Origin of the sequence: Streptomyces sp. NPDC005803 (assembly GCF_040630435.1) — a bacterium.
GTDB lineage: Bacteria > Actinomycetota > Actinomycetes > Streptomycetales > Streptomycetaceae > Streptomyces.
The window spans coordinates 114,073-229,415 of the sequence record NZ_JBEXXO010000007.1 but is presented as its reverse complement, the minus strand read 5'-3'; the positions used below and the strand labels follow the sequence as shown (position 1 = coordinate 229,415).

The window sequence follows — 115,343 nt, the reverse complement described above, 5'->3', positions numbered from 1 at the left end:
ACCAGGTCCTGGCCGTCCGCCGCGAGCATAGCGGGATTGTCGACCGGACAGCGGGAGAAGGGCGCCCAGTCCCCGTTCAGGCTGGCGGCGTTGACGGCGGCGGAGGCGGAAAGAGGAGTCAGCGGGATCGCGACCACCGCGGCGGCAACGGCGGCGAAGAGGCCGGTGCGCCATCTCTTCGGGACAGCTCTCATTACTCCCTCACTTCTTGGTGGGCCGAGCGGAATGGAATGATTCGGATTCGGCGGAGAAAACAGCGGGACAGGCCGCGGTTCAGCGCTGCGGCTTGGGAATCTGAACCGGCTGGCTGTCCTCCGTGCACACGGTCGGCGAGTGCTGCGCCGCCGCACAGGGAGCCGCCTGGACCTGCTTCACGGCACCAGGGACGCCCGAGATCGAGGCGGTGAAGAGGTCGTCGAGGTCCTCCCCGACACCGCACCCCGAGAACGGCGGCACGGTGACCTGGCCGGTGAGCGCACCGCCGGTGACCAGTGTGTAGCCGGACTGAACCCCGTCCTTGAGGACCATCTCCCCCCGCAGGGGCAGGGCGAACGGGCGCTCCGTACGGCAGTTGGGGCCGACGTCCAGGGCGACGCCGTTGACCTTCACGTCGAACAGCCGGAGCCGGAGATTCAGGTCGATGGTCGTCGTGCCCACGCTGTTGCCGGGGCTGAGGATCGTCAGGTCGGAGTGGACGTTGGGCACCGGCTTGCCGTCCGGGCCGGCGGCCGGAGGAATCTGCGTCATCTCCAGTGTCGCGGTCGTCGGCATGAAGCCGAAGGTCAGGAACGTGCCGGTGGCAGGCGGCAGTTGCAGCTTGCCCTGATAGTCGAGGGTCGCCGTCGAGTCCTGGAGTATATGGATCAGGCCGTCCTGGAACTTGATCTGGGTCAGGCCCTGCTCGATCTGTGTGCAGGCGACCGGGAACAGTGTGGCGCTCTTGAGCTTGGGAACGTCCGCGTAGCCGGTGACGTAGGCGTTCAGGCTGAACTGGTCCTCCGGGTCACCCGTGCAGGGCGGCGCCTTCCGGTCCTGAAGGGCCTGCTTGCCCGGTTCCCCCACCTTCGGTGTCGCCTCGTCGGCGTCGGAGCCTCCCCCGGCGGCGGCCGTTCCCTCCCTGGTCCCGGAGGGCTCCGGGGACGGCCACTCGGGATCCCCGGCGATCCGCACCGTCGCGAGTGTCAGGTCCTGGTCCGGCTCCGGAGTACACGTCAGCAGCAGGGCCGAAGGTTCGGCGGAGGCGTCGCCGGACGGCGGCGAGGTCAGCAGCGCGGTCAGCTTGCCCGCCGTGAAGACGAGATCGCCGGAAGAACCCGCGGTCACCGAGGGAACGGCACCGGAGGAGGTGAGGGCGGGATTCTCCGCGTCCGGAACGGCCACCGGGCCCTCGGCGGTCCCGATCCAGACCGTCTCGGCGGTGTGGTCGCCCTGCGCCACGCCGACGGTCAGTTTCGTCTCCACCTCGACCTGTTCCGCCCCGACAGCAGCCAGGTCCGGCAGCCCGGCCTCGGGCAGGGTCAGTTCGGTGCTCACATCCGTGAGCTGAACGGGCTTGTCGACTGCGCCGCCCTCCGGGACCGTCGCGGACACCCGCACAGCGGCCTTCGCGGCCCCGGAGGGAAAATCGCAGCCGTACCGCACGTCGATGCGAACGTCATGACCACCGGCGGATGCCTGGGCACCCGGAATCATTCCGGCCACGAGGACCGCGGTCAGAACGGCTCCGCCCCGCACTGTCGCACGCCCGCGACTCCGCCCTGCTGTCCCGCGCATCGTCATCCTTCGTCATTCCCTCTCATCGACGGTGCAGACCGCACTGCAGGGGACCCGCGGTGCGGTCTGCTGGAGCATTCGGCTGCCCGGCAGTCCGTCAGGTGCCGATGATGCTGGTGATTCCCGTGACGCTGTAGTCGCCCGTGAAGGTCGGGTGGGCCCCGTTGGCGACGATCCCGGCACAGGCGGCGGTGGCGCCCGAGACGGTCAGCTGATGGGCGCTGGAGTTGGAGACGTTGAGCTTCTTCGTGCTGTTGGTGTACTTGGCGTTGACCTCACCGGTGACGTTGAAGCTGCAGGTGAGGACGGTGAGCTTGGCCTGGATGTTCTTGATGTAGCCGGTCGTCACACCGGAGGTGTAGTCCTGGGCCACGAGCTGCCAGGCCGGGGAGGTCGTGGCGACCGGCGTCACCGGGCCGAGCGCACTCGTGCACGGGCTGGCCGTCGTCCCGAAGGTGGCCGAGGTGATGTTGCCGACCGTGGCGGGGTTGCCGGTGGCGCTGAACGCGGAACCAGCCGCGGTCGCCGTCGGACACGTGAGCGGGATGCCGCTGACCGACAGGACCGTGTTGGTGGACACGGCGGTGAACGGCGCCGGGTTCGGCGTGACCGTCCATGTGGTGGCGGGGAATGCCATGGCCTGGGTGGCCCCGAGCACGACAGCCACAGAAGCGACGCCGGTTGCGACGGCGATCTTCTTGAGGGTATTACGCACAGTTAGTTCCTCCGATTCGACAATGCGGGCGGCACTGCTTGCGGGGACGCGCTCCACAGCTGCCCAAGGGGCACGAAGCGCGACTACGAACCACTTCTCCGAGGGGAGACGTACACTCTCGGCCACATATAATCTGTGACAGGCCGTGACGTTACTTGCGAGAAACTTCCAGCACAATCCTGCTGGCCAAGATTCTCGCCAGCAGCTTCTTTTGTCGTCCGCAGGTCACTAAACGGCGAAGACCGATTGTCACTTGGTGCGCAAAATTCCGGCCGGACCGGCCCCCGGCACCCGCACCCGCCGCCGCGCCCGCCGGGGGACGGCGCCTCCCGGCCGGCACCTGGCGATATCGGCCACACTCCCGGCAGTTGTCCGAAATTGACCACTCCCTCCCCACCTGCACCGGAGCCCCGCAACCGCGCAGAACTGTGTGCACCCTGCACTTCGATCTTGCACAAGTGGTGTGCACAGCAGTCGACTTGGTCTATCTTCGTCGCGGAATTGGTACGCACCTGTCGGTACGTGGGAGCGCTTTCCCCCACCGCCTCACCCCCCACCGGGTTCTGGAGAGCAAGGGGACACGTCATGCCGAAAGTCATTTCTCCATTGGACACGGGGGATCCGCTGGGACCACTCCCCCAGGAGTTCGCCGCGATTATGCGGCCCGAACTTCCCAGCCTCATCAAGGAGATCGGTGTCGAGGTCACCCGCGCTTATCCGGAGTACGCGCGCCTGCTCAGCGGCCCCAACGGCCAGGCCATTCGCGTCGGCGTGGAACGGAGTCTCTCCTCATTCGTCGACCTGGTGGCCGAACCGTCCACCTCGACCTCATTACGTGACGACATGTGCCGCCGGTTCGGACGCTTCGAGGCTTACGAAGGCCGGACCATGGAAACGCTCCAGGGCGCTTATCGGCTCGGTGCGCGCGTCGCACTGCGACGGGCGAAGAAGGTCGGCCGCAGTTACAACTTCTCCCCCACCCTGATGCTCAGCTTCGCCGATGCGCTCTTCACCTACATAGACGAACTCGAATCACTGTCCCGCGAGGGTTTCCTCGAGGTGCAGTCCCAGACCGGCGAACAGAGCGAGGCCGTGCGCCGGCGTCTGCTCCACCTGATCCTGGCCGGGCATCCCGTACCCCGTACCGCCATCGCCGAACTGTGCGAGCAGACCGGGTGGACCCTCCCCGAGGAGGTCACCCTCGTGGCCGCCCGCTCCCCCGCCGCACTCGACCGGGCCGGCGCCGACCGCGACATCCTCGTCGACCTCAGCGACCCCCAGCCCCATCTGCTCATCCCGGGCCCCTTGGACGACGCGCGAAGATCCATGCTCGACCAGACACTCCTGGGCACCCGTGTGGCGATCGGGCTGACCGTTCCCACCGCCCTGGCGTCGGACTCGATCCGCTGGGCCAGGCGAGTCCTCGAACTCGTCGACGCGGGTGTCATCGACGACGCGCCGTCCATCCTCTGCGAGGACCACCTCCTCACCCTGTGGCTGCTGTCCGACCCGGTCCTCCTGGACCAGCTCGCCCGACGGGAGCTCGCACCTGTCGCCGGCATCAGCGCCACCCGGCGGGAACGCCTGATCGAGACCCTGCGCATCTGGCTCGACACCCGTGGCACGGCCGCCCACATGGGCGAACTCCTGGACGTGCACCCGCAGACGGTCCGCTACCGCATGCGCAACCTGGAGTCCATCTTCGGTCAGCAACTGACCGATCCGCAGAGCAGGTTCTCCACGGAGGCCGTTCTGCGGGCGCTCCAACTCCAGTCCCGCGCCGACGACTCCACGCCGTAATCCGTCCGCAGAACCGTTTCCGGCCAGAACACGGCCTTCACTGCGCGTCAACTTACTTATGGGTAAGGGGAAATACCCGGTCACTCCCAAACGGTTGCCACACGGAGACGTTCTCAACGAGAAACCTGGAACTGCGTCCCGTACATATGGAGGAGTCGGCCGCCCAACCGGCGGCCGCGACGCCCGACCTCCTGGCCACCATTCGAGAGGGAACCCCCATGACCGCCTCGCACCTGCTCGTACCCGTACCGATCCCGGACCGCATCGCGGCGCTGATCGGCTCCTGCATCCCGCCGCACATCCTGGAGGCGGAGTTCGACGCCGAGTGCGCCGCGCGCGAGGTCCGCCGGTTTCGCGGCCCGCGGCTCGGCATCGAGGACCAGGCCGACCGGGAGCAGGCCCTGTCCGAGCTGGCCCGCGCCAACAAGGTGCTGGCCGCCCACCACCCCCGGCTGGCGGTGCGCCCCGGCAGCTCCTGGTGACTCCCCCGTCCCACCGCCATCTTGCGAAGGCTCCGCCCTGCGCTTACCTTACTCGGAAGTAAGTTGACTCCAGAGTAAGGAACTGGCGTGGCCGACAACAGCAGCGGCAACCTCACCGACGAACTGACCGCGCTCGACTTCGCGGCCGTCTCCCCTCAGGACTTCGCGCGGATCGTGAAGGGCCTGTCCGCCAGACAGCTCGGCGAGGTGATGCATGGGGAACTGCGCACCCGGGTGCTCGGCGAGGTCTTCGGCCGGATGAAGCAGCAGTTCCGCCCTGAGGCGGCGGGACAGCTCAAGGCGCTGATCCGCTGGAAGATCACCGGTGACACCGAAGCGGTCTACGAGACGTCGATCGCGGACGGCGCCTGCGTCGTCAGGGAGGGCCGCTCCGACGCCGAGCCGCGCACGACGCTGGTGATGGCCGACGCCGAGTTCCTCAAGCTGGTCTCCGGCAACGGCAATCCCGTGACGATGTTCATGATGCGCAAGCTGAAGGTCGCCGGCGACGTCGGTCTGGCCTCGGGGCTCACCCGCTACTTCGACATCCCGAAGGCCTGAGCCGATGAGCTACTTCTCCCTCGCGCTCACCGAGGAGCAGCAGGACCTGCGCAACTGGGTGCACGGCTTCGCCGCCCAGGTGGTGCGCCCGGCCGCCGCCGAATGGGACGCCCGCGAGGAGACGCCCTGGCCCGTCATCCAGGAAGCGGCCCGGATCGGCCTGTACGGGTTCGAGTCGCTGGCCGACATGTACGGCGACCCGTCGGGGCTCTCCCTCCAGATAGCCAACGAGGAGCTGTTCTGGGGCGACGCCGGCATCGGCATGGCGCTCTTCGGCACCTCCCTCGCCGTCGCCGGCATCTTCGCCTCCGGGACGCCCGACCAGCTCGCCGAGTGGGTGCCGCAGTGTTACGGCGACGAGGACGACCCGAAGGTGGCGGCGTTCTGCGTCTCCGAACCGCAGGCAGGCTCCGACGTCTCCGCCATGACGACGAAAGCCCGCTACGACGAGGCCAACGACGAGTGGGTGCTCTCCGGCCAGAAGGCGTGGATCACCAACGGCGGGATCGCCGAGATCCATGTCGTCGTCGCCTCGGTCGATCCGACGCTCGGCGCCCGCGGGCAGGCCGCGTTCATCGTGCCGCCCGCCACCAAGGGCCTGGAAGCGGGCCGCACCATCAAGAAGCTCGGGCTGCGCGCCTCACACACGGCGGACGTCTTCCTCGACGACGTGCGGGTGCCCGGGCACTGCCTGCTCGGCGGCAAGGAGAAGCTGGACGCCCGGATCGCCCGCGCCCGCGAGGGCTCCAACGCCCAGGGGCAGGCGGCGATGGCGACCTTCGAGGTCAGCCGCCCCACCGTCGGCGCCCAGGCGCTGGGCATCGCGCGCGCGGCGTACGAATACGCGCTGGAGTACGCCGGCCGGCGCGAGGCGTTCGGGCGGCCCGTCATCGAGAACCAGTCGATCGCCTTCGCGCTGGCCGACATCCGTACGGAGATCGAGGCCGTACGGCTGCTGATCTGGCAGGCCGCCTGGATGGCCCGCAACGACCGCACCTTCGACGCGGGCCAGGGCTCCATGTCCAAGCTGCGCGCCGGTGAACTCGCGGTGTCGGCGACGGAGAAGGCCGTCCAGATCCTCGGGGGCGCCGGGTACAGCCGGGAGCATCCGGTCGAGCGGATGTACCGCGACGCCAAGATCTACACGATCTTCGAGGGCACCAGCGAGATCCAGCGCCTGGTCATCGCACGGGCGATCTCGGGGCGCCACATCCGCTGACCCGGAGCCACGGAGCCGGCGGCCGGGCACTGACGTGGGGTCAGGGCCCGGCGACCGGTGTGAACCGCACCGGCAGCGACTGTGGCCCCCGGGTGAAGACGCCCCGCTCGGACGGGACGAACCCGTCCGCGAGCCGTACGTCGGGCATCGCGTCGAGCAGGAGGTTCACCCCGGTCCGCACCTCGGCCCGGGCCAGCAGCGCGCCGACACAGAAGTGCCGGCCCAGGGCGAACGCCAGGTGATCGGCCGCCGCGGAGAACGCCGTGGTGCTGGTCAGGTCGGTGCGGAACAGGTCGAACCGGTCCGGGTCCCGGTAGCGCGCCGGGTCCCGGTTCGCCGAGCCGATCAGACAGGTGACGGTCGAACCGGCGGGCACCCGTCCGCCGCCGAGTTCCACGTCGGTGGCGGTCTGGCGCATGATCATGTGCACCGGCGGGGTGAGCCGCAGCGTCTCGGCGAAGGCCCGGTCGATGAGACCGCGGTCCTCCCGTACGGCGGCGAGCTGCTCGGGGTGGGTGAGCAGATGGGCGAAGATCGAGGCGATGGCCTTGTCGGTCGTCTCGCCACCGGCGGCGAGCAGCAAGCTGCAGAAGGCCTTGATGTCCTCGTCGCTCATCCGGACGCCGTCGACCTCGGCGGAGCAGAGTGCGGAGAGCAGGTCGTCGCCGGGCGCCTTCCGCCGCTCCTGGATGACCGGAATCATGTACGCGGCGAATTCCCGCCGGGTCCGCTCACCGGCCGCCGCCACCTCCGGGTCGCCCGCGAGGTTGCCGAGGAAGGCGATGACGCTGGTGTACCAGCCGTGGAAGCGGTCGTGGTCGGCCTTGTCGAGGCCGAGCATGTCGGCGATGACCAGGACGGGGAAGCGGGTCGCGAACGCGTCGACGAGGTCGGCCTCGCCGGCGTGCCGGAAGGTGTCGATCAGCTCGCGCGCGTTGCGCTCGATGACCGGGAGGAACTTCTCCTGAAGGTCCGTGCCCCGGAAGGCCGGAGCGACCAGGGCCCGGCGCACGGCGTGCTCGCGTCCGCTCAGCTGGAGGATGGTCCGGCCGTGGACGGGCTCGATCTGCCAGTCGTAGTTGTCGGTGGTGAACTCCCCGGCCTTGTCCTTGAAGACCCGCTCGACGTCCTCGTACCGGGAGACGAGGTAACTGTCCGTGGCGTCGTGCCGGATCAGCGGATGGCTCTCGCGCATGATCCGGTAGGCCCCGTAGGGATCGGCGGCGAAGGCGGGCGAGAGAATGTCGGGCACGGGCGGTGCTTGCGAGGCGAGCGACTCTTGTGGGGCGGACGTCATGATGCTCCAGGGTCGTTGACGGGCGGCACCGCCAGGCTATTGACCGACCGTCCGACCTGAAACCCCCTGGGAGAACCATGCCCACCGCCCCGCGCCCGTCCGTCCTGTTCGTCACCGACCTCGCCTACGAGGCCCGCGGGCGCCGGTACTGCGACGAGGACATCCACCTGACGTCGCGGCTGCGCGAGGACTTCGACACCGCTCTGTGCCACCCGCGCGACGCCGCCGCGCTGCTGGAGGGTTTCGACGCCGTCGTCGTACGCAACAGCGGCCCGGTGCTGCACTACCAAGAGGCGTACGACGCCTTCCGCGCACGCGCGCGCGAGCTCGGCACGCGGGTGTACAACCCGCTGACCGGCCGGGGCGACATGGCGGGCAAGCAGTACCTCGTGGACCTGAGCCGCGCCGGGTATCCGGTGATACCGACGGTGGACCGGGCGGCGGATCTGGGGCTGCTGCCCGAGGCCGAGGGCTATGTCATCAAGCCGAAGCTGGGCGCCGACTCGGTGGGGCTGCGGTTCACGGGTACCCCCGCACTCCTGCCCGAGGAGGACGGCACGCAGCTCGTCCAGCCGCGGATCGACTTCCGCTACGAGGTGTCCTTCTACTTCGTCGACCACGACTTCCAGTACGCGCTGCACGCACCGCACCCGGAGCAGCGGTGGGTGCTCGAGCCGTACGAGGCGAGCGCGGCGGATCTGGCGTTCGCACGCTCGTTCATCGCATGGAACACCCTCGACCACGGCATCCAGCGGGTCGACGCGTGCCGGACCGTGACGGGCGAGCTCCTGCTCGTCGAGCTGGAGGACCTCAATCCGTACCTCTCGCTGGACCGGGTGGCAGCGCCGGTGCGGGAGGCGTTCGTCACGCGGATGAAGGCGTCGCTGCGGGATCTGCTGAGTTGACACATCCGGCCGCCCCCGGCATGCGGGTGACAGGGCGTGGTGTGAGGGTGCAAGGGTGACCACTGCCAGCGAGACCGCACCCGCCCCGCAGGTTGCCGGCGCACCGCCCCTCCTCGATCCGCGCCGCCGGAACATCGTCTTCGCGACGATCGTGCTGGGCATTCTGCTGGCGGCCCTGGACCAGACGATCGTGGGCACCGCGCTGCCCACGATCGTCTCGGACCTCGGGGGCGCCGAGCACATGTCGTGGGTGGTGACCGCGTACCTCCTGGCGGAGACGGTGGCGACGGTCCTGGTCGGCAAGTTCGGCGACCTGTTCGGCCGCAAGATCATCTTCCAGCTCTCGGCGATCATCTTCATCACCGGTTCGTTCCTCTGCGGCCTCGCGACCAACATGACGCTGCTGATCGTGTGGCGCGGTCTCCAGGGCATCGGCGCGGGCGGTCTGATGGTCACGTCGATGGCGCTGATCGCCGATGTGATCCCGCTGCGCGACCGCGGCAAGTACCAGGGCGCGATCGGTGCGGTCTTCGGCGTGTCGACCGTCATCGGGCCGCTGCTGGGCGGGCTCTTCACCGACCACCTGACCTGGCGCTGGGCGTTCTACGTCAATGTGCCGATCGCGATCGTGGTGGTCATCGCGGCCGCCCGCACCATTCCGTCCGTGAAGGCCGCGGGACGGCCGGTCATCGACTACCTGGGCATCGCCATGGTCACGGTCGGGGCGAGCTCGCTGATCCTGGCGACGAGCTGGGGCGGCAACGAGTACGCCTGGGGCTCCTCCGTCATCATCGGCCTGTTCGTGCTCGGTCTGGTGGCCCTGGCCCTGTTCTGCTTCGTCGAGTTCCGGGCGAAGGAACCGATGCTGCCGATGCGGCTGTTCGGCAATCCGGTCTTCACGGTCTGCTCGATCCTCAGCTTCATCGTGGGCTTCGCGATGCTGGGCGCCATGATCTATCTGCCGACCTACCTTCAGTACGTGGACGGGGACTCGGCGACCCTCTCGGGGGTCCGGACGCTGCCGATGGTCATCGGTCTGCTCGGCGCCTCGATCTTCAGCGGCAACGTGGTCAGCAAGACCGGCCACTACCGGATCTTCCCCATCGTGGGCTCGCTGGTCATGGCGGTCGGACTGTTCCTGCTCTCCCGGATGGGTCCGGACAGCGGGGTGTGGCTGGAGTCGCTGTACATGCTGGTGCTCGGGCTCGGCATCGGGCTGTGCATGCAGGTGCTGACCATCGCGGTGCAGAACACCGTCGACTACGCGGATCTGGGCACCGCGACGTCGGGCGTGACGTTCTTCCGGACGCTCGGCAGCTCCTTCGGCACGGCGGTCTTCGGGACCATCTACGCCAACTCGCTCGGCCCGAACCTGAAGGACGGGGTCGCGGCGGCGGTGCGTGCGGGTGGTGACCCGGCGGTGGTGGCGAAGGCCTCGCAGAGTCCGCAGGGTCTGCATGCGCTGCCCGACGCCCAGTCCGCGCCCCTGGCCCAGGCATACGCCGACACCCTGCACACGGTGTTCCTGTGGACGGTGCCGGTCGCGGTGCTCGGCTTCGTGGTGGCCCTGTTCCTGAAGCAGGTCAAGCTGCGGGACACGGCGCGGGCCGGCTCGACCGACATGGGTGAGGGGTTCGCCTCGCCCAGCGCCGGGGATTCGGCCCGGCTGCTGGAGTTCTCGGTGGCCAAGGTCCTGCGGCGGGTGGACCCGGAGACGGCCCGCCGGATCGTGGCCTCGTCCGACACCCGGCTCGACATGGCAGGGGCCTGGGCGGTGATGCAGGTCGAGCTGTTCACCCGGATGGTCGGCCACGCGGGGCTCCGGTTGATCGCCGCCCGGCACCGGATTCCGCCGGAGGTCCTGGTGCCCGTCTTCGACCGGATGATCGAGGAGGGGTACCTCACCGGGGACGGCCATCTGTTCACGCACACCGAAGCGGGCAGCCGGGAGGCCAGGACCATCAACGACGCCTGGTCCCGCTGGCTCCATGAGCGGCTGGGCGACCAGGCGGACGTTCCGGACGATGCCCGGCTGCGCGCCGCGGTCGACGTGATCGCCAAGCGGCTGCTCGCGGAGGACCTCACGCAGGAGCTCTCCCCGGTGGCCCCGGCGGGCGCGCCGGTCTGAGAGGGCGGGTTGCCCGGGGCGGGGGGGCGGACGGGTTGCCGGTGCCGGGCCGGGCGGGTTGCCGGTGCCGGGCCGGGCGCCGGTGCCGGGCCGGCCGGGGCCGGCGCGGCGGGTTGCCGGGCGGCGGGGCCGGCGCGGTCGCCGGTGCCGGGCCGCGCGTTCGTCCGGGGCGGGCGCCGCTGCGGTGCGGCCCCGCACGTCAGTCGGCGAAGACCGCCGACTCGTAGACCCAGGCGCCCTCGTGCCGGACGAAGCGGCTCTTCTCGTGCAGCGAGTCGCGGTGGCCGCCGGCCGTGAAGTGCGCCCGGAAGGTGACCGTACCGGTGGTGTGGAAGGCGCTGCCCTCCGTCGTCCCCAGGATCTCCAGTCCCTGCCAGCGCTGCCCCGGATCGAGGTCGAGAACGCGCGGCCGGTGGTCGGGGTGCCAGGTGCGCAGCAGGTACGCCACGTCCCGGACGACGAAGGCGGTGTACCTCGAGCGCATCAGCGCCTCGCAGGACGGCGCCGGGGCCCCGGCGTGCAGCCGCCCACAGCACTCGCCATAGGGGGCGGGCAGCCCGCACGGGCACGGCGAGGACGCCGTGACCGGGGGGACGGGAGCGGCGGAGGGCCGCCGGGGGCGTGAGGTGCGTCGGGACATGGGTCCATTGTCCCCTGTGGCGGCACCGGACCTGACGCGCGCCGTCCGCCGGTGCCGCTCGGGACCGCCTCAGCCCTTGCGGGCCACGCCGGCGTATCCCGGGATCGGCTCGTCGCCGGGGACCTCGATGACCTCGCCGAGCTCCGGGTGCCAGTCGGCGGAGAGCGAGACACCGGGGTCGACGAGTTCGAGGCCGTGGAAGAAGGCGGAGAGCTCGGCGTGGCTGCGCGGGCGCAGTGTCATGCCGCGGGCCCTGTACAGGGCGGCTGCCTGGGCCGCGCCCTCGGGGTCGAAGTCGCCGGTGGTCTGCGAGAGGACGAGGTAGCTGCCGGGGGCGAGCTGGTCGACCAGGCGGTCCACCAGTTCGGCGGCGCCGTCCCCGTCGTCGAGGAAGTGCAGCAGGGCCAGCAGGGACAGGGCGATCGGGCGGTCGAAGTCGAGGACCTTCCCGGCCGCTTCCAGGATGACCTCGGGCCTGCGGGCGTCGGCCTGGATGTACTCGGTGGCGCCTTCGGGGGTGGAGCGCAGCAGGGCCGCCGCGTGCGCCAGGACGATCGGGTCGTTGTCGCAGTAGACGATGCGCGCGTCCGGCGCGGTCCGCTGGGCGATCTGGTGGAGGTTGGGCTCGGTCGGTATCCCGGTGCCGATGTCGAGGAACTGGCGGATGCCGTTCTCCGCGAGCCAGCGGGTGGCGCGGTGCATGAACGCCCGGTTGACGCGCGCCATGTCACGGCCGCGCGCGTCCACGGCCAGCAGCTGCTGGGCCATCTGCTCGTCGACCGGATAGTTGTCCTTGCCGCCGAGGAACCAGTCGTACATCCGCGCGGGATGCGGTTTGCTGGTGTCGATCTCGACGGGGGGCTCGTGCCCGGTCATAGCGCGCTCCTTGGTTCCGTGGGTCGGCGAACAGAGGGTGAAACCGTTGCGCGGCGACCGGGAACCGTCCGCGCGGTGGGCTCAGGTCAGGAGGAAGTCAGCCTGGCCGGCTTTGGCGCCCTGGATGAAGGCGGCGATCTCGCGGTGGGAGTAGATGAGGGCCGGACCGTCGGGGTCGGCGGACTGACGCATGGCGATTCTTCCGTCGGAGAGCTTCATCGCCTCGACGCAGTTGCCGCCGTTGCCACCGCTCCACGGCTTGTACCAGCCTTCGGAGCCGAGATCGGCGGCCGGCATGCCGTTGTATATGGGTGTCATCACAGCTCCTTGCGGAAGTCCCGGAGGATTTCCTTCGTGCGTTGTGCAGTCGCGGCCTGGGCCGCCATGCGGTCCATGACCTCGAGGTAGGAGGCCACCTCGGGGCGCGCGTCGAAGTAGACGGCCCCGGTCAGGTACTCGCTGTAGACCATGTCGGGAAGTTCGGGGACGGCGAAGCGGAAGAGGACGAACGGCCCGTAGGTGCCCGGGTGATGGCCGGTGGAGAACTCGGCGATCTGCAGGGTCACGTTGGGCATCTCGGTCGCTTCCAGCAGCCGGTCGGTCTGAGCGCGCATGGCGTCGGGGCTGCCCACCGGGCGGCGCAGCACCGTCTCGTCCATCACCACCCACAGCCTCGGGGCGTCCGGCCGGGTCAGCAGGGACTGCCGCTCCATCCGCAGCGCCACATGGCGTTCGATGTCCTCGGGCCTGGTCTGGCCGACGGCTCCGGTGCGCATCACCGAGCGCGCGTAGTCCTCGGTCTGCAGCAGTCCGGGGACGAAGTGCGGCTCGTACATGCGCAGGAGGCTCGCGGCGCCCTCCAGGCTGACGTACATGCTGAACCAGTCGGGCAGCACGTCGTGGAACCTCTGCCACCAGCCCGGCTTGTTGGCCTCCTCGGTGAGGTCGACGAAGGCGTCGGCCTCCTCCTCGGCGATCCCGTAGGCCTTCAGGAGCGCTTGCACATAGGGGATCTTGAGAGCGACCTCGGCGGTCTCCATCCTGCGTATGGTCGCCGGGGCGACCCGGAGCACCTTGGCTGCCTGGTCCCGGCTCAGGCCGACACGCTCCCGCAGATCCTGCAGGCGCTTGCCGAGAACGACCTGACCCACGGTCGGGGCGGACCGCGGTTCGCTCACTTCAGACCTCCCCATGCGCTGTTTGCCAGCAGTGTGCCATGTGCGTGCCGTCAAAGACACAGCCACTCTGAATTTTTCAGAGTGCCCCTTGCCAAGTGTTCCCGACAGGTAGAGAGTTGGTGAGTGAACCAGTTCACTCGTCATGCCCGCCCTTTTCAGGAAGATCGCGAAGCGTGACACAGCCCCCACTGTGAGGATTCGGTCGTGGCACCTGGCAGTGCGCTCATCCCCCGGCTCATGGACCTCAGCCCCGGGGCGGAAGCGCTCCGGTACTGCTTCGCGCTGCCCGCGCAGCCGGAGTCCGTCGCCGGCGCCCGCCGGCTGACGCGGGCCCGGCTGGACGAGTGGCGGCTGGACGACGACGCCCACGACGCGGCGATCCTCATCGTGTCCGAACTGGTCACCAACGCGGTGGTGCACACCGCCAGCGCGCGCGTCGTGTGCGAGCTGCGCTGCCTCGAGAGCCGGCTGCGCATAGCCGTACAGGACCAGGGACACCAGCCGGGCGGCCCTCGGCTGGGCGCCGGCGCCGACGACGAGCACGGACGCGGCCTGTTGCTCGTCGACGCGATGTGCAGCGCCTGGGGGTCCCGCGACGCCGGGAACGGCTCGGGCCGCATCGTCTGGGCGGAACTGCCGTACGGCTCGGAGCACGCATGCTGAAGAACGCCATGTCCCATCTGCTCGGAACCAGGCGCTCCCGCGAGCCCGGCTGCGCCCCGGGCGGCGGCATGGTGCAACTGCCGCTGCCGACGGCCCTCTCGGCGACCCTGGGCTGCGACGCGGTGGGCGTGCCCGCGCGCTACGGCTTCCGGCTCATGTCGCATCTGCCGCGTACGGGCTGCGTCTTCGCGGACGCCGAGCGCTGGTGGTGGATCGTCCCCTCCGGCTCCGACCTCGATCTGGACTGGCCCGCGCAGTCCGCGTACGCACGAGGGGCGTGCGTCCCCGCGGTGCGGCCCCGGCTGATCCACCAGCCCGACAGCCGCACCCCGTACACCCCGCCCATTCCGCTGTTCCTGATGGTGTGCCAGGTGACGGGTGTGGCGCCGTCGTGGGCGCCCGCCGGCGGACCGCGCGCCGTCTCCGCCCCCTGAACCCCGCCCGGGTGTACGGGCGGGGGGCGGGGCGCCGCCGCATGCCCCGAACTCCCCCACGTGCTCGCGCGGGGGAGGCTGACCTGCTCTTTTCCCTGCCCGGGACCCCGGTCACGCTGCGTTGTCAGTGGTCGGTCCTACTGTGGGACCACTGATCGAAAAGCCCGTGGCAGTACGGGTCGAACGGGTGTGAAGGGGGCGGACCTGTGCGTCGCTGGGAGTACGTCGAGGGCAGCGCGTCGAAGTTCTGGGAGACCGGGGCGGACGGCGCCGTGGTGACGGTGCGGTACGGCCGCTGCGGCAGCGAGGGACGTACGCAGACGAAGGAGTACGCGTCGGCGGAGGCGGCGGACGCTCAGGTGGCGAAGTCGGTCGCGGAGAAGGAACGCAAGGGGTACCGGGAGGTGGCGGCATCGGCGCCGGTGCCGTCCGCGGGTCGTTCGGGCACACCGGCCGGGCCGGAGGAGGGCGAGGCGGGGGACGCGAGCCGGGAGCCCGCGGCGCTGCCCGACGAGGACATCTTCGTGCTGCCGGCCGGCTGGCAGCGCTCACTGCACCCCCGGCGAGGCGGAGTGGGGCGTGCCCCGGCCCGTGCCCAGCAACGGCAGCTGGACGCCGTGGAGGTACGGACAGCCGAGGAGAGGGCGTGGATCCAGGAGTTCCTGGACGCGCCGCGCAGCGACGCGGGACTCGTGGACCACGTGCGGGGACACCTCGCCGGCAGCCGTTCGCCGGTCGGGGCGGCGGCCGTGGCCTCGATCGTCGGACTCACGTCACCCGGTGCCGGTCACTGGGCCGACAGCTGGGTGCGGCTGGGCGGACTGCCGTTCGCGGCCCGGGCCACGGTGGAGCTGTTCCTGACCGAGCCTCACTGGACGCAGCGGGGCCTCAAGCGGTACGACCCCTGGCTGGAAGCCCACGCCCGGACCCCCCGCGGCTACTGGACCGACTCATGCCGGCCTGCCGCCGACCGGGTGCGGTCGCTGCTCGCCGTGGCGGACGAGGAGACGTACCAGGCCACGATCGAGGCGCTGTCCCGCTGCCGCACCGACCCCTACCGCAAGATCGTCACAGCCTATATCGCGCCCAGTGAGACCGACTGGGTCGCCGGACTCTGCACGGACCCCCAGGTCACCGCGGAAGACGACGACGCCGTCCTCTCCCTGGTGTACTGCGCGCTCAACTCCGCCGAACAGGCCGCCGCCTTCGCGCACGGGCCCGTCGTCGGTCACAGCACGGCCCTGCTCGCGACCGTGGCCGAGGGCATCGGCACGGCCGTCGTCCCGCTGCTCGGCAAGGAACTGCATCGCGCCTACGCCTCCGCGGACAGCGTCAAACAGGTCGCCGGCGCCCTCGTGGAGTTCCCGACGGACGAGGCGTTCCGCCTCCTGCTCCACCACGCGGACACCAGACATGTACGCCCCGCCCTCATGGAGGCGATGCAGCGCTATCCGGTGCGGGCACTGCGTCTGCTCACCTCGGAGGCGGGCGGCCAGGGCGGTACGGCGTCGGTCATCTCGCGTCAGTTGCTGCCCGGGCACATCGCCGCCCACCGCGCGCTCGTGGAGTCGGCGCTGCCGACGCTGGACGGCGCGCTGGCGAAGATCGTCGAACCGCTCCTCTCCCCGGCGGACCGGATCGCCGACGCGCCTGCCGAGGCCCTGCCGGCCGTGCTGACGGCCCCGCCGTGGGCCAGGCGGCGGAGCGCGACGGAACCCGCGGTCGTGACCGTGCCGACGGCTGTCAGCGCGCCCGTGGCCGAGTGGCTGCCGGGCGAACGGGAGCAGTGGGCGGCTTCCACCAGCTGGTACACCCGGCGGCAGGGCCAGGGCGACTGGGCGCAGGACATCGCCGCGTTGCGGTACGGTCTCGACGCGTCGAACCTGCAACCGGCGTGGGTCTACGTCCACGGCCCCGAGGAGCTGGTCACGCCGCTGCTCGCCACGTGGGACCCGACCGACCTGTGGGACGGCTGCGACACGCTGAAGCCGATCGCCGCCCGCTTCGGTCTCGCCGCGCTCCCGCTGCTGCTGCGCGTCGTTCCCCGCCAGCCGACCACCCTCGCGCCCTTGCTCCTGCCCTTCGCCGACCAGTCGGTCGCCCGGCACATGGCCGACTGGGCGGTACGGCTCAAGTCGACGGCGGCCACCGCCCGTTCCTGGTTCGCGCGGCACGGCGTCCGGGCGGCACCGCTGCTGGTGCCCGACGCCGTCGGCAAGGCCGGGCGGGCCCGGCGCGCCGCCGAGGCGGCCCTGGTCCAGATCGCAGCACTGCACGGCGACACCACCGTGCGCCGTGCCGCCGAGGCGTACGGCCCGCGGGCGGCCGAAGCGGTGGCCCGGCTGCTGGGGGCCGGTCCGCTGGAGCGGGCCCTGCCCTCCGTCATCCCCACGGTGCCGGCGTGGGCGGATCCGGCGCTGCTGCCGCAGATCACCGTCACCTCGGGGGGCGCTCTGCCGACGGCCGCGGTGCGCAACGTCCTGACGATGCTCGCGATGTCCGGGCCCGGTGAGCCCTATCCGGGGCTCGATGAGGTCACGCGGACGGCGGACGCCGCCTCGCTGGCCGAGTTCGCCTGGGCCCTCTTCGAACAGTGGCGACTCGCCTCCCTTCCCGCCAAGGAGTCGTGGGCGCTGTACGCCCTGGGCCGGCTCGGGGACGACGAGACGGTGCGCCGGCTGACACCGGTGATCCGGGCCTGGCCCGGTGAGGGCGCCCATCACCGCGCTGTCGAAGGACTCGGCGTGCTGGCGGCGATCGGCAGCGATGTCGCGCTCCTGCATCTGCACGGCATCTCCCAGCGGGTGAAGTTCAAGGCGCTGAAGGTCCGGGCCGGGGAGAAGATCGCCGAAGTGGCCGCGGGCCTCGGGCTCACCGGCGAGCAGCTCGCCGACCGCCTGGTGCCCGACTTCGGTCTTGACGCGGACGGTTCGACGGTCGTCGACTACGGCACGCGGACGTTCACGGTGGGCTTCGACGAGCAGTTGCGGCCGTACGTCCAGGACAGCGACGGCAAGCGCCGCAAGGACCTGCCCCAGCCGGGCGCCCGGGACGACGCGGAGCGGGCCCCGGCCGAACGCAAGCGGTTCATGGCCCTCAAGAAGGACGTGCGCACGGTGGCGTCCGACCAGGTGCGCCGACTGGAGGCCGCGATGGTGGCGGGCCGGTCCTGGACGGCGCGGGAGTTCGACGAGCTGTTCGTCGGGCACCCGCTCCTGTGGCACCTGGTGCGACGCCTGGTGTGGCTGTGCGAGGCGGACGGCGAAACCACCGCGTTCCGGGTGGCGGAGGACCGCACGTTCGCCGACGCCGAGGACGAGGCGTTCGCCCTCCCGGGGGGAGCGACGGTACGCCTGGCCCATCCCCTGCGCCTGGGCGAGGAGTTGCCCGTCTGGTCGGAGCTGTTCGCGGACTACGAGATCCTGCAGCCGTTCCCTCAGCTGGGGCGGGCCGTGTTCACGCCGACGGAAGAAGAGGCCGGCAACCACCGGCTGACCCGCTTCGAGGGACTCAAGGTTCCGACGGGCAAGGTCCTCGGCCTGGAGCGCCGCGGCTGGCGGCGAGGGGCGCCGCAGGACGCGGGGGTGGAGCGCTGGATCTCCAAGCGGCTCGGTGACGACTGCTACCTGGTGATCGCGCTGAACTCGGGGATCGCGGTCGGGGTCGTGGACATGTTCCCCGACCAGACCCTGGAGACCGTCTGGCTCGACAGGCAGCCCCGCGACTACTGGATGAGCCGCAGTTACGAGCTGCGCTTCGGCGCACTGGACGCGGTGACCGTGTCCGAGCTGATCGCCGATCTGGCCGAACTCACCGAGGGCGTCGCGTCATGACCGTACGGAACCACGCCTCCACCGGTCCGGCCGACGGAACGGACCGGGCGGCGGCCCCTGTGCAGCGCCCGCCCGCCGAGGTCCGGTACGCGCAGGAGCTCGCCGCCCTGGGGGCCGACGACCGTGATCCCCGGCCGCCGGGCTGGGAGTTGAGCCTGCGCGCGGCGCGGCGGTTCGTCATCGGGGATCCGCCGGCGGGGATCAGCCGGAAGTTCGTCGGCAATCCGTCGCTCGTGGACCGGGCGCTGGTGACCCTGGCGACCAGTCGCGGGCTGATGCTCGTGGGCGAACCGGGCACCGCCAAGTCCCTGCTGTCCGAGCTGATCGCCGCCGCGGTCAGCGGCGACTCGACCCTCACCGTGCAGGGCGGCGCCGCCACCACCGAGGATCAGATCAAGTACGGCTGGAACTACGCGCTGCTGGTCGCCGAAGGCCCCTCCACGCGCTCGCTCGTACCCGCTCCGATGCTGCGCGGCATGGCGGAGGGGCGGCTGGTCCGCTTCGAGGAGATCACCCGCTGCCCGCTGGAGGTACAGGACTCGCTGCTGTCCCTCCTCTCCGAGCGGGTCGTGGCGATCCCCGAGCTGACCGGACCCGACGGCATGGTCTTCGCCCGTCAGGGGTTCAACGTCATCGCGACGGCGAACACCCGCGACCGCGGGGTCAACGAGATGAGCGCGGCGCTCAAGCGCCGGTTCAACTTCGAGACGGTATTCCCGATCCCCGATCTCGACAGCGAGCTGGCGCTGGTCGAGGCCGAGGTGACCACATTGCTCCGGCGCTCCGGCGTGGAGCCGCCGCCCGACCGGGACGTCCTGGAGGTCTTGGTCGGTACCTTCCGGGAACTGCGGGCGGGGGCCGGGGCCAAGGACGGCTTGGCCGGGGGCGGGGACCGGCCCACCGCGGTGATGAGCACCGCGGAGGCGGTGTCGGTCGCGCACGCGGTGGGGGTGCGCGGCTGGTTCCTGCGCGGCGAGCCGGGCAGCGCGGCCGATGTGGTGGCGTGTCTGGCCGGTACGGCGGCGAAGGACAGCCCGGAGGACCTGGCCCGGCTGCGGCGCTACCTGGAGCAGCAGGTGGGGCGCCGTCACTCACCGCAGTGGCAGGCCCTGTACGACGCGCGTCATCTGCTGGCCGACTGATGACCGCCGTGTTCCTGGGGGTGCGCCACCACTCCCCCGCCTGCGCCCGGCTCGTCGAACGCACCATCGAGGAGCTCCGGCCGGCCCATGTGCTGGTGGAGGGACCGGCCGAGATGAACGGGCGGCTGGAGGAACTGCTGCTTGGGCACACCCTGCCGGTGGCGGTGTTCAGTCACTACCGCGACGGGCAGCGGACGGCGACGTCGTGGGCCCCGCTGTGCGACTACTCCCCCGAGTGGGTCGCGCTGCGCGCGGGCCGGGCGGCGGGTGCGCAGGTGCGCTTCATCGATCTGCCGTCGTGGCATCCGGCGTTCGCCGAGCGCACCAACCGGTACGCCGACGCCGAGGTCCGGTACGCGGAGGCCACCGAGCGGCTCTGCCGGCACTTCGCGGTGGACTCCTGCGACGCGCTGTGGGACCGCCTCTTCGAGGTGGAGCCGGACGAAGGCATCGCCGAGCGGCTGGACGCCTACTTCGCACTGGTGAGGGGGGACGCGCGGGCCGACGCCGGGGACCGGGCGCGCGAGGCGTACATGGCGGCCTGGGTGCGGGCGGCGTTGGCGTCGGCGGGTACGCGGCCGGTGCTGGTGGTGACCGGCGGCTTCCACCAACCCGCTGTGCGGGCCCTCGCGGCGTCCGGGGGTGACGGCAGCGACGACCTGCAGGGTGGCGCGCGGGACGCGGACGGCTGGCCGGTGGTGCCCGCGCCCCCTCCGGGGGCGGCAGCGGGGAGTTTCCTCGTCCCCTACTCGTTTCGCCGGCTGGACGCGTTCGCCGGGTACGAGGCGGGGATGCCGTCACCCGGTTATTACCAGGAGGTGTGGGAGCGGGGGCCGCAGGCCGCGGCCGACGGGTTGCTGCGCGCCGTGGTCGAGGGGCTGCGGGCCCGTAAGTACCCCGTGTCCACCGCCGATCTCGTCGCGGCCCGCAGTCTGGCCCAGGGGCTCACCGCGCTGCGTGGTCATCCCCGGACGGCCAGGATCGATGTGCTGGACGGTCTCGCGGGCGCTCTGATCACGGACGACCTGGACGGGCCGCTGCCGTGGACCGTCCGGGGCCCGCTCCGCGCGGGCGCCCATCCCGCGGTCGTCGAGATGCTGGCCGCCTGCGGCGGTGAGCGCTCCGGGCGGCTCCACCCCGGCACACCGGCTCCGCCGCTGGTCCACGAGGTGGCGGAGCAACTGGCCCGGCTGGAACTCGACGGCGGTCCCGGCACTCGCCTCCGGCTCGATCTCACCGTGCCGTTGGACCTGGAGCGCAGCCGGGTGCTCCACCGGTTGCGGGTGCTCGGTGTGCCCGGCCAGGTGCGGACGGCCGGCCCCGAGCACGGCGTCGACCCGGTGTTCGCCGAACGCTGGGAGTCCCGGGCGACGACCGGGCGGGACGCGGCACTGGTCGAGGCAGGGGCGTACGGGGCGAGTCTGGCCGAGGCGGCGGCAGCGGCGCTCGCCGGACGAGCGCGGGAGGAGGCGGGGGCCGGCGCGCTGGCCGGGGCGTTGTTCGACGCCGTTCTCTGTGGGGTGGGCGGCCTCTCGGAGCGATTGCTGACCGCGCTGTCGGGTCAGGTGGGCGAGCTGGCTCAGCCCGGTCCGCTGGGCGAGGTGCTCGCGACGGCCCTGGGCCTGTGGCGGCACGACCGGGTCTACGGGGTGGCCCGCGGTCCCCTGCTCGCTGCCGTGATCGGCGGGGCGGCCGAGCGTCTGCTCTGGCTCGTGGAGGGCGCGCGCGGTCCTGCCGGGGTCGACCTTCCCCGGCTGCGGGCCGTGGTCGCCCTGCGCGACGCGGTGCTGCACGCACCGGAGTTGCTCGGCTCGACCCGGGAGACGGTGGCAGCCGTCGCACGGCGCATCAGCCGCGACGCGCAGGCGCCGGCCGATCTGCGGGGAGCCGCGTTCGGCCTGCACCGGATCCTGGGTGGGGCGTCCGGTGGCGCGGACGACCCGGAAGAGGCGGTACGCGCGGTGGCCTCGGCCGGTACGGACACGCTCGGCGACTGGCTGGCCGGGCTCTTCGCGCTCGCCCGTGACGCAGTGACGGGAGTCGCGGGGGACGGGGCACCGGAACGCCCGAAGGCCGCCGCCGGCCCGGACGTGCCTCCTGAAGGGGGCGCCCTCCCAGAAAAGGGCACTCTGCCAGGAAGGGGCGCTCTGCCAGGAAGGCATGCCCCCGGAGCGAACGCCGCGCCCGGAGTCGACGCGCTTCCCGGCACGGGCGGCGGGGCGCTGATCGGGGTGCTGGACGACCTGATGTGCGCACTGCCCGCTGACGCGTTCCTGGCCGGACTGCCCGCGTTGCGCCAGGCCTTCGCGTTCTTCCCCCCGCGTGAACGGGAACGGATCGCCGAGCGGTTGCTGGAACGGCGGGGTGTACGGGGCTCCGCGCGTGCCCTGTTGCGCACCACCGCCGACCCGCTGCTGATCGCCCGCGCGGGGACGCTGGAGGACCACGTGACCGCACTTCTGACCCGCTACGGACTGGGAGGCACCCCCTCATGACCCGGCCCACCGCCCACACCGCAGGCCCGGAGCCGAACTCCACCGGGATCCCGCCCACGCCCGCCGACGCCCCCGACGCGGGGCTGGAACGCTGGCGCCTCGTCCTCGGGGCCCCAGCCGAACGTCACACGGGTCCGCTCGGTGCGGAGCAGGCGGCCCAGGACGCCGCGCTCGACTGGCTCTACGGCCGCGACCCCGACCTGAAGCGCCGGGGCGTACGCCGGTCCGGGAACACTCCGCGCACGGGCGGCGACGGACCCTCCCCCGTGACCGCTGTCGACTGGCTCGACGACATCCACCGGCTCTTCCCCAAGGAGACGATCGAGCGCCTGGAGCGCGACGCCGTCGAGCGGTACGGCATTCAGGAGATCGTGACCGACCCGGCGGTGCTGGAGCGGGTCGAACCGAGCGCGACACTGCTGCGGGCCGTCCTGCGCACGAAGCACCTGATGAATCCCCAGGTGCTGCGGCTGGCGCGGCGGATCGTCGAGTCGGTCGTCGCGCAACTGCTGGCCCGGCTGCGGCCGGAGATCCGCCGGGCGTTCCACGGGACCCGCTCTAGGACGCCGAGCCGCACACCCCTGGCCAGGAACTTCGACTTCGCCCGCACGGTGCGGGCCAACCTCGCCCACTACCGGCCGGCCGAGCAACGCCTGCTCATCGAGCGCGCGCACTTCCACTCCCGTGCCCGGCGCCATGTGACGCAGTGGCAGCTGATCCTGTTGGTCGACCAGTCGGGTTCGATGGCCGGCTCCGTAATCCATTCCGCCGTGACGGCCGCCTGCCTCTGGGGGCTGCCCGGCCTCAAGACGCATCTCGTCGCCTTCGACAGCGATGTGGTGGACCTGACCTCCGACGTGACGGACCCGGTGGAGCTGCTGATGCGGGTCCAGCTCGGCGGTGGCACGGACATCGCGCGGGCCGTGGCATACGGCGCGGGGCTGGTGGAGAACCCGCGCCGCACGATCGTCGCGCTGATCACCGACTTCTACGAGGGCGGCGACGCCCACCGGCTGCGCCGCACGGTGCGCTCGCTCGTGGAGCAGGGCACCACCGTGCTGGGGCTGGCGGCCCTCGACGAGGACGCGAACCCGGACTACGACCGGCAGCTCGCCGGCCTGCTGGCCGAGGCGGGGGCCCACATCGGGGCGATGACTCCGGGCCGGCTGGCGGAGTTCGTGGCGGAAAGGCTGGGACGATGACGGCTTCCGCCGCCGAGCACTCCGGCGTCCGGACCGATCTGCTGGCCCTGACTCCGGACACGCTGGCCACGCTCGCCAACCGGGGGCTCGTCAAGCGCGCCGCCAAGGAGCTGGACGCGGGCACCGTGCCCGACCTCACGACCGAGGCCGACGCGACCCTGCGGGCGGTCTTCCCCGACAGAACGACCACCGCTCTGCCGCCCGGCATCGGCCTGGACGGCGGCACGTGCAGTTGCGCCGCGGCGGGGGTGTGCCGTCACCTCATCGCCCTGGTCCTCGCCTATCAGCGCCGGACCGCGGAGGCGTCCGGACCCGTCACCCCGGCGGTGTCCGGCTGGTCCCCCGGCGGGGTCACGGACGCCGCGCTGGCCAAGGCCGTGGGCGCCCGCCCGCTCACCGCCGCGCGCCGCACCTTCCAGCAGGGGTACGGCGCCGTGGTGCACCGCCCCACGGCCGACCACCCCGCACCATGGGTGGAACTGCCCGCCTGCACCGTACGTTTCCCGGTGCCGGATGAGGTCGCGTACGCCACCACGGACGCCGCCACCGCGCTGCGCGGCGAGGTCGTCGCGCTCGCTGTGTGGGCCTTCCGGGCCGCCGACGAGACAGGGACGCGCGAGCACTCCGTGACCGTCCGCGTCGGCGGCCGCCCCGCCGACGGTGCTCCGGCCGGGGCCGGGAGCGCCACCCCGGCCGCAGGCGTGCCCGGTGCCGGGAGCGGGTCGGCCGCCGGGCGGCTCGACGCGGCGGCCGCGCTGGCCGACGAGTTGCTGCTGGAGGGCGTGGCCCAGGCCGGTCCCGTGCTCAGCGGTGCGCTGACGCGGGCCGGCGAAGCGCTGGCCCGCGAGGCACTGCACTGGCCGGCGGGTGCTCTCGCCGACCTGGCCGGCCAGCTCTCGGCATACGCGGACCGCGGTGCCGCGTACCGTCCCGAGCTCGTCGCCGCTCTGCTGACGGAGGTCCACGCCCGCCGGCTCGCCTCGGAGGTACCCGGAGCGCTCGGCACCGGCGAGGCCGCGGACACCCCCTTGCGCCGGGTCCGGCTCACCTCGCTCGGCTGCCGGGTCGGCGGCACGGCCGAAGCCCCGGTGGCCGAGGTGTATTTCGCACACCCCGATGCCGGGACCGTGCTGGTGCTGCGCAGGACGTGGGACGCCGCCGAGGGCCGGGAACTCACCGGCCATGACCTCGCCGGGCGGCGGCTGCTGTCCACCACCCTCGGGGCTCTGGCCACCGGAAGTTTGATCAGTGAGAACGTACGGCGCACCGCCGGCCGTTCCCTGACCATCACCAGGGGCCGCATCGGTGCCACCGGCATCACCCCGGTCGGCGCCTCCTGGACGCGGCTGCCGGCCCCGCTGCTCGTCGACGACCTTTCGGTGCTCGCCGCGACGTGGGAGGGCCGGCCACCCCGGCTGCTCCGGCCGCGCGTGGAGGCCGAGTCGGTCCGTGTGGTCGCCCTGGCCGAGGTCGGGAACGTGGGCTACGACCCGGGCGAACAGCGCCTGGAGGCCGCGGTGCGGGACGGGGCGGGGAATCCGGCACTGGTCACGTCGGAGTACCGGCCCCGGTGCCCAGGGGCGCTGGACGCGCTGGCCGACGCTCTGCAGCGGGGCGCCACCCATGTCAGCGGGGCGGTGGTCCGGGCGGGCGGGAGGATCCGGATCGACCCGATAGCGGTGCTCACCCCGGACGGGGTGACCGTGCCCGACCTGGCGCCGGGTGGCGGCGCCTCCGCTCCGGCCGGGGCGGTGCCCAGGACGCCGGACCCGCTGACCGCCGCTCTGGACGAGGCGATATCGGCTCTTGCCGCGCTGTCCCACAGCGGGCTGCGGCGGCCCTCCGGTCCCGCGCGCGTCCGCATCGCCGAGGCGGCGACCGCGCTGAACCGGACAGGGCTGGCCCGGGCGGCGGCCCTGCTGCGTGCCGTGCTCCACGCGTGCGAGGACGACGGCGGACCCGCACCCACCAAAGGGCGGCACGCCACCGCGGCCTGGCTGGCGGCCCAACTCCACCTCCTGGTCGGCAGCGAGCTGTTGGCGGCGGAGGGCCCAGGGTCCCGCCCTGAGCCGGGCCGGAGTCCTCGGGATGGAGGGATGCCGGGGTGCTCACACTGACCGAGGTCGCGGACGATCCGTTGCTCCTGACACGTCGCCTGGCGCTGAACGACGCTTCGGAGGTGGTGTTCCGTCCGCTCGTCCGTACCGACGCGGACCGTCTGGCGGAGTTCCTCGCGGGCTTGTCGCACGAATCGAGGCGCCTGAGTACGTTCGACGGGTACGGCCTCGCGACCGCGCAGGAGCTGTGTGACGCGATCGCGCGTTACGACAAGCTCAGGCTGGTGCTCGAGGAAGTGCCGTCCGGCAGGATCGTCGGCCTCCTTGAGTTCAGTCTCGATCTCCCTCCCGGGGACCTGGCGCGCTACCGCGAGGCCGGCATCCGCCTTGGACCGGCGGATTGCCGGTTCGGCCCCACTCTGGCTGACGACTACCAGGGGCGAGGCGTGGGAACGCGGGTCTTCCCGCTCGTCGCGGATGTCGCACGGCGCTTCGGGAGGCGGAGGATCATCCTGTGGGGCGGCGTTCTCGCCGACAACCCACGCGCCATTCGCTTCTACCGGAAGAACGGCTTCCACTCCGTCGGCTCCTTCACCGGGGCGGACGGTCTGCGGTCGCTCGACATGATGCTCAACCTCGATCCGCTGCCAGGGTAAGTGCCGTTCTCGCGCTGACGCCGGTGGCACAGGCCTGCCTCGGGCCGCCCCACGAAAACGGGCCCTCACAACACGAGCCTCGCGACACGAGCCTCACGCAACGGCGGCAGGACACCGGCCCTCACGCTACGCACCTCAGGACACCGGCCCTCACGCCACGCACCCCAGGACACCTCATGACACGGACCGCACCACCCGGCGAACCTCCCCGTTCACCGCGTCATCGGAGGTAGGAAAGCCCTGGATGGACCTTCGTGTAGCCGTCGACCAGCCGGCGGGCCACCGAGACGGAGTCGACCAGCGGGTGCAGCGCGAAGGCCCGAACGGCGTCGGCGCGCGAGCCGCTCGCGGCCGCGTCGAGCACCGCGCGTTCGACGGCCTTCACCGCGGTGACCAGGCCGACGGCGTGGTACGGGAGCGGGTCGACGGCGACGGGGCGGGCGCCGTTCGCGTCGACGAGGCACGGGACCTCGATGACGGCGTCCGCGTCGAGCACCGGCAGAGTGGTGCGGTTGCGGACGTTGAGGATCAGGGACGTCTGTTCGTTCCGGGCGACGGCCCGCATGAGGGCGAGTGCGACCCGCTCGTAACCGCCCGAGTCCAGATCGCTCTCGTCGCGCTCGCCCGCGCCGGCGACATCGCGGTTCTCCGCCATGTACGTCGCCTCGCGTTCGGCACGGGTGCGGTCCCACGTGGCCAGCGCGGGCGTGGCCGGGTCCTTCATCCGGCCGTAGAAGCCCTCCTGCTGGTCACGGAGGAAGGCGCCGCGGGTCTGCCCGGCGTCCTGGTAGGCGCGGACCGCCTCGCGGTTGAAGTAGTAGTAGTGCAGGTATTCGTTGGGGATCGCGCCCAGGGAGCGCAGCCAGTCCGTGCCGAAGAGCCGGCCCTCCTCGAACGAGCCGAGCAGTTCCGGGTCGGCGAGCAGGCGCGGCAGTTCGTCGCGGCCCTCGACATACAGCCCGCGCACCCAGCCGAGGTGGTTGAGGCCGACGTAGTCGATGCGGGCCCGGCCGGGGTCGGCGCCGAGCACCCGGGCGATGCGGCGGCCGAGGCCCACGGGTGAGTCGCAGATCCCGATGACCCGGTCACCGAGGTGGTGGGACATGGCCTCGGTGACCAGGCCCGCCGGGTTGGTGAAGTTGATGACCCAGGCGTGCGGGGCGAGCCGGGCGATGCGGCGGGCCAGATCGACGGCGACCGGCACGGTGCGCAGCCCGTAGGCGATCCCGCCCGCGCCGACCGTCTCCTGGCCGAGTACCCCTTCGTCGAGCGCGACGCGTTCGTCCGCGGCCCGGCCCGCGAGGCCGCCGACCCGGATCGCCGAGAACACGAAGTCGGCGCCGCGCAGCGCGTCGTCCAGCACCGTGGTGGCCACGACGGTGGGCGCGTCCGCAATCCCCGCGGCCTGCTCGGTGAGGACCCGAGCCACGGCGGTGAGCCGGTCGACGTCCGTGTCGTAGAGGGTGACGGCCGAGACGCGGCCCTCGGCGTGGTCGGCGAGCAGCGCCCCGTACACCAGGGGAACCCGGAATCCGCCGCCGCCCAGAATTGTCAGCTTCACGCTTCCGCATGGTACGTGGAGTGACGGAATCGGGCCCGCGGGGCCGGCCGGTGGCCCCCTCCGCCTTCCCACGGAGGGGGCCACCGGCCGGTACGCCCGCGCGCGGCGGCGCCGCCCGCGGTCAGTAGCCGTTCCACCAACGGGTGACGACCCTCCACAGCCTGGCCGGGGCCGCGGGCCTGCGCTGCTGGGGGATCATCCCGGCCGGGGATCCCTCGCCCGTCCGCCCGTCGACGGTTCCGTCGACGGCGACGGTCGCCCCCGCCGGGCCCGTGCCCGCCATCGCGCCGTCCGGTTCCGGCGGGACGGCGGCGCGTACCGGGGTCGGTGCCACGTGCCGTACCGCGGACTGCACCTCCCAGTCCTGGCGCGCAGGATTCGGCTTGCCCATGGACGGCGGTTCCCGGTCGTCCTGCGGGGCGCGGGGGGCGAACTCCGCGGGGAGCTCGACGAGGTGGCGGCCCATGATGTTGCCGACCCACCGCAGTTCGCTCTCGTCGACGGCGAGTTCGAGGTCGGGCAGGCGCATCAGCAGGGCGTCGACGCCGACGTCCGCGATGGCTCGTCCGATGTCCTGCCCCGGGCATTCGTGGGGGCCGCCGCTGAACGCGAGGTGGGCGCGGTTTCCCTCCATGCTGGCGCCGAGGTCGGGACGCACGACCGGGTCGGTGTTGGCCGGGGCGATGCCGACGATGAGCGCGTCGCCCGCCTTGATGCGCTGCCCGCCCAGCTCGGTGTCACCCACCGCCCAGCGGCCGAAGACCGCGGTGAACGGCGGTTCGTCCCACAGGGTCTGTTCCACCGCCTCCGGGACGGTCATGTGCCCGCCGCTGAGCCGGGCCCGGAAGCGCGGATCGGTGAGCACCATGCGGAGCACGTTGGCGATCAGGTTGGTGGTCGCCTCGTAGGACGCGATCAGGATGAGCCGCAGGTGCTCGGCCACCTCCTGGTCGTTCATGTCGGCGGGGTGCTCGACGAGCCAGGTGGCGAAGTCGTCCGCAGGTTCGCGGCGGCGCCGTTCGACGAGGCGGTTCAGCGCGGCCAGCACGTAGGCGTTGCTCTCGACGGCGGTGGCGGTCCCCCGGGTCATGTCGCGGGCGGCCTGCACCATCCGGTCGTTGTACTCCTCCGGCATGCCGAGGATCGCGCACATCACCATCATGGGCAGCTGTTCGGCGAACTGGCTGACCAGGTCGGTGCGGCCCTCCCGGCAGAAGTCGTTGACGAGCCGGTTGCTGTAGCGGTTGACGTGGCGCCGTACGCCCCGGGTGTCGATCCGGCCCATGGAGTCGGTGACGGCGCCCCGTTGACGCTCATGGGCGGCGCCGTCGGCGAAGACGCAGACCGGCTGCCAGGTGAAGATGGGCGCCAGGGGGTGGTCCGGTGCGACGGTTCCCTCCTGCAGGGCCCGCCAGCGACGCGAGTCGCGCGAGAACTGTGAGGGCGTACGGGTCATGTGCAGGTTCTCGCTGTGCCCGAGGACCAGCCAGGCGGGCACGTCGCCGTGCAGCAGGACGGGTGCCACCGAACCGTGTTCGGCGCGCAGTTTCTCGTACAGGCCGTGCGGATCCTGCTCCGCCTCGGGGCCGTAGAGCCGTCGCAGGCCGCCGGGGCCGACGCCGAGGCCGTGGGCCGGGCACTCGGGGGGCGGAACCGGCCCCGCGGCCTCGCCGGGCTCGTAGTGGAAGGGGGATGTCACGATCGCTCCAGGGATCAGGCTGCCAAGGGCCGGACGGATGGGGTACGCGGTGGGGGCGCGTGGATCGGGTGCGCGCGATGTGTGCGGGTGACGTCAGCCGAGCGGGACGGCCAGACTGTGCAGATAGCGCATGAGGGTCATCAGCACATCGCGGCTGGAGGCGCGCAGCCGGGCGTCGCAGTCGATCATCGGGACCTCGTCCGGCAGGTCCAGGGCGCTGCGCAGCGCCTCGACGGGGTGTTTGGGCGCGTCGGGGAAGGTGTTGACGGCGACGACGAACGGCACGCCGCGCTCCTCCAGCCGCCCGATGACGTCGAAGCTGACTTCTAGCCGGCGGGTGTCGATGAGGACGACGGCGCCGAGTGCGCCCTCGAACAGTCCGTTCCACAGGAACCAGAAGCGCTCCTGGCCCGGGGTGCCGAAGAGGTAGAGGATCAGCTCCTCGCTGATGCTGATCCGGCCGAAGTCCATGGCGACCGTGGTGGCGGTCTTGCTCTCCACCCCGAAGTTGTCGTCCACGCCGACGCCGGCCTGGGTCATGGTCTCTTCGGTGGTCAGCGGCCGGATCTCGCTGACCGAGCCGACCATGGTGGTCTTGCCGACCCCGAACCCGCCGACGATCACGACCTTCACCGCGGCGGTGGCCGTGGTGGGCAGGACGTCCTCGCTCCGGGGGCCCGTGATCGTGTCAGAGTTTCTGAAGTCCATGCATCACCGCTTCGAGGAGGGACCTGTCCGGGAGGGTCGCGCGGACGATCGGCGCGCGCGATTCGATCAGTTCCGTGGCGAGGAGTTCGGTGAGGAGCGAGGTCACCACGCTGAAGGGCAGACTGAGGTAGGCGGAGATCTCGGCGACGGATAACGGCGCCTGGCAGAGCCGCAGGATCACGGCCTGCTCGGGCTGGACCGTCGGTGTCGGCTGCGCTTTCGAGACCACCATCGTGACCAGGTCGAGCGCTGCCCGCTCGCTGCCGTCGGGATCGCCGGTGATGACGTACAGCCGTTCCGGATCGCTCAGTGCCGGGTCGGCCTTGCGGCGTTCTCGTCGGGTAGAGCTCATCCGGCCTGCCCGTGTCGCGGCGGGCTGGTGAGGTGGGCGCCGATGCGCACGACCATGTCGCGCATCCGTGCTCCGACGAGGCCCGCGTCGACCGTCTCCCCGGCGAGTACCGCGAGGTACGCGCCGGCTCCGGCGGCCATCAGGTAGAAGAAGCCGCCGCTGACCTCGATGACGACGAGACGCATCTTGCCGTCGCTGTACGGGATCTCCGAGGCGACCGCGGCGGCCAGGCTCTGCAGTCCGGCGCAGGCGGCCGCGAGCCGGTCGGCGACGTCGGGGTCGCCGCCGTGCCGGGCGATGCGCAGGCCGTCCGCGGAGAGCACGACGATCTGATGGATGTCCGGCACGTCGTCGGCGAGCTCTTTGAGCATCCAGTCCATGTTGCCCCGTTGCTGGATCACTTCAGGTCTCCCTTGTCCCACGCGTCGTCAGAGTCTTCGTCCGTCCTGGGTTCCTGGGGCACGCCGTTGGCGGCCTTGGTGAACGCCTCCAGCCAGATCCCGGGAGGCGGCTCCTTGCCGTTGGCCTGACCGTTGCCGTTGGTCCGGCCCGCGCCATGGTCGGCGGACTGCGCGGGGAGGTTGTGCGAACCCAGCGGCGCGCGGCCGCGGCTGCGGCGCTGCGGGAGACCGCCCGCGGTCCATTCGGTCACCACGGGGACGTCGTCCTCCATGGCGACGGCCGGGGTGACGGGGCGGATGTCGGGTGCGACCGGTCCGGTGGCCGGGCGGGTGGCGACGGGCCGGGGCTTGCGGTGGGTGCTGCGGGCGGGGACGACGTGCTTCAGGTCCGCGAGGTCGATGTCGCTGGTGGGCCGCGAGGTGGCGCCGATGCCGTGGGCGATGCCGGGGGCGGGTCCGGTGGTGATCATGGCTCGGGGCACGATGAGCACGGCGCGGACACCGCCGTACGCGGACTGCCGGAGCGAGACCTGCAGGTCGTACATCCGCGACAGCCGGCCGACGACCGCCATACCGAGGCGGGGGGACTCCCCGAGGTCGTTCATGCTGGAGCCGGCCTGGGCCCTGGCGAGCATGTTCTCGGCCCGGGCGCGGGCCTCCTCGCTGAGGCTGACTCCGCCGTCCTCGATCTCGATGGCGATGCCGGTCTGGACCTCGACTGCGGTGACGTGCACGCGGGTCTGCGGCGGGGAGTACCGCGTGGCGTTGTCGAGGAGTTCGGCGCAGGCGTGGATGAGCGGTTCGACCGCGGTGCCGATGATCGCGACCTTGGCGATCGAGTGCAGATCGACGCGCGGGTACTCCAGGATGCGCGACATCGCACCGCGCAGCACGCTGAACAGCGGTACGGGCTTGGGCCACTGACGGCTGGGACGGGCACCGCCGAGCACGGCGATGGAGTCGGCCAGCCGGCCGATCAGCGCGGTGCCGTGGTCGATGCGGAGGAGGTCGTCGAAGACGTCGGGGTTGCGTCCGTGGTGCTCCTCCATCTCCCGCAGTTCACTGGCCTGCCGGTGGACGATCGCCTGGACGCGGCGGGCGACGTTGACGAAGGCGCGCTGCGCGGAGTCACGCGTCGCCTCCTCGTTGTCGATGATGTCCAGCACGGTGTAGACCAGGGAGCGCTGGGCGTCGGGGAGGTGGCGGTAGACCTCGTCGGCGTCGACGACGTCCCGCAGCACCTCGTCGGGCGAATTGCCCACGCGCAGCCGGTGGATCGCCGCGGGCAGCAGTTCCTTGCTGATCCGCACCGTCTCGTCGTCGTGATTGGCGATGCGGCGTTCCAGCGTGGTGACGCGCTGCTCGAAGTGGGCCCGCTGCCGTCGGATCGTGCGGGCGCGGCGGGCGAGTTCGGCGGTGAGCACGGCGACCACGGCGGTGGCGAACACGCCGCACCAGACGACTGGTACCCGCGCGGCCTCGGCGACCAGCGCCACCGCGGCCGCGGTCGCGCCGGCCATCACGACGACGGGCAGCAACACGGAGCGGACGAGGGGTGTTTCTCTGTCGATCGGCGGTGATTCGACACGAACCATCTAAAACCTCTGGCGGTTGATTCGGGAGGTAATCAGGAGGTACGGCGCTTGAAGGGCAGGAGGGAACAAGCGCTCGAATTCATATCAACTCGACTTCACTGCGCGTGAGCTTAGTCAGATCGAAACAGTGCTTCGGCACATTCACCCAACCCCCTGCGCGAGCGCTCCAGCGGTAATACACTCACCAGTTTTTGCACGCACCGCCAACAGACGTGTGCGGTGAGTGACGGAGGGGCGGGACGCGGAGGAAGGACCCGCGCTCGTCCCTCTCCGCGGGACGCGTACACCTGCGGCCCCAACCACCGTGCGTGGCCGCCCCGTTCACGCAGTACGGTGAACGGGCGAATCGCCGGGTGCCGCGACTTCGGGGCGGTCCCGGGAATCCCACGGAGAGGGACACGGGCACATGTGATCGAGGCGGATCGAAAGAGGCGTATTCATGACCACCGCACGAGTCACGGCCCTGCGGGGCACGAAGGGGAACAGACATCTCATGGGTCCGGCGCGGGGTTGCACCATCGAATCGCTCGACAACGGCCTCCGCCTGATGCGGCTGTTCCTCACCCATGACGCGCTGACCGTCTCCGAGGCGGCCGAGCTGCTCTCCATCGGCCGCTCCACGGCCCACCGGGTCCTCAGCACCCTGGAGGGGCGCGGTTTCGCCGTCCGGGAGGCCTCGGGACGGGGCTACTCGGCCGGACCCGAACTGGTGCGGCTGGGCCGCCCGGCCGGCTTCGGCGCCCCCCTCAGGGAGCAGGTCGGCGCGGTACTGGAGGACGCCGTGCGGCGCACCGGTGAGACGGTGCTGAGCACCGCGCTGATCGGTGATCAGGTGGTGGTCACCGACGGCCGTGAGTCCTGCCATCCGGTACGGGTGGTGCTGGAGCGGGGCGGCACGTCTCCCGCGCACGCGACGGCGGGCGGCAAGCTGCTGCTCTGCCGGATGACCGACGAACAGATCCGCGCCCTGTATCCGCGGGAGCGGCTGGACGCTGCCACCTCCCGCACGCTCGCCTCCCGGCCGGAACTCCTCGCCGAGCTGGACCGGATCCGTGAGCGCGGTTACGCGGTCAGCCGCGGCGAGTCGGTGCAGGGCATGCACGCGGTCGCCGTACCGCTGACCGGGTCGGCCTGGCGCGACCGGCTGGCCCTGGCGGCGTGCGCGCCGGCCGGCCGCGGCGACGAGGCCGCGCTGGAGCGCCGGGCCGGGGAACTGCTCCGGTCCGCCGCCCTGCTCGGCGCGAGGGGGTAGCCGGGCGGATCAGCGGCGGCCAGCCGGCCCGGCCCGGTCAGCGCCGGCCGCCGCCGATGCGGCCCTCCAGCTGGACCAGCAGCTCGCTGAGCTGTGCGCTGAGCCGGTCGCGGGACTCCGCGTCGAGGCCGGAGAGCACCGCGCGTTCGTACGCGAGCTGCTGCGGCAGCAGTCCGTCGACCAGGGCCCGCCCCTCGTCGGTGAGGCGGACGTGTGCGACCCGGCGGTCCCGGGCGTCGCCGCGGCGGTCGATCAGGCCGCGCTCCTGGAGGACCCGGAGACGTTTCGTGACGGCGGCGCCGGAGGAGAACGTCTCCCGGGCCAGTTCGCCCGGGGTGAGTTCACGATTCGTGCGTCGCACGGCGCCCAGCAGGTCGAACTCGGCGCGTGTCAGTCCGGCGCCCCGCAGCGGTGCGTCCTCGGCCTGCTGGAGCAGGGCGGAGCAGCGGTTGATGCGGCCGATGAGTTCCATCGGCCCGGTGTCGAGTTCCGGGTTCACGGCCTGCCACTGCCGTACCACCGAGGCGACGATGTCGTCGGTCACACCGCTCCGTTCTCCTGGGCCGGGGCGATCATCCCCCGCCGTGTCGCTGTCGCCGCGAGCGTACGGTGTCCCGCCTGTTCGGCCGCGAGCACCGCCTCCTGCGGCAGGGCGCGCTGCCACCATTCGCCGGCCGCGGCGTCGTCCGCCTCGCGCAGTTCGACCAGGGATCCGGTGAGCCTGCGGCGGGCCGCGTCCAGGGCGGCGGGCGTGGTCGCGGGGGCCGCGAGGGTCTGTACGGCGTGGGCCCGGGCCCGCTCGGCGTCGGCGAGGGCCTTCTCGACGCGGCCGGTGGCACGGCGGTTGGTGACGAGCACCGCGGCGAGGAAGCCGACGCCGGCGCCGATGACGGTGTCCAGGACCCGGTCCCCGACGAGTTCACCGGCCGGGTGGCTGCCGGAGTACTCCAGGACCAGCAGTGCCATCGGGGTGACGGCCACGGAGCCGAGCCAGTAGTTGCGGGTGATCAGGGCCTCCGCGGCGAAACCGAAGAAGAGGCAGAAGCCGATCAGGGCCAGGGGGTCCATCCGGGCGACCGGGAGCACGGCGGCGAAGACCAGGACGCCGAGGAGGTTGCCGAGGGTGCGCTGCAGCGTCCGGTTCCAGGACAGCGTGACGTTGGCCTGGTAGAGCGAGGCGGCGGTCACGATCGCCCAGTAGGGGCGGCCGACGCCGACGGCCGAGCAGATGTACCCCGCCAGGGCGCAGCCGATGAGTGTGCGGGCCGCGACCGGGAGCAGCGGGGAGCCGGGGGCGAGCCGGTGCAGCAGGGACCGCGCGGCCCCGCCCCGGGCGGCGCGTTCGGCGTCGACGCCGAAGAGTTCGGCGGCGGTTCCGGGGGCGGGCGCCGGGGTGGGGACGGGGCCGCGGGACCGGGTCTGCCGGGCCCAGTCGCGGAGCCGGGCCACGTCGGCTCCGGTGTCCGCGGCCGTGCCCCCGTCAGGCGCGGAGAGCGCGGTCTCGGCGTGGACGACGAGGCGTTCCAGTGCGCTGCGTACGGGGGTGGGGGGCCCGGCGGCGAGGAGGGTCTGCCAGGCCGCGTGCACGGCGGCGACCGCGGCGCGGCGGGTGTGGTGGCCCGGCTCGGCGGTGTACGCGGCCGCGGCGTTGAGGGCGCGGGCCGTGGCGCGGCGCTCCGGCCCCTCCCTGCGGACGAGGGCGGGGGCGATGGTGACGAGCCAGGACACCGCGCCGGCGCCGAGCGTCAGAGCGAGGTGGCCCGGCACCTGGCCGGTCTCCTGCGGGGCGAACAGCGCGGCGGAGCTGACGAAGGTGAAGATCACCGGTCCGGGGGGCCCGATGCGGGTGGCGTCGCAGAGCAGCTTCTGCCCGGCGGCCAGGAGTGCGCCGACGGCGATCAGGACCGCGGTCGAACCCGTCAGCGAGGCCGCGACCAGGGAGACCGCCAGGCCGGCGAGCATCCCGAGGACGACTCCGGCGACGGCCCGGGCGCGGCGGGCGTACGGGAGGTTGTGGCCGTACAGCGCACAGAGGGACCCGGCCATCGTGTACATCACGAGGTCGAGGCGGTCCAGGGAGTAGAGCACCAGATTGGGAACGGCCGTGGCCACGACCACGCTGGTCGCCGGCTTGAACCACATGTCCGAGGGGCGGGCCAGGCGCAGCGGGGCCGCCAGCGGAATTCTGCGGACGGAGGGCTGCCGGGACCCGATGCTTGTATTACTCACCCAAATACTTTAGCAGGTATTACACACGTAAACGACTTCGCGGGTGGGCGTCCCCGATGGCCCGCTCCGGCCCACGGTCATAGCGTTCAGCTGGGCCAGGAAGCCTGGCGCGTTCCCCCACGCATGGAGGATTCCGAATGAAGCTCACCGCACCGGTGCCCGGCGGTCCCTGCTGGATCGAGCTGAGCACCTCCGACCTCCCGGCGGCGAAGTCGTTCTACACGGCCCTCTTCGGCTGGCGGTGCGAGACCGACCCCCGCGAGGAGGCCGGCGGCTACACCATGGCGCACCTGGGGGACGATCGGGTCGCGGCGCTCAGCCCCGTCTACCGGCCGGGGCAGCCTCCGGCCTGGACGGTCTCGTTCGCCGTCGACGACGCGGACGCGGCGACCCGGAGGGCGACGTCGGCGGGCGGTTCCCTCCTGGCCGGCCCGATGGACGTCTTCGAGGAGGGCAGGTTCGCCGTCCTCGCGGACCCGTCCGGTGCGGTGTTCTCGCTGTGGCAGGGCCGCGCGTTCGCGGGAGCCGACCTGTTCAACGCACCGGGCACACTGGGCTGGACGGAGCTCGTCACGCCCGAGCGCGAACCGGCGCTCGCCTTCTACCCCGGCGTCCTCGGCTGGACGGTCAAGGCCTCGGACACGTACCCGCAGTGGGGTATCGGTGAAGAGGACTTCGGCGGTCTGCTGACGATGGACGAGAACGTCCCGTCCGACGTGCCGCCGCACTGGCTTGCGTACATCGCCGTCGCGGACGTCGACGCGACGGCGGCCACCGCGCAGAGCGGGGGCGGCGATCTGCTGATGCCTTCGACGGACATCGCGGGCGGCCGCAGGATCGCCGTGGTGCGCGACCCTCAGGGCGCCGCGTTCGGCATCTACCAGGCGCCCGACGCGGGGTAGGCGCGACCGGACAGCCTGGCCGGAGGTTCGGCAGCGGCATCGGTATTCCCTCGGCCGGGGTCGCCCGACGGCGGGCCCGGCCGTACGACCCGGCGAGCACATGAAACCGCCCGTGTTCCCCCACACGACGGCTGGGGAACACGGGCGGTTTCCGCGTACGGGCGCGGGCTCAGCCCAGGCCGCGGGCGTCCTGCTTGAGGGCCGTGTCCACGGTCAGCGCCGTCGCCACGACGAGGCTCAGCAGCGGCTCGGGCAGCTGGTAGTGGATCTGCAGCACGTAGTTGTCCGCCGTGGTGAACAGCGTCTTCGCGAGGCCTTCCCAGGTCTTGGTGATCCGGGCTATCTCGGCGTCGTTGTGGTCGACGATCGCGAAGTTCCAGGCCCGCCAGTTCTCCGCCTTGATCGCGCCGACCCGCTGACCGTCGACCATGATCGCGAAGTTGATCTTGCCGATGGCGTTCTGCTGGACGATCTCACCGACCGGCTGCCCGTCGGGGCGCTGCACGATGACCTTGGACTTGATGAACTTCGCCGGACGGGTCAGCAGCAGCTGCGGCTGACCGTACGCGTCGCGGATCTCGAGCCGGTGCGTCAGGTACTGGTCGATGCTGGTCAGGAAGCGCAGCACCTTGCGCAGTGCGCTCTGGCCGACCTGGACGACCGATCCGACGGTGTTGCCCTGCTGGTCGAAGACGCTGTACTCGTTCGTCACCTCGATCAGCTTGGCCTTCTGGTTCACGACCAGGACCTGCTGGTTGAAGAGCGTGCCCGCACCCGGGGCGCCACCATGTTGCTGAGGCATCCCGTGCTGCGGCACGGCGGCCGGCTGCTGCTGGTGAACGGCCGCCTGCTGCTGGTAGTGCTGCTGCTGGTGAACGGCTGCCTGCGGCTGGGCCTGCTGCTGGTACTGCTGCTGCGCGGCGACCTGCGGCTGGGCCTGCTGCTGGTACTGCTGCTGCGCGGCGACCTGCGGCTGGGCCTGCTGCTGGTACGGCTGCTGCTGCGGCACCTGGGCGGGGACCTGCGCGGCAGCCTGCGGCTGCTGCTGCCCGCCGCCCGGATTGGTGTGCTCGGTCCACCGGGAGCCGTCCCAGTAGCGCAGCAACTGCGGGGCGCCGTGCGGATCCGGATACCAGCCCGCAACTATGTTCGAGTGCGTTGTCACCGGGGCACACTATCCCGGCACACCGGGAGCGGAACCCTTTCGTCCGCGATCCACAGGTTCGCCGACCAGGGCCTCACTCATTGAAAGTTCACACAACGCGTACGATGACCCCGATGAACTGGCTGAGCGAACGCACGGACCGGCAGCGGGGCGCCCGTGCGTCGGTGGTGCTCGGCTGGGTGTTCGTCCTGCTCGTCCTCGTGCCGTGCTGCTCCCTGGCGTCCGGACGGCCCGCCGCCGCGCACCAGGGCCCCGCCTGGGCGGCTGCGGCACCCGGGCCCGCCTGGGCAGCCGAGGGGCCCAGGTCCGCCTCCGCGGTGTCCGCGTCCGCCCTGGCGGTGAGGGCCGTGGTGACCGCCGCCCCGGACAGCCGCGGCCAGGGGAATTCCTGTCACGGCGCCTCCGAGCACTCCGCCCCGGTCGTGCTGCCCGGGCAAGCCGCTCCGGCGGCGCTCCCGTCGGCCGTCGCGCCTCTCCTCTCCGCACCGCTCACCGGCGGCGCCGTCATCCGCGGCCCGTCGAACGAGGCCGTGGCCGACGTCGACCGTCTGCGCATTCAGGTTCAGCGGATCTAGCCGGCCGCGACCGCTCCCGGCCGTCCGGAGAGCGGTTCCGTGTGCCCGCCATCCATCCGTGTCACGAACCGAAGGACCCACCATGGCCTCCGCCAAGAAGCAGAACACCCCTGCCGCCGTCCGCCGCGCCAAGCTGGACGAGGCCCGCCGCAAGGAGCGGATCCGCGAGCGCCGCAGCCGCGTCATCACGATCGCCGCGGCCGTCGCCGTCGTGGCCGGCCTGGTCGTCGGCGGCGGCTACCTGATGAACGCCGCCGACGAGCAGGACAAGGCCGAGACGGCGGCCAAGTCCTCGCCCGTCGAGGGGGAGAAGAGCTGGGACAAGCTGACGCAGAACCATGTCGAGAAGAAGGTCGACTACCCCATGAACCCGCCGGTCGGCGGCGACCACAACCCGGTGTGGATGAACTGCGACGCCGATGTCTACACCGAGGAGATACCGAAGGAGAACGCCGTCCACTCACTGGAGCACGGTGCCGTCTGGGTCACGTACACGAGCAAGGCGAGTGCGGCCGACGTCAAGAAGCTCCAGGAGAAGGTCTCGGCGACCCCGTACTCCCTGATGAGCCCGCTGGAGGACCAGGGCGCCCCGCTGGTGCTCAGCGCCTGGGGCAAGCAGCTGGCCGTGAAGAGCGCCGCCGATGCCCGCGTCGCGCAGTTCTTCACGAAGTACGTCCAGGGCCCGCAGACCCCGGAGCCGGGCGCCGCCTGCTCCGGCGGGATCGCCAAGTGACGCCCGCGGCCCGTGCGTCCCGGCCGATGGTGCTGGCCGGCGGGGCGGTTCTGCTGCTCGCGCTCGGTCTGGTCGTGCTGATGCTCGTACGTCCCTCCTCCTCGGCCCCCGCCGCCGTGTCGTCCACGGCCGCTCCCGCCGAGGCCTCGGCCGATGTCGGATTCGCGCGCGACATGGCGGTCCACCATCAGCAGGCGGTCGAGATGTCGTTCATCGTCCGGGACCGCACCTCCGACGTGGCGGTGCGCCGGCTCGCCTACGACATCATCAACACCCAGGCCAACCAGCGCGGCATGATGCTGGGCTGGCTGGAGGTGTGGGGGCGGGCGAAGAGCTCCCCCGGACCGCCCATGGCGTGGATGGGCCATGGCGTCACCGCGCGCGGGGACGGTGCGCTGATGCCCGGCATGGCGACCGACGCCGAACTCGACGCCCTGCGGGCGGCGAAGGGCAGGGACGCCGAGGTGCGGTTCCTGAAGCTGATGACCGCGCATCACCGGGCCGGGGCGGACATGGCGCAGGCCGCCGCCGCCTCGGCGGGGACCGACGAGATCCGCAACCTGGCCTCGGGCATGGTGCTCGGCCAGCAGTCGGAGATCGCGCTCATGGCGGACATGCTCAAGGAGCGCGGGGCCACGGCCTGATCCGCTTCCGGGCCCCGGCCGCACCCCTGCGCGGGGTCCGGCCGGGCCCGGCTCCGTCCGCACCGCGACCGTACTGACGTACGGGATCGCATAGGCTCGGCCCGATATGAAGAGCAACCTCACGCCGCTGGGACCCAAGGCCGACAAGGACACCGTCCGGCGCAGCAACCTGAGCCTCGTGCTGCGGGCCGTCCGTGACGAGGCCGAGGGCGAGGCGACCCGGGCCGGTGTCGCCGCGCGGGTGGGGCTGACCCGGGCCGCCGTGTCCTCGCTCGTCGAGCAGCTGCTCGACAGCGGGTTCCTCACGGAGTCCGGCAAGACGTTCAGCGGCCAGGCGGGCCGGCCCGGAACCGCGCTCAAGACGGCCCGCACCGGGCCGGCCGGGCTCGGCGTCGAGGTCAACATCGACTACGTCTCGGTGTGCGTCGTCGACCTGGCCGGGACGGGCCGGGTCCGCCTCACCGAGCACCTCGACAACCGGGGCGCCCCGCCTGCCGAGGTGCTGGCACGGGCGGCCAGGATCGCCGCGCGCACCCTGGAGTCCGCGCGCGAGCAGGAGCTGCTCCCGGTCGGCGTCGCTCTGGCGCTCCCCGGTCTGGTCTCCGGCGGCTCGGTGCGCCAGGCCCCGAACCTGGGCTGGAACCAGGTGCCCGCCGAGGAGCTGTTCGCCGCCGCACTGGCCGCCGAACGCCCCGGCCACGAGGCCCTGACGGTGAGCTCGGAGAACGAGGCGAATCTCGCGGCGCTGGCCGAGCTCTGGTTCGGCGGGCTGGGGCGGGTCAGGAGCTTCCTCTACCTGACCGGTGAGATCGGTGTCGGCGGCGCCCTGGTCGTCAACGGCGAACTGCTGCGCGGTGCGCACGGCTTCGCCGGCGAGATCGGGCACGTGGTCGTGGACACGGCCGGGCCGCAGTGCCGCTGCGGCTCGCGCGGCTGCCTGGAGCAGTACGCCGGGCAGGCGGCGCTCCTGCGGGCGGCCGGCATCGAGGAGACCGGCAGCGGAATCGGGGTCGCGGAACTGGAGCGGCGCACCCGGGCCGGCGACGAGCGGGCCGTGGCCGCGGTCGCCGAGGCGGGCCGGAAGCTCGGGCGGGTCCTGTCGGGGGCGGTGAACCTGCTGGACCCGGACGCGGTGGTGCTCGGCGGGATCTACCGGAACCTGATGCCGTGGCTGGCTCCTTCGGCCGACGAGGAGCTGACGGACCGGGTGGTGTCAGGCCTGTGGGCGGGAGGCAGCGCGCGGCTACGCGCTTCCTCCGTCGCGGGTGACGCGGCGCGGGGTGCGGCGGCGCTGGTGATGACGGATGTGCTGGCCGACCCGGTGGCGTACGCGGGCCGGGCACGGGTCTGAACGAACGGCGGGGCAGGCCACGAGGGGGACGGCCGCGCCGAGCGCGTCCGTCCCCCTCGTGTCACCGCCGCCGCGTGGCCCGCCGGGTCAGCGGACGCCGAGCAGGTGGTCCATCGCCAGCTGGTCCAGCGCCTCGAACGCCATGCCGCGCTCGGCGGCCGCGGTCACGTCGAACTCCTCGAAGGCCGAGCGGTCGGCCAGCAGGCCCGCCACGCCGTCCTCGGCGGTGCGCTGGGCCAGCTCGTCCAGCCGGGACGCGCGCAGCGCCTCCTGCACCGCCGGGTCGGCACGGAAGGCGGCGGCGCGCTCCTTGAGGATCAGGTAGTTGCGCATGCAGCCCGCGGCCGAGGCCCAGACGCCGTCGTAGTCCTCGGTACGCGGCGGCTTGAAGTCGAAGTGACGCGGGCCCGCGTAGTCCGAGTTCTCCAGGAGGTCGACGAGCCAGAAGGCCTGGCGCAGGTCGCCGGCGCCGAAGCGGAGGTCCTGGTCGTACTTGATGCCGGACTGGCCGTTGAGGTCGATGTGGAAGAGCTTGCCCGCCCACAGCGCCTGCGCGATGCCGTGCGCGAAGTTCAGCCCGGCCATCTGCTCGTGGCCGACCTCCGGGTTGACGCCCACCATCTCGGGGCGCTCCAGGCGCTCGATGAAGGCGAGGGCGTGGCCGATGGTCGGGAGGAGGATGTCGCCGCGCGGCTCGTTCGGCTTGGGCTCGATGGCGAACTTGAGGTCGTAGCCCTGCTCCGTGACGTAGTCGCCCAGCAGGTCGAAGGCCTCCTTCATGCGGTCGAGCGCGACGCGGATGTCCTTGGCGGCACCCGATTCGGAGCCCTCGCGGCCGCCCCAGGCGACGTAGGTGGTGGCGCCGAGCTCGACGGCCAGGTCGATGTTGCGCAGCGTCTTGCGCAGCGCGTAGCGGCGGACGTCGCGGTCGTTGGCGGTGAAGGCGCCGTCCTTGAAGACGGGGTGGGTGAAGAGGTTCGTCGTCGCCATCGGCACGACGAGTCCCGCCGCGTCCAGCGACTGCCGGAACCGCTTCACGATGCCTTCGCGCTCGGAGTCCGTCGAGCCGAACGGGATCAGGTCGTCGTCGTGGAACGTCACGCCGTACGCGCCGAGCTCCGCGAGGCGCTGGACGGAGTCGACCGGGTCGATCGCTTCGCGGGTCGCGTCCCCGAAGGGGTCACGCCCCTGCCAGCCCACGGTCCAGAGGCCGAAGGTGAACTTGTCCTGCGGGGTGGGGGTGAAGCGTTCCGTCATGGTCCAGCCGCCTTCGGTGCCGTGGGTCCGCAGCCGGTCGAGCGGCCGAACCTCAATTTGTTCACTGTCATGACTAATCATGCACGGACCACCCCCTCGACGTAACCCCCCGTCCGGGGAAATCCGGAGCGGCCCCTGTTCCGCACGGGCTCCGTCGAGTAATTTGTTTCTTGTACGATCAAATCCCGTCGGCGTGGGAGCCCGCAGTGCGAGGGTCCGCAGCCCGGGAGCCCCTGAGTCAGAGAATGAGGTCAGCCATGCCGTCGCATGAGGTCGTCATCGGTGTGGACAGCTCCACCCAGTCCACCAAGGCCGCGTTCGTCGACGCCGCCACCGGCCGCGTGCTCGCCGTCGGCCGCGCTCCGCACGTCGTCACCGGCGAGGGCGGGGCCCGCGAGACGGACCCCGAGGTGTGGTGGCAGGCGCTGCGCGACGCGGTCGCCGCCGGACTGAAGGAGTCGGGCGTCGCCGCCGCCGACGTCACCGGGATCGCCGTCGCAGGGCAGCAGCACGGACTGGTCGTCCTCGACGCGGCGGGCCGCCCGCTGCGTCCGGCGCTCCTGTGGAACGACACCCGCTCCGCCCCGCAGGCCGCCGCACTGACCGCCGCACTGGGCGGAGCCGACGCCTGGACCGCCCGCACCGGTTCGGTTCCGGTGGCCTCCATGACCGCGTCGAAGTGGCAGTGGCTGCGGGAGAACGAACCCGGGACCGCCGCCGCGACCGCCGCGATCCGGCTCCCCCACGACTTCCTGACCGAGCGGCTCTCCGGCCGCGCCGTCACCGACCCGGGCGACGCGTCCGGCACCTGCTGGTACTCCACCGCCACCGGCTCCTACGACCCGGAACTCCTCGCACTCCTCTCCATCGACCCGGCGCTGCTGCCGGAGGTGGCGTCGAGCGGGGCGGCGCGCGCCGGTTCACTGACGGCCGAGGCCGCCGAGGCGCTCGGCCTGCCCGCCGGAATCGCCGTCGCCGCGGGTACCGGTGACAACATGAGCGCCGCCGTCGGCCTCGGGCTCGGCGGCGCGGGGCTCCTCGACCACCCGGTCCTCAGCCTGGGCACCTCGGGCACGGTCTTCACCGCCTCCCGCGCCCGGCCGGCCTCCCCTGCTCTCGCCGGATTCGCCGCGGCGGACGGCACGTACCTGCCGCTGGCCTGCACCCTCAACTGCACACTCGCCGTCGACAAGGTGGCGGCGCTGCTGGGCCTTGACCGCAACGACGCGACGCCGGGCGGCGAAGCCGTACTCCTCCCGTACCTGGACGGCGAACGCACCCCCGACCTGCCGACCGCCGCCGGCCTCCTCACCGGCCTGCGGCACGACACCACCCCGCAGCAACTCCTGGGCGCCGCCTACGAGGGCGCGGTCGTCACCGTGCTGCGGGCGCTCGACGCACTGCTGCGGGCCTGCGGGCTCGACCCGGACGACCCCGAGGTGGCGCACCGGCCGCTCCTGCTGATCGGCGGCGGCGCGCAGGGGCGCGTATGGGTGGAGACCGTGCGCCGCCTCTCCGGACGGCCGGTGACCGTGCCCTCCAGCGGGGAACTGGTCGCCCTGGGCGCGGCCGCGCTGGCCGCCGCGGCGGCCACGGGTGCGGACCCGGTCGCGATCGCCGCCGGCTGGGACACGGGTGACGAGGTGCGCCTGGAGGCGGTCGAAAGGGACGTGGCCACCTGGGAGCGGGTCGGCTCGGTGCTGGAACGGGCGGCTAAGCCGCTGCTGGGCGCGACGGGCGGCGGAGCCGTCCGGCAGAGCTGACAGCCCGCCCCGATACGGCGCACCCCGCCCGCGGGCCGGCCCGGAGAAGCTGACCGGCTGTCATGTCCCGTCGCACGCCGCACACAAGCGCGTGCGACGGGCAGCGGCCGTTTTGGCAAGCGAACTGTTGTTCACTACTATCCGGCGATGATCATAAGAAGAAGGCTGACGGTCGGGGTGGGCATTCTGCTCGCCACCCTGACCGCCGGGCTCGGCTCGGTGCTCCCCGCCGCCGCCGATGAAACCCCCACCAAAGCCTCCCCCAAGGTCGAGCTGGTGCTCGACGTCAGTGGCTCCATGCGGACCCGCGACATCGACGGCCAGTCCCGGATGACCGCGGCGAAGCAGGCGTTCAACGAGGTCCTGGACGCGGTGCCCGAGCAGGTCCAGCTCGGCATCCGGACCCTGGGCGCCGACTACCCGGGCGACGACCGCAAGGTCGGCTGCAAGGACACCAAGCAGCTCTACCCGGTCGGCCCGCTGGACCGCACCGAGGCGAAGACCGCGGTCGCCACGCTGGCGCCCACCGGCTGGACCCCGATCGGCCCGGCCCTGCTGGGAGCCGCCGACGATCTGGAGGGGGGCGACTCCACCCGCCGGATCGTGCTGATCAGCGACGGCGAGGACACCTGTGGTCCGCTCGACCCGTGCGAGGTCGCCCGTGACATCGCGGCGCGCGGCATCCACCTGGTCATCGACACCCTCGGCCTGGTGCCGAACGCGAAGATCCGCCAGCAGCTCACCTGCATCGCGGAGGCCACCGGCGGCACGTACACCGCCGTCCAGCACACCGATGAACTCTCCGGCCGCGTCAAGCAGTTGGTGGACCGGGCGGCCGAACCCGTCGTGACCCCGGTCGCCACCGAGGGCGCGGGCAGCTGCACCGACGCCCCGCAGCTCAAGCCGGGTCTCTACACCGACCGGGAGAAGTTCGCCGAGCACCGCTGGTACCGGGTCGACGTGCTGCCCGGCCAGGAACTGCGGGCCTCGGTCAGCGTGTTCGCCGACCGGGCCGTCAACAACGACTACGGCATGCTGCTGCGTGCGGTGACCGTGCACGGCCGGGAGATCGTCAGAGGTGCGGAGTCCGGCACCGGACGTACCGACGCGATCTCGTCGGGGCTGCGCTACCCGAAGCCCGATGAGGACACGGACGGCGACGTCAAGCCGGCCGCGGAGACCGTCTGCCTCCAGGTCTCCAACTCCTTCTCCGCCCCCGCCTCGGTGAAGACCGCTCCCGGCATGCCGGTCGAGCTGACCATCGACCTGGTGGACGCCCCCGACGCGGCGGCCGACCCCGCGGCGTTCGGCCTCGGCCGCGGCTGGTGGCTGCTGGGCGTCCTCGTCCTGACCGGACTGATCGCGGGTCTGCTGACCGGCTGGATCTCGCGCTGGCGCTTCGCCGTCTGGAGGACCCACTGATGTTCCGTACGAGACGCGTGCTCGCGGGTGCGCTGCTGACCGGTCTCGCCCTGCTGACCGGGGCGGGAGCCGCCGTGGCGGACGACCCGTCGCCGAGCCCGAGCGCCTCGGGCGACGGGGCCGGCCCCACGGAGGCGGGCACCGCCTTCCGCACCGCCACGGCCATCCAGCAGGACCAGACCGCCACCGCCGGGGCGTCGACCGGCGACTACCTGTACTGGGTCTTCCCGGCCGACGCCGGACAGCGGGCCACGGTCAAGGCGAAGGTCACCCTCCCCGAGTCCGCCACCCGGCACGGCGCCTCGACCTGGCAGGTCGATGTGTACGACGGGCTGCGCCGCCGCCAGGCCTGCATGTACGGGCGGCAGACCGGTAAGGCCGGGGCCGATGCCGCCACGGTCGAACTGACCTGCGTGCTGCGCACCGTCAGGGCCTGGGCCGAGCCGTGGGCCAACGACCCGCTGCCCGGCAGCTATTACGTACGCCTCACCGTCGTGGACCTGCCGGACGCCGACCTCGGGCTGCCGGTGCGGACCGAGGTCCAGGTCACGACGGCCGACCAGGGCGGCGCCGCGGATGTCGACGGCAGCCTCTCCGAGCCGCTGGTACCCGGTGTGTCCTCGGTCGAGCAGGCCGCCGACGGCGCGTCGGCGGCCCCGGTGGCCCTCGCCGGCGAGCCGGAGGACGGCTGGTCCTCCGGCTGGTGGACCAGCCGCTGGCTGTGGACGATCGGCGGCGGTGTGCTGGCCTCGTTCGCGGCCGTCTTCGGTTACTCGCTGACGCGCGGCAACGGCCGCCCGTCCCGGGTCCCGCCGGGCGTCTGACGACGTCGCCGCCGGGCGGGTCGGTCGACCGGCCCGCCCGGCGGCGCGCGTGCCCCGAGCGGCCACGCGCAGGTCGCCACCGGCCGCCCCGGTGGGCAGGCCGCCCGCGCACGGAAGGGCCGCGCCGGCGCTCACCTCCGTGCGCACGCAAGGGTCAGCCGGAAACCGGCAGCACACTCAGCTGGCTGCCCAACTCACGGAAGCCCAACGCCCTGGCGACACTGCGTGACTCCGCCGGCCTCGCCCGCCACTGCGGCAGCTGTCCGGAGGCGAGCGCGTGCGCGGTCGCGGCGGACGCCACCTCGCGGGCGAGCCCCCTGCCTCGCGCAGGGGGCGCGGTCAGGACGCACAAGTGGGCCGTGGAGTGCGGCCAGTGCCGGTATCCCGCAGCCGCGACCACGGTGGGCCCGTGCCGCACGACGAACGCCGGCGAGGTGATCTCCGCCAGTCCGCACTCGCCCGCATCCTCCTCGCTCACCGAGGAGAGCAGCCGCAACAGATCTTCATGCCCCGCCGGCAGCCGGTCACATTCACCCGCGACCCGGAGCGAGGGGCGGAAATCGTCGACAGCCAGATAGGCGAGCGTGGCGGGCCCCAGCACCTCGGCGACCGGCCATACCCGGGCCAAGGCCCCGGGGTCGGTGAGCGACGGGGCCGGCACACCGCGCAAAGCGCGGCGGACGGCGTGCGCCACGCCTTCCGTGGGCGCGGTGACGACGGCCGCGTCGCCCAACAGCACGGTGCCCACCCAGCCCGGTGGAGCCAGGGCCGACGCGGGTGCCGTGACCACCGTGGGACCGCCGGCCGACGCGAACGAGACGGGCACGCCGGCGAGCGACTCCCACAGGAGGCGGGCCCGTGCCATCAGGGGGTCTGTTTCCATGGCCCGATCCTCCCCCGGGCGGTGCTGCTCTCCTCCCGGTATTCCGGATGGCGGACGCCGGCTGACACCGACCCCGCACCCGGACCGGCCGTTCAGGCGGCGCGGCCGGGGGCGAACGGGCCGTCTCCGGTGAACACCAGGCCGGCGAATCGGTCCCCCATGCGGCGGTGCGTGGCCGCGTCCGGGTGGAGCTGGTCGGGGAGCGGGAGTTCGGCGTGGTCCGCCTCACCGTAGAGGCCGCGCCCGTCGAGGTAATGCAGGTTCGGGTCGTCGGCCGAGCGCTGCGCCACGAGGCGGCTGAGCTCGTCCCGGATGACCTGGAGCGTCAGCTTTCCGGCGGCGCGTTCGGCGGGGTCGCCCGCCGCCACGAACCGGAGCCTTCCCTCACCGAGGCCGCTGAAGTCGGGGGCGCTCGGGCCCGGAGTGTCCTCGTGGATGGGGCACAGGATGGGCGAGACGACCAGGAGGGGGGTGGTGGGGTGCCCCTCCCGGACGGTGTCGAGGAAGCCGTGGACCGCCGGGACGAAGGCGCGCAGCCGCATCACATCGGCATTGACGAGATTGATGCCGATCTTGACGCTGATCAGGTCGACGGGGGTGTCGCGCATGACGCGGGCCGTGAACGGGTCGAGCAGGGCGCTGCCGGCCAGACCGAGGTTGATCAGTTCCACGCCACCGAGCGAGGCAGCGCGTGCGGGCCAGGTCGACGCCGGGCCCGCCGCCTCGGAGCCGTGGCTGATGGAACTGCCGTGGTGCATCCACACCTTGCGGCCGCTGTCCGGGGCGGGCTCGACCGGGGCGTCGGTGCGCAGGGCGATGAGCTCGGTGCTCTCGTTGTACGGCAGCCAGATCTCGACGTCCTTGGCCCCCTCGGGCAGCACCGGGAACCGGACGGTGCCGACCGGGCCCGGCCGGGTCTCCGCGGATCCGGTGGCCATGTCCACCACGTGGACGTTCCCGCCCGTGACGGCCGCCTGCCCGACGGGACGGCCGTCGACGAGCAGGTCGTACACGCCGTCCGGCCGGGGCGGTGCGCCCACGTAGGCCGTCTTGGTGCGCAGGGCGTCCAGTTCGATGGTGGTGGCGCGGGTGCGGAAGGCCAGCCGGACGCCGGAGGGCTGGGCCTGAGCCATGGCCAGCTGCCCGTCGGCGTACTGGGCACGGGCCCACGCGGGCAGTCGGTGCGGGCGCAGCCCGTGCGCGGTGTGTTCCAGGTCGAGCGCACCACGCAGGAGGGCGGCGGTGACCGGGGTGATGATCGGTTCGGACTCGGTGTGCATGTCTCTCCGCCTGTTGCTCGGAACGTCCGAGAAGTGGGGTGTCAGCCGGCCGGCTCGGGCCGTGGTCAGGGTGCGGGCCAGTTCCGCAGCAGGGCGTCGAGGGCGTCCACGATCCGTGACCAGGATTCCTGCGAGTCGGGGGCGCTGTGGCTGAACCCTCCCTGCGCCTCCAGGCTGACGTAGCCGTGGAAGACACTGCCCAACAGCCGGACCGCGTGCGTCTGATCCGGTTCGCTCAGGTCGTAGCCGCGCAGGATCGCCCGCGTCATCTGCGCGTGCCGGCCTCCGGCACTGGCGGCGGCCGCCTCCGGGTCGAGCCTGTACTGAGCCGCGGCGTAACGGCCGGGGTGCTCACGGGCGTAGTCGCGGTACACGTCCGCGAAGGCGCCCAGGGCATCCTTGCCGGCCCGGCCCGCCAGTGCGGCCGCGCCGCGGTCGGCGAGCTCCTCCAGGGCGAGCAGGGCGATCCGGGTCCTGAGGTCGTGCGAGCTCTTCACGTGCGAGTACAGGCTGGCGACCTTGACGTCGAACCGCCGGGCGAGTGCCGACACGGTCACCTGCTCGAATCCCACCTCATCGGCCAGCTCCGCTCCCGCCCGGGTCAGCCGTTGCGCGGTCAGCCCCGCACGCACCATGGGTTCCTCCTCTTTCACCTACAACCATCATGCGGCTGCCTAATACCTTTAGGCAAGTGGCGGAGGAACGCGGAGCGGGCGGGCACCCCGCCGGGCCGCCCCACTGCCCGCGGCACATCCCGGCTACTCTCGACAACTCACCTACTCCACAAGGCCGGTGGCGCGCCCCCGGCCGGCCGGACCGTCAGAGCGGAGACCTTCATGTCCACGGAGAACGGCCCGGCCGTCGACGCACGGCCGCGCGGCCACCGGATCGTCCCGGGCCCGAGAGGGCTGCCCTTCCTCGGCAACATGCCGCAGTTCGGGAAGAACCCCCTGGCGTTCTTCGAGCGCCTGCGCGCCCACGGCGACCTGGTCCAGTGGCGCTTCGGCCCCCACCCCTGCGTGTTCGTGGCCGATCCGGAGCTCATAGGCGAACTGCTCACCGAGACGGAGCGCACCTTCGACCAGCCCGCGCTCGGCGTCGCCTTCCGTACGGTGATGGGCAACGGCGTCGTGGTGGCCCGCGGCACCGAGTGGCGGCGCAAGCGCTCGCTCGTGCAGCCGTCCGTGCGGCCCAAGCAGGTCCGGTCGTACGCGGCGACCATGGCGGGCAGCACGGTCGAGCTCGCCGACACCTGGTCGGGCGGCGAACGCATCGACGTGAAGCGGGAGATGGCCGCGCTGACGCAGAAGATCGCCGTCCGCACGATCTTCGGCGTCGACACGCCCGCCGACGCCGACGCGATGGGCCGGGCCATGGACGTGGCACAGGCGGAGATCGGCAAGGAGTTCGCGGGCATCGGCGCACTGCTGCCCGACTGGATGCCGACCCCGGGGCGGGCCAGGATCAAGAAGGCCGCGGCGGTCATCGACGCCGAGGTGGCCCGGGTCGTCGCCCGCCACCGTGACGGCGGGGACGAGCGCCCCGATCTGCTCAGCCGGCTGCTCACCGCCGTCGACGAGACGGGCACGCGGCTCGACGACCGGGAGATCCGCGACGAGACGGTCACCCTGTACATCGGCGGCCACGAGACGACGAGCTCGACGCTGGTGTGGGCCTGGTACCTCCTCTCCCGCAACCCCGGGGCGCGGGCCGCGCTGGCCGAGGAGCTGGACCGGGTGCTCGGTGACCGCGAACCGGGGTTCGACGACTACGCGCACCTCACGTACGCGCAGGCGGTGGTCAAGGAGACGCTCCGGCTGTACCCGACGATCTGGCTGGTCACCGGGGTCGCGAAGGAAGGGGCGCGGATCGGCGGCCTGCCGATTCCGGAAGGCACCCGGGTGTGGAGCAGCCAGTGGGCCACCCAGCGGGACGAGCGGTGGTTCCCCGAGCCGGAGGAGTTCCGCCCGGAGCGCTGGGACGCGGAGACGGGTGACGAGATAGCGGAGTACGCCTGGTTCCCGTTCGGCGGGGGACCCCGGGTGTGCCTGGGCACCCGGTTCGCGATGGTCGAGGCGGTGCTGATCCTGGCCGTGCTCGCCCGCCGTTTCGAGCTGGACGTCGATCCGGGCACGGTCGGCCCGGTGCCGACGCTGACGCTGCAACCCGACCGCGAGGTGATGGCCACGGTCCGGGCGCGGTAGCTCCGGTGCGGCCTCCGTGCGGCGCGGGTGGCCGCAGCCGGGCAGCGGGCACTCGGCGCCGGCGCCCACTTGCCCGCCGGCCCGCTTGCCGGGTTGCTCACTTGCCCGGTCGCCCGCCACCCCGGTGGCCCGCTCCCCCACTTGCCGGCCAGCCCACTTGCACGCATGCCCGGTTCGTAGCGACAGATACTGAACCGATATGTCCGATCTATCGCCATGAACCAGGCATTCCGTCCATGATGTCCCTGTCGGCCGTACCGGCCACCTGGGCCCTCGGGTCCCGACCGCAGGCTGTCGATCCAAGGGGAGACACACCATGCGTCCGAGCTCCACCCTCACCGCCGCGCTCACCGCCGCGGCCGCCCTGGCCCTGACGGCCGCCGGGGCGTCGGCCACGGCCGGCGCGGCCACCGACGGGGCGCGGAGCCGCCCCGTCCCCTGCCAGGAGAAGGCCCTCAGGATCTCCGCCTCACCCGGCGGGCACCACAACGTGGCGCGGATCGCCGTCACCAACCGGGGTGGCCGGACCTGCGTCGTGGACCGTATCCCGACGATCACGTTCCGGGGCCTCGACGGCTCGGCCCAGCCCGTCCCGCCCGCCACGAGCGGTTCCTACGTGCTCTCGCCGGGCGAGCGCGGGTACGCCGCCGTGCGGACCGCGGAGCGCGGCACCACCCGGGGCCATGTCGTCCGCAGCCTGTCCGTGGCGGCGGACCCCGCGCACTACGGGGTCACGTTCAGCGCGGCCACGGTGGGCATGGGCCGCGGGATCCGGGTGTGGGAGCCGGTGACCACGCTGTGGCACACCTCGCGCGGCGCGGCGGACCGGGCCCTCGCCCGCGCGACGCGCTGACCCCGTCGTACACCGGCCGGACGCACGGGGGCGGTGCCGTCGGAGCGGTGATCACCACCGCCCCGACGGCACCGCCCCCCGCGTTCAGGCGCCGGGCAGCGTCACCGTGCCCGTCCCCTCGGCCGTGGCTCCCGTCGGCTCGTCGACCACGCGGTACAGGCGGTCCGTGCCCTCGGAGGTGACGGTCAGGGTCGCCCCGTCCCGGACCACCCGGAACCCGGCGGCGGTCGCGCCCGTCAGGTCCGGCACCGTGACGGACGTGGCGTCGTCGCCGGCCGCCCCGCCGAAGACCCGCAGCGTGAGCCCGTCCAGCCAGTCGCTGTCGGGGCGCTGGTCGTCCGCGCCCCACGGGAGCACCGCGCCCGGGCGCACCAGGACCGGCAGGCTGTCGAACCCGTGGGTCTCGTGGCGCCAGACCGGTCCGGTGACGGTCTCACCGGTCAGCAGGACCGTCCAGGTGCCCTCGGGAACGTAGTACTCGACCTGACCGTCCTCCGTGAAGACGGGCGCGACCAGCAGGTCCGGGCCGAGCATGTACTGGCGGTCCAGCATCCGGGTCGTCGGGTCGCCGGGGAACTCCAGCAGCATCGGGCGCATCATCGGGACGCCGGTGCGGTGGGCGGTGACGGCCGCCCCGTACAGGTACGGCATCAGCCGGTGCTTGAGCAGGGTGAACTTCCGGGTGACGTCCACCGCTTCCTCGCCGAACTCCCACGGCACCCGGTAGGACACGTTGCCGTGCAGGCGGCTGTGCGAGGACATCAGGCCGAAGGCGAGCCAGCGCTTGAAGACCGCCGGATCGGGGGTGCCCTCGAAGCCGCCGATGTCGTGGCTCCAGAAGCCGAAGCCGGACAGCGAGAGGGAGAGGCCGCCCCGCAGCGACTCGGCCATCGCGGTGAACGAGGCGAAGCAGTCGCCGCCCCAGTGCACGGGGAACTGCTGGCCGCCCGCCGTCGCCGAGCGGGCGAAGAGGACCGCCTCTCCGTGGCCCCGCTCCTTCTCCAGGAGCTCGAAGACCGTGCGGTTGTAGATCTGCGCGTAGTAGTTGTGCATGCGCTCCGGGTCGGAGCCGTCGTGCCAGACGACATCGGTGGGGATGCGCTCGCCGAAGTCCGTCTTGAAGGAGTCGACGCCCTGGTCGAGCAGGACGCGGAGTTTGCCGGTGTACCACTCGCGCGCAGCCGGATTGGTGAAGTCGACCAGCGCCATGCCGGGCTGCCACAGGTCCCACTGCCAGATGTCGCCGTTGGTCCGGCGCACCAGGTAGCCGATTTCGGCCCCCTCGGCGAACAGAGCTGATTTCTGGGCGATGTACGGGTTGATCCACATGCTGATCCGCAGCCCGCGTTCCTTGAGCCGGGCCAGCATGCCCTCCGGGTCGGGGAAGACGTCCGGGTCCCACAGGAAGTCCGACCACTGGTACTCGCGCATCCAGAAGCAGTCGAAGTGGAAGACGGAGAGGGGGATGTCGCGTGCGGCCATGCCGTCGACGAACGAGGTGACGGTCTCCTCGTCGTACGAGGTGCAGAAGGACGTGGTGAGCCAGAGGCCGAAGGACCAGGCCGGCGGCAGTGCGGGGCGACCGGTGAGCGCGGTGTAGCGGGCCAGCACCTCCTTGGGTGTCGGCCCGGCGACGATGTAGTACTCCAGCGACTGGTCCTCGACGCTGAACTGCACCTGGCCGACGGACTCCGAGCCGACCTCGAAGGAGACCTTGCCGGGGTGGTTGACGAAGACGCCGTAGCCGCGCGAGGAGAGGTAGAACGGGATGTTCTTGTAGGCCAGTTCGCTGCTGGTGCCGCCGTCCGCCTGCCAGATGTCGACGGTCTGACCGTTCTTGACGTACGGGGTGAACCGCTCACCGAGTCCGTAGACGTTCTCCCCGACGTCCAGGGCGAGTTGGGCGATCATGTGGTGACTGCCGTCCGGGGCGGTGGCGAAGGCGGTGCCCTTGGCGTCGACACCGGTGAGGCGCCGGCCGTCGCCGTCGAGGAAGGACAGCCCCCAGGGCCCGTCGCCGTCCATGCGCAACGTCAGCGGCCCGCTGGTCAGTTCGGTGACCGCGCCGTCCCGCCGGGTGCGGGCCCCGGCGGCTGCCGGGTCGAGTCCGGGGAAGGCGAAGTCGGGTCCGCGGTGCACCGCTCCGGCATGGTGGGTGGTGCGCACGCCGATGATTCCCTCGGCCGGGGAGAAGCAGTCGACGGTGATGAGCGGGGTGTTGAGGGTGTCGCCGCGTGCGGCGACGTGCTTGACCGACGCGTAGGCGGTGAACTGGTCCGCGCCGACGCGCAGATCGCGGATCTCGGTCGCGTAGGAGGCGCGTACGCCCTCACGCATGAGCCAGAAGCCGTCGGTGAACTTCATGCGGACTCCTTGCCGGGGGCAACTGGATGAGGAGGGGCGGGGTCGGGCGGGCGGGGAGCGGGCCGGTTCACTCGCCGGCCCCGGTGAAGGTGATCCGGGCCAGGCGCACCGAGCCGCGCAGGGTGATGCGCAGGTCTCCGGTTCCGGAGGCGGTCAGCTGGGCCCGCACGGTCCGGAAGTCGTACGGCCCGTCGGTGGCGGCGACCGGGACGGTGACCGTGGTGCCGCCGGCGGTGATCAGCACGGTCCCCTCCCCCGCGGCCAGCACCTCGGCCTCTCGTACTCCGGCGGCGAAGTCGCATCCGCGGTAGAGGAGTTCGTTGGTGTCGGCGACGGCCGTGACCGCGTCGCCGTCCGTCTTCGCCCGGTCGACGATCGCGGTGCCGAGCTGTTCGTCGTAGTCGGCGGCCTCCAGACCGCGCGTCAGGACGGGGCGGGGCCCGGCCGGTTCGCCGTCGAGGGTGACCACGGTGATGATCCGGATGTCCGCGCTGGAGGCGCCCGCCTGGATCTCGTACGCTCCCGGCTCGACGCTCCAGCGGCCGTGCGCCACGTCCCAGTGGCCGAGCCCGGTGACGGGGAGGAGGAAGTCGACGCGCTCGGCGGCGCCGGGTGCCAGGTGCAGTCTGCGGTGCCCGGCCAGCTGGCGCAGCGGCCGCACGACGGACGGCGCCACCGCGCGCACGTACAGCTGGGGGACCTCGTCCGCGGGGACGGCCCCGGTGTTGGTGACGGTCAGCGACACCCGCAGCAGGTCGCCGTCCTGCTCGGCGCTGAGGGCGCTGTAGGCGAAGTCGCTGTACGAGAGGCCGTGGCCGAACGGGTAGAGCGGGGCGCCCTCGTAGTAGAGGTAGGTCTGCCGGGAGCCGATGATGTCGTAGTCCAGCAGTCCGGGCAGCTCCGCGTCGGAGGTGTACCAGGTCTGCGGCAGCCGGCCCGCCGGGGAGACGTCACCCGCGAGGACGCGGGCGAGGGCGGTTCCGGCGGCCTGCCCGCCGTGCGCGGTCCACAGCAGGGCGGGGAGCGTGGCCGCGGCGTCGGTGAGTGCGTAGGGGTAGGCGGAGGTGACCGCCAGGACGGTGCGCGGGTTGGCGGCGTGGGCGGCACGCCACAGGCGTTCCTGCTGGGCGGGGAGGTCGAGGGTGGTGCGGTCCTCGGTCTCGCGGCCGTTGATGTGCGGATCGTTCCCGGCCACCACGATCACGACGTCGGCGGCGGCCGCCGCGCGGGCCACGGCGTCCTCGCCGCGCTCGGCGATCTCGATCTCGAAGACCGTCCCGGCGGCTTGCGGGGTGCCGGAGATTTCTTCGCCGGGCGCGGCAACCTTTACGCCGTCGGCGGCGACAGAGACATACCTACCCGTTCCCACGTGCAGAAGGCGGTGACCGCCGGCATGACCCTCCACCGCTTCCCAGCGGAACGTCTCCTGGACGATCCAGCCGCCCGGTTCGTCCGCGGAGGCGCGCACATAACCGTCCTCGGCGACCGACAGATAGCGGCCGGCCGGTTCCCGCAGGGTGATCACGCCGTTGCCCCAGTCGGTGAGCGCCAGCTCGGACGGGGTGTCGCCGCAGGTCAGCGGCGGCAGGTCGGTGCGGCCCGCGAGCAGCGCCGGGTCGAGGGCGCCTTCCGCGCCGCGCACGGGTTCCTGCCCCGCGTCGGCCGCGGGGATCCGCAGCCAGCCCTCCGCGCACTTCAGCCGGACCAGGTCGACGCCCTCGGCGTGCACGACGTGCTCCGCGCCGAAGCGTTCCCGCAGTCCGTCGAGCGGCGTGGAGCGGTGGATGAGCGTGCCGCTGTACCAGTCGAGCTTGCAGGCGTCCGCGAGGAGTCCGACGACGGCGACGGTCTGCCCGGCGGCGGGGTCGAGCGGCAGCAGGCCGTCGTTCTTGAGCAGGACGACGGCCTGCTCGGCTGCCTCCAGGGCGAGCGCCCTGTGGTCCTCGGTGTCGAAGTCGGCGGTCTTCGCGTACGGGTCCAGGTCGGGGTCGAACTCCCCAAGTGCGAAACGCAGTTCGAGCAGGCGGCGGACGGCGGTGTCGATGTCGTGCTCGTCGAGGAGTCCGTTTTCCAGCGCGCCTCGGATGCGGCCGGTCATGATGCCGGAGTCCTGGCCGTGGTCGGTGAAGCTGTCCACCCCGGCGCGCAGGGCGGCGGCCGTCGCCTCCTCGTGGGTGTCGAAGTAGTGCTCGGAATCGACGAGGTTGGAGGGTGCCCCGGCGTCGGAGCAGACCACCAGCGACCGGTCGGTCCAGGCGCGCAGATGCTGGGACAGGAGCGGCGAGACGTGGTTGGGCCGCCCGTTGACCAGGTTGTAGGCGGGCATGACCCCGGCCACCGCGCCGGCCCGCACGGCGTCACGGAACGCCTTGAGGTCGTACTCGTGCAGGACCCGCGGGCGGACCGAGGAGGAGGAGGTGTCGCGGTCGGTCTCGTTGTTGTGGGCGAGCCAGTGCTTGAGCACCGGGGCGGTCCGCCAGTAGAGCGGATGGTCGCCGCGCAGTCCTCGGGTGTACGCGACCGCGATGGCGGAGGTCAGCCCGGCGTCCTCGGAGTAGCCTTCCTCGCCCCGTCCCCACAGCGGGTTGCGCAGCAGGTTCACCGTCGGCGCCCAGACGTTGAGGCCGACGCGGTCGTCCTCGGCGCGCTTGGCGCGGACCTCGTTGCCGACGGCCTCGCCGATGCGGCGCACCAGTTCGTCGTTCCAGGTGGCTCCGAGCCCCACGGCCTGCGGGAACACCGTCGCCGGGCCCATCCAGGCCACGCCGTGCAGAGCCTCCTGACCGGTCCGGAAGGCGCCGAGTCCGAGCCGGTCGACCGCCGGTGCGAACTGGTGCAGCATCGCGATGCGCTCGTCGAGCGTGAGCCGCTGAAGCAGATCGTCGACGCGCTGGGCGAAGGGCAGCTGCGGGTCGCGGAAGGGCTGCGGTTGTTCCGTCACGTGCGGGTCCCCTTGGAGAGGTGGGAGGTATTCCGGTGTCAGCGCCTCGCGCGGACATCCCGGGGGCCTCGGAAGATCTTTCGAAGCGCTTCGATGCTCAATGCCCAACCCCGCGCGTGTCAAGGCCTCGTCTTCGACCTCCGTACTCGACAACCCCTCAGAGCGTCAGGAAACGGTTCGGAAACAGGTCGGAGGAATCTGGAAACGGACTCTTGTGCGGCTGGAGCCCTTCACTTAACCTCGCTGCAACATCGAAGCGCTTCGACGGAGCTTCGATGGGGCGCCCGGCGCCCGTGATCTTCCCGGGACGGCGACAGGTTCTGCCGTTTCCCTGTTGAACCGCTTCACCTGCGGCCGGTCATGCCGGCCCAGTCAGCAACGCTCCACCTCAGACACAGGAACCGAACGGCGGTCGCCCGCCACGTGTCGTCCTGGTGCGCCTCGAAGGGTTGACGCAATGACGCCGAATTCCACCCCCTCCTCCACGGCTCCGAGCCGGAGAAGCTTCCTCGCCACGGGCGCGGTCGCCGCTGTCGCCGTGGCCGGAGGGGTACCGCTGCTCGCCGCGTGCGGCGGCTCCGGTTCCGGGTCCAAGGACAAGGAGGGCACGACCACGGGCAAGGCGCTCAAGAAGGTCGTTCCGTCCTACGTCCCGCTGAACCTGGTCCAGCCCGACGTCCCGAGCGTCAACGGTTCGAGCCCCGGCTTCACCAAGCTGCCGGACCCGCTGGTCGTCTCCGTGAAGTCGGTCCCGGGCAAGGGCTCGTCGTTCCGGGTCATGACGCCGCTGTGGGGCACCGTCCCGAAGAAGAACAACCCGTACTACACGGCCGTGAACAAGGCCGCCGGCGCCACGCTCAACTTCGACCCGCAGGACGGCAACACCTACCAGGACAAGATCGGCGCGGTCCTCGCCGGCTCGGACATCCCGGACGTCATGACGATCCCCGGCTGGAACATGCAGGGGCAGATCCGCAACGCCATCAGCGCCAAGTTCGCGGACCTGACGCCCTACCTGGCGGGCGACGCCGTCAAGAAGTACCCGAACCTGGCGAACATCCCGACGGGCGCCTGGCAGTACTCCGTGTTCGGCGGGAAGCTGCGCGGCCTGCCTATGCCGACGCCGATCATCGGCAACGCGATCTTCTACCGCAAGGACCTGATCGGCTCCGGCGCCGTGCCGGCCAGCACGGACGACCTGCTCGCCTTCGGCAAGGAGCACACCGCGCCCAAGCAGAAGGTCTGGGCCTTCGACGACCTCTGGACCTGCATCCAGAAGATCCACGGCCTGCTGCCCGACGCGCCGCACTACTGGCAGCTGGAGAACGGCAAGCTGGTCCACAAGATAGAGACGCAGGCGTACCGCGAGGCGCTCACCTTCGCCCGCAAGCTGCACGACGGCGGGTACGTCCACCCGGACGCCGACGCCGGCAAGGACGCCGACTCCAAGATCCGCTTCACCAGCGGGCACGTGATGATGTACAACGACGGCACCGGTGGCTGGAAGGGCATGGTCACCGAACAGAAGGCGTCCAACCCGAAGTTCGACATGCAGGCCCTCGACTTCTTCAGCCCCGACGGCGGCAAGCCGGTGCTGTGGCAGGACGACCCGGCGGGCATCTTCACCTTCCTCAGCAAGAAGCTCCCCAAGGCGAAGATCGAGGAGTTCCTCGCGATCGCCGACTACGCGGCCGCGCCGTTCGGCACCGAGGAGTTCATGCTGACGAACTACGGCGTGAAGGACACCCACTACACGATCAAGGACGGGTCGCCGACCTACACCCCGCAGGGGGTCGAGGAGGCGCAGCCCTCCACCTTCCTGTTCCTCGCCTCGCCGCCCACCTCGATCGCCTACCCGGACCAGCCGCAGCTGGCCAAGGACTACGCCGCCTGGATGGCGCGCCAGGCCCCGTACATCAAGAAGCCGCTCTTCTTCGGCATGCAGGTCGTCGAGCCGCAGCGCTACGCCTCCCTGTACACGCCCTTCGACGACCTGCAGAAGGACATCCGCCGCGGCCGCAAGAAGGTCAGCGACGTCGAGGAAGCCGTGAACACCTGGAAGAAGAGCGGCGGCGACAAGCTGCGCGCCTGGTACCAGGACATTCTCGACAAGAACGGCTCCGGCGTCTGACGCGTACGACACGCACCAGCCGTACGCGGGACAGCGAAAGGGCCGCCGGGCGCACGAAGCCCGGCGGCCGGGGCACGGAGCACGACATGGGGAGCACACGGTGAAGCCACGGGCCACGGTCACGACCGACCCGGACCGCACCTCCGACGGGGCCGGCGCCCCGGCCGGCGGCGGCGGCAGCGGTGACGGCGAGGACAGGGAAGCGGGCGGCGGACGGGCGGGCAGGTCACGGGCGACCGCTGTCCGGCGCACGGCGAGGAGCGAACCGGCGAAGAAGCGGCCGGGGGCCGGACCACAGGCGGGCGGCATCACCTGGCGCCAACGGCTGCGGCGCGACCGCACCCTGGTCCTGATGACGCTGCCGGCCATCGGCCTGCTGCTGATCTTCAACTACATCCCGTTGCTCGGCAACATCGTGGCCTTCCAGGACTACGACGTCTACGACCTGGGCATCACCGGCAGCCCCTTCGTCGGCTTCGACAACTTCACCCGGATCTTCGAGGACTACCGCTTCTGGGAAGTCCTCATCAACACCCTCGTCATCTTCGTCACCCAGCTCGTCCTCTTCTTCCCCATCCCGATCGCCATCGCCCTGCTGCTCAACACGATCATGAGCGCACGGGTCCGGGCCTGGGTCCAGGCAGTCGTCTATCTGCCGCACTTCTTCTCGTGGGTGCTCGTCGTCACCGTCTTCCAGCAGATGTTCGGCGGCGCGGGACTCGTCGCCCAGTGGGCGCGCGAACACGGTCACGAGGGCTTCGACCTGATGACCAGTCCGGGCTTCTTCAAGTTCCTGGTCTCCGCCCAGGCCGTGTGGAAGGACGCCGGCTGGGGCGTGATCGTCTTCCTGGCCGCGCTCGCCGCCGTCAACACCGACCTGTACGAGGCGGCGGCCGTCGACGGGGCGGGCCGCTGGCGCCGCATGTGGCACGTGACCCTGCCCGCACTGCGTCCGGTCATCGCGCTCCTGCTGGTCCTGCGGGTGGGCAGCGCGCTCAACCTCGACTTCGAGCAGATCCTGCTCCAGCGCGACCAGGTCGGCGCCGGCGCTTCCGAAATCCTGGACACCTACATCTGGTGGACGGGCATCAAGACCGGCGACTTCGGCTACGCGGCCGCCGCCGGTGTCTTCAAGGGGCTGTTCAGCGTCGCCATGGTGCTGGGTGCCAACAAGGTCGCCCACATGCTGGGCGAGCAGGGGGTGTACTCCAAGAAATGACAACTCTCCTGGAACTTGAGAAGGACGCGGCAGAGCCCGCGCCCCGCGCGGAGACCCGGCTCCAGCGCGCCCTGCGCATGGAACCCCGCCCCGTATGGGAGGAGGAGCCCACCAAGGCGGGCCTCGCCTTCAAGGGCTTCGGCCTCGTCGCGATCTGCGCGATCGTGATCATCCCGATCTGGGTGGTGCTCGTCACCAGCCTCTCCGACACCAAGACCATCAACGACGCGGGCGGCCTGGTCGTCTGGCCGAGGAACATCACATTCGTCGCCTACAAGGAACTCCTCAGCGGCGGCGCGGTGACCCGCGCGGCGGCGGTGAGCGTCGGCCTCACCGTCGTCGGCACGGTGGTCAGCATGGTGGTCTCGATCCTGTGCGCGTACGGGCTGAGCCGCCGCGACTCGTACGCCCACCGTCCGCTGCTGATGACCCTGATGGCGACGATGTTCTTCGGCGCCGGGCTCATCCCCACGTATCTCCTGGTCACCGGCATCGGGCTGAGCAACAGCTACTGGTCGATGATCCTGCCCAGCGCGATCAGCGTCTTCAACGTGCTGGTCCTGCGCGGCTTCTTCATGGACACGGCGCCCGAACTCATCGACGCGGCCCGCATCGACGGCGCCGGCGAGGTGCGCATCCTGCTCCAGATCATCATGCCGCTGTCGCGTGCCGTGATCGCCGTGATCTCCCTGTTCTACGCGGTGGGCTACTGGAGCCAGTGGTTCAACGCGATGCTCTACATCCAGGACAGCGACAAGTACCCGCTGCAGATGATCCTGCGTCAGCTGGTCCTCCAGCACCAGGTCCCGCCGGGCGCGATGGGCGCGGCGGTCAGCAGCGGCGAGATCAACAGCCTGGCGGTGCAGATGGCCGTCATGATCCTCGCCCTGATCCCGGTCGCGGTGCTGTCCCCGTTCGTCCAGAAGCACTTCCAGAAGGGCATGCTCACGGGCGCCGTCAAGGGCTGACCCGGCACGGCTCCCCGCTCATCTCCCGTTCCGCCTCGTCCTGTTGTCCCCTGTCCGGAAGGTGTTCGCCATGCGCGCTTCGTCCGCGCCCACGCCCAGCCGCAGAACCGTGCTCGCTTCGGCGGCCGTCGCCGCCACGGTCGTCGCCCTGCCGGCCGCGGGCACCGCCGCCGCGACCTCGCGGGGGCACCAGGACAGCGCCGCCGAGCCCCACCGCTGGCGGACCGCGACGATCGGCGGGACGGGATTCGTCACCGGGGTGCTGTTCCACCCGACGGTCAAGGGGCTGGCGTACGCCCGCACCGACATCGGCGGCGCCTACCGCTGGGACAGCGCCGCGGCCCGCTGGACCGCGCTCACCGACCACCTCGGCTGGGACGACTGGAATCTGCTCGGCATCGAGGCCCTGGCCGTCGACCCCGAGCACCCGGACCGCCTCTACCTGGCCTGCGGCACGTACGCCCAGTCCTGGGCGAGCCCCGGCGCGGTGCTCCGCTCCGAGGACCGGGGGGCGACCTGGCAGCGGGCCGACCTGACCGTGCGGCTGGGTGCCAACGAGGACGGGCGCGGCGCGGGCGAGCGGCTGCTCGTGGACCCCCGGGACAGCGAGACGCTCTGGCTCGGCACCCGGCACGACGGGCTCCTGCGCTCCACCGACCGGGGCGCGACGTGGGCTGCCGCGCCCTTCCCCGCCACTCCGTCGGCGAACGGCCAGGGGGTGATGTTCCTGGTCGCCGCGGGCCGCTCCGTCTACGCGGGCTGGGGCGACGGCGGCAGCACGCTCTACCGCACGGACGGTTCCGGCGGCTGGGAGGTCGTGCCCGGGCAGCCGTCCGGGAGCGCGGCGACGAAGGTGCCGGTCCGGGCCGCGTACGACGCCCGCGGCCGGGCGCTGTACGTCACCTACGCGGACGCCCCGGGCCCCAACGGTCAGTCCGACGGCTCGGTGCACCGGCTCGACACGGTGACGGGCGCCTGGCACGAGGTCACCCCGGCGCGGCCCGACGCCGCCGCCGGTGACGGCTTCGGCTACGGCGGTGTCGCGGTCGACGCGCGCCGCGCCGGCAGCCTCGTCGTCACGACCAACAACCGCTGGTCGCGGATCGACACGGTGTTCCGCTCCACCGACGCCGGCGCCACCTGGACCTCGCTGAAGGACACCGCGGTCCTCGATGTCGCGGAGACCCCGTATCTGCGGTGGGGCGGGGAGTCGGCCAAGTTCGGCTGGTGGATGCAGGCCGTGGCCGTCGACCCGTTCGACTCACGGCACATCGTGTACGGGACCGGCGCGACGATCTTCGGTACCCGGGACCTCGTCCACTGGGCCCCGGAGATCCGGGGACTCGAGGAGACGTCGGTCCGGTTCCTCATCGCCCCGCCGGTCAAGGGCGGCCGCCTCCTCAGCGGCCTGGGCGATATCGGGGTGATGTACCACGACTCGCTGACCGCCTCCCCGTCACGCGGCATGGCGTCGAATCCGGTCTTCGGCACGGCCACCGGCCTCGCCATGGCCGCGCTCAGGCCCTCGTACGTCGTACGGACGGGCTGGCCGTCGGGGTCGAGCTCGGCCGGGGCGTCCTCGGACGACGGCGGCAGGACCTGGCAGCCGTTCGCCGCCCAGCCGGAGATCGCCGCCTCCGCCCCGGGGCCGGTCGCGGTCTCCGCCGACGGGTCGGTCCTGCTCTGGTCGTTCGTCCACTGGGACGGCACCAGGTACCCGGCGCACCGCTCCACCGACGGCGGGGCGAGCTGGACCGAGGTCACCACCTTCCCCAAGGGCGCCGCCCCGGTCGCCGATCCGCTGGACCCGAGGCGCTTCTACGTCTACGACACCGACACCGGAGCGGTCTTCCACTCCGCCGACGGCGGGGCGACGTTCACCCGCGGCGCGACCGGACTCCCCTCCGGCGACGTGCAGTTCAAGGTGGCGGCCGCGCCCGGACGCAGCGGTGACCTGTGGCTCTCCGCGAAGGACAACGGACTGTTCCGCTCGACGGACGGCGGGCTGACGTTCACGGCGGTGGCCGGCTGCCAGGCCTCGCACGCCCTGGGCTTCGGCAAGGCGGCACCGGTGCGAAGCCGCGAGCGCCCCGGCGCCGGCTACCCGGCCGTCTTCCAGACGGGCCGTGTCTCCGCGGCGTACGAGGGCGTGGCGGTGCTCCGCTCGGACGACGCCGGCGCCACCTGGGTCCGGATCAACGACGACGCCCACCAGTGGGGCTGGACCGGCGAAGTGATCACCGGTGATCCCCGCGTCCACGGCCGTGTCTATCTGGGCACCAACGGCCGCGGCATCCAGTACGCGGAACCCCGGAGGACCTGACGGTGGGGGGCGGCGTCGCGGGGTGGGTGCACGCGTCCGCGGCGTTGTCGTCCCTCACCACTCCGCCTCGCGGCCGCACGCGCCCGTCTCCGCTCCTTCACCCGTCCCCCGATCGTCAGACCCGCTGAGAAACGAGAAACGCCATGCCGTCCCTGCGCGACGCGGCCCGTGGCCGCATCCTCTTCGGAGGCGACTACAACCCCGAGCAGTGGCCCGAGGACGTGTGGGAGGACGACGCCCGGCTGATGAAGGAGGCCGGGGTCAACTCCGTCACCCTCGGCGTCTTCTCCTGGGCGAAGATCGAACCACGCCCCGGTGCACGGGAGTTCGGCTGGCTGGACCGGCTGATGGACCTGATGCACGCCCACGGCATCGGCGTCGTGCTCGCCACCCCGACCGCCTCCCCGCCGCCCTGGATGGGGGCCCGGCACCCCGAGACCCTGCCGCGCACGGAGGACGGCTCGGTCGTCTGGTACGGCTCGCGCCAGCAGTTCTGCGCCAGCTCCCCCGTGTACCGGCGCTACGCCGCGGCCCTCACCGAGGACCTCGCGGCGCGGTACGCGGACCACCCCGCGCTCACGGTGTGGCACATCAACAACGAGTACTGCACCCACTGCTGGTGCGACGAGACGGCCGCCCACTTCCGCCGGTGGCTGCGCAGCCGGTACGGCACGCTCGACGCGCTCAACGAGGCGTGGGGGACGGCGTTCTGGAGCCAGCGCTACGACTCCTGGACGGAGATCCTGCCGCCGCGCAAGGCGCAGTACATGAAGAACCCGGCCCAGGTGCTGGACTTCAAGCGGTTCACCTCCGACGCGCTGATGGAGTGCTACGTCGCCGAGCGCGACATCGTCGCCCGGCACACCCCGCGCATCCCGGTGACCACGAACTTCATGCCGCTCTGGTCCGGCCAGGACGCCTGGGCCTGGTCGGCGCAGGAGGACATCGTCTCCGTCGACATCTACCCGGACCCCCGGGACCCGCAGGGCGGCCAGTACAACGCGATGCTCGCCGACATGACCCGCTCGCAGGCGGCCGGCCCGTGGATGCTGATGGAACAGGCGGCCGGACCGGTCAACTGGCGGGGCGTCAACCACCCCAAGCCCGAGGGCCTGAACCGGCTCTGGTCGCTGCAGGCCGTCGCGCGCGGCGCCGACGCCGTCTGCTACTTCCAGTGGCGGCAGTCCCGGCAGGGCTCGGAGAAGTTCCACTCCGGGATGCTCACCCATGCCGGCGAACAGGGCCGCACCTTCCGCGAGATCAAGCGGCTGGGGGCGGAACTGGCCACGATCGGCCCGGCTGTCGGCGGCAGTGACGTACCGGCCGACGTGGCGGTCCTGCACGACTGGGACGCGTGGTGGGCGGGCGCGCAGGAGGGCCGGCCCTCCTCGCTGCTGGACTACACCGAGGTCGTGCAGCGCTGGCACCGGGCGCTGTGGGAGAACGGCGTCGTCACGGAGTTCGCCCGCCCGGACGCCGACCTGAGCCGCTTCAAGGCCGTCGCCGTACCCCACTTGTATCTGCTGGACGACGCCTCGATCGACAATCTGGTGGCGTACGCGCAGGGCGGCGGGACTCTGGTCTGCGGATTCTTCAGCGGGATCGCGGACGTGGACGACCGCATCAGGCCGGGCGGCATGGACGCGCGACTGCGCGAGCTGTTCGGGATCCGCACGCTCCACGAGTGGTGGCCGCTGGACGCCGGCTCGGTCGTGGCGTGCGACGGCTTCGACGGCACCCTGTGGTCCGAGGAGCTGGAGGCCGCGGAGGGCGCCGAGGTGGTGTCGGCGTACCGCGACGGGGAGCTGGCCGGCCTGCCCGCCGTGCTGCGCATGGGGCGGGCGCGCTACCTGTCGACGCTGCCGGAGCCGCAGGCGCTGCGCGGGCTGCTCGGGGACGTGGTCCGGGAGGCCGGCGTGGCACCGGTGCTGGCCGGGCTGCCCGACGGCGTGGAGGCGGTCCGCCGCGGCGACCTGCTCTTCCTGCTGCACCACGGCCGGGACACCGTCACCGTGAGTGTGCCGGGGGCGTACGAGGACCTCCTGACCGGCCGGAGGGCCGACGGCCGGGTGGAGCTGGGCCGTCACGGCGTGGCCGTCCTGCGGAGCGCCGCTCCATGACCGCCCGCACGCACATCGACGGCACGTGGGAGCCGCGCCCCGCCGCCCGCTGGGAGGACGCCTTCCTCGGCGGCAACGGCCGGCACGGAGCGATGGTGTACGGCGACCCGGCCGACGACCGCGTCATCGTCAACCACCACACCCTGGTCCGGCCCAACGGCAGCGAGCACCTCCGGCCGCCCGAGCTCGCGGACCGGCTGGACCGGCTGCAGAGCGCCCTGCTCGCCGGGGACACCAGGGCCGCCGAGCAGTTCGGCGCGGGCCGGCCGCTGGCGTGGGTGCAGCCCTTCCATCCGGCGTTCCAGACCAGGATCCGGCCCACGCCGGGCTCGTCGTCCGGGTCCGAAGGCGAGGGGCCGCCCGCGGGCTACCGCCGTACGGTCGACTTCGCCACGGGTGAGATCACGGCCCGGTGCGAGGGGCGGCGCAGCCAGGTCTTCGTCTCCCGCGCCGACGACGTGATCGTCCAGTACGTCACCGGCCCCGGGCTCGCGGTGGACCTGGTCCTGGACCACGCGCTGCCGGGCGTTCCGCCGCGTCTGGCCGTCGGTCGCAGCACCGTACTGACGCCGGGGGGCGGCCGGCTGGCGCTGCGGGCGGGTTACCCGGACAGCGACCTCGCCTACACCGGGGTGAGCGTGGTCCGCGCGGACGGCGGCACGGTGTCGGTCGCGGGCGAGGGCATCCGGGTCGAGGGGGCCCGGAGCCTGCTGCTGGTCACCCGGGTGCGCCGCCACCCGGGCAGCCTGGACCTGGCCGCGGAGTGCGCCGCGCTGCCGCGCGACGACTACCCGACGCTGCTGGCCCGGCACCGCGCGCTGCACCGCCCCGCCTTCCAGCGCGCCTCCCTGACCCTGAACGCCGATCCGGCCGAGCGGGCCCTGCCGGGCAGTGAGCTGGTTCGCCGTCCGGACAGCCCCGCTCTGCTGGAGCGGCTGTTCGCCGCGGGGCGCTACCACCTGTACTCGTCGTCCGGGGCGCTGCCGCCCCGGCTGACCGGTTTGTGGACGGGCGACTGGGACACCGCCTGGTCCGGCGCGTTCACCACCAACGCCAATCTCAACCTCCAGATCGCGTCGGCGGCGGCCGCCGCGCTGCCCGAGGTCTCCGAGGCCCATGCCGCGCTGGTGTACGGGCAGTTGGCCGACTGGCGGGACAACGCCCGGGCACTGTTCGGGGCGCGGGGCATCGTCGCCCCGTCCCACACCGACGGCGAGTCCGGCCACACCCGCCACTTCCAGCGCGCCTACCCGCTGCACCTGTGGACGGCCGGGGCGGACTGGCTCCTGGAACCGCTGATCGAGCATGCCGAGACGAGCGGCGTGACGGACCCGCGCCTGGTCGGCGCGCTGCACGAAGCCGCCCAGTTCTACGAGGACTTCCTGACCCGGACCGGCCCCGACGGCAAGGTGGCGGTGGTGCCCTCGTACTCACCGGAGAACCGTCCGGCCAACGCGAGCTGGGGGACGGTGAACGCGACGATGGACGTGGCGGCGGCCCGCCACGCGCTCACCGTGTCCGCCGACCGCTCCCCCACCCATCCGGCGTCCGCGCGGCGACGGGCGCTCGCGGACCGGCTCGCCTCCTACCGGGTCAACGAGGACGGCGCACTCGCCGAGTGGGCGTGGCCGGGCCTCCAGGAGACGTACGACCACCGCCACCTCAGCCACCTCTACCCGGTGTGGCCGCTGGACGCGATCAATCCGTACGACACCCCGGACCTGGCGGCCGCCGCGCACCGCGCACTGGAGCTGCGCGGATCGGAGAACGACTCCGCGCACGGACATCTGCACCATGCGCTGATCGCGGCACGGCTGCGGGACGGCGAGCGCGTCTCGGCGGCGCTGAAGGCCGTGCTGGCGGGCGACTTCTTCCACGATTCGCTGATGAGCGCCCACTACCCGGCCCGCGACGTCTACAACGCGGACGCCGCCCACGCCCTGCCCGCGGCGGTCATCGAGTCGCTCGTCCAGTCGACGCCGCACCGGCTGGTCCTGCTGCCCGCGCCGCTGACCGGCTGCCCGGGCGGCGAACTGCGCGGCGTGCGCACCAGGTTCGGCGCGGGTCTGGATCTGCGCTGGTGGGCCGACGGCACCGCCACCGCCCTGCTTCACCCCACCCGTGACGCCCGGATCGACGTCCGTACGGGCGACGGAAGCACCCTCACCGATTCCTCCGCCGGAACACCCGCGGCCCTGGAGCTGACGGCCGGCGTGGACCGCGTCCTCGAACTGAGGCCGCGGTAGCGATCCCCCCACCCCATCCCCCCACCATGGAAGGGACAACCATGGCACGACGTACCCGCATCCTCAGCAGGTTCGTACTGGCCCCGGCGACGGCGGTGGCGGCCCTCGTCGGCTTCGCCGCCGCCCCCGCCCAGGCCGCGATCTGGTCCTCGTCGGACCAGTGGGGCAACTACACCACCTCCGACGGCTACACCCTCTACAACAACATCTGGGGCTCCGGCGCAGGTGCGCAGTCCATCTGGGCCAACTCCTCGAGCAACTGGGGCGTCTGGGCGAACCACCCGAACACGGGCGGCATCAAGTCGTATCCCAACGCGAAGAAGGTCGTCGGCAAGTCCCTCACCTCGCTGTCGTCGCTCACCAGCACCTACAACGTCACCGTCCCGTCGTCGGGTGCGTACAACACCTCGTACGACATCTGGGACAGCGACTACGACTACGAGGTCATGCTCTGGGTCAACTACAACGGCGCCGTGGGCCCCCTCGGCACCTCGCAGGGGAACGTGACGCTCGGCGGCCACACCTGGACCGTCTACAAGGGCGACAACGGGGCCAACCAGGTCTTCTCGTTCCTGCGCACCTCGGACTCCACGTCGGGCACGGTGAACATCCTGCCGATCCTGAAGTGGATCAAGGACACCAAGGGCTGGTGGGGCAACGAGACCATCGGTGACGTCCAGTTCGGCTACGAGATCACCTCGTCGTCGGGCGGTCTGGACTTCCGGACGAACGGCTTCGGCGTCTCGTCCAGCTGATCCGTCCGCACAAGGAGCCCCCCCCCCCCCGTGCGGGGGGCCGGCTCGTGCGCGCGTGGGGGCCGGGCACTACCTCGGTGCGGGCCCGGTGCTTTCCCGTACCGTCAACTCGGGTGCCAGCAGCTCGACTTCGTCCGTGCCGCGGCCGGAGAGCTTGGCGACGACCTGCTCCACCGAGCGGCGCCCCATCTCCTGCGCGGGGATGGCCACGGAGGTGAGCCGCACCGAGGCCTGGGAGGCCACCTGCTCGGGACAGATCGCGACCACCGACACGTCCTCGGGCACGGCCCGGCCCTGTTGGCGCAGGAGGTTGAGCAGCGGCTCCACGGCTGACTCGTTCTGCACGATGAACCCGGTGGTGCCGGGGCGCTCGTCGAAGATCCGGGACAGGGTCTGCGCCATCGCCGGGTAACCGCCCTCGCAGGGGCGGTGCAGCACCCGCACGCCGGTCTCCCGCGCCTTGGCGCGTATGCCGTCGACCGTCCGCTCGGCGAAGCCGGTGTGCCGCTCGTACACGGCGGCCGCCTCGCCGATCACGGCGACCTCACGGTGGCCGAGGCCGGCGAGGTGGTCCACGCAGAGCGCACCGGTCGCCTCGAAGTCGAGGTCCACACAGGTCAGCCCGTCGGTGTCGGAGGGCAGTCCGATGAGCACGGCGGCCCGGCCGCTGTCACGCAGCAGCGGCAGCCGTTCGTCGTGGAGCTCGACGTCCATGAGGATCATCGCGTCGGCGAGCGAGCTCCCGGCGATGCGCCGCACCGCCGCGGGGCCCTCCTCCCCGGTCAGGAGCAGGACGTCGTAGCCGTGGGTGCGGGCCGTCGTGGCGACCGCGATGGCGATCTCCATCATCACCGGGACGTACATGTCGGTGCGCAGCGGCACCATGAGGGCGATGATGTTCGACCGGCTGCTGGCGAGCGCCCGCGCGCCGGCGTTCGGGTGGTAGCCGAGCTGCTGGATGCTCAGCTCCACCCGCTCCCGCGTGGACACCGAGATGGACCGCTTCCCGCTGAGGACATAGCTCACCGTGCTCGCGGAGACTCCGGCGTGCTGCGCGACCTCGGCAAGGGTGACCATTCAGCTCTCCATCAAGGGACGTCGTCGGACACCGGCACGGGGACCGGCTGCACCGGCAGCTTCGGCCGGAGGGGGCGAAGCGCTTCGACTTCGGCTCGGTCCGCCTGCGACATGCCCGGATGAGGTGAGCCTAGACCTGCCCGCACAGCGTGTCCATAGGCCCGTCGAAGCGCTTCGACTCACTGTCCTGGGCGACTGCCCCGAAGGACCGTGGCAGCCGTTCGGCTACCGCCACGATATGCCCGTCGCCGGGCGTGGGACATCAGCGGGACAGGGGTGTTCGGGTCAGGAGGCGGGCGGGTCCGGTCCGGGAGGCCGGCGCCGAGCTCGGATCTCCCGTCCTCCCGGCCGTCGCACGCCTACCGCCGTGCCGGAACGGCGGCTAGCATGCTCGGCGACATCGCGTGTCGGTCGCCGGCTGGGTGAGGCATGGAGGTGTCGGGAGATGCCTTCGGAGGCATTCCTTGTCAGTCGAGTTGAACCACACGATCGTCCACGCCCGGGACAACCGGGAGTCCGCCGCGTTCTTCGCGGGCCTGCTGGGCCTCGAGATCGGCGCCGAGTGGGGGCCGTTCGTCGCCGTCGAGCTGAGCAACGGCGTCACGCTGGACTTCGCCGCGATCCCCGCGGACAAGATCACCCCGCAGCACTACGCCTTCCTGGTCTCCGAGGCGGAGTTCGACGCGGCATACGCGCGGATCACACAGCGCGGCATCGAGCACTACGCCGACCCGCACCGCCGGCACCCCGGTGCGATCAACCACAACGACGGCGGACGCGGCGTGTACTTCATGGATCCGGCCGGCCACGCCATGGAGCTCCTCACCGTCCCGTACGGTGGCCGGCCTGCGTGAACCCCTTGGGCCGGGGGCCGCAACCGCGTGCCGGGGTGCGGCCCCCGTTCCCGGTCCTCCTCAGGCGCCGAGCAGGACGGGAAACGCCTCCATGTCGTTCTGCGTCATCACGGGAAGCTTGCGGATCTCGGAGTCCGGCACCGCGAGCCGCAGCCCCGGGAAGCGCGCGAACAGCGCCGGCAGGGCGATCCGGGCCTCGACGCGGGAGAGAGCCGCACCGGGGCAGATGTGCGGACCGTGGCCGAAGGTCATGTGCCGGATGGGGGTGGGGCGGGTGATGTCGAAGGCGTCGGCGTCGGGGCCGTGCTGTTCGGGGTCGCGGCCGATCGCCCGGTAGGAGATGACCACGCCCTCGCCCTTGGCGATGACACCGTCACCCACCTGGATGTCCTCGGTGGCGAACCGCATCAGCAGATGGGTGGTCGGGGTGTCCCAGCGCAGGGTCTCCTCGATCACGGTCTCCCAGGAGACCTCCCCGTCGAGGACCATCCGCAACTGGTCGGGGTGGGACAGCAGGGCACGTACGGCATTGAGGATGAGACCGATCGTGGTCTCGTGCCCGGCGGCGACCATGGCCTTGAGGTTGCCGATCACCTCTTCCTCGGTCAGCGGCTCGCCGCCCTCGTCGGCGAGGATGAGCGCGGAGGTCAGGTCGTCGGTGGGCTGCGCGGCCTTCTGGCGGACGAGCCCGGCGTAGAAGACGTCCAGGTCGGCCAGGAGGGCCAGCCGCTCGTCCTGCGGGGTGAGCATGGAGAAGAAGGCCTTGTACTGACGGGTCAGCATGGCGTTCTCGGCGGGGTCGACGCCCATCAGCATGCCGACGACCCGCATGGGCAGCGGCTGCGCGAACACGGACTTGAGGTCGACGACGGCCCCGTCCCTGCCGCCCTCGGCGAGCGCGTCCAGCAGCTCCTCGGTGAACTTCTCGATGTCGGGCCGTATCGCGTCGAGCCGACGGGGCGTGAGCGCCTGGGAGGTCTTGGTCCGCAGCCGGCGGTGCTCGTCGCCGTCGACCGTGAACATGGACCGGCCGGCGTCGATCATCCCGATGAGCGGCCACGCGTGCGTCACCTCGCCGCTCTGCCACAGCCCCCAGGCGTCGAGGTCCTTCACCAGCCGCGGATCGAGCAGGAGCTGCCGGGCGTCGGCGTGCCGGGTGAGGGCCCAGGCCGGCACACCGAGCAGTTCGATCCGGGCCAGCGGTCCGGCGTCGCGCAGCCGCGCCGTCTCACCGTCCAGGTCCTGGACCATCGGGTCGATGACGACGGTCCCGCCGTTCCGGGCTGCTGCCTGGGCGGCGGCATGAGGGCAGGTCACGAGAAGTCTCCTGTCGTACGAACGGGGGTGAACCGGACGGGGAGCGAGGTGGAGCCCCGCAGGAAGGCGGAGGGCCGCCGTACGAGGTCCCCGGCGGGGACGCCGAGCTGGAGATCGGGCAGCCGGTCGAGCAGCACCTCGATGCCGGTACGGGCGATGACCTCGGCGATCTCCTGGGCGGGGAACGGGCACCGGTACTCGCCATGACTGAACGCGAGGTGCGCGCCGTTACCGCCCTGCGTCGGTGCTCCGATGCCCGACACGCTCTGGCGGACCAGCGGATCGGTGTTGGCGGCGCCGAGCCCGAGCAGCAGCATGTCCCCCGCCCTGATGCGCTGTCCCCCGAGCTGGGTGTCGCGCACGGCCCAGCGACCGGAGAGGATCTGGGTGGGCGTGTCCTCCCAGAGCACCTCGTTCATGGCCTCGCCGATACTTCGCCGGCCGCCGGCCATGGAGTCGGCGAACTCGTCCTCGGTCAGCATCAGCCGCAGGGAGTTGCTGATCCAGTCGGCGGTGGTGAGGTGCCCGGCGGCCGTGATGGCCATCAGGTCGAGCATGTACTCCTCGTCGGTGAACGCCTCGGGGAAGGCGAGCATGCGGGAGGTCACGTCGTCCCCCGGCGCGGCCCGCTTCGCGGCCACCAGCCGGGCCATGTGCTCGCCGAATCGCAGGTGGGCGCTCTGCGCGTCCGGGCCGCCGTCAGCAAGATCCTTCAACACCCGGGCGATGTCGGCGCCTTCGTCGTCGGGGAACCCGACCAGGCGCGCGAGGACGAGCACGGGAAGGGGTTCGCAGAAGTCGGCGACGAGATCGGCCGTCCCCCGGCTGCACACATCGTCGATCAGGCGGTCGGCCAACTGCTCGCAGTCCCTGCGGATCTGATGCGGATCGGCGCCTTCGAGGGCCGGCCCGACCATGCGGGCATGCCGCAGGTGTTCCTCCCCCGCGCTGAAGTAGATGGACGGCAGGGGCCGTCCCACCATCGGCAGCAGCGGCCAGTCGTCGGGGATGTGCGGCCACTGGTTCCACAGCCCCACGTCGCGCGGGAACAGCGCACCGTCGCTGGTGACTTGGTGCAGTTCGCGGTACCCGATCACCAGCCAGGCGGGGAACCCGCCCGGAAGCTCCACGGGGACGACCGGCCCGTGGTCGCGCCGCATGGCGCGGTAGACGGCCTGGGGCTCGGTCTGGAATGCGGCCCCGCCGAGCGGCACGGCCCCGGCGTGCGCCGGACACCCGGGAGGCGGAGGAGGAGAGGCCGGCGCGGGCTCTGCGGAAGAAGGGCGCGTCATGAGTCCTGACTCCTGTGGCGACAGCTGCACGCGTCCCGATCATGCGATCAACGCAGCTTCACTATAAGGATTTTGTGTGACGCCGGAACGGTCAACGGCGATCAATCTCACACACCGTCCGGGCAACGCGAAGACATCTCAACACAATTAATGACCATAACGATCTACCGCCCCGGGAGCTCCGGGACGGCTGCGGCAGGGGACCGGCCGGCCCGGTCCCCTGCCGAAACCGTGCGGCCGACGCCCGCGCGGCGACCGGGCGGGACGGACGCATCAGGCCCGGGAGGAAAGGCCCCGACTCACGCGGCCCCGCCCTCGCAGAGCTCCCCGCCCTCCAACGCGACGTTGACCAGTCCCGCACCCCGCCCCGCGGTGCCCCCGATGCCGTCACCGTCGCCGTGCACCAGCTTCAGCGCGTGCCAGCGCGACAGCCAGTACACCCGCCCACGATGACCCGCGAGCGTCTCCCGCAGGGCCTCGGGGGTGTGTGTCCAGACGGCGGGCAGGTCGCTCGCGTAGTCGAAAGCGGGCCGCAGCCCGACCCATCCGTCGTCCCGGACGTCATCGGAGGTGAGCAGGATCTCGACGGCCTGCCCCGGTTCCTGGCGGCACTTCTTGGCGTGGATCCAGTGCACACGGTGGCCCGCGGCGTAGCGGGAGCAGCCGTCGCTCCGCACGGAGCCGTTGTCGGTGAGGTGACGCAGCATGGTGGGGTTCGCCTTCCGGGGTGAGGACCCCGAGTGCCCCGCACCGCGGTCCGCTGTTCCCCGCACCCTGCGCACGGGGCAGGTCGTCACCCGGAGCACCCGCAGCGGAGCGGGGTGCCGTCCAGCAAGCCGGGGCTGCGCACTGGAACTCATGACCCATACACGACTCTAACTCACCCGCACCGGCCGGCCCGACGGGCGGTCAGGAGCGTGCGCTCGCCCGTCCGCGGCGCCGCTCGCCCCCGGCCCGCCGCCGGACCGACGCGCACTCACCCGGTGACGAGCCCCGGGTCGCTCGAACCGGCCTGGCCGTTCTCCACGTGTCCGGCGAACCGGCGCAGGAAGGTGGCGTCCGCGTCGGAGACGACCGTGACGTCGTACCAGCGCTTGCTCCCGCGCAGGTCGAGCACGTGCTTCACGGTCGCCCCCGCACGGACCGCGAAGGTCTGCGCCCCTCCCCCGTAGCCGGCGGCACTGCGCACGGTCAGGCGCACGGTCGCGGGACCACCGTTGACGAACGTCAGCTGGAGCCCGCCGGAGGCAGCGTCATGGCGGGCCGTCACCTCGGGGCCCGCCGCCTTCCCGCCCGCCCGGAAGGTGCGCAGGAAGCCGTTGGGCCCGTGGACGGTGAGGTCGGTCACTCCCTTCGAATAGGCGGTGTTCCAGGTGTCCGCGAGGGACTTCCCGGCCTCGGTGGTGTAGGTCCAGGGCCCGTCGGTGCGGTTCGCGGAGGTCACCAGGAACTGCGCCCCGGCGGCGGCTCCGCCGCTGAAGGTGAGGCGGTACTTGCCGGTGGCCGTATCGGCGGCGCCGTCGACGAAGGGCGCGTAGCGCAGCGGCCGGGTGGGCCGGGCCCCCTTCTCCTGCTGGGGCACGCTGCCGGCGGCGGGCGGCGCGGGGACGTAGTCGGGGTGCCGGTCGCTGTCCGGCGGCTCGTACTCGTCGGTCGACGGCAGCGGCACCGCCGAGGTGTCCGTACGGCTGAAGTCGAAGGCGGAGGTGAGGTCGCCGCAGACGGCGCGCCGCCAGGGCGAGATGTTGGGCTCGCGCACACCGAAGCGCTGCTCCATGAACCGGATGACGGAGGTGTGGTCGAAGACCTCGGAGCACGCGAATCCGCCGGTGCTCCACGGGGAGACGACCAGCATGGGGACCCGCTGGCCGAGGCCGTACGGCCCGGCCGCGTACCGGATGTCACCGGGGAAGAAGTCGGCGGAGGTGTCGACGGTGGACAGCCCCTGCGCGGGCCCCGACGGGACGAAGGGCGGCACGACGTGGTCGAAGAAGCCGTCGTTCTCGTCGTAGGTGATGAAGAGGGCGGTCCGGCCCCAGACCTCGGGATCGGCGGTCAGCGCGTCGAGCACCTGCGAGATGTACCAGGCTCCGTAGTTCGCGGGCCAGTTGGGGTGCTCGCTGTAGGCCTCCGGGGAGACGACCCAGGACACCTTGGGCAGCGTCCCGGCCCGGACGTCGGCCTTCAGGTCGTCAAGGAGGCCGCCACCGTTCTTGATGTCGGTGCCGGTGCGCGCCTTGTCGTAGAGGGGGTCGCCGGGTGCGGCATTGCGATAACTGTTGAAGTACAGGAGCGAGTTGTCACCGTACGTACCCCGGTAGGCATCGCCGATCCACCCCCAGGACCCGGCGGCGTCGAGCCCGTCGCCGATGTCCTGGTAGACCTTCCACGAGACCCCGGCCTGCTCCAGCCGCTCGGGGTAGGTGGTCCATCCGTACCCCGCCTCGTCGTTGCCGAGCACGGGACCGCCGCCGGACCCGTCGTTCCCCGTGTGCCCGCTCCACAGGTAGTAGCGGTTCGGGTCCGTGCTCCCGATGAACGAGCAGTGGTACGCGTCGCAGACGGTGAACGCGTCGGCGAGGGCGTAGTGGAACGGAATGTCCTCGCGTGTGAGGTGCGCCATCGTCGTCGCCGTCTTGGCGGGCACCCACTGGTCGTACGCACCCTTGTTGAACGCCCGGTGGCCGCCGGCCCAGTCGTGGTTCAGGTCCCGGAGGAACTGCATGCCGAGATCGTCGGCGGGCGGACGGAACGGCAGCACCTCCTTGCCGAGCCCGTCCGTCTGGTGCCAGACCGGCTTCCCGCTGGGCAGCGTGACCGGTCGCGGATCACCGAAGCCGCGGACGCCCCTCATGGTGCCGAAGTAGTGGTCGAAGGAACGATTCTCCTGCATCAGGACGACGATGTGTTCGACGTCCTGGAGCGTGCCCGTACGACCCCGCGCGGGCAGGGAGGCGGCGCGGGCGATGCTGTTCGACAACGCGGTGTAGGCGGCCGTGCCTCCGGCGAGTTGGAGGAGGCGGCGACGGCTGAGTTCTGCCATGGGTGGGGGCCTCTGCGGGTGAGGGGGCGTGGGGGCGAAAGCGACTGGAGTGTTCCAGAATCGGACGGCCCCGCGGAAGACCCGTGCGGTGTGCACGTGGTGTCGGCCGGCGGAACAGTGGAGGACGGCGAGGGGCGGAGCAGGGCTCCTTCCGCCGGGGCCGCCGTGCCACGTCCGCACAGGCCGGCATCGGGGCGTTCTCAGGAGGGGTAGCCCCCGGGCGCTCTGGGGGGAAACCCCCACACCGGCTGGGGGGTAACCCCCAGGAAGATCGGGGAGAAACCGGGTCGTCCGGAGGACGCCGGGTCCGTAGGTTCAGGGGTGAGATAAACACACCGCTCCCCACCGCCTTCGGAGGCCCCCTCGTGACCGCCCCATCGCTCCAGCCGACGCGCACGCTTCACCCGCTTCTGGCGGCCTTCGTGCGCTTTGTGATCTGCGGCGGCGGGGTCGGGGTCGCCTCCAGTGGTGTCCTGGTGCTCCTCCACGGCCGGATGCCGCTGGCCGTCGCCAACGCTCTGGTCACGGTCGTGTCCACGGTGATCGCGACCGAGCTGCACAGCCGGGTCTCCTTCCGCAGCGGGCGCGGGGGGTGGGGCGTTCACCTTCAGTCCGGGCTGACCGTCGCCGTCAGCTACGCCTTCACGACCGGGGCGCTGCTCTGCCTGTACGCGATCCAGGCCGAGCCGTCGACGCTCGTCCAGCAGAGCGTCTACCTGTCCGCCTCGGCGCTCGCCGGTGCCGGGCGGTTCGCGCTGCTGCGGGTGGTCGTCTTCCGCGAGCGCGCGGCCGACGGGGTGCGTGAGGGGTCGCTCGGCAAGTCGTCCGTGGTCATGGCGGCCTGAGTACGACAGCTCACACGTCAGCGCGTGGCGCGTGAAGGTTGGTTATCCTGACCAGCGTTCCAGCTGATCACGGTGGGCCCCGTCGGCCACCGGCGCGGGCTGCGCGCCCGTCGAGGGGAGTGCACGTGCAGGGTCCAGCGGCGAGCCGGGGTTCGGTCAGGAAGGCCGAACAGGCCTGGAGCCAGGCGATGGCGCTGATGCAGCGCGGGGACACCGCGGGCGCCGGCATGCAGTTCACGCTCGCCACGACCCACGATCCCTCCGCCGCCGACGCGTGGCTGGGGCTGCACGCGACCGGTCAGCGGCAGGAGGAGGCGCTGGACGCCATGCTCCGGTGCTCCGGGACCTTCGGGGCGCTGCGCACCAAGTTCGGGCTGCCGCTGCGGTCCACGTTCCAGATCGGCCACTACGTCACCTTCCGGCTGGAGAACGCACGCGACCTGTGGCTGGCGGCCATGTCCTCGCTGCTGGACAAGAAGCGGGTCGACGAGGCGTGGGCCGGGCTGAGGACCGCGCAACTCGACTGTGACGAGACCAAGTTCGTCTGTACGCGCTACGCGTTCGTCAAGGAGGACTGGGCGCTCGTGCTGAGGTTCGCGACCGGTATCGGTGACGCGTTCCTGTACGACGAGGCGCAGTTGTACGTCGGGGCGGCCCTCTTCGCCCAGGGGGTCTACCACGAGGCGCTGAACGTCCTGGCGCCGCTGCCGCACAAGCTGGAGACCGGCAGCCGGTTCGACGCCGAGACCAAGTACTTCATGGGGCGGTCGCTGGAGGAACTGGGGCGGCACGAGGAGGCGTTGAAGCGGTATCAGTACGCCTTCCGGTGTGCGCCCGGCCTCTTCGACGTGGACACCCGCGCCCAGGCCCGGCCGGCGCCCGCCCCGGCCCCTCCCCAGCCCCCGGCCCCCACCGCTGAGGACCTGGTCCCGCCGAGGCCGCGGCAGCCCGAGCCGCCGGCACCGACCGTCCCGGCACCGACCGGGGCGCCGTCGTCCACGAGCGGCGCCGGCGGCGGGCAGGATCCGTCCGAAGGGCTGTCCGCCGACGCGCGGGCCCGGTTGCTCGCCGAGGCGCAGAAGTCGCTCGACAAAATGATCGGCCTCGAACCCGTGAAGCGCCAGGTACTCACGCTCATCGCCCAGTTGCGCATGGCTGCACTGCGTGAGGAGCAGGGGCTGCCGGGCGGCGCCCGGCCCCGGCACTTCGTCTTCGCGGGGCCGCCCGGCACGGGGAAGACGACGGTCGCCCGCATCATCGGCAAGGTCTTCGCCGGTCTGGGGCTGCTGAGTTCGGGGCACGTCATCGAGGCGCAGCGCGTCGACCTGGTCGGGCAGCACCTCGGGTCCACGGCCATCAAGACGAGCAAGGTCATCGATTCGGCGCTGAACGGGGTGCTGTTCATCGACGAGGCGTACGCACTGTCGAACAGCGGGTACAGCGGCGGCGACGCGTTCGGTGACGAGGCGTTGCAGGTGCTCCTGAAGCGGGCCGAGGACGACCGTGACCGGCTCGTCGTCGTCCTCGCCGGCTACCGCGACGAGATGGCCGGCCTGCTCGCCGCGAACCCCGGGCTCGTGTCCCGCTTCACCACGCGCGTCGACTTCCCCTCCTACTCCGCGCAGGAACTCGTCCGCATCGCCCGGTCCGTCCTGGCCGCCCAGGGCGACGAACCCGACGACGGGGCGGTCGAGGTCCTCGGGACGTTCTGCGCGGCGATCGTGGACGGCGGTATGGCCGACACCGTGGGCAACGCCCGGTTCGCGCGCGAGCTCTGTCAGAAGGCGTCCGCGCAACGGGATCTCCGGCTGTACGCCACGCACGGCGAAAGCACACCGACCCGTGCGGAGATGGTGACGGTGCTGGCCGAGGACGTGGTGGCGGCGCACCAGGAGCTCATGGAGTCCCACGGGAGCGGGAGCGGAGCGTAGGCGAAGGCCGCTCCTGCCTCACGGCGCCGTGAAGAAGGCCGGGAACCGCGGCCCCAGCCACGGCTTGCGGCCCCACGCGAGAACCCGTCCCCGGGCCATGGCGCCCACCGGCGAGCTGCGGCCGAGCGCCATCAGCAGGAACGTGACCGGCTCGATGGAGATCGTGCAGTCCGGGCGGTCCGGCAGCGCGTGGTCCACGGCCGCCGTGCCGTCGGTGAACGTCACTCCGAAGCGGCCGCCGCCCCACAGCCGTATCCCGTAGCGGGCGTTCAGCCCTGCCGTGGCGGCGGCGTCGGTCACCCGGGGCATGGCCACGACCATGAACGGGAGCGCCAGACGGACCCGGGCGGGGTCGACCATGTGCGGGCGCCTCAGCGCGCGGGCCAGGTCGTAGCCGTGGCCCAGCATGTGCGTCAGCAGGTAGGAGCCGAGCACCTCGCGGTTCATCGGACCGAGCGGCGTCATCAGGATCTCGTCCGCCGGGTGTGCGGTCATCGCGTCGAGACAGGCGGCTGCCTGCGCGACGATCATCGCTGCCAGCGGCTCCGCCGCGCGCTCACCGAATGCGGCGAGGGCCTCCTCGTTGGCGGCGGCGATGCCCTGCGGGGTGCCGTCGCCATGGGCTCGCGGGTGCCCGGCCGCCACGTGGGCCATCAGCGCGTTGGCCTGAGCCAGGTGCGCCGCCACCTCCCCCACCGTCCACGTCAGTCCCGGTACGGGAGCGCCGGTGTCGGGGGCCGCACGCAGCAGCTCCGCGATCTCCTCGGCCGTCGCACGGATCGCGCCGGCCAGTTGCTCGGGCAGGCGTTCGGGCAGCCTGCCCGGCAGCTTCTGACCCTGATCCGCCGCTGAGCCCATCCCGTGATCGCTCCCGTGAACACCGTGCCCGTCGCCCGGGCCCACCGCCCGCGCCTGCTCCTCACGGGTCGGACAAGCAGTCCCGCTACCCGCGGGTACAGAAGAGCAGTTCACCCGCCTCCCGGCAAGAGGCCGGCCCATGCACGTTCGAACCCCTTTACGATCGAGCGTGTGTGCGCAAACGTGATCATCGCCGAGGACGACGAGAAACAGGCGGAGCTCCTCCGCCGCTACCTCGAACGGGAGGGGCATGCCGTCACCGTCGTCGGCGACGGGCTCGCGGCCCTCGACGCGGTCCGGCACGGGGAGCCGGATCTGCTGGTCCTCGATGTGATGATGCCGAGGGCCGACGGTCTCGACGTGGTGCGCGTGCTGCGCGCCGAGTCCCGGGAGGTGCCGGTGCTGATGCTGACGGCCCGCACCACGGAGGACGATCTGCTGCTGGGCCTCGACCTCGGTGCGGACGACTACGTGACCAAGCCGTACAGCCCGCGCGAACTGATGGCCCGGGTACGCACGCTCCTGCGCCGCAACCGGCGCGGGTCGGGCGCCGCCGAGGCCGGCCCGGCGGACGCGGACGTCCTGACGGTGGGGACGCTCGTGGTCGATCCCACCCGGCACGTGGTGTCGGTCGACGGCGAGGCGGTGGAGTGCACTCCGGGTGAGTTCAGGATCCTCTCCGCCCTGGCGGCCGAGCCCGACCGGGTCTTCACCCGGCAGCAACTGCTCGCGGAGCTGCACGGCTTCGACCGGTACATCAGCAACCGCACGGTCGACGTGCACGTGATGAATTTGCGCAAGAAGATCGAGCCCGCACCGCGCCGGCCCGCCCGGCTGCTGACCGTCTTCGGCGTCGGCTACAAACTGACCGACCCGGCGAAGGCGGCGGCACGTGCGTCGTCGTAGCGAGGGGCGGCCCCGGGGGCGTACACGTGGTACGCCGCCGGAGTCCGGGCGGTCGGAGCCCGGCTCGGCGACGTCCAGGTCGAGGCCGGCGGAGCCCGGGGTGTCGCGGACGCGGCTGCCGCTGCGCAAGAGCCTGCTCGCCCGGCTGCTGGCCGTATCCGCCCTGGTGGCGGCGTGTTCGGTCGCCGCCACGGCCTGGCTCGCCGTCCAGACCACGTCCGGCGCGATCCTGCAGGAACAGGGGCAGAACCTCACCGCCGACGCCCGGATCTACCACAGCCTGCTCGGCTACGCGGCGGCGCATCCCACCTGGGAAGGTGTCGGGAAGACCGTCCGGGACCTGGCCGAGCAGTCCGGACGCCGCATCGCGCTGACCACCGAACAGCGTGCGCCGCTCGCCGATTCGGCCGCCCCGGAGACAGCCGCCGCGCTGCCGGCCCAGGCGTCGGCGATCGTGGACCCGCTGTCCGTGGACACCGCGCTGGCCGCGGAGAACGCGGGCCCGTCCGGCACCCCCGCGGACCGGGTCGATCCGCGCGCGGTCGGGCCGTTCCGGCTGCCGGCCGCGGAGCGTACGGCGTTGCGGCAGATCGCGGACCGGGGCGTGGCCTGCCTCAGCGAGGCCGGGATCGCCTCGGACGTCGTCCGCACGGCGAGCGGGCGCCCGGTGATCCAGGTGGTGGGCAACGACCCCGACCGGCTCCAGGGGACACGCTGCACCACCGACGCGCTCGACACCCCGACGGCCACCGAGAAGCGGGCCCTGAAGGCGCTCAACCAGCTGGCCGACGCCTGTCTGAAGCGCCAGGGCCGCGCGGGCGTGCACCTGCAGCTCGACCTGTCGTGGGGGCAGAGCGCGGAACCCATGCCCACGGCGGTCCCCACCATGCCGCCGAGCGAGGTGCCGAGCCCCGCACCCGCCAGGGCGCGGGATCTCGCGCCACGCCCCACCCCGAGCGCCACGCCGACCGCCATGCCGGGCACCGGCCCCGCGCCGGCCGTCGGCACCAGTGAGGACGACCGGGCCATCGCCTCATGCGTGGGCACGGCCCGTCGCGAACAGCTCAGCTCGTACGTCGCCTCGCCCGCCCTGCTGTTCATCAGCGACACCGGCGGCACCACCGTCCCCGGTTTCGACCTCTCCCCCGCGAACACCGCCAGGATCGCCGGTGCGGCCGCCCTCGTCCTGGCCCTCACCGTCGGCGCGTCGGTGCTCGTCGGCGCGCGGCTCGTCCGACCGCTGCGCGCCCTGACGGGCGCCGCCCAGCGGATGCGTGACGGGGAGGACACCGCGCCGGTGCTGGTCACCGCGGACAACGAGATCGGGCGGCTCGCCGCCACGTTCAACGACATGTCCGCCCACCGCGCCCGGCTGGAGGCGCAGCGCAAGGCCATGGTCAGCGATGTCGCCCATGAGTTGCGCACCCCGCTCAGCAACATCCGCGGCTGGCTGGAGGCGGCGCAGGACGGGGTGGCCGATCCGGACCCGGCGTTCATCGCCTCCCTGCACGAGGAGGCCGTGCAGTTGCAGCACATCATCGACGACCTCCAGGACCTGGCCCAGGCCGACGCGGGCGCCCTGCGCCTGCATCCCGAGCCGGTACGGATCGAGGAGCTGCTGGGCCAGGTGGCCGCCGCGCACCAGGCCCGGGCCGAGACGGCCGGGGTGACGCTGACGGTGCGGGCGCTCCCGGCGGACCGGTCGGCGCCCGGGCTGACGGCCGATCCGGTCCGGCTGCGCCAGGCCATCGGCAATCTGGTCTCGAACGCGGTGCGCCACACCCCGCCCGGCGGGCGGGTCACCCTGCGCGCGTACGGCTCCGAGCCGGGGGACGCGGTGCTGGTGGACGTCTCCGACACGGGCACCGGCATCCCGGCCGAGGACCTCGTCCACGTCTTCGACCGCTTCTGGCGCGGCGAGAAGTCACGCAGCCGTCGTACCGGAGGCAGCGGGCTCGGGCTGGCGATCGTACGGAAGCTCACGGAGGCGCACGGCGGGTCGGCTTCGGCGGTGAGTGTGCCGGGCGAGGGCTCGGTGTTCACCCTGCGGCTGCCGGCCGACCGCCCCGGCGGCGCCGGCACGGCCGACGCGGAGGCGGCCCCCGTCGCCGGGCCCGCGGCCGGTCCCGGGACCGGCCCCGCAGACCCCTCCGAGCAGCCCTGATGCGATGACCACAGCGTCCTGACAGCTTCTTCATAACTTCGCGCCAGCCTGTCGCCACGCCTCGCGCCGCGGTGCACCCCCGCATCGCGGCGCCGTCGAGGCCGACCTGGAACGGAGCCATGTTCATGCCCCTGCGTACGTCTCTGCGTACCGCCCTTCTCACCGCTGTCGCGGTCGGCGCGGTCTGTGTGCCCGCCACCTCGGCGTTCGCCGACAGCTCGCCCGCACCCAGGGCCACGCCCTCGGCCGCTCCGGCGTCGCCGAGCGAGCAGCCCACCCGGGCACCCTCCACCGCCACCCCGTCCGAGGTGCCGCGCGGGGGCGTGGCCGCGGGCGACAGCCCCGCTCCCGCACCGACGCGGCCGGCGGCCGAGCCGTCGGCCGCGCCCCGGGGCGGTGTCGCGGCGGGCGAGGAGCCGGGCGGTGCGTCGGACGACAACACCGCCGCGGTGACCGGTTCCGCCGTGGCCGCCCTGCTGGTCGCCGGCGCCGGGACGGTCGTTCTGCGCCGCCGCCACACCGGCCGCCGCAACGGCTGACCCACCCGTAGCCGCACAGCGCGCAGTGGCGCCGTCCTTCACCGGGCGGCGCCACTGCCGTCCCCCGACCCCTTCTGGAGCCCGTTCCCATGTCCCGTACGTCCCCGTCCCTTTGGCGTGTGCGCACCGCCCTTCCGGTGTACGCCTGTCTGGCGCTGGCCGCGCTTCCCGCGCTGACGGGCTGCTCCGACGCCTCAACGTCGAAGTCCCCGGCCGCCGTGGCGCAGGCCCCCACCACGGCCGGCGCCTCCGCCGCCGAAGCCGCCGGCACACCCCCGGCGAAGGACCCCGCCCGGCCGCCGGTCCACGTCTCCATCCCGTCCCTCGGGGTGGACAGCGACATCATGCGCCTCGGCCTCAACGCCGACGGCACGGTCGAAGTCCCGCCCGCCGAGAAGGGCATGACGGTCGGCTGGTACACCGGCGGCTCGGTACCCGGCGAACCGGGGCCCGCGGTCCTCATCGGCCACAACGACACCCGTTTCGGCCGGGCCGTCTTCCATGACCTGAAGAAGATCGCCCAGGGCGCGGACATCACCGTCCGCGACGAACGGGGCACCGAGATCCACTTCGAGGTCACCGGCCGCGAGACCGCGAGCAAGACCGCGTTCCCGACCACCCGGGTCTACGGACGGACCGACGCCAGGGCCCTGCGACTGATCACCTGCGACGGGGCGTTCGACGCCCAGGGGCACCCCGTGGACAACCTCATCGTGTACGCGACGCGGCGGTGACGGACGCGCGGGCGCGGCGGAGTCGTCCGAGGCGGGAACTAGTCTTCGCCCCATGTTCCGTACGACTCCGCCCCGCCCCGTCGACATCGCCGCACACTTCCCGGAGTTGGCGCCCCTCGCACGCACCGCCGTCCGCCTGCACCCCCGGCCCGGCGCGCCGACGGCCGCCGACAGCTCCGCCGGTGGCCCGCTCCTGTGGCCCGCGGACGAGCCGTGGCCCGTGTGCCCCGAGCACGCCGGGCCCTGGCTCGTCGGTTACCGGCAGGAGGATCTGCGGAAGCTGCGCCGCATACTGACCGAGGGCTGGTCCCGGCCGCAGATGCCCGGGACCGACTTCCTCACCCCGGACGAGCGCGCCTTCGTCAGCGGTCTCGGATACAGCGGCGTGCGCCTGCCCGTCGACGGTCCCGTTCCGCTGCTCCCGGTTCTCCAGGTGTACGCGAGGGACGTACCGTCGTTGCCCCGCCCGCCCGGCACCGATCTGCTCCAGGTGCTCTGGTGTTCCTTCGAGCACGGCGACGACTGCATGCCCGGAGTTCAGCTGCGCTGGCGCGCCGCCGGCTCCGTCGGCGAACCGGCGGCCCATGTCCCGGCGGCCGTGGTGAGTGAGGGCGAGGCACTGCCCGAACCGTGTCTCCTCCACCCGGAACGGGTCGTCGAGTACCCGGCCCCGCACGAGTTGGCAAAGGACCTCCGCGAGCGGATCCACGCATGGGAGGAGGACCGTCCGTACGACTACCACGGCGACCTCGCCGTCGCCCCGGGCTGGAAGCTGGGCGGGTGGGGCAACTGGAGCTTCTGCGATCCCTGGCCGATGAACTGCGAGGAGTGCGGCAGCCGGATGAGCCCGCTCCTCACGGTGGACAGCAGCGAGTGGGACGGCGGCACGGGCAGCTGGTGCCCGCAGGAGGAGCCCGCCGAGGAGGAACGCCCCCGCTATCCGCTCTCCCACGAACCCACGATGGTCTCGATCGGCCGCGGCTACACGATGCAGGTGTACGTGTGCCCGGAGTCGTTCGGCCATCCGCCTCTGCAGGTGATGCAGTAGAACGGGGGCGGCCCGGCCGGGACGACGGCCCGTCACCTGCCGGACGGCGGCGGGCCTGTCTCCAGGCACCCGCCGTCTACCCACGGGTAACTCCCCCTGCTTACATGGAGCCAGGACCTCACCACCCCCAACTGCAGCAGCAGGATCAGGAGTCCAGGTGCCCTACTCCGCTCTTCGCCGCGTCTCCGGCGTGACCCTCACCGCCGCGCTCGCCGCCGCCACCCTGACCGTCGGCGCCCCGCCCGCGTCGGCAGCAGGCACGCCGTCGCTGCGCGTGCTCACGTACAACACGTTCCTGATAAGCACGACCCTCTACCCGAACTGGGGCCAGGCCCACCGGGCGGCGGAGATACCGAAGACCGGGTTCTTCCGTGGCAACGACGTCGTCGTCCTCCAGGAGGCCTTCGACAACGCCTCATCGGACGCCCTGACGGCCAATGCCTCGGCCCAGTACCCCTATCACACCCCGGTGGTCGGCCGGAGCAAGAGCGGCTGGGACGCCACCAGCGGGTCCTACTCCGCCCTGACACCGGAGGACGGCGGCGTCACGGTCCTCAGCAAGTGGCCGATCGTCCGGCAGGAGCAGCACATCTACAAGGACGCCTGCGGCAGCGACTGGTGGTCCGCCAAGGGCTTCGCGTATGCCGAACTGAGCGTGAACGGCGCCCGGGTGCACATCGTCGGCACCCACACCCAGTCGACCGATCCGGGATGCGGCGCGGGCGAGGCGGCGGAGATCCGCGCTCGGCAGTTCCGGCAGATCGACGCGTTCCTCGACGCGAAGAACATCCCGGCGTCCGAGCAGGTCATCGTGGCCGGTGACCTCAACGTCGACTCCCGCTCCCCCGAGTACGCGTCGCTGCTGGCGAACGCCGGACTGACCGGGGCCGACGCCCGCACCGGGCACCCGTACTCCTTCGACACGCAGGACAACTCGATCGCCGCCGACCGCTACCCCGACGACCCGCGCGAGGACCTCGACCACGTGCTGCACCGTACGGGCCATGCGAAGCCTGCGGGGTGGACGAACGAGGTGGTCAAGGAGGGCAGCGCGCCCTGGACCGTGTCCAGTTGGGGCACGGACTACACGTACACGAACCTTTCGGACCACTACCCGGTGGTGGCGTCGGGGCAGCAGACGGCCGCCGCACACTGACGCGGCTCGCTGACGGCCGGCGGAACCGCCCCGGGGCCGAGCGCCTCGGGGCGAGGCCGCTCAGCCGGCCCGCTCCCCCTGCGCACACCGGTTCGTCTTGACGTACTCGCCCCTGTCCGGCCCCCACCCAGGACCTCCGCACCCCTCACACGCAGCGCCACTAGGTGCGCGGCAGCACGCCCAGGAGCGTCGAGGTGATGGAGATCCGCAGGGCGTCTCCCAGCTCCATGTGGAGCACGCCGAGGGCCGGTTCGTCCGCGTAGGCGGCGAGGATGCTGGGCGGCGGCGGGACGTACGCCGACAGGGCGCCCGCCGAGACCAGGCTCATCAGGCAGAACATCTGCGCGCTGTCGCCGAGCTCGGGCACGTGACGGCGCACCAGGTCGGACATGGCCGCGAGCCTCGCGAGGGAGGACCGCTTGTGCCGCTTGGCCACCTCGACGGAGACGTTGTGCTCCAGGACGCCGCCCTGCGCGCCGAAGAGGTCGCACAGCACCACCCGGCTCGCCAGCGACCGGCTGAGGATCTCGGCCAGCCGGCTCGCCCGCACCTCCGGCGCCGCGTGCGCCTCGATGCCCTCGGCCAGCTCGTCCGCCAGCTCGGCGAGCCAGCTCTCCAGGAAGACGTCCAGCAGTTCGAGCAGCACCGCCTCGCGTGACTCGAAATACCGCAGGACGTTCGACTTGGCCAGGCCCACCCGCCGGCTGAGCTCGTTGAGGCTCACCTCGGCCACGGGCATCTCGTCGAGCATCGCCGCCGCCGTGTCCAGGATCGTCCGGCGGCGGATCTCGCGCTGCTCCTCGCTTCGCGCTCGCTGAAATGTCACGCCGTCAGCCTAACTTAAAGACCACTGGTTCCTTGACAGAAGACCGCCGGTCTCTTACGGTGTTCGTAACAGACCGATGGTTCTTTAGGAGTGCGTCATGAACGGCAACTGGACCGAACAGCACATCCCCGACCAGCACGGCCGGGTGGCGATCGTGACCGGCGCCAACACCGGGCTCGGCTTCGACACCGCCCGGATGCTCGCCGGGCACGGGGCGACGGTGGTCCTGGCCGTCCGCGACGTGGAGAAGGGCAAGAAGGCAGCCGCCCGCATGACGGGCGACGTCACCGTCCAGGCCCTCGACCTGACCTCCCTGGACTCGATCCGGTCCGCGGCGGCCGACCTGCGCGCCGCCCACCCGCGCATCGACCTTCTGATCAACAACGCGGGCGTGATGTACACCCCTCGGCAGAACACCGCCGACGGCTTCGAGCTGCAGTTCGGCACCAACCACCTCGGCCACTTCGCCCTGACCGGCCTGCTGCTGGACCGGCTCCTGCCCGTCCCCGGCTCCCGTGTCGTGACGGTCAGCAGCACCGGTCACCGCATCCGGGCCGCCATCCACTTCGACGACCTGCAGTGGGAGCGCTCGTACAGCCGCGTCGCCGCCTACGGCCAGGCCAAACTCGCCAACCTGATGTTCACGTACGAACTGCAGCGCCGGCTCGCACCCCACGGCACCACGGTCGCGGTGGCGGCCCATCCCGGCGTCTCCAACACCGAGCTCGTCCGCAACGTGCCCACCGCGCTTCGCGCGCCCATCACCTGGCTCGCGCCGCTGCTCACCCAGAAGGCCGAGATGGGCGCCCTGCCCACCCTGCGCGCCGCCACCGATCCCGCGGTCGTCGGCGGGCAGTACTACGGCCCCGGCAACCGGGGGGAGATCCGGGGCTACCCGAAGCTCGTCACTTCCAGCCCCGCCTCCCATGACCAGGCCACTCAGCAGCGGCTGTGGACCGTCTCCGAGGAACTCACCGGGGTGACCTTCCCCGTGCGGTGAAGCGGTGACTCGACCACGCAGGGATTCCCCGGCGGGGCGCTGGGGCTGGTTCCCCCGCGCGGACGGGCCCGGCAAGGGCGGAGCCCGGCAGGGCCCGGTCCCCTCGTGCCCGGCTCGCCGCCCGCATCAGCCCGGGCGACCATGGGGTGAGCGATCCGTCGGGGGCCAGGCACCGGGAGGCTTCCGTGGCACGCGACCACACCACCGACGTACTGATCGCGGGCGCGGGGCCCGTCGGGCTGAGTGCGGCCGCCGAGCTTCGCCGTCGCGGGGTGTCGTGCCGGCTCGTCGACCGGCTGCCGGCCCGGCTCCCGTACGCCAAGGCCGTCGGCGTCCAGCCGCGCACCCTGGAGATCTGGGACCGGATGGGGCTGGTGCGCACCGTGCTGGAGGCCGCCGTCCCGATGCGCGGACAACTGATCCATGTCAACGGGAGCGAGGTGGCGCGGATCGATCTCGCGCTGCCGCCCGAGGTGCCCTACGGCTTCGCGGCGCTTCCGCAGTACGAGACGGAGCGCATCCTCGAGGAGTACGTGGCGGGCTGGGACACCGTGGTCGAGCGCGGTACCGAGCTCGTGTCGTTCACCCAGGACGCGGACGGGGTCACGGCGCGGCTGGACGGCGGTTCCGGTGCCGAGGAGGTGCGCGCCCGTTTCCTGATCGGCTGCGACGGCGCGCACAGCACCGTACGCAAGGGGCTGGGGCTGTCGTTCGAGGGCTGGGCGTTCGCCGAGGAGTACATGCTGGCCGATGTCGTGGCCGACTGGGACCTTCCGTACGGATACGGGGTGCGCGCGAGCCACACGGGCGAGAACGGCTCCACCGATGACCTGCTGGTCTGCATTCCGCTTCCCGGGGCGGGGCGGTACCGGATGTCGATGCTGGTGCCGCCCGCACTCTCCACCCGCCCGGCGGACGGCGCCGAGGTCGCGCACGGGCTGGAGGGCAGCCGTACTCCCGAGCTCTCCGACATCCAGGCCGTCGTCGACCGTCTGGCCCCCAGGCCGACCACCCTGTCCGGGATGCGCTGGGCTTCCGTCTTCCGCATCAGCCACCGGATCGTCGACCGGTACGGCGACGGCCGGGTCTTCGTCGCGGGCGACGCCGCTCACATCCACCCGCCCACCGGAGCGCAGGGCATGAACACCGGCATCCAGGACGCCTGCAACCTGGCCTGGAAGATCGCGCTGGTCCTACGCGGCGAAGCCGGCTCCGCGCTGCTCACCAGTTATGACGCCGAACGGCGGCCGGTCGGCGAGGAGGTCGTCGGCCGGACCGTCCGGCACGCCACGCGGGGCATGGAGAACGACGCCGACGACATGGAGACGCTGATGCTCCGCGAGGCACAGTTGCTCGTCGGCTACCGGGACGGTCCGCTGGCCACGGCTCCCCACGGCCCGGACGACGCGCCCCAGCCCGGTGACCGGGTCCCGGACTGCGCCGGTCTGACCACGCCGGTGGCGACCTACCCGCTGCGCCTGTTCGACGTCCTGCGCCGGCTCACCGGTCAGGTGCTGGTCCTGTACGCGGAGTCGGGCGCCGACACCGATCTGGTCGAGGCGACCGGGGCGGGCGGGCTGCACACGGTCACCGTCGTCGGCCGTGACTCCCCGCTCGACACTCCCGCGTACCGCGATGCCGCAGGGGAGTTCGCGCGGCTCTACCGCCCCGACGGCCCGACCGGCTTCGTCGTGCGCCCGGACGGCCAGCTCGGCGCACGCTTCCCGCTCTCCGCGACGGCGAAGGCCGTGTCGGGCTACTTCGCCGCCCTGTCCGGTGTGAATCCACCCCCACGCGTGCTGCGCCATCCCTGAATGATCTTCTGCTGTACCCCTTCCGTTAGCCGGGCCTGGCTACTCTCCAGTCGCCCGGTCCAGCACGGAAGAGGTACGTCCATGAGCACCCCGGTCTACCGCACCCCGTCCCGGCAGTCCGTGACTGCCGGGACGCCGGCCAGGCAGGGCAAGGACCGGAGCCCGGCCGGGAGTCCGGTCAGGAACTCGGGGGCGCCCGCCCTCCTCGAGATGCAGTCCAGCGTCGGCAACCGAGCCGCGACCGCGGTGGTGCAGCGCGCCAGAGACACTGCCAAGGGGAAGGGGAAGGGGAAGGAGCCGGAGAACGGCACCGCTTCCACCGGATCGAAGAGCTATCGCGACCGGATCGCCGCGGTCCTCGACAAGCTGAAGAAGAATCTCGAGTTCATCGACACGTTCGTCAAGGGCGTCCACGTCCCCGCCAACGCGGGCTTCTCCCAGCAGGCCTCCGCCACGGCCAACGAGGGCCTCAAGCACTCCGCCGCCGCCTCGGGGACCGCCGCCGCGTCGGAGAACCTCCTCACGGAGACCGCCGGCACCGTCCTCAGCGGCATGGAGGCGGTCAAGGCCAAGAAGGACGCCACGAAGCACAAGACCGGGGCCGCCTTCCACGGAGCGGACAAGAAGGCCAACGCCAAATCGGCCGACGCGGTCATCGGCGCCGCCGGCGCGGGCAACTACGCCCTCGGTATCGCCAAGGAGCTGACCAAGGCACAGAAGGCGGCGCACGCGGCGACGGCGGGCGAGGCGAGCGGCATCGGCTCCAGTGTCGTCGGCGCGGTGAAGGGCGCCCGTGCGGCAACCCGCTTCGGGCTGACGGCCCGCAAATACCATGCGCTCAAGGAGCTCGGAAAGCCCGACCGGATCGACGAGGGGGCGCTGGACCGGCTGAACCAGGCGCGGCAGGAAGCCGAATGGGCCGCGGCCGAGGCGTACGTCGCTCTGGACGCCCACTGGGGCCACGAGGGCGACGACCGGCTGGAGCGCGTTTCCGCGGCCATCGACGCGGCCTGGGCTGCGATGGGTGACGCCCGGGACGCCGGCAGAGACCTCCGGCGCGCCGAGGACGTGAACACGATGAACACGGTGCACACGTACGCGCTCGGCAAGCAGCGCAACAAGATGGGCAAGCAGGCGTTCACCGCCGTGGGCGAGTCCACGAAGGCAGCGGGGGGCATCGTGACGGCTGTCGCCGCCACGGCGGGAGGGGCCGGACTGGCGAGCAACCCGGTCGGCTGGGGCCTCGCCGCGGGTGCGGCGGGCCTCATCCTCGGCGTCACCGCCTACCGGGCCGGCCGGGCGGGCATGAAGCGTTACGACGGGGCGCGCCACCCCGAGCGCTGGGCGGCGGGCGAAACCCCGGCGGAGCCCGCCTCCCGCGAGGATGCGCTGAAGGAGGCCCTGAAGTTCTGGAAGAAGGTGGAGAACGGTGAGCGCCAGGCCATGGCACGCAAGATCTACGGCCTGGCGGCGGGCGCGGACATCAAGGGGAGCGGCGACACCACGGCCGACATGCGGGACTCGGCCAGAGCCCTTCTCATCGCACTCAAGGCAGGCCCCGCGAAACACCGGCAGACCCCGGACGAGTGGGCGGCTTCCCTCAACGACCCGGAGAAGAGCGCCGCCTGGGTCAAGGAGATAGCAGAACAGCTGTCGTCGGCCTGAACGGGAGGCGCTGCCTCAGGCCGAAGTCTCCCGCATGCGGCGGACGTCTTGGTGGGAGGGGAGGCCCGCCGCGCGCCCCGAGGTCGCTCTTCAGGCCACAAGTTGGAGCAGCCGGGGCGCTGTGCTTCGGTGGAGGCGAACAGCCGACCCAGCAAGGGCAGGAATCCCGCCGGGACATCCTTCCAGTCAGGAGCCCACGGCGCCGGGGCCCCGGTGTACGGGGTTCGTCCGGCTGCCGTGAAGAAAAGCGTGGACCCGATCGCGTACACGTCCACCGACGCCTTCACGTGCTTGCTGTCCTCGTACTGTTCCCACGGCATGAAGGCGGGGGTGCCCAGCGCCCATCCCGTCTTGGTCAGCGCGTTGCTGAAGTCCTGCCGCTCGGCAAGGACCGCGAGGCCGAAGTCGAGAACGACCGGCCCGTTCGGACCGAGCACCACGTTCCCCGGTTTCAGGTCCCGGTGCAGGAGGCCCGCTCCGTGGACAGACTCCAGCGCCTCCACCAGACCGAGCCCCAGGGCTGCCCATGCTCCCACGTCCGTGATGGGTCCGCCTAGTTTCACCTGCGTATCTAGGGACGGGCCGGCGATGTACTCCATCGCGAGCCACGGCTCGGCGGCCTCGGGTGCGGCCCCGAGGAACGCCGGAATCCTCGGCCCGACCACGGTGCGAATCGCATCAACCTCGGCCACGAACCGGGCCCGGTTCCGTTCAACCTTGCTGGCGTCCTCGTCAGTCAGCAGCTCGGTCCGAATCGTCTTCAGCACAGCCAGCGAGTTCTCGCCCGGGGAACCGGCGTCAGCATCGGCTATCCGGTACGCGGTCTCCCAGGATCCGTCCCAGCCCTCCAGCGGAAGCCGTCGCGCGAGATACGCCCGTCCCATGCCCCCCTGCCCCAGGAGGGCCAACGTCTCGAAGGGCCCGCGGACTCGGGGGTCGCGGTCGTAGTCCAGTGGCTCCATCGGCGCTCTCGTACCCCCGGCGAGTCGGCTTCTGATCACCGATGGCCTGGGCCCGGCTGCTCCCCACCTCATGAGTCGGGGCGGCGCGGACCAGCGGGCACCCGCCTGGCCGTGCGGCTCAACGAGCAGTCTACGGCGCGTGCCCGTCCGGGATGGCCTCGTATGGGAAGGAGCTGTTGCGTGACACCAATGACAGCCGTCAGGGGACGCGGGTCGCGCAACCAGGTCTGCGCAGCGCGGTCAACTCCGCGGAATGCGAACCGGGCGAGCACGATCAAGTTCGGCCGCGTAGCGGCGGCGGATCTCCAGTAGCTGGGCGTCGTCCCTGGCGACGCGATCCCTGGCCGACCAGAAGGTCCAGCCACGGTTGGTGATCCTCTCGAGGCCACGTCACAGCAAAAGAGCCAGGGTATTCAGTGAATACCCTGGCTCTTCCTGGTGTCCGAGGGGGGACTTGAACCCCCACGCCCGATAAAGGGCACTAGCACCTCAAGCTAGCGCGTCTGCCATTCCGCCACCCGGACCAGGTGATCCGCCCCGGTCTCCCGCGGCGACAAGGAAAACAATACCAGGGGTTTGGGGTCCCTCTCACCTGCATATCCCGTGGTCATCGCCCTGGTCGGTGCGGTGCGAGGGCATCGGCGGGGCCTGGCGGGCCCGGCCCGCGCCGACTGCGTACGGTCCGTCGACGACCGCCTACGCACAGTGCGTCCGGAGGGTCGGCGGCCGGGTCCACCGGTGGGCGGGCGACGCGGGCTACGTTCGCGGTCATGAGTGATCGCGGCTACCGGCCACCCCGCGCGCTTTCGGCTCTGCGTGAGCATCTGCGCGAATCCTTCTGGTTCGCTCCGACGCTGACCCTGATCTGCGCCGTCGTGCTCTGGCTCGTCGCCTCGGCGATCGACGAGCAGATCGTGGCCCACCTTCAGGACGAACAGGCGTACGACGAGATCAAGGATCTGGTCTCGATCGCCGAGGACACGAAGACGATCGTCACCACGGTCAGCTCGGCGATGATGACCTTCATCGGTGTGGTCTTCAGCATCTCGCTGGTGGCCGTGCAGATGGCGAGCGGGCAGCTGACCCCCCGGGTGGTACGGATCTTCGTGCGCAGCCGGATCAGCAAGCTCACGCTGTCCGTCTTCCTCGCGACCTTCGTGTTCTCGCTGCTGGTCCTCAGCTCGTACGAGAGCACGGTCAATCCGCGCCGCGTCGTGTCCGTCCCCTTTCTGCAGAGCGTCCTCACCGCCGGGCTCGTCGGGCTCAGCCTGCTGCTCTTCATCGCGTACGTGAGCGCCACGCTGCGGCTGATGCAGGTCGGCCCCGTCGTCGACCGGATCACCCGTGACTCCTTCCACGTGCTGCGGCGGATGCCCGTCGGCGGGCCGCGGGAAGGCGCGCTCCCCGCCAGGTCCGGGCAGATCCTGTACGAGGGGCGGGCAGGGGTGCTGCGCGACGTGAACGTGGCGCGGCTGGTGCGGGCCGCCCGGAAGCAGGGTGTGGTGCTGCGACTGATCCCCCGGCTCGGCGACTTCGTCGTGCCGGGCACACCGGTGCTGGCGGTGCACGGCGGGGCCGCGCCGCCCCGGCGCGCGCTGCGGTACACGGTGTTCGTCGGGGTCGAGCGCACGCTCCACCAGGATCTGGCGTTCGGGCTGCGGCAGCTGTCGGACATCGCTCTGCGGGCCCTGTCGTCGGCGGTGAACGATCCCACCACCGCCGTGCAGTGCCTGGACCGGATCGTGCAGTTCCTCGCGGCCGTGGCGAAGCTCCCCCTCGGCGTCGTCCACCACCGGGACCGCAAGGACGTGGTGCGGCTGGTGCAGGACGTGCCGGGGTGGGCGGACCTGGTGGATCTCGGGTTCGAGGAGATCCGGCGGTGCGCGACGGACAGCCCCCAGGTCACCCGGCGGCTGCTGGCCGGGATCGACGACCTGGTGCTGCTGGCGGGGCCGGAGCGGCAGCACCCGCTTGTCCGGCACCGTGAACTGCTGGTGCAGGCGGTGCGGCGCGCGGCGCCGGACGCGGCCGAGCGGGAGTTCGCGCTGCTGCCCGACCGGCAGGGCATCGGATGAGGGGGCGTGGCGTCGTCACGGCATGAGGTGGTGGTCCGGGGAATGGTCGGGGAGCCGGAGGGGGCGTGGCGTCGTCACGGCATGAGGTGGTGGTCCGGGAAGTTGCCCGGCAGCCGGTCGCCCGCCGGGCCGTCGGTGACCGCCCGCACCAGGAGTTCGCCGCCGACGAACGCCCCGCGCCAGGAGGCGCCGAAACCACCGAAGAGCTCCTCCCGGTCGCCTCGTGACCGTGGGATGCCGTGGCCGGTCTTGAACGCGCGGATCTGCGGTGCCAGGCGTGCGTACGTCGCCGGGTCGTCGGTCGAGAGGGTGGCGACCAGGGCCCCGTTGGAAGCGTTCATGGCGGCGAGCAGCTCGGCCTCGGTGTCGACCAGCACGATCGTGTCGACCGGGCCGAACGGTTCCGCGTGGTGCAGCGGGGAGGACGGGGGCGGGTTGAGGAGGGTGACCGGGTGCAGGTACGCGGACGTGTCCTGGCCAGGGAGGAATCGACCCGTGGCCTCGGCGGCGCGGTGCAGCGGGACCGCACCGCGGTCGATCGCCTCGGCCACCTGGTCGGCCAGCTCCTTGGCCTTGGCCGCGTTGATCAGCGGGCCGAAGTCCAGGTCGGGGAGCGGGTCGGCGGGGTCGGCCACCGCGAGGGGGTGGCCCACGCGCAGCGAGCGGACCGCCGGAAGGTACGCCGACAGGAACGCGTCGAACGCGCTCCGCTGCACGACGAAGCGGGGATAGGCGGTGCAGCGCTGCTTCCCGTAGTCGAAGAGCTTCGGGATCACGGCGGTGAGCGCGGACCAGTCGGTGTGGTTCCAGAAGCCCCAGGTGTTGAGTCCCTCCTGTTCGAGGATGTGCCGCTTGCCGAGGTCGGCGACCGCGGTGGCGATGCGGGCCCCCGTGTCGCGGCCCCCGACAAAGGAGACACAGCCGATCTCGGGTGAGCGGACCAGGGCCTCGGAGAGTTCGCCGCCGCTGCCGCTGACGAGGGTGAGGGGCACGCCCTCGCGGGCGGCGAGCGCGCAGGCCAAGGTCAGGCACGACACACCCCCGTCCGTGGGGGCCTTCGCGATCACGGCATTGCCGGCCAGCGCCTGTACGAGCATCGCGTGGACCAGCACGGACATGGGGTAGTTCCAGCTGGCGATGTTGGAGACCGGGCCGGGCAGCGGGCTGCGGCCGGTGAGCATGCGCTCCATGTGGTCGACGTACCACCGCACTCCGTCGATGGCCCGGTCGACGTCCGCCGTGGCGAGGCGCCACGGCTTGCCGATCTCCCAGACCAGGAGGAGGGCGAGCAGTTCGCGGTGCTCGGTGAGGGCGTCGAGCGTGGCCGCCACGCGGGCGCTGCGCTCGCGAAGCGGTAGGTGGCGCCAGGCCCGGTGCTGGTCCTGGGCCGCGCGGACGGCGCGGGTCGCGGTGAGGGCGTCGAGGCGGGGCGGGCCTGCGAGAGGGCTGCCGTCCACGGGGGTGGTCGCCGGCAGGACACGGCCGTCGCGTTGCCAGGTGGAGGCCCAGAGGTTCAGCACCCGGTCGTCCTGGAAGGCCTCGGGGGCGGTGGTCAGGCAGCGGGTCCAGGCGTCGTGCCAGGCGGTGCCGGGTTTGAGGGTGAGGGGGGTGGTGGGGGTAGTGGGGGTGTTGGTGATGGCGGTGGTTGTGGGGGTGTTGCTGGGTGGCATGGGGTCTCCGCTCTCGGTGCACGGTCGGTGCGGGGTGGGCGGGGTGCGGGTGCGGGGTGCGGGGTGCGGGTTCGGGGGCGGGGTGCGGGTTCGGGGGCGGGGTGCGGGGGTCTGGTGGGGCGCCTGCGGCGGGCTCTCTCCCCACCCCGCCCCTTCCCGTAACCGGGGCTCCGCCCCGGACCCCGCTCCTCAAACGCCGGAGGGGCTGGGTCGGCCGGGTTGGCCGGACGAGCTGAATGAAGCCCCCGGAAGCAGGCGGGCCCTCGTCAGGGACGCCGTCTCCGTCGGGGTCGAGCCGACCGCCACACCCGCCGCCTCCAGCGCCCGCTTCTTCGCCTCCGCCGTGCCCGACGAACCCGAGACGATCGCGCCGGCGTGGCCCATCGTCCTGCCCTCGGGTGCCGTGAAGCCCGCGATGTAGCCGATCACCGGTTTGGTGATGTGCCTCGCGATGTGGGCCGCCGCCCGTTCCTCCGCGTCACCTCCTATCTCCCCTATGAGGACGATCAGTTCGGTGTCGGGGTCCTGGTCGAACGCGGTGAGGCAGTCGATGTGCGTGGTGCCGATGACCGGGTCACCGCCGATGCCGACCGCCGAGGAGAAGCCGATGTCGCGGAGTTCGTGCATCAGCTGGTAGGTGAGGGTGCCCGACTTGGAGACCAGGCCGATGCGGCCCGGAGCCGGGGCGATGTCGGGCGGGATGATGCCCGCGTCGGACTGGCCGGGGCTGATCAAACCCGGGCAGTTGGGGCCGATGACGCGGGTGGAACGGGCCCTCGCGTGGGCGTGGAAGGCGACCGCGTCATGGGCCGGGATGCCCTCGGTGATCACGACCGCGAGGCCGATTCCGGCGTCGGCCGCCTCCATGACGGCGGCCTTGGCGAAGGGCGGCGGGACGAAGACGACCGTGACGTCGGCCCCCGTCGCCGCCATTCCCTCGTGGACCGAGCCGAAGACGGGGACGGGGCTGCCGTCGATGTCCACGGTCCGGCCCGCCTTCCGCGGGTTGACGCCGCCGACGATCCTGGTGCCCGCCGCGAGCATGCGACGGGTGTGTTTCATGCCCTCGGCGCCCGTCATGCCCTGGACGAGTACCTTGCTCTCCTCGGTGAGGAAGATGGCCATGTCCGCACTCCTTATGCTGCGTCGGCGAGTCGGGCGGCGCGGCGCGCGGCGCCGTCCATGGTGGCGGCCTGGTGGACCAGCGGGTGCGCGCGGGCGTCGAGGATCGCGCGGCCGCGCGGCGCGTTGTTGCCGTCAAGGCGGACGACGAGCGGTTTGGTCACGCGTACGGTCTCCAGCGCCTGGACGATGCCGTCGGCCACCGCGTCGCAGGCGGTGATGCCCCCGAAGACGTTGACCAGAACCGACTTCACGTCGGGATCGGAGAGGATGAGGGACAGTCCGTCGGCCATGACCCGGGCGGAGGCGCCGCCGCCGATGTCGAGGAAGTTGGCGGGGCGTCCGCCGCAGCCGGCGACGACGTCGAGGGTCGACATGACGAGTCCGGCGCCGTTGCCGATGATCCCGACCTCGCCGTCGAGCTTGACGTAGTTGAGGCCTTTGGCGGCCGCCTCGGCCTCCAGGGGGTCGCCGTGCGGGTCCCTGCCGTCCGTTCCCCAACGGGACTGGCGGAAACGGGCGTTGTCGTCGAGCGTGACCTTGCCGTCCAGCGCGAGGATCCGGCCGTCCACCGTACGGACCAGGGGGTTGACCTCGACCAGGAGGGCGTCCTCCCTGGTGAGGACCTGCCACAACCGGCTGAGCACGGGGGCCGCCTCGGCCGGCAGCCCGGCGGCCTCGGCGATCTGCCTCGCCTTGTCGTCCGTCACCCCCTCCGCCGGGTCGACCGGGACCCGGGTCACCGCGTCCGGGCGGGTGGCGGCCACCTCCTCGATCTCCATGCCGCCCTCCGCGGAGGCGATGGCGAGGAAGGCGCTGGAGGCCCGGTCCAGGACGTAGCTCACGTAGAACTCCGCCTCGACGTCCACCGGTTCGGCGAGCATCACCGTGCGAACGGTGTGGCCCCTGATGTCCATGCCGAGCATCTGGCGTGCCGTCAGTGCCGCCGCCGCGGGGTCCGCGGCCATCTTCACCCCGCCCGCCTTGCCCCTGCCGCCGGTCCTGACCTGCGCCTTGACGACGACGCGGCCGCCGAGTCGCCGGGCTGCCCGCTGCGCCGTGGCCGCGCTGTCGACGACTTCGGCGCGTGGTACCGCTATGCCGTGTTCCGCGAAGAGTTGCCGTGCCTGGTGCTCGTACAGATCCATAGCCACTCCCGATCGTGCCGATTGTGAAAGTGCCGCACGCCCCCTGGACACCACCCACCGGATGCGGGATAACAAGGTTCATACAGTATTCGTCGACTGTATGCAATGTACGCGGGAGTACCCGGCGCGGCTCCCGCACCCCCTACGAAGGGACAGGGATCTTCATGCCCGAGGACAGCCAGGACCTCATTTCCGGTGGGCACTTGGTCGCGAAGGCGTTGAAGGCCGAGGGGGTGGAGCGCATCTACACCCTCTGCGGCGGGCACATCATCGACATCTACGACGGCTGCGTCGACGAGGGCATCGAGGTCGTCGACGTACGCCATGAGCAGGTGGCCGCCCATGCGGCCGACGGGTACGCACGGATCACCGGCAAGCCCGGATGCGCCGTGGTCACCGCGGGGCCTGGCACCACGGACGCGGTGACCGGGGTCGCCAACGCCTTCCGCGCCGAGTCACCGATGCTGCTGATCGGTGGTCAGGGGGCCCACACCCAGCACAAGATGGGCTCGCTCCAGGACCTGCCGCACGTCGAGATGATGGCGCCGATCTCCAAGTTCGCCGCCACCGTGCCGGACACCGCACGCGCCGCGGACATGGTCTCCATGGCGTTCCGCGAGTGCTACCACGGGGCTCCGGGCCCGTCCTTCCTGGAGATTCCGCGCGATGTGCTGGACGCCAAGGTCCCGGTGGCGAAGGCACGGGTGCCGCAGGCCGGGCAGTACCGGGCTTCGACCCGCTCACCCGGTGACCCCGCGGCCGTCGAACGGCTCGCCGACCTTCTGGTGCACGCGGAGAAGCCGGCGATCCTGCTGGGCAGCCAGGTGTGGACCACCCGGGCGACGGACACCGCGATCGAGCTCGTACGGACCCTGAACGTCCCGGCGTACATGAACGGGGCGGGCCGCGGCACCCTGCCGCCCGGCGATCCCCACCACTTCCAGCTCTCGCGCCGCTACGCCTTCTCCAACGCCGACCTCATCGTCATCGTCGGGACGCCGTTCGACTTCCGGATGGGCTACGGCAAGCGGCTCTCCCCCGACGCCACCGTCGTACAGATCGACCTCGACTACCGCACGGTCGGCAAGAACCGCGACATCGACCTCGGCATCGTCGGCGACGCCGGGCTGGTCCTCAAGGCCGTCACCGAGGCCGCGAGCGGACGGCTGAACGGCGGTGCGGTCAAGCGCAAGGCCTGGCTGGAGGAGCTGCGCGCCGCCGAACAGAGCGCGATCGACAAGCGGTTGCCGAGCCTGAGGTCGGACGCCTCGCCGATCCACCCCTACCGGCTGGTCAGCGAGATCAACGACTTCCTCACCGAGGACTCGATCTACATCGGGGACGGCGGCGACATCGTGACCTTCTCCGGTCAGGTCGTGCAGCCGAAGTCGCCCGGGCACTGGATGGACCCCGGCCCGCTCGGCACCCTCGGTGTCGGCGTTCCGTTCGTGCTCGCCGCCAAGCAGGCCAGGCCCGACAAGGAGGTCGTCGCCCTCTTCGGTGACGGCGCGTTCTCGCTGACCGGATGGGACTTCGAGACGCTGGTGCGCTACCACCTCCCGTTCGTCGGCATCGTCGGCAACAACTCCTCGATGAACCAGATCCGTTACGGCCAGAAGGCCAAGTACGGCGACGAGCGCGAGCGGGTCGGCAACACCCTCGGCGACGTCCACTACGACAAGTTCGCCCAGATGCTGGGCGGTTACGGCGAAGAGGTCCGCGATCCCGCCGACATCGCCCCGGCCCTGCGGCGCGCCCGCGAGTCCGGGCTGCCGTCGCTGATCAACGTCTGGGTCGACCCCGACGCGTACGCCCCCGGAACGATGAACCAGACCATGTACAAGTAGCCAGAGGAGCCGTTGGCATGACCAAAGCTCTTGAGGGCGTGCGCGTCCTCGACATGACGCACGTACAGTCCGGCCCCTCCGCCACCCAGCTGCTCGCCTGGCTCGGGGCGGACGTGGTGAAGCTGGAGGCTCCGGGCGGAGACATCACCCGCAAACAGCTGCGCGATCTGCCCGATGTCGACTCCCTCTACTTCACGATGCTCAACTGCAACAAGCGGAGCATCACGCTGAACACCAAGAGCGAGCGCGGCAAGGAGATCCTCACCGAGCTCATCCGCCGCAGCGATGTCATGGTGGAGAACTTCGGGCCGGGGGCCGTCGACCGGATGGGATTCACCTGGGAGCGGATCCAGGAGATCAACCCGAGGATCGTCTACGCCTCCATCAAGGGGTTCGGTGAGGGCCCGTACACGAACTTCAAGGCGTACGAGGTGGTGGCCCAGGCCATGGGCGGCTCGATGTCCACCACCGGCTTCGAGGACGGTCCGCCGCTGGCCACCGGGGCACAGATCGGTGACTCCGGCACCGGGATCCACGCCGTCGCCGGCATTCTGGCCGCACTGTTCCAGCGCGAGAACACCGGGCGGGGCCAGCGCGTCAACGTGGCCATGCAGCACGCCGTGCTGAACCTGTGCCGGGTCAAGCTCCGGGACCAACAACGCCTGTCACGCGGCCCGTTGGCGGAGTACCCGAACGAGGACTTCGGCGACGAGGTGCCGCGCAGCGGCAACGCGAGCGGGGGAGGGCAGCCCGGGTGGGCGGTCAAGTGCGCGCCCGGCGGGCCCAACGACTACGTGTACGTGATCGTGCAGCCCGTCGGCTGGCAACCGCTCGCCTCGCTGATCGGCCGCCCCGAGCTGGTGGACGATCCCGAGTGGGCGACGCCCGAGGCCCGGCTGCCCAAGCTCGGCAAGATGTTCCAGCTCATCGAGGAGTGGTCGGCCACGCTTCCCAAGTGGCAGGTCCTGGAGCAGCTCAACGGGCACAACATCCCCTGTGGTCCGATCCTCTCCACCAAGGAGATCATCGAGGACGAGTCGCTGGCCGCCAACGAGATGGTCGTGCGGGTCGAGCACCCTGAGCGCGGCGCCTTCACCACCGTCGGCAGTCCGCTGAAGCTCTCCGACTCCCCCGTGGACGTGGTGACGTCGCCGCTGCTCGGCCAGCACAACGAAGAGGTGTACGTCGGTGAACTGGGCCTCGGCGACGAGGAACTGCGGTTGCTGAAGACGAGCGGAGTCATCTGAGCATGGTCGAATCACAGGATCGCGAACAGGTCAGCCTGCTGCTCGCATCCGTGCGGGCCTCCGGCCGCACGGCGCTCACCGCCCCCGAGGGCAAGATCGTGGCGGACGCGTACGGGATCGTGGTGCCCGGCGAGGAGCTGGCGCAGGACATCGACGAGGCGGTCGCCCACGCGGACCGGCTCGGCGGGCCCGTCGTACTGAAGATCGTCTCCCCCGATGTGCTGCACAAGACGGATGCCGGCGGAGTCGTCGTCGGGGTGGAGGGCGCCGCACAGGTGCGGGAGGCCTTCTGCCGCATCATCGAGAACGTGCGGGCCCACGCTCCGGAGGCACGGATCGACGGCGTGCAGGTGCAGCAACTGGTGCCGCCCGGACAGGAAGTCATCATCGGCGCGGTGACCGACCCGACGTTCGGCAAGGTGGTCGCCTTCGGGCTGGGCGGTGTGCTGGTGGAGGTGCTGAAGGACATCACCTTCCGCCTCGCCCCGGTCACCCCCGACGAGGCGCGGTCGATGCTCGACTCGATCGGTGCGGCACAGATCCTGCGCGGGGTACGTGGCGCGCCGCCGGTGGACCGGTGGGCGCTGGCCGAGCAGATCCGCCGGGTGTCCCAACTGGTCACGGACTTCCCGGAGATCGCCGAGGTCGACCTCAATCCGGTCATCGCGTCGCCGCAGGGCGCGGTCGCCGCCGACATCCGGATCCTGCTGGCCACCGAGGCGGTGAAGGAGCGCCGGAGGTACCGTCGCGAGGAGATCCTCACGTCGATGCGGCGGCTGATGGAGCCGCGCTCGGTCGCGGTGATCGGCGCCTCCGAGGAAGCCGGGAAGATCGGCCACTCGGTGATGCGCAATCTCATCGACGGCGGGTTCTCCGGGGAGATCCATCCGGTGAACCCCCGGGCCGATGACATTCTGGGCCGCAAGGCGTACAAGAGTGTCACGGACATTCCCGGTGAGGTGGATGTGGCGGTCTTCGCGATCCCGGCCAGGTTCGTGGCGCCGGTGCTGGAGCAGGTGGGCCGCAAGGGCATCGCCAACGCGGTCCTCATCCCCTCCGGCTTCGCCGAGACCGGTGAACACGCCTTGCAGGACGAGATCGTGGCGATCGGCGAGCGGTACGGAGTGCGGCTGCTCGGGCCGAACATCTACGGCTACTACTCGACGTGGCAGGACCTCTGCGCCACCTTCTGCACCCCGTACGACGTGAAGGGCGGGGTGGCGCTGACGTCCCAGTCCGGGGGCATCGGCATGGCGATCCTCGGCTTCGCGCGGTCGACCAGGACCGGCGTCTCCGCGATCGTCGGGCTCGGCAACAAGTCGGATCTCGACGAGGACGATCTGCTGACCTGGTTCGGCGAGGACCCGAACACCCGGTGCATCGCGATGCACCTGGAGGACCTCAAGGACGGGCGTGCCTTCGTGGAGGCGGCGCGGGCGACCGTGCCGAAGAAGCCGGTCGTGGTGCTGAAGGCGGGCCGTACGAGCGCGGGTGCGAAGGCGGCGGGTTCGCACACCGGCGCGCTGGCCGGCGACGACGCCGTGTACGACGACATCCTGCGCCAGGCGGGGGTGATCCGGGCGCCGGGGCTGAACGACATGCTGGAGTACGCGCGGGCGCTGCCCGTGCTGCCTGCGCCGAAGGGTGACAACGTCGTCGTCATCACCGGCGCGGGCGGCTCCGGCGTACTGCTGTCGGACGCGATCGTGGACAACGGCCTGTCGCTGATGGAGATCCCGCCGGATCTCGACACCGCGTTCAAGGCGTTCATCCCGCCCTTCGGCGCGGCCGGCAACCCGGTCGACATCACGGGCGGCGAGCCGCCGTCGACGTACGAGGCGACGATCCGGCTGGGGATGGAGGACCCGCGCATCCACGCGCTGGTCCTGGGCTACTGGCACACGATCGTGACCCCGCCGATGGTCTTCGCCGAGCTGACCGCCCGGGTGGTCCGGGAGTTCCGGGACCGCGGGATCGAGAAGCCGGTCGTGGCGTCGCTGGCCGGGGACACCGAGGTCGAACAGGCGTGCGCGTACCTCTACGAGCGCGGCGTCGTGGCCTACCCGTATACCACCGAGATGCCGGTCGCGGCGCTCGGTGCGAAGTACCGCTGGGCAAGGGCCGCGGGGCTGCTGACCTGACCCTTCCCAGGCACGAGGAGTTTGGACAGGGGGCGCTGGCCAGGTTCTTTCGAAGCCAAGGGGTGTTTCATGAGCACAGACGGACAACCGGGCGCGTCAGCCGTCGCGTACCGGGAAGTGACGGACAGCAAGGGCCGCGTCTACCGGGTCGGCGAGACGGACCGCGGCATCCTCGGCCACAGCCGGAAGACCATGGTGTACCTGCCGTGGATCGCGATGATGGCCATCAGCGTGTCGGAGTACGCCTACGGGTCGGCGGAGGACACCCTCTCCGAGGCCCATGGCTGGACGCAGAGCAACACCTTCTGGATCCTCAGCGTCTGGGTCTTCTTCCAGGCGGGGATCGCGTTCCCCGCCGGGTGGCTGCGCGAGAGGGGCATACTGACCGCCCGCCGGGCGATGTTCATCGGTGCGGGGCTCTGTCTCGTCGGATTCCTCGCGCTGTCGCACGTCGACAACGTCTTCGGCGCGATCTGCGGCTTCGGTGTGGTCGGCGGGCTGGGGTCCGGGCTCATCTACGCCACCTGCATCAACATGGTGGGGAAGTGGTTCCCGGAGCGGCGCGGCGCGAAGACGGGCTTCGTCAACGGCGGCTTCGCGTACGGCGCGTTGCCCTTCATCTTCATCTTCAACTACGCCTTCGACACGAGCAACTACAACGAGGTGCTCGACCTCATCGGCGTGTACGTCCTGCTCGTCGTGGCGGTGTGCGCCTGGTTCTTCAAGGACCCGCCGAAGAACTGGTGGCCGGCGGAGATCGATCCGCTGAACTTCACCGGCAACGCGAAGAGCGCGGCGAGCCTCGCGAAGAACCCTCCGGCGGCGAAGCAGTACACACCGAAGGAGGCCATCAGGACCGGCATGCTTCCCCTGATGTGGATCACCATCGTCCTGACGGCCGGGGTGTCCATCTTCGGGATCTCGTTCCAGGTGGACTACGCGAAGGACGTCGGGTTCGGTCCGCTGGTCGCGGCGTCCTCCATGGGCGTCATGGCCGTCATCAACGGGGTCGGCCGGGCGGTCGTCGGCTGGCTGTCGGACCTCTGGGGCCGGAAGCTGACGCTGGTGTTCGTCATCGTCGTCCTGGGCCTCGCCCAGTTCGGGGTGATCTGGGCCGGCAACATGCGCAGCGAGTGGCTGTTCCTGTTCTTCGCCTTCCTCTCCGGTTTCGGGGGCGGGGCGTTCTACCCGATGTTCGCCGCCCTGACCCCGGACTACTTCGGGGAGAACTACAACGCCACCAACTACGGTCTCGTCTACAGCGGCAAGCTGATCAGCGGGCTGTTCGGCGGTGGCCTCGGTTCGATGGTGGTGGACTCCTGGGGCTACGACGGGGCCTACGCGCTGGCGGGAGGCATCTCCATGGTGGCGGCGTGCATCGCGCTGTTGCTGAGGCAGCCCGGCCGGCCGCGGGTGCGGGACATCGTCCCCAATCCGCAGCCGGTCAGCCGGGAAGTCGTCTAGGGCGACGTGCCGCACGAAGGGCCTCCCGGTGCGGGAGGCCCTTCGTGCGCGGCCCTTCGAAGGCCGTCGCCGGCGCTACTTGCGCAGTGCCGCCAGGTTGCCGTAGCCGATCCGCGCGTGGTTCAGGGACTGCTCGGGGACGGACGAGCTCGGTGCGTTGTCCTGCTCGACCATCGGGTTGTGGTAGTTCTTCGCGCCGACGCGGCGGAAGAAGGTCCGGTAGTCGATGACGCCGGTACCGAAGGGGACCATGTCGTAGCCCTCGCCGCTGGAGGTGTTGACCACCCCGTCCTTCGCGTGGAACAGCGGGTAGCGCTTGGTGTTGCGGCGGACCAGGGCCGCCGGGTCGAAGACGTTCTCGCGCGTCGACCCGTCGTGCGCGGTGTAGGTGTGGAACTTGTACTGGGCGACGTGCGCCCAGTAGATGTCCATTTCCAGCCATACGGTCTTGGGGTCGGTGGCCTGGAGGAAGTACTCGAGCTTGCGGATGCCGGAGCTGCGGGTGGGGCGGCCCTGGGCGTCCAGCGGACCGCCGTCGAGCAGGAAGCCGTAGGCCGCGTCATGGTTGTGGGTGTACAGCTTGATGCCCGCGCGGTGGGCGATCTGTCCCAGCGCGTTCCACTTGTCGGCGGCCACGTCCCAGTCGGCGCGGTAGGCGCTGCCGGTGGGGTCGCCGCCGGTGCCCATGTGCTCCATGCCGAGGATGTTCGCTATTTCCAGGTGTCGCTTGAACTGGTCCAGGTCCCCCTGGTTCAGCGGCCAGGACGACGGGATGAAGCCGTGGTTGCCCTGGGCCCGCAGGCCGTAGTCGTCCAGCCATGAGCGCAGCAGCTTCGCGCCTTCCACCGATTCGAGGTTGTTTCCGCCGGGGGCGTTGGCGTGCTGGCCGTACCCGGCGAACTCGACCTGCTTGTAGCCGTAGCGGGCCAGCTCCTTGAAGACCTCGCGGAAGCCCGAGGGAAGGCTGGTGCTCAGCGGGTCCCGGCCCGTGGCGTCGCGCACGGTGTACAGGATGATGCCTCGTTTGTCTGCCGGGACCAGAGCCTGGCCGTGGCCGTGCCCCTGGTGGGGAGCGGGCTGGGCGAAGGCCGGCGAGGCGCCGAAGGCGGGCGCGGCGATCGCCGTCGCCGCGGCGGCGGTGCAGGTGCTGAGGAAGCGGCGGCGGCTGACGCCGAGGCTGCGGCGCAGGTCGCCGTCCGTTCCGGCTGCGTCGTTGTACTCGGTCACGGTCTCTCTCCTTCTCGAAGATGCTCGGCACGCTGTGCGGGAGCCGGCCTCATGTGAGGCCGGCGAGCGTGAGGAGCAAGGACTTCACTTCGGTGGCCCGGACCGGGCCGGTGAACGCGTGGGGGGTGGAGCAGAGGATGAGCGGACCTTCTTCGTCGCTCAGCGGGAGGCGGCCGTGGCTGCCTCGGATGGGTGAGGGGTCCAGTGGCACGACCGCCATGCGGTAGCGCATGCCCAGCTTCTTGCGGGCGACCGCCGTGACCGCCTTGACCCGTACGTAGGGGTCCTGCGGGTCCATGAAGAGCTCGACGGGGTCGTAGCCGGGTTTGCGGTGGATCTCGACGAGCTGCGCGAAGTCGGGAGCGCGGGCGTCGTCGAGCCAGTAGTAGTACGTGAACCAGGCATCCGGGTCCGCCACGGCGACCAGCTCACCGGAGCGGGGGTGGTCCAGGCCGTGCGCCTTCTTGCCCTCGTCGTCGAGGAGCTGTTCGATGCCCGGCAGGTCGCGGAGGGCCTCGCGGGCCGCTTCGAGGTCTTCGGGGCGGCGTACGTAGACGTGCGCGATCTGGTGGTCGGCGACGGCGAAGGCCCGGGAGGCCATCGGGTCCAGGTACTCCATGCCGTCCTGGGTGTGGACCTCCAGGAGTCCGGCGCGGCGCAGCGCCCGGTTGATGTCGACGGGCCGGTCGACCCGGGTGATGCCGTACTCGGACAGGGCGACGACGGTGCGTCCCTCGCGGCGCGCGTCGTCCAGGAGCGGGGCCATGGCCCGGTCGAGGTCGGCGGCGGCCTTGAAGGCGCGCGGGTCGTCGGGGCCGTAGCGCTGGAGGTCGTAGTCGAGGTGCGGGAGGTAGCACAGGGCGAGGTCGGGGTGGCGGGTGTCGAGGATGTGACGGGTCGCGTCGATGATCCACCGGGAGGAGACGAGGTCGGCGCCGGGCCCCCAGAAGTGGAAGAGGGGGAAGGTGCCGAGTTTGTCGGTGAGCTCGTCGTGGAGGGCGGGGGGCCGGGTGTAGCAGTCGGGTTCCTTGCGGCCGTCGGCGTAGTAGACGGGGCGCGGGGTGACGGTGTAGTCGGTGTCGGCCCCCATGGCGTACCACCAGCAGATGTTGGCGACGGTGTAGCCGGGGTGGGCCCTGCGGGCGGCGTCCCAGAGCCGGTCGCCCTCGACGAGTCCGTTGTGCTGGCGCCACAGCAGGACGTCGCCCAGCTCGCGGAAGTACCAGCCGTTGGCGACGATGCCGTGCTCGGCGGGGGTGGTTCCGGTGAGAAAGGTGGACTGGGCGGCGCAGGTGACCGCGGGGAGCACGGTGCCGAGCGGGGCGTGGGTGCCGGACTGTCCCAGGGCCTTGAGGTGGGGCATGTGGTCGAGGAGGCGGGGGGTGAGCCCGACGACGTCGAGGACGAGGAGGGGCGTGGGTGCGGCGGCCGTCCCGTCGGTGGTCATGGCAGCTCCTTGAGGCCGAGGTCGACCAGGAGGTCGCGGGCGAGGGTGAGTTCGGCGGCGATGCCGTCGGCGAGCTGGGCGCGGGTGCGGGGGCGCAGTGCGGCCGGGAGCGCCTGCCAGGTGTACGTCTCGACCTCCAGGTGCCGGGTGAGCGGCCGGGCCCCGCCGACCAGGCGGGTCAGCGTGGCGCGGAGTACGGGAAGGGTGGAGCTGAGCGGGGGCGCGGGGGGTGCGTGCAGGGGGACGTGGAAGTGGGCGCGCCAGGGGGCGCTGTCGGGCAGCGCGTCCTGGGTGACGGCTTCGTCGAGGTCGTCGGTACCGCGCAGGCCGGCGGCGGTGGCGACGCGGGTCTGGTGGAGGAAGCGGGGTTCGGCGAAGGCGGCGAGTGCGGTGCGCACCTCGGGGAGGTGGGGGTGTTCGGCGTGCAGGGCTGCGGAGAGCTGCGCTTTGACGGCGGGGATGCCGGCCGCGGTGAGCGCGTCGAGGGCGGTGTGGGGGTCCTCGAAGGAGGTGGCGAGGTGGCAGGTGTCGATGCACAGGCCGATGCGTGGGTGTCCGACGGCGGTGAGGGGTGCGATCGCGTCGGCGGTGGTCTCGACGGTGCATCCGGGTTCGGGTTCGAGACCGATCCGGATGGACTTCCCCGTGAGCTCGGCGAGTGCGTCGAGGCGTTCGCCGAGGGTGGTGAGCGCGGCGAACGCGGTGCGGGCCGCTTCCTGGTCGCCCGTGTACGGGGTGCGCCAGGCGAGGGGGAGGGTGGAGACGGTGCCCTCGGTGACGTCGTCGGGCAGCAGTGTGGCGAGCAGCCGGGCCAGGTCGGTGGTGTGGGCGAGCCGCTCGGGGTCGGTCCAGTCGGGCTTGTAGACCCGGTACTTGACCTCTTCGGCGCCGAACCCCTCGTACGGGAAGCCGTTGAGGGTGACGACCTCGAGGCCGCGGTGGTCGAGTTCGGTGCGCAGGGAGCGCAGCTGGGACGGGTCGTTGATCAGGGTGCGGGCGGCGTCCCTGGCGAGCCAGAGGCCGATGCCGAGGCGGTCGCGCCCGAGCCTCCTGCGTACGGGTTCGCAGTGGTCGCGCAGCTGGGCGCGGACGCCCTCGAGGGTTTCGGCGGGGTGGACGTTGGTGCAGTACGCGAGGTGGACGACGGTGCCGTCGGGGTGGCGGAAGCGCATGGCCTCACTCCCCGCCCCGGAGGATGGAGTTGCCCTCGTGCAGCGGTTCGGGGGCGGCGGTGTCGAGGTGGAGCCGGCCGCTGCGGCCGTAGAAGGCGACGGGGTTGCGCCACAGGACCTGGTCGACGTCGTCCTCGGTGAAGCCGGCGGCGAGCATGGCGTCCGCGACCCGTCGGGTCTTCAGCGGATCGCTTCTGCCCCAGTCCGCCGCGGAGTTGACGAGGATCCTCTCGGTGCCGTACAGACCGAGGATCGCGACCATGCGGTCCTCGTCCATCTTGGTGTCGGGGTAGATGGAGAAGCCGGCCCAGCAGCCGCTGTCGAGGGCGTCCTTCACCGTCGTCTCGTTGAGGTGGTCGAGCAGCACCGCCTCGGGGGCGAGGTGGGACTCGCCGACGACGTCGATGGTGCGGCGCAGACCGGCGAGCTTGTCGCGGTGCGGGGTGTGGACGAGTGCGGGCAGCCCGTGGTCTGCGGCGAGCTGGAGCTGGGCGGCCAGCGCGTGGTCCTCGGCCGGGGTCATCGAGTCGTAGCCGATCTCGCCGACGGCGACGACGGAGTCCTTGACGAGGTAGCGGGGCAGCGCGTCGAGGACGGGGGTGCAGCGGGGGTCGTTCGCCTCTTTGGGGTTGAGGGCGAGCGTGCAGTGGTGGGCGATGCCGTACTGGGCGGCGCGGAAGGGTTCCCAGCCGAGCAGGGCGTCGAAGTAGTCGAAGAAGCTGGCCGGCGAGGTGCGGGGCTGGCCCAGCCAGAAGGAGGGTTCGACGAGTGCGCGGACCCCGGCGTCGTACATCGCCTGGTAGTCGTCCGTGGTGCGGGAGGTCATGTGGATGTGGGGGTCGAAGATGCGCATCAGGACTCCTGCGTCGAGGCCGTGTGGACCGTGGGGGCGGCGGGCTCGGGAGTGCCCGGGCCGGGGGCCGTGAGGGCGAGTACGCGGTGCAGGTCCGCGGGGACGGGGCGGCTCGCCGCGATGCGTTCGGCCGCGTAGTCGCCCAGCATCCGGGCGAGTTCCGCGTCGCCGCGCGACCTGCGGGCGAGCTGGTCGACGGCCGCGACGGGAACGCCGGTGAACAGGCACTTCAGGACGGCGTGGCGCCAGCTGTGCGGGTCGAGTCGGTCACCGGCGTACGGGCCGACGGCCGCGGCGACCAGCGTCGTGTCGTTCGTGCGCAGGGCGTCCTCGACGAGCGGCACGGCGGTGGCGCCGAGGTCCAGGGCGGGAAGGGCGAGCAGGACGGCGCGGCGTTCGGCGGCCGTCCCCTGTTCGTACAGGCGCGTCAGGGCGGGCAGTCCGGCGCGGGCCTCGACGAGCAGCAGGGCGCGTACGGAGTCGGCGTGTTCCAGACCGCAGTGCCGGCCGGCGGCGGCGTAGCGCAGCTCCCACGGAGGTACGGCGTAGGTGGTGCCCGGGGGCTCGGCGTCCGGGTGGGTGGCGGCGTGGGCGGCCTCGGCGAGGGCTTCGTCGAGCCAGGCACGGGCGGCTCCGCCGAGCAGGGTGTCGAGTTCCTCGCGGGTGAGGAGGGGGGTCGTCGGGGTCTTCGTCATGACGTGCTCCCTTCGGCGGTCTCAGTGGCTCGGCGGGCGGTGCTTGTTCAGGAAGTCGAGGCAGTTGCGGGCGAGTTCGGGGCCGGCGTGGGAGTGGCGGGGCAGCTCGACGACGGTCAGGCCGGTGTATCCGTCGTCGCCGAGGGCGTCGAGTGCGGCGAGTACGGGCGGGAAGTCGATCTCGCCGTCACCGAAGGGGAGGTGTTCGTGGACGCCTCGGCGCATGTCCTCGATCTGTACGTGGCGCAGCCAGGGTGCGGCGGCGCGTACGCAGTCGACGGGTGGGGCGGGCTCCAGGCACTGGCAGTGGCCGATGTCGAGCGTGAGCCCGAGCGGGGCCGGGTCGCCGCACAGCGCCCGGAGGTGGTGGAAGCCGGCGAGGTCGGCGAGGAGGTGGCCGGGCTCCGGCTCGATCGCGAGGGGCACGCCCGCTCGTTCCGCGGCGTCGAGGACCGGGGCGAGGGCGCCGGTGAGCCGCTCCCAGGCGGTGTCCGGGGCGGTGTCGGGGGGCGTGATGCCGCTGAAGCAGTGCACGGCGTGGGCGCCGAGTTGGGCGGCGACGTCGACGGCCCGGACGAGCAGCGCGGTCCTCGCGGCGCGGGCCTCGGGGTCCGGGTCGAGGAGCGAGGGGCCGTGCTTGCGGCGCGGGTCCAGGACGTAGCGGGCGCCGGTCTCCACGGTGACGCCGAGGCCCAGCTCCTGGAGGCGGGCCGCGACCCGGCCGGTACGGGCGGCGAGGTCCGGGGCCATGGGGTCGAGGTGCATGTGGTCGAGGGTCAGGCCGACGCCGTCGTAGCCGAGGTCGGCGAGGAGTCCGAGTGCGTCGTCCAGGCGGAGGTCGGTGAGCCCGTTGGTCCCGTAGCCGAGGCGGAGTGTCATGTGGGGCTCACCTTTCGGGAGAGGGCGCGGGCGAGCGGGACGAGGCCCATGACGGCGAGCCCGGAACCGGCGGCTCCGGCGCGTGTGGCGAGGGCGGCCTGGAGCGGGATCATCGCCCGGATGCCGCTGCCGACGGCACGCTGGGTGAGCGGAGGCGAGGGGTTGAGCGCGGCGTGCGCGAGGGAGCGGGCGGCGGTGTGCAGGTAGGCGCCGGTAAGCGCGGCGAGGAGGAACCGGGCGGGGGCGGGTCCACTGCGGCCGCCCGCCGGGCGCGGCGGTGTGTGTCCGGCTGGGGCGGGCCCCCCGTCTCCTCCGGCCGGGCGCGGTGATGTGTGACGGGCGGGGGCGGGTCCGCCGTCGCCGCCGGTCAGGCGCGGTGGAGTGTGCCGGGCGGGGGCGGGTCGGCCGTCTCGGCCGGCCGGGCGCGGCGGTGTGTGGCGGGCGCGCACCATGGCGCCGCCGAGTGCGACGACGGCTGCGAGCGCGGCGAGGGGCGCGGCGGTCGACCCGCCCTGCGTTTCGTGGCGTGAGACGGCGGTGACCGCGTAGGTGTGCGCGCTGAGCAGGGCGGCGGCGGGCAGGGCCTCACGGGCCGCCGCGGACGTCGATGCCTGCCCCGCCCCCGTGGCCGTGGCCGTGGCTCCCAGCAGCAGGTCCAGGCCTCGGGCCGCCGCCATGGCGGCCGGGCCGGCCGGGGTGTGCTTCAGGTGCAGGTCGTACGCCCAGACGGTGGCCGCGAGCCCGGTGGCCGCGGTGAGGGCGGGACGGCCCGCGCGGGCGGCGAGGAGCAGGCCCGCGCCGGTCAGCGCGCCGGCCGCGGTCAGCGCGGCACGGGGTGTGATCCGGCCCGAGGGGATCGGCCGGTGCGGGCGGTCGACGGCGTCCTCTTCGCGGTCGGCCCAGTCGTTGAGGGCCATGCCCGCCTCGTACAGGCAGAGCGAGGCGCCCACGGCCAGCGCGGTGGTGCGGCCGGGGCGCCGGCCGACGGCCGCCGCGCCCGCGAGGGCGTCTCCCGGAACCGTGAACAGTGCCGAGACCCTGAGCAGTTCCGCCCAGGCGCGTACCGTCACTTGTCGCCCCGCAGCCGCTCGGCGAAGGCGAGCAGCGCCAGGTACTGCTCAAAGAGGGCGGCGGGGCCGCCGTCCGGGTCCTTGAAGTAGAAGCCGAGCTCGGGCCGCGGGCCGGTCAGGCCCACCTCGTGGGCGCGGGCCAGCAGCCGGGCCAGGTCGAGCACCAGGGGCGCGGCCAGGGCGGAGTCGCAGCCCTGCCAGGTGGTCTGGAGCACCATGCGGGCCCCGAGGAACCCGTCGAACGCGATGTGGTCCCAGGCGGTCTTCCAGTCGCCGAGAGCCGGGACGTCGTCGATGTGGACCTCGCCCTCGGGGGCGGCGCCGAGGGTGTCGGCGAGGACGCGCTCCTTGCCGGCGTTCTTCGCCGCGGCGGCGGCCGGGTCGGCGAGCGCGGCCCCGTCCCCGCCGCCCAGCAGATTGGTGCCGGACCAGGCCCGTACGGGCAGGGCCCGCTGCACGAACATCGGGGCGAGCACGGAGCGCAGCAGGGTCTGCCCCGTCTTGCCGTCGCGGCCCGCGTGGGGAAGCCCCGCGGCCGCGACGGCGTCCTGGAGTGCGGGCGCGCGCAGCCCGGTGGAGGGGGTGAAGTTCACGTACGGGCAGCCGGCCCGGAGCGCGGCGGCGGCGTAGAGCGAGCTGGCGGGCAGCCGCTCGGCGTCGTCGGCCGGTGCCGGTTCGGTGGAGGCGACGTTGACGACGACGGTCCTGGCCAGGCCGTTGCGGCGGCCGAAGTCCGTGAGATCGGCGGTGAACGCGGCGATGAGTTCCTCGTCCGTGCGGGTGTCGCCGGGCAGGGGGCCGCCGATGCGGATCTCCGCGTCGGCGGTGGCGAGTTCGGCGCGTACGGCCGAGGGGAGGCCGTGCGGCAGCACTCCCCCGGCGGCCAGTGCCTCGGCCCGTTTGGGCAGGGGGCAGTCCAGTGTGTCGTGGCCGCCGAAGACGAGGGAGGCCAAGGGGGGCAGGCCGCTGTCGGTGAACGGAGCGGTCTCGGTGACCATGCCGGCCGCCGGGTGGAGTCCTGCCGCGACCGCGGCGCACCCCGCGGTGGCGGTGGTGGCGACGGAGCCGCGTGCTCCGATGAACCAGACTCCGGTACGAACGGCGTGTGCTGACACGGGCTGCCTCCCTGGCTGGGGGTCCTGGCTGGGCAGAGCTGGTGGCGCTGTACGGGGAGAGGGACCGGGAGGGGGCGGCGGGCAGGCACGGTGGCACTGCCCGCCGCCCGCTCGGCGGGTCAGGCCGAAGGAAGTTCCTTCAGCTGGATGTTGCGGAAGGACACCTGGTCGTCCGCCCCGTGGTTCTGGAGGCCGATGTAGCCGTCCTTGAGGCTGCGGACCGGGTCGGTGTTGGTGAAGTCGTTGATCTTGACTCCGTTGAGGAAGATCTGGAGCCGTTCACCCTGGACCTTGATCTCGTAGCTGTTCCACTGGCCAGGCGGCCTCAGCACCTGGTCGCGCGCCTTGATGTCGGCCGCCTTGAAGGTGTAGACGGAGCCGGTGGTGCGGTCGACGGCGTCGGAGGCGTCGATCTGCACCTCGTAGCCGTTGTTCACCGCGGACCAGGGGTCGTCGGACTCCGGGAAGCCGACGAAGACGCCGGAGTTGTCGTCGCCCGCCAGCTTCCAGTCGAGCTTCAGGGAGTACGACGTGAGCTCCTTGGCCTGGTAGGTCAGCAGGCCCATGCCGCCCTGGGAGCGCAGTTCGCCGTCCACGACGTCGAACTTCCCGGGTCCGGCCTGCTTCCAGCCTTCGAGCGTCTTGCCGTTGAAGATCGAGCGGTAGCCGGTGGCGGGCTTGCAGTCGGCCTTGACCTGGCCGGCCGCGTACCGCACCCCGCCGAGCAGCAGCTCGCGGAAGTCCGCGTCGGCGTACGACTCCTTGGTGTGGCCGAGGCCGGTGTAGAAGGAGCGGCCGCCCTGGTAGGCCTGGCACCAGGTGATCGGGTGATCGCCCTTCATGGTGCCGCCGGTGTAGGTCGTCTCGTCGAGCGTGGCGAGGACCTTCACCTTGTCGCGGGGGTTGGTGCGGTAGTTGTACAGCTCGTCGGTGCGCTCCCATGCGTCGCCCAGGTGGGCGGTGGCCGGGTTCTTGTGGTCCTCGACGCGGACGGTGACGGGCTGGATGGCGGGGTGGCCGGAGAAGTACGCGCCGACGAGTCCGCCGTAGAACGACCAGTCGTACTCGGTGTCGGCTGCGGCGTGGACGCCCATGTAGCCGCCGCCGGTGGCGATGTAGTTCTCGAAGGCCTTCTGCTGGTCGGCGTTCAGGACGTCACCGGTCGTCGACATGAAGACGACGGCGTCGTAGCGGGCCAGGTTCGCCGTGGTGAACTGGCGCGCCTCCTCGGTGGCGTCGACCGTGATGTTGCTGCTCCTGCCGAGCTCCTTCAGTGCGGCGATGCCCTCGGGGATCGCGTCGTGACGGAAGCCGGCGGTCTTGGAGAAGACCAGGACGCGCTTGGCCGTCTTGTCGGGCGGGGT

General features: G+C 71.9%; 91 protein-coding genes, 1 tRNA gene, 1 pseudogene and 1 riboswitch (2 of these 94 only partly in view). Of the genes and pseudogenes, 49 read left to right on the top strand and 44 right to left on the bottom strand.

Going from position 1 to position 115,343, the window contains the following annotated elements; translation table 11 throughout:
• The 3 genes from ABZ454_RS12955 to ABZ454_RS12945 form a co-directional block, all read right to left on the bottom strand.
• On the bottom strand, nucleotides 1-194 hold the start of the coding sequence (locus ABZ454_RS12955; protein ID WP_356318567.1) for a hypothetical protein. The gene continues 763 nt to the left of window position 1, outside the view; 194 of the gene's 957 nt are visible here — the first part of the coding sequence; its start codon is at nucleotides 192-194; the stop codon falls past the left edge of the window.
• A gap of 79 nt (nucleotides 195-273) precedes the next feature.
• On the bottom strand, nucleotides 274-1,773 hold the full coding sequence (locus tag ABZ454_RS12950; protein ID WP_359537703.1) for a DUF6801 domain-containing protein: 1,500 nt from the start codon (nucleotides 1,771-1,773) through the stop codon (nucleotides 274-276).
• Between the two features lie 97 nt (nucleotides 1,774-1,870).
• Nucleotides 1,871-2,488, bottom strand: a complete 618-nt coding sequence (locus ABZ454_RS12945; protein WP_356318563.1) for a hypothetical protein — start codon at nucleotides 2,486-2,488, stop codon at nucleotides 1,871-1,873.
• 585 nt (nucleotides 2,489-3,073) lie between these two features.
• Between ABZ454_RS12945 and ABZ454_RS12940 the strand changes: the two genes are divergently transcribed.
• From ABZ454_RS12940 to ABZ454_RS12925, 4 genes are all read left to right on the top strand, one after another.
• On the top strand, nucleotides 3,074-4,288 hold the full coding sequence (locus tag ABZ454_RS12940) for a helix-turn-helix domain-containing protein (protein ID WP_359537702.1): 1,215 nt from the start codon (nucleotides 3,074-3,076) through the stop codon (nucleotides 4,286-4,288).
• Between the two features lie 218 nt (nucleotides 4,289-4,506).
• The gene (locus ABZ454_RS12935; RefSeq protein WP_356318559.1) at nucleotides 4,507-4,770 is read left to right on the top strand and encodes a hypothetical protein; all 264 of its coding nucleotides are present in this window, start codon (nucleotides 4,507-4,509) and stop codon (nucleotides 4,768-4,770) included.
• 87 nt (nucleotides 4,771-4,857) lie between these two features.
• The gene (locus tag ABZ454_RS12930; protein WP_359537701.1) at nucleotides 4,858-5,331 is read left to right on the top strand and encodes an SCP2 sterol-binding domain-containing protein; all 474 of its coding nucleotides are present in this window, start codon (nucleotides 4,858-4,860) and stop codon (nucleotides 5,329-5,331) included.
• 4 nt (nucleotides 5,332-5,335) lie between these two features.
• On the top strand, nucleotides 5,336-6,550 hold the full coding sequence (locus ABZ454_RS12925) for an acyl-CoA dehydrogenase family protein (RefSeq protein WP_359537699.1): 1,215 nt from the start codon (nucleotides 5,336-5,338) through the stop codon (nucleotides 6,548-6,550).
• A gap of 40 nt (nucleotides 6,551-6,590) precedes the next feature.
• Here the strand turns inward: ABZ454_RS12925 and ABZ454_RS12920 are convergent, their stop codons facing one another.
• Nucleotides 6,591-7,847 (bottom strand): cytochrome P450, encoded by a 1,257-nt coding sequence (locus ABZ454_RS12920; protein WP_359537697.1) that lies wholly within the window; start codon nucleotides 7,845-7,847, stop codon nucleotides 6,591-6,593.
• 77 nt (nucleotides 7,848-7,924) lie between these two features.
• Between ABZ454_RS12920 and ABZ454_RS12915 the strand changes: the two genes are divergently transcribed.
• Complete coding sequence (locus tag ABZ454_RS12915; RefSeq protein ID WP_359537696.1) at nucleotides 7,925-8,752, top strand: hypothetical protein; 828 nt, start codon at nucleotides 7,925-7,927, stop codon at nucleotides 8,750-8,752.
• Nucleotides 8,753-8,807: 55 nt separating this feature from the next.
• Complete coding sequence (locus tag ABZ454_RS12910) at nucleotides 8,808-10,880, top strand: MDR family MFS transporter (RefSeq protein ID WP_359537694.1); 2,073 nt, start codon at nucleotides 8,808-8,810, stop codon at nucleotides 10,878-10,880.
• Nucleotides 10,881-11,079: 199 nt separating this feature from the next.
• Here the strand turns inward: ABZ454_RS12910 and ABZ454_RS12905 are convergent, their stop codons facing one another.
• From ABZ454_RS12905 to ABZ454_RS12890, 4 genes are all read right to left on the bottom strand, one after another.
• The gene (locus ABZ454_RS12905) at nucleotides 11,080-11,520 is read right to left on the bottom strand and encodes a YchJ family metal-binding protein (protein WP_356318549.1); all 441 of its coding nucleotides are present in this window, start codon (nucleotides 11,518-11,520) and stop codon (nucleotides 11,080-11,082) included.
• Between the two features lie 69 nt (nucleotides 11,521-11,589).
• The gene (locus ABZ454_RS12900; protein WP_356318547.1) at nucleotides 11,590-12,396 is read right to left on the bottom strand and encodes an SAM-dependent methyltransferase; all 807 of its coding nucleotides are present in this window, start codon (nucleotides 12,394-12,396) and stop codon (nucleotides 11,590-11,592) included.
• An 81-nt stretch (nucleotides 12,397-12,477) separates the two neighbouring features.
• Nucleotides 12,478-12,714: a DUF397 domain-containing protein gene (locus ABZ454_RS12895; RefSeq protein ID WP_219567121.1), complete on the bottom strand. Its 237-nt coding sequence runs from the start codon at nucleotides 12,712-12,714 to the stop codon at nucleotides 12,478-12,480.
• Nucleotides 12,714-13,574, bottom strand: coding sequence for a helix-turn-helix transcriptional regulator (locus ABZ454_RS12890; RefSeq protein ID WP_356318544.1), 861 nt, complete (start codon nucleotides 13,572-13,574; stop codon nucleotides 12,714-12,716). The genes ABZ454_RS12895 and ABZ454_RS12890 overlap by 1 nt, the downstream gene beginning before the upstream one ends.
• A 204-nt stretch (nucleotides 13,575-13,778) precedes the next feature.
• Here ABZ454_RS12890 and ABZ454_RS12885 point away from each other — a divergent pair, with 204 nt between their 5' ends.
• The 8 genes from ABZ454_RS12885 to ABZ454_RS12850 all read left to right on the top strand — a co-directional run bounded on the left by ABZ454_RS12885 (nucleotide 13,779) and on the right by ABZ454_RS12850 (nucleotide 26,056).
• Nucleotides 13,779-14,237, top strand: a complete 459-nt coding sequence (locus ABZ454_RS12885) for an ATP-binding protein (RefSeq protein WP_359537692.1) — start codon at nucleotides 13,779-13,781, stop codon at nucleotides 14,235-14,237.
• Entirely contained in the window at nucleotides 14,231-14,671 is a 441-nt protein-coding gene (locus ABZ454_RS12880; protein ID WP_356318540.1) for a hypothetical protein, read from the top strand. The genes ABZ454_RS12885 and ABZ454_RS12880 overlap by 7 nt, the downstream gene beginning before the upstream one ends.
• Before the next feature lie 206 nt (nucleotides 14,672-14,877).
• Nucleotides 14,878-18,504 carry a DUF4132 domain-containing protein gene (locus tag ABZ454_RS12875; protein WP_359537690.1) on the top strand — a complete coding sequence of 1,209 codons (3,627 nt, stop codon included), beginning with the start codon at nucleotides 14,878-14,880 and terminating at the stop codon, nucleotides 18,502-18,504.
• Entirely contained in the window at nucleotides 18,501-19,646 is a 1,146-nt protein-coding gene (locus ABZ454_RS12870; protein ID WP_359537688.1) for an AAA family ATPase, read from the top strand. Before ABZ454_RS12875 ends, ABZ454_RS12870 begins: the two co-directional genes overlap by 4 nt.
• Nucleotides 19,646-22,141 carry a DUF5682 family protein gene (locus ABZ454_RS12865; protein WP_359537687.1) on the top strand — a complete coding sequence of 832 codons (2,496 nt, stop codon included), beginning with the start codon at nucleotides 19,646-19,648 and terminating at the stop codon, nucleotides 22,139-22,141. Before ABZ454_RS12870 ends, ABZ454_RS12865 begins: the two co-directional genes overlap by 1 nt.
• A complete protein-coding gene (locus ABZ454_RS12860) occupies nucleotides 22,138-23,343 on the top strand; it encodes a VWA domain-containing protein (RefSeq protein ID WP_359537685.1) in 1,206 nt (401 codons plus the stop codon). The genes ABZ454_RS12865 and ABZ454_RS12860 overlap by 4 nt, the downstream gene beginning before the upstream one ends.
• Entirely contained in the window at nucleotides 23,340-25,460 is a 2,121-nt protein-coding gene (locus ABZ454_RS12855) for a hypothetical protein (RefSeq protein ID WP_359537683.1), read from the top strand. Before ABZ454_RS12860 ends, ABZ454_RS12855 begins: the two co-directional genes overlap by 4 nt.
• Nucleotides 25,448-26,056: a GNAT family N-acetyltransferase gene (locus ABZ454_RS12850; RefSeq protein ID WP_359537682.1), complete on the top strand. Its 609-nt coding sequence runs from the start codon at nucleotides 25,448-25,450 to the stop codon at nucleotides 26,054-26,056. The genes ABZ454_RS12855 and ABZ454_RS12850 overlap by 13 nt, the downstream gene beginning before the upstream one ends.
• Nucleotides 26,057-26,276: 220 nt before the next feature.
• Here the strand turns inward: ABZ454_RS12850 and ABZ454_RS12845 are convergent, their stop codons facing one another.
• From ABZ454_RS12845 to ABZ454_RS12820, 6 genes are all read right to left on the bottom strand, one after another.
• Nucleotides 26,277-27,617 (bottom strand): 6-phospho-beta-glucosidase, encoded by a 1,341-nt coding sequence (locus tag ABZ454_RS12845; protein WP_359537680.1) that lies wholly within the window; start codon nucleotides 27,615-27,617, stop codon nucleotides 26,277-26,279.
• A 121-nt stretch (nucleotides 27,618-27,738) separates the two neighbouring features.
• Nucleotides 27,739-29,316 carry a cytochrome P450 gene (locus tag ABZ454_RS12840; protein ID WP_356318527.1) on the bottom strand — a complete coding sequence of 526 codons (1,578 nt, stop codon included), beginning with the start codon at nucleotides 29,314-29,316 and terminating at the stop codon, nucleotides 27,739-27,741.
• A gap of 93 nt (nucleotides 29,317-29,409) precedes the next feature.
• Nucleotides 29,410-30,024, bottom strand: a complete 615-nt coding sequence (locus ABZ454_RS12835; RefSeq protein ID WP_136324767.1) for an ATP/GTP-binding protein — start codon at nucleotides 30,022-30,024, stop codon at nucleotides 29,410-29,412.
• Nucleotides 30,005-30,376: a DUF742 domain-containing protein gene (locus tag ABZ454_RS12830; RefSeq protein WP_356318524.1), complete on the bottom strand. Its 372-nt coding sequence runs from the start codon at nucleotides 30,374-30,376 to the stop codon at nucleotides 30,005-30,007. The genes ABZ454_RS12835 and ABZ454_RS12830 overlap by 20 nt, the downstream gene beginning before the upstream one ends.
• Nucleotides 30,373-30,777 (bottom strand): roadblock/LC7 domain-containing protein, encoded by a 405-nt coding sequence (locus tag ABZ454_RS12825; RefSeq protein WP_356318522.1) that lies wholly within the window; start codon nucleotides 30,775-30,777, stop codon nucleotides 30,373-30,375. Before ABZ454_RS12825 ends, ABZ454_RS12830 begins: the two co-directional genes overlap by 4 nt.
• Entirely contained in the window at nucleotides 30,774-32,372 is a 1,599-nt protein-coding gene (locus ABZ454_RS12820; RefSeq protein ID WP_359537678.1) for an ATP-binding protein, read from the bottom strand. Before ABZ454_RS12820 ends, ABZ454_RS12825 begins: the two co-directional genes overlap by 4 nt.
• 439 nt (nucleotides 32,373-32,811) lie before the next feature.
• On the opposite strand from ABZ454_RS12820, the gene ABZ454_RS12815 reads away from it, so the two are divergent.
• Complete coding sequence (locus ABZ454_RS12815; RefSeq protein WP_359537676.1) at nucleotides 32,812-33,624, top strand: IclR family transcriptional regulator; 813 nt, start codon at nucleotides 32,812-32,814, stop codon at nucleotides 33,622-33,624.
• A gap of 37 nt (nucleotides 33,625-33,661) precedes the next feature.
• On the opposite strand, the gene ABZ454_RS12810 is transcribed toward ABZ454_RS12815, so the two are convergent.
• Both ABZ454_RS12810 and ABZ454_RS12805 read right to left on the bottom strand, forming a co-directional pair.
• Nucleotides 33,662-34,168: a MarR family transcriptional regulator gene (locus tag ABZ454_RS12810; protein WP_356318516.1), complete on the bottom strand. Its 507-nt coding sequence runs from the start codon at nucleotides 34,166-34,168 to the stop codon at nucleotides 33,662-33,664.
• The gene (locus ABZ454_RS12805) at nucleotides 34,165-35,853 is read right to left on the bottom strand and encodes an FUSC family protein (RefSeq protein WP_359537674.1); all 1,689 of its coding nucleotides are present in this window, start codon (nucleotides 35,851-35,853) and stop codon (nucleotides 34,165-34,167) included. Before ABZ454_RS12805 ends, ABZ454_RS12810 begins: the two co-directional genes overlap by 4 nt.
• Before the next feature lie 137 nt (nucleotides 35,854-35,990).
• Between ABZ454_RS12805 and ABZ454_RS12800 the strand changes: the two genes are divergently transcribed.
• Nucleotides 35,991-36,755, top strand: coding sequence for a VOC family protein (locus ABZ454_RS12800; protein ID WP_359537672.1), 765 nt, complete (start codon nucleotides 35,991-35,993; stop codon nucleotides 36,753-36,755).
• Between the two features lie 169 nt (nucleotides 36,756-36,924).
• Here the strand turns inward: ABZ454_RS12800 and ABZ454_RS12795 are convergent, their stop codons facing one another.
• Nucleotides 36,925-37,920: a phospholipid scramblase-related protein gene (locus ABZ454_RS12795; RefSeq protein ID WP_359537670.1), complete on the bottom strand. Its 996-nt coding sequence runs from the start codon at nucleotides 37,918-37,920 to the stop codon at nucleotides 36,925-36,927.
• Nucleotides 37,921-38,033: 113 nt separating this feature from the next.
• On the opposite strand from ABZ454_RS12795, the gene ABZ454_RS12790 reads away from it, so the two are divergent.
• From ABZ454_RS12790 to ABZ454_RS12775, 4 genes are all read left to right on the top strand, one after another.
• Nucleotides 38,034-38,495, top strand: coding sequence for a hypothetical protein (locus tag ABZ454_RS12790; RefSeq protein WP_359537668.1), 462 nt, complete (start codon nucleotides 38,034-38,036; stop codon nucleotides 38,493-38,495).
• Between the two features lie 82 nt (nucleotides 38,496-38,577).
• Entirely contained in the window at nucleotides 38,578-39,228 is a 651-nt protein-coding gene (locus ABZ454_RS12785) for a DUF3105 domain-containing protein (RefSeq protein ID WP_359537666.1), read from the top strand.
• Nucleotides 39,225-39,872, top strand: coding sequence for a DUF305 domain-containing protein (locus tag ABZ454_RS12780; protein WP_359537664.1), 648 nt, complete (start codon nucleotides 39,225-39,227; stop codon nucleotides 39,870-39,872). The genes ABZ454_RS12785 and ABZ454_RS12780 overlap by 4 nt, the downstream gene beginning before the upstream one ends.
• A 106-nt stretch (nucleotides 39,873-39,978) precedes the next feature.
• Complete coding sequence (locus tag ABZ454_RS12775; protein WP_356318502.1) at nucleotides 39,979-41,223, top strand: ROK family protein; 1,245 nt, start codon at nucleotides 39,979-39,981, stop codon at nucleotides 41,221-41,223.
• Between the two features lie 87 nt (nucleotides 41,224-41,310).
• Here the strand turns inward: ABZ454_RS12775 and xylA are convergent, their stop codons facing one another.
• Nucleotides 41,311-42,480 carry a xylose isomerase gene (gene xylA, locus ABZ454_RS12770; protein WP_356318500.1) on the bottom strand — a complete coding sequence of 390 codons (1,170 nt, stop codon included), beginning with the start codon at nucleotides 42,478-42,480 and terminating at the stop codon, nucleotides 41,311-41,313.
• A gap of 257 nt (nucleotides 42,481-42,737) precedes the next feature.
• Between xylA and xylB the strand changes: the two genes are divergently transcribed.
• The 3 genes from xylB to ABZ454_RS12755 all read left to right on the top strand — a co-directional run bounded on the left by xylB (nucleotide 42,738) and on the right by ABZ454_RS12755 (nucleotide 46,489).
• Entirely contained in the window at nucleotides 42,738-44,243 is a 1,506-nt protein-coding gene (xylB, locus tag ABZ454_RS12765) for a xylulokinase (RefSeq protein WP_359537662.1), read from the top strand.
• A 147-nt stretch (nucleotides 44,244-44,390) separates the two neighbouring features.
• Nucleotides 44,391-45,665, top strand: a complete 1,275-nt coding sequence (locus ABZ454_RS12760; protein WP_359537660.1) for a VWA domain-containing protein — start codon at nucleotides 44,391-44,393, stop codon at nucleotides 45,663-45,665.
• Nucleotides 45,665-46,489, top strand: coding sequence for a hypothetical protein (locus tag ABZ454_RS12755; RefSeq protein WP_356318494.1), 825 nt, complete (start codon nucleotides 45,665-45,667; stop codon nucleotides 46,487-46,489). The genes ABZ454_RS12760 and ABZ454_RS12755 overlap by 1 nt, the downstream gene beginning before the upstream one ends.
• A gap of 154 nt (nucleotides 46,490-46,643) precedes the next feature.
• Here ABZ454_RS12755 and ABZ454_RS12750 read toward each other — a convergent pair whose 3' ends face one another.
• From ABZ454_RS12750 to ABZ454_RS12740, 3 genes are all read right to left on the bottom strand, one after another.
• Nucleotides 46,644-47,372, bottom strand: coding sequence for a GNAT family N-acetyltransferase (locus ABZ454_RS12750; protein ID WP_359537658.1), 729 nt, complete (start codon nucleotides 47,370-47,372; stop codon nucleotides 46,644-46,646).
• A 92-nt stretch (nucleotides 47,373-47,464) separates the two neighbouring features.
• The gene (locus tag ABZ454_RS12745; protein WP_359537656.1) at nucleotides 47,465-48,652 is read right to left on the bottom strand and encodes a GDSL-type esterase/lipase family protein; all 1,188 of its coding nucleotides are present in this window, start codon (nucleotides 48,650-48,652) and stop codon (nucleotides 47,465-47,467) included.
• 65 nt (nucleotides 48,653-48,717) lie between these two features.
• The gene (locus tag ABZ454_RS12740; RefSeq protein ID WP_356318490.1) at nucleotides 48,718-49,287 is read right to left on the bottom strand and encodes a TetR-like C-terminal domain-containing protein; all 570 of its coding nucleotides are present in this window, start codon (nucleotides 49,285-49,287) and stop codon (nucleotides 48,718-48,720) included.
• A 201-nt stretch (nucleotides 49,288-49,488) separates the two neighbouring features.
• Between ABZ454_RS12740 and ABZ454_RS12735 the strand changes: the two genes are divergently transcribed.
• A complete protein-coding gene (locus tag ABZ454_RS12735) occupies nucleotides 49,489-50,856 on the top strand; it encodes a cytochrome P450 (protein ID WP_359537655.1) in 1,368 nt (455 codons plus the stop codon).
• Nucleotides 50,857-51,172: 316 nt separating this feature from the next.
• On the top strand, nucleotides 51,173-51,709 hold the full coding sequence (locus tag ABZ454_RS12730; RefSeq protein WP_359537654.1) for a DUF4232 domain-containing protein: 537 nt from the start codon (nucleotides 51,173-51,175) through the stop codon (nucleotides 51,707-51,709).
• A gap of 84 nt (nucleotides 51,710-51,793) precedes the next feature.
• Here the strand turns inward: ABZ454_RS12730 and yicI are convergent, their stop codons facing one another.
• Nucleotides 51,794-54,073, bottom strand: a complete 2,280-nt coding sequence (gene yicI / locus ABZ454_RS12725; RefSeq protein WP_359537653.1) for an alpha-xylosidase — start codon at nucleotides 54,071-54,073, stop codon at nucleotides 51,794-51,796.
• Between the two features lie 67 nt (nucleotides 54,074-54,140).
• Nucleotides 54,141-57,014, bottom strand: a complete 2,874-nt coding sequence (locus ABZ454_RS12720) for a glycoside hydrolase family 3 C-terminal domain-containing protein (RefSeq protein WP_359537652.1) — start codon at nucleotides 57,012-57,014, stop codon at nucleotides 54,141-54,143.
• 457 nt (nucleotides 57,015-57,471) lie between these two features.
• Here ABZ454_RS12720 and ABZ454_RS12715 point away from each other — a divergent pair, with 457 nt between their 5' ends.
• The 7 genes from ABZ454_RS12715 to ABZ454_RS12685 all read left to right on the top strand — a co-directional run bounded on the left by ABZ454_RS12715 (nucleotide 57,472) and on the right by ABZ454_RS12685 (nucleotide 68,776).
• Nucleotides 57,472-59,145, top strand: coding sequence for an extracellular solute-binding protein (locus tag ABZ454_RS12715; RefSeq protein ID WP_356318477.1), 1,674 nt, complete (start codon nucleotides 57,472-57,474; stop codon nucleotides 59,143-59,145).
• Nucleotides 59,146-59,245: 100 nt separating this feature from the next.
• Nucleotides 59,246-60,364 carry an ABC transporter permease subunit gene (locus tag ABZ454_RS12710; protein WP_356318475.1) on the top strand — a complete coding sequence of 373 codons (1,119 nt, stop codon included), beginning with the start codon at nucleotides 59,246-59,248 and terminating at the stop codon, nucleotides 60,362-60,364.
• Nucleotides 60,361-61,332: a carbohydrate ABC transporter permease gene (locus tag ABZ454_RS12705; RefSeq protein WP_356318473.1), complete on the top strand. Its 972-nt coding sequence runs from the start codon at nucleotides 60,361-60,363 to the stop codon at nucleotides 61,330-61,332. Before ABZ454_RS12710 ends, ABZ454_RS12705 begins: the two co-directional genes overlap by 4 nt.
• A 70-nt stretch (nucleotides 61,333-61,402) precedes the next feature.
• Nucleotides 61,403-63,655 (top strand): 1,4-beta-glucanase, encoded by a 2,253-nt coding sequence (locus ABZ454_RS12700; protein ID WP_359537651.1) that lies wholly within the window; start codon nucleotides 61,403-61,405, stop codon nucleotides 63,653-63,655.
• Between the two features lie 143 nt (nucleotides 63,656-63,798).
• Nucleotides 63,799-65,775, top strand: a complete 1,977-nt coding sequence (locus ABZ454_RS12695; RefSeq protein WP_359537650.1) for a beta-galactosidase — start codon at nucleotides 63,799-63,801, stop codon at nucleotides 65,773-65,775.
• Nucleotides 65,772-68,021, top strand: a complete 2,250-nt coding sequence (locus ABZ454_RS12690) for a glycoside hydrolase N-terminal domain-containing protein (RefSeq protein ID WP_359537649.1) — start codon at nucleotides 65,772-65,774, stop codon at nucleotides 68,019-68,021. The genes ABZ454_RS12695 and ABZ454_RS12690 overlap by 4 nt, the downstream gene beginning before the upstream one ends.
• 41 nt (nucleotides 68,022-68,062) lie before the next feature.
• A complete protein-coding gene (locus ABZ454_RS12685) occupies nucleotides 68,063-68,776 on the top strand; it encodes a hypothetical protein (protein ID WP_359537648.1) in 714 nt (237 codons plus the stop codon).
• 69 nt (nucleotides 68,777-68,845) lie between these two features.
• Here the strand turns inward: ABZ454_RS12685 and ABZ454_RS12680 are convergent, their stop codons facing one another.
• The gene (locus tag ABZ454_RS12680) at nucleotides 68,846-69,853 is read right to left on the bottom strand and encodes a LacI family DNA-binding transcriptional regulator (protein WP_356318463.1); all 1,008 of its coding nucleotides are present in this window, start codon (nucleotides 69,851-69,853) and stop codon (nucleotides 68,846-68,848) included.
• Nucleotides 69,854-70,317: 464 nt separating this feature from the next.
• On the opposite strand from ABZ454_RS12680, the gene ABZ454_RS12675 reads away from it, so the two are divergent.
• Nucleotides 70,318-70,707 (top strand): VOC family protein, encoded by a 390-nt coding sequence (locus ABZ454_RS12675; protein WP_359537647.1) that lies wholly within the window; start codon nucleotides 70,318-70,320, stop codon nucleotides 70,705-70,707.
• 60 nt (nucleotides 70,708-70,767) lie between these two features.
• Here the strand turns inward: ABZ454_RS12675 and ABZ454_RS12670 are convergent, their stop codons facing one another.
• The 4 genes from ABZ454_RS12670 to ABZ454_RS12655 form a co-directional block, all read right to left on the bottom strand.
• The gene (locus ABZ454_RS12670; protein WP_359537813.1) at nucleotides 70,768-71,958 is read right to left on the bottom strand and encodes a cytochrome P450; all 1,191 of its coding nucleotides are present in this window, start codon (nucleotides 71,956-71,958) and stop codon (nucleotides 70,768-70,770) included.
• Between the two features lie 62 nt (nucleotides 71,959-72,020).
• Complete coding sequence (locus tag ABZ454_RS12665; protein WP_359537645.1) at nucleotides 72,021-73,316, bottom strand: cytochrome P450; 1,296 nt, start codon at nucleotides 73,314-73,316, stop codon at nucleotides 72,021-72,023.
• A 299-nt stretch (nucleotides 73,317-73,615) separates the two neighbouring features.
• On the bottom strand, nucleotides 73,616-74,023 hold the full coding sequence (locus tag ABZ454_RS12660) for a hypothetical protein (RefSeq protein ID WP_359537643.1): 408 nt from the start codon (nucleotides 74,021-74,023) through the stop codon (nucleotides 73,616-73,618).
• 47 nt (nucleotides 74,024-74,070) lie between these two features.
• A riboswitch (SAM riboswitch) is annotated at nucleotides 74,071-74,180 on the bottom strand.
• A 112-nt stretch (nucleotides 74,181-74,292) separates the two neighbouring features.
• Nucleotides 74,293-76,359, bottom strand: coding sequence for a phosphocholine-specific phospholipase C (locus ABZ454_RS12655; protein WP_359537641.1), 2,067 nt, complete (start codon nucleotides 76,357-76,359; stop codon nucleotides 74,293-74,295).
• A gap of 365 nt (nucleotides 76,360-76,724) precedes the next feature.
• On the opposite strand from ABZ454_RS12655, the gene ABZ454_RS12650 reads away from it, so the two are divergent.
• Together ABZ454_RS12650 and ABZ454_RS12645 are read left to right on the top strand one after the other, a co-directional pair.
• On the top strand, nucleotides 76,725-77,204 hold the full coding sequence (locus ABZ454_RS12650; RefSeq protein ID WP_359537640.1) for a hypothetical protein: 480 nt from the start codon (nucleotides 76,725-76,727) through the stop codon (nucleotides 77,202-77,204).
• A gap of 125 nt (nucleotides 77,205-77,329) precedes the next feature.
• Nucleotides 77,330-79,135: an AAA family ATPase gene (locus ABZ454_RS12645; RefSeq protein WP_359537639.1), complete on the top strand. Its 1,806-nt coding sequence runs from the start codon at nucleotides 77,330-77,332 to the stop codon at nucleotides 79,133-79,135.
• A gap of 18 nt (nucleotides 79,136-79,153) precedes the next feature.
• Here the strand turns inward: ABZ454_RS12645 and ABZ454_RS12640 are convergent, their stop codons facing one another.
• The gene (locus ABZ454_RS12640) at nucleotides 79,154-79,993 is read right to left on the bottom strand and encodes a maleylpyruvate isomerase family mycothiol-dependent enzyme (protein WP_359537637.1); all 840 of its coding nucleotides are present in this window, start codon (nucleotides 79,991-79,993) and stop codon (nucleotides 79,154-79,156) included.
• 171 nt (nucleotides 79,994-80,164) lie between these two features.
• Here ABZ454_RS12640 and ABZ454_RS12635 point away from each other — a divergent pair, with 171 nt between their 5' ends.
• From ABZ454_RS12635 to sph, 6 genes are all read left to right on the top strand, one after another.
• Nucleotides 80,165-80,899 (top strand): response regulator transcription factor, encoded by a 735-nt coding sequence (locus ABZ454_RS12635; protein ID WP_359537635.1) that lies wholly within the window; start codon nucleotides 80,165-80,167, stop codon nucleotides 80,897-80,899.
• Between the two features lie 100 nt (nucleotides 80,900-80,999).
• Nucleotides 81,000-83,063, top strand: a complete 2,064-nt coding sequence (locus ABZ454_RS12630) for an ATP-binding protein (protein WP_359537633.1) — start codon at nucleotides 81,000-81,002, stop codon at nucleotides 83,061-83,063.
• A gap of 125 nt (nucleotides 83,064-83,188) precedes the next feature.
• Nucleotides 83,189-83,602: a sortase-dependent protein gene (locus tag ABZ454_RS12625; protein ID WP_359537632.1), complete on the top strand. Its 414-nt coding sequence runs from the start codon at nucleotides 83,189-83,191 to the stop codon at nucleotides 83,600-83,602.
• 89 nt (nucleotides 83,603-83,691) lie between these two features.
• Nucleotides 83,692-84,336: a class F sortase gene (locus tag ABZ454_RS12620; RefSeq protein ID WP_359537630.1), complete on the top strand. Its 645-nt coding sequence runs from the start codon at nucleotides 83,692-83,694 to the stop codon at nucleotides 84,334-84,336.
• A 52-nt stretch (nucleotides 84,337-84,388) separates the two neighbouring features.
• Complete coding sequence (locus ABZ454_RS12615; RefSeq protein ID WP_359537628.1) at nucleotides 84,389-85,384, top strand: hypothetical protein; 996 nt, start codon at nucleotides 84,389-84,391, stop codon at nucleotides 85,382-85,384.
• Between the two features lie 157 nt (nucleotides 85,385-85,541).
• Entirely contained in the window at nucleotides 85,542-86,540 is a 999-nt protein-coding gene (sph, locus tag ABZ454_RS12610) for a sphingomyelin phosphodiesterase (RefSeq protein ID WP_359537626.1), read from the top strand.
• 160 nt (nucleotides 86,541-86,700) lie between these two features.
• Here the strand turns inward: sph and ABZ454_RS12605 are convergent, their stop codons facing one another.
• Entirely contained in the window at nucleotides 86,701-87,366 is a 666-nt protein-coding gene (locus tag ABZ454_RS12605) for a TetR family transcriptional regulator (RefSeq protein ID WP_359537625.1), read from the bottom strand.
• A gap of 97 nt (nucleotides 87,367-87,463) precedes the next feature.
• Here ABZ454_RS12605 and ABZ454_RS12600 point away from each other — a divergent pair, with 97 nt between their 5' ends.
• The 3 genes from ABZ454_RS12600 to ABZ454_RS12590 all read left to right on the top strand — a co-directional run bounded on the left by ABZ454_RS12600 (nucleotide 87,464) and on the right by ABZ454_RS12590 (nucleotide 91,845).
• Nucleotides 87,464-88,366 (top strand): SDR family NAD(P)-dependent oxidoreductase, encoded by a 903-nt coding sequence (locus ABZ454_RS12600; protein WP_359537623.1) that lies wholly within the window; start codon nucleotides 87,464-87,466, stop codon nucleotides 88,364-88,366.
• Nucleotides 88,367-88,551: 185 nt separating this feature from the next.
• Nucleotides 88,552-90,180: an FAD-dependent monooxygenase gene (locus ABZ454_RS12595; RefSeq protein ID WP_359537622.1), complete on the top strand. Its 1,629-nt coding sequence runs from the start codon at nucleotides 88,552-88,554 to the stop codon at nucleotides 90,178-90,180.
• 81 nt (nucleotides 90,181-90,261) lie between these two features.
• Entirely contained in the window at nucleotides 90,262-91,845 is a 1,584-nt protein-coding gene (locus tag ABZ454_RS12590) for a hypothetical protein (protein ID WP_359537621.1), read from the top strand.
• A gap of 218 nt (nucleotides 91,846-92,063) precedes the next feature.
• On the opposite strand, the pseudogene ABZ454_RS12585 reads toward ABZ454_RS12590, so the two are convergent.
• Both ABZ454_RS12585 and ABZ454_RS12580 read right to left on the bottom strand, forming a co-directional pair.
• Nucleotides 92,064-92,729, bottom strand: a pseudogene (locus tag ABZ454_RS12585) (serine/threonine-protein kinase); the annotation flags it as partial.
• 514 nt (nucleotides 92,730-93,243) lie between these two features.
• Nucleotides 93,244-93,331, bottom strand: a tRNA-Leu gene (locus tag ABZ454_RS12580).
• A gap of 246 nt (nucleotides 93,332-93,577) precedes the next feature.
• Here ABZ454_RS12580 and ABZ454_RS12575 point away from each other — a divergent pair.
• Nucleotides 93,578-94,882: a DUF2254 domain-containing protein gene (locus ABZ454_RS12575; RefSeq protein ID WP_359537620.1), complete on the top strand. Its 1,305-nt coding sequence runs from the start codon at nucleotides 93,578-93,580 to the stop codon at nucleotides 94,880-94,882.
• Between the two features lie 74 nt (nucleotides 94,883-94,956).
• On the opposite strand, the gene ABZ454_RS12570 is transcribed toward ABZ454_RS12575, so the two are convergent.
• The 3 genes from ABZ454_RS12570 to sucC form a co-directional block, all read right to left on the bottom strand.
• A complete protein-coding gene (locus ABZ454_RS12570; RefSeq protein WP_359537619.1) occupies nucleotides 94,957-96,552 on the bottom strand; it encodes an aldehyde dehydrogenase family protein in 1,596 nt (531 codons plus the stop codon).
• A gap of 189 nt (nucleotides 96,553-96,741) precedes the next feature.
• On the bottom strand, nucleotides 96,742-97,677 hold the full coding sequence (gene sucD, locus ABZ454_RS12565; RefSeq protein WP_359537617.1) for a succinate--CoA ligase subunit alpha: 936 nt from the start codon (nucleotides 97,675-97,677) through the stop codon (nucleotides 96,742-96,744).
• A gap of 11 nt (nucleotides 97,678-97,688) precedes the next feature.
• A complete protein-coding gene (sucC, locus tag ABZ454_RS12560; protein WP_359537615.1) occupies nucleotides 97,689-98,822 on the bottom strand; it encodes an ADP-forming succinate--CoA ligase subunit beta in 1,134 nt (377 codons plus the stop codon).
• A gap of 164 nt (nucleotides 98,823-98,986) precedes the next feature.
• On the opposite strand from sucC, the gene ABZ454_RS12555 reads away from it, so the two are divergent.
• The 4 genes from ABZ454_RS12555 to ABZ454_RS12540 all read left to right on the top strand — a co-directional run bounded on the left by ABZ454_RS12555 (nucleotide 98,987) and on the right by ABZ454_RS12540 (nucleotide 105,521).
• Nucleotides 98,987-100,669 carry a thiamine pyrophosphate-binding protein gene (locus ABZ454_RS12555; protein ID WP_359537613.1) on the top strand — a complete coding sequence of 561 codons (1,683 nt, stop codon included), beginning with the start codon at nucleotides 98,987-98,989 and terminating at the stop codon, nucleotides 100,667-100,669.
• Nucleotides 100,670-100,686: 17 nt separating this feature from the next.
• Nucleotides 100,687-101,916, top strand: coding sequence for a formyl-CoA transferase (gene frc, locus ABZ454_RS12550; RefSeq protein ID WP_359537612.1), 1,230 nt, complete (start codon nucleotides 100,687-100,689; stop codon nucleotides 101,914-101,916).
• A gap of 2 nt (nucleotides 101,917-101,918) precedes the next feature.
• A complete protein-coding gene (locus ABZ454_RS12545) occupies nucleotides 101,919-104,057 on the top strand; it encodes an acetate--CoA ligase family protein (protein WP_359537610.1) in 2,139 nt (712 codons plus the stop codon).
• A gap of 69 nt (nucleotides 104,058-104,126) precedes the next feature.
• A complete protein-coding gene (locus ABZ454_RS12540; RefSeq protein WP_359537609.1) occupies nucleotides 104,127-105,521 on the top strand; it encodes an OFA family MFS transporter in 1,395 nt (464 codons plus the stop codon).
• 75 nt (nucleotides 105,522-105,596) lie between these two features.
• Here the strand turns inward: ABZ454_RS12540 and ABZ454_RS12535 are convergent, their stop codons facing one another.
• From ABZ454_RS12535 to ABZ454_RS12495, 9 genes are all read right to left on the bottom strand, one after another.
• Complete coding sequence (locus ABZ454_RS12535; protein ID WP_356322245.1) at nucleotides 105,597-106,748, bottom strand: sugar phosphate isomerase/epimerase family protein; 1,152 nt, start codon at nucleotides 106,746-106,748, stop codon at nucleotides 105,597-105,599.
• A gap of 49 nt (nucleotides 106,749-106,797) precedes the next feature.
• Nucleotides 106,798-108,195, bottom strand: coding sequence for a nucleotide pyrophosphatase/phosphodiesterase family protein (locus ABZ454_RS12530; protein WP_359537608.1), 1,398 nt, complete (start codon nucleotides 108,193-108,195; stop codon nucleotides 106,798-106,800).
• Complete coding sequence (gene eboE, locus ABZ454_RS12525) at nucleotides 108,192-109,367, bottom strand: metabolite traffic protein EboE (RefSeq protein WP_359537607.1); 1,176 nt, start codon at nucleotides 109,365-109,367, stop codon at nucleotides 108,192-108,194. Before eboE ends, ABZ454_RS12530 begins: the two co-directional genes overlap by 4 nt.
• Nucleotides 109,368-109,371: 4 nt before the next feature.
• Nucleotides 109,372-110,220 carry a TatD family hydrolase gene (locus tag ABZ454_RS12520; protein ID WP_356322248.1) on the bottom strand — a complete coding sequence of 283 codons (849 nt, stop codon included), beginning with the start codon at nucleotides 110,218-110,220 and terminating at the stop codon, nucleotides 109,372-109,374.
• Nucleotides 110,220-110,915 carry an EboA domain-containing protein gene (locus tag ABZ454_RS12515; protein ID WP_356322249.1) on the bottom strand — a complete coding sequence of 232 codons (696 nt, stop codon included), beginning with the start codon at nucleotides 110,913-110,915 and terminating at the stop codon, nucleotides 110,220-110,222. Before ABZ454_RS12515 ends, ABZ454_RS12520 begins: the two co-directional genes overlap by 1 nt.
• 21 nt (nucleotides 110,916-110,936) lie before the next feature.
• On the bottom strand, nucleotides 110,937-111,794 hold the full coding sequence (locus ABZ454_RS12510; RefSeq protein WP_359537605.1) for a sugar phosphate isomerase/epimerase family protein: 858 nt from the start codon (nucleotides 111,792-111,794) through the stop codon (nucleotides 110,937-110,939).
• A complete protein-coding gene (locus ABZ454_RS12505) occupies nucleotides 111,791-112,864 on the bottom strand; it encodes an SCO3242 family prenyltransferase (RefSeq protein ID WP_359537604.1) in 1,074 nt (357 codons plus the stop codon). Before ABZ454_RS12505 ends, ABZ454_RS12510 begins: the two co-directional genes overlap by 4 nt.
• Nucleotides 112,861-113,979: an inositol-3-phosphate synthase gene (locus tag ABZ454_RS12500; protein WP_356322252.1), complete on the bottom strand. Its 1,119-nt coding sequence runs from the start codon at nucleotides 113,977-113,979 to the stop codon at nucleotides 112,861-112,863. The genes ABZ454_RS12505 and ABZ454_RS12500 overlap by 4 nt, the downstream gene beginning before the upstream one ends.
• A 119-nt stretch (nucleotides 113,980-114,098) precedes the next feature.
• Nucleotides 114,099-115,343 carry the 3' portion of a ThuA domain-containing protein gene (locus tag ABZ454_RS12495; RefSeq protein WP_359537602.1) on the bottom strand. It continues 2,484 nt past the right edge of the window, so 1,245 of the gene's 3,729 nt are visible here — the last part of the coding sequence; the start codon falls outside the window, past its right edge; its stop codon occupies nucleotides 114,099-114,101.

Excerpts from the sequence above, each read along its gene's own strand:
- ABZ454_RS12745 (WP_359537656.1), bottom strand. The coding sequence starts at position 48,652 with ATGCACACCGAGTCCGAACCGATCATCACCCCGGTCACCGCCGCCCTC.
- xylA (WP_356318500.1), bottom strand. The coding sequence starts at position 42,480 with ATGACGGAACGCTTCACCCCCACCCCGCAGGACAAGTTCACCTTCGGC.
- ABZ454_RS12740 (WP_356318490.1), bottom strand. The coding sequence starts at position 49,287 with ATGGTGCGTGCGGGGCTGACCGCGCAACGGCTGACCCGGGCGGGAGCG.
- ABZ454_RS12900 (WP_356318547.1), bottom strand. The coding sequence starts at position 12,396 with ATGACCGGGCACGAGCCCCCCGTCGAGATCGACACCAGCAAACCGCAT.
- ABZ454_RS12555 (WP_359537613.1), top strand. The coding sequence starts at position 98,987 with ATGCCCGAGGACAGCCAGGACCTCATTTCCGGTGGGCACTTGGTCGCG.
- ABZ454_RS12730 (WP_359537654.1), top strand. The coding sequence starts at position 51,173 with ATGCGTCCGAGCTCCACCCTCACCGCCGCGCTCACCGCCGCGGCCGCC.
- ABZ454_RS12685 (WP_359537648.1), top strand. The coding sequence starts at position 68,063 with ATGGCACGACGTACCCGCATCCTCAGCAGGTTCGTACTGGCCCCGGCG.
- ABZ454_RS12590 (WP_359537621.1), top strand. The coding sequence starts at position 90,262 with ATGAGCACCCCGGTCTACCGCACCCCGTCCCGGCAGTCCGTGACTGCC.
- ABZ454_RS12905 (WP_356318549.1), bottom strand. The coding sequence starts at position 11,520 with ATGTCCCGACGCACCTCACGCCCCCGGCGGCCCTCCGCCGCTCCCGTC.
- eboE (WP_359537607.1), bottom strand. The coding sequence starts at position 109,367 with ATGCGCTTCCGCCACCCCGACGGCACCGTCGTCCACCTCGCGTACTGC.
- ABZ454_RS12520 (WP_356322248.1), bottom strand. The coding sequence starts at position 110,220 with ATGCGCATCTTCGACCCCCACATCCACATGACCTCCCGCACCACGGAC.
- ABZ454_RS12785 (WP_359537666.1), top strand. The coding sequence starts at position 38,578 with ATGGCCTCCGCCAAGAAGCAGAACACCCCTGCCGCCGTCCGCCGCGCC.
- ABZ454_RS12670 (WP_359537813.1), bottom strand. The coding sequence starts at position 71,958 with ATGGTCCAGGACCTGGACGGTGAGACGGCGCGGCTGCGCGACGCCGGA.
- ABZ454_RS12920 (WP_359537697.1), bottom strand. The coding sequence starts at position 7,847 with ATGACGTCCGCCCCACAAGAGTCGCTCGCCTCGCAAGCACCGCCCGTG.
- ABZ454_RS12690 (WP_359537649.1), top strand. The coding sequence starts at position 65,772 with ATGACCGCCCGCACGCACATCGACGGCACGTGGGAGCCGCGCCCCGCC.
- ABZ454_RS12600 (WP_359537623.1), top strand. The coding sequence starts at position 87,464 with ATGAACGGCAACTGGACCGAACAGCACATCCCCGACCAGCACGGCCGG.
- ABZ454_RS12815 (WP_359537676.1), top strand. The coding sequence starts at position 32,812 with ATGACCACCGCACGAGTCACGGCCCTGCGGGGCACGAAGGGGAACAGA.
- ABZ454_RS12935 (WP_356318559.1), top strand. The coding sequence starts at position 4,507 with ATGACCGCCTCGCACCTGCTCGTACCCGTACCGATCCCGGACCGCATC.
- ABZ454_RS12665 (WP_359537645.1), bottom strand. The coding sequence starts at position 73,316 with ATGACGCGCCCTTCTTCCGCAGAGCCCGCGCCGGCCTCTCCTCCTCCG.
- ABZ454_RS12640 (WP_359537637.1), bottom strand. The coding sequence starts at position 79,993 with ATGGGCTCAGCGGCGGATCAGGGTCAGAAGCTGCCGGGCAGGCTGCCC.
- ABZ454_RS12750 (WP_359537658.1), bottom strand. The coding sequence starts at position 47,372 with ATGGAAACAGACCCCCTGATGGCACGGGCCCGCCTCCTGTGGGAGTCG.
- ABZ454_RS12895 (WP_219567121.1), bottom strand. The coding sequence starts at position 12,714 with ATGACACCCATATACAACGGCATGCCGGCCGCCGATCTCGGCTCCGAA.
- ABZ454_RS12775 (WP_356318502.1), top strand. The coding sequence starts at position 39,979 with ATGAAGAGCAACCTCACGCCGCTGGGACCCAAGGCCGACAAGGACACC.
- ABZ454_RS12820 (WP_359537678.1), bottom strand. The coding sequence starts at position 32,372 with ATGGTTCGTGTCGAATCACCGCCGATCGACAGAGAAACACCCCTCGTC.
- ABZ454_RS12835 (WP_136324767.1), bottom strand. The coding sequence starts at position 30,024 with ATGGACTTCAGAAACTCTGACACGATCACGGGCCCCCGGAGCGAGGAC.
- sucD (WP_359537617.1), bottom strand. The coding sequence starts at position 97,677 with ATGGCCATCTTCCTCACCGAGGAGAGCAAGGTACTCGTCCAGGGCATG.
- ABZ454_RS12615 (WP_359537628.1), top strand. The coding sequence starts at position 84,389 with ATGTTCCGTACGACTCCGCCCCGCCCCGTCGACATCGCCGCACACTTC.
- ABZ454_RS12950 (WP_359537703.1), bottom strand. The coding sequence starts at position 1,773 with ATGCGCGGGACAGCAGGGCGGAGTCGCGGGCGTGCGACAGTGCGGGGC.
- ABZ454_RS12880 (WP_356318540.1), top strand. The coding sequence starts at position 14,231 with ATGCTGAAGAACGCCATGTCCCATCTGCTCGGAACCAGGCGCTCCCGC.
- ABZ454_RS12715 (WP_356318477.1), top strand. The coding sequence starts at position 57,472 with ATGACGCCGAATTCCACCCCCTCCTCCACGGCTCCGAGCCGGAGAAGC.
- sucC (WP_359537615.1), bottom strand. The coding sequence starts at position 98,822 with ATGGATCTGTACGAGCACCAGGCACGGCAACTCTTCGCGGAACACGGC.
- ABZ454_RS12660 (WP_359537643.1), bottom strand. The coding sequence starts at position 74,023 with ATGCTGCGTCACCTCACCGACAACGGCTCCGTGCGGAGCGACGGCTGC.
- ABZ454_RS12510 (WP_359537605.1), bottom strand. The coding sequence starts at position 111,794 with ATGACACTCCGCCTCGGCTACGGGACCAACGGGCTCACCGACCTCCGC.
- ABZ454_RS12735 (WP_359537655.1), top strand. The coding sequence starts at position 49,489 with ATGTCCACGGAGAACGGCCCGGCCGTCGACGCACGGCCGCGCGGCCAC.
- ABZ454_RS12695 (WP_359537650.1), top strand. The coding sequence starts at position 63,799 with ATGCCGTCCCTGCGCGACGCGGCCCGTGGCCGCATCCTCTTCGGAGGC.
- ABZ454_RS12700 (WP_359537651.1), top strand. The coding sequence starts at position 61,403 with ATGCGCGCTTCGTCCGCGCCCACGCCCAGCCGCAGAACCGTGCTCGCT.
- ABZ454_RS12540 (WP_359537609.1), top strand. The coding sequence starts at position 104,127 with ATGAGCACAGACGGACAACCGGGCGCGTCAGCCGTCGCGTACCGGGAA.
- ABZ454_RS12855 (WP_359537683.1), top strand. The coding sequence starts at position 23,340 with ATGACGGCTTCCGCCGCCGAGCACTCCGGCGTCCGGACCGATCTGCTG.
- ABZ454_RS12860 (WP_359537685.1), top strand. The coding sequence starts at position 22,138 with ATGACCCGGCCCACCGCCCACACCGCAGGCCCGGAGCCGAACTCCACC.
- yicI (WP_359537653.1), bottom strand. The coding sequence starts at position 54,073 with ATGAAGTTCACCGACGGCTTCTGGCTCATGCGTGAGGGCGTACGCGCC.
- ABZ454_RS12940 (WP_359537702.1), top strand. The coding sequence starts at position 3,074 with ATGCCGAAAGTCATTTCTCCATTGGACACGGGGGATCCGCTGGGACCA.
- frc (WP_359537612.1), top strand. The coding sequence starts at position 100,687 with ATGACCAAAGCTCTTGAGGGCGTGCGCGTCCTCGACATGACGCACGTA.
- ABZ454_RS12790 (WP_359537668.1), top strand. The coding sequence starts at position 38,034 with ATGAACTGGCTGAGCGAACGCACGGACCGGCAGCGGGGCGCCCGTGCG.
- xylB (WP_359537662.1), top strand. The coding sequence starts at position 42,738 with ATGCCGTCGCATGAGGTCGTCATCGGTGTGGACAGCTCCACCCAGTCC.
- ABZ454_RS12870 (WP_359537688.1), top strand. The coding sequence starts at position 18,501 with ATGACCGTACGGAACCACGCCTCCACCGGTCCGGCCGACGGAACGGAC.
- ABZ454_RS12705 (WP_356318473.1), top strand. The coding sequence starts at position 60,361 with ATGACAACTCTCCTGGAACTTGAGAAGGACGCGGCAGAGCCCGCGCCC.
- ABZ454_RS12830 (WP_356318524.1), bottom strand. The coding sequence starts at position 30,376 with ATGAGCTCTACCCGACGAGAACGCCGCAAGGCCGACCCGGCACTGAGC.
- ABZ454_RS12570 (WP_359537619.1), bottom strand. The coding sequence starts at position 96,552 with ATGCCACCCAGCAACACCCCCACAACCACCGCCATCACCAACACCCCC.
- ABZ454_RS12655 (WP_359537641.1), bottom strand. The coding sequence starts at position 76,359 with ATGGCAGAACTCAGCCGTCGCCGCCTCCTCCAACTCGCCGGAGGCACG.
- ABZ454_RS12530 (WP_359537608.1), bottom strand. The coding sequence starts at position 108,195 with ATGACCACCGACGGGACGGCCGCCGCACCCACGCCCCTCCTCGTCCTC.
- ABZ454_RS12925 (WP_359537699.1), top strand. The coding sequence starts at position 5,336 with ATGAGCTACTTCTCCCTCGCGCTCACCGAGGAGCAGCAGGACCTGCGC.
- ABZ454_RS12865 (WP_359537687.1), top strand. The coding sequence starts at position 19,646 with ATGACCGCCGTGTTCCTGGGGGTGCGCCACCACTCCCCCGCCTGCGCC.
- ABZ454_RS12575 (WP_359537620.1), top strand. The coding sequence starts at position 93,578 with ATGAGTGATCGCGGCTACCGGCCACCCCGCGCGCTTTCGGCTCTGCGT.
- ABZ454_RS12915 (WP_359537696.1), top strand. The coding sequence starts at position 7,925 with ATGCCCACCGCCCCGCGCCCGTCCGTCCTGTTCGTCACCGACCTCGCC.
- ABZ454_RS12680 (WP_356318463.1), bottom strand. The coding sequence starts at position 69,853 with ATGGTCACCCTTGCCGAGGTCGCGCAGCACGCCGGAGTCTCCGCGAGC.
- ABZ454_RS12755 (WP_356318494.1), top strand. The coding sequence starts at position 45,665 with ATGTTCCGTACGAGACGCGTGCTCGCGGGTGCGCTGCTGACCGGTCTC.
- ABZ454_RS12545 (WP_359537610.1), top strand. The coding sequence starts at position 101,919 with ATGGTCGAATCACAGGATCGCGAACAGGTCAGCCTGCTGCTCGCATCC.
- ABZ454_RS12760 (WP_359537660.1), top strand. The coding sequence starts at position 44,391 with ATGATCATAAGAAGAAGGCTGACGGTCGGGGTGGGCATTCTGCTCGCC.
- ABZ454_RS12625 (WP_359537632.1), top strand. The coding sequence starts at position 83,189 with ATGCCCCTGCGTACGTCTCTGCGTACCGCCCTTCTCACCGCTGTCGCG.
- ABZ454_RS12800 (WP_359537672.1), top strand. The coding sequence starts at position 35,991 with ATGAAGCTCACCGCACCGGTGCCCGGCGGTCCCTGCTGGATCGAGCTG.
- ABZ454_RS12515 (WP_356322249.1), bottom strand. The coding sequence starts at position 110,915 with ATGACGAAGACCCCGACGACCCCCCTCCTCACCCGCGAGGAACTCGAC.
- ABZ454_RS12620 (WP_359537630.1), top strand. The coding sequence starts at position 83,692 with ATGTCCCGTACGTCCCCGTCCCTTTGGCGTGTGCGCACCGCCCTTCCG.